Origin of the sequence: Microbacterium terregens (genome assembly GCF_039534975.1) — a bacterium.
GTDB classification, from domain to species: domain Bacteria; phylum Actinomycetota; class Actinomycetes; order Actinomycetales; family Microbacteriaceae; genus Microbacterium; species Microbacterium terregens.
The window spans coordinates 1,826,662-1,939,530 of the sequence record NZ_BAAAWH010000001.1 but is presented as its reverse complement, the minus strand read 5'-3'; the positions used below and the strand labels follow the sequence as shown (position 1 = coordinate 1,939,530).

The window sequence follows — 112,869 nt, the reverse complement described above, 5'->3', positions numbered from 1 at the left end:
TCGACATCATCAGGTGGGCGAAGCGGCGCGGCGTGAACGTGACCGCGGAGGTCACACCGCATCACCTGCTGCTCACCGACGAACTCGCGCGCGACTACGACGCCTCCTTCAAGGTGAACCCGCCGCTGCGGCGCGAGGAGGACGTGCGCGCCGTCCGGCGCGGACTGGCCGACGGCACGATCGACATCGTCGCCACCGATCACGCACCGCACCCGGCCGAAGCGAAGGCCTGCGAATGGCAGACGGCGGCCAACGGCATGGTCGGTCTGGAAAGCGCGCTGCGCGTCGTCCAGCTCGCCATGGTCGACACCGGCATGCTCTCCTGGCCCGATGTCGCGCGGGTGATGTCACGGACCCCCGCCCGCATCGGGCGCCTGCGCGGACACGGCACGCCCCTGGCGACCGGGGAAGCGGCATCCCTCACGCTCTACGACCCGGCGCCGACCCGCACGTTCTCGAAGGAGGATCTTCACGGACGCAGTCGCAACTCGCCCTACCTCGGACGCGAACTGCCCGGTGAAGTGCGGTGGACGGTGTACGGCGGCGTCGTCACGGTCGCCGACGGCGCGCTCCTGGACGCACCGGGGGTGCGCGCGTGACGCGCGAGGGGGCGCTGGCCGTGATGATCGCGGTCGCCGTGGTGCTGATCAGCGTGCTGGCCTGGGCGTGGTGGCGGCGCACCCGCCGCGACTCCGGCCTGCGCGCCCCGGTCGGGGAGGCTCCGGCGGATGCCGCTGTCCTCAGCCGCCACGACAGCCTCTACGTCGCCACCACACGCCATGGCGAGCCGCTGGAGCGCCTCGCCATCCGTGGCCTGGGCTTCCGCTCTCGCGCCGACCTGGTCGTCACCAGCGCCGGCGTGGCCATCGACCTCACCGGCCAACCGCGTCTGTTCGTTCCGACCGCGCAGATCGTCGAGGTCGCCCAGGCGACCGTTGCGATCGACCGCGTCGTGGAGCGCGACGGGCTGGTCCGCATCTCGTGGCGACTCGACGGTCAGTCCGTCGTGGACTCCTATTTCCGGCCCCAGGATGCCTCCGCCCGCGTGGTGGCCGACGAAATCTCCGCACTCTCAACCCAGACAGGAACGAACGAATGACTGTTCCCCTAGACACCCGCGCCGTGGGCGCTCCTGCCGACCCCGCCGTCCTCGTGCTCGAAGACGGCACCCGTCACGTCGGACGTGCGTACGGCGCCCGCGGAACGTCGTTGGGCGAGGTGGTCTTCGCCACTGGGATGACCGGGTACCAGGAGACCCTCACCGACCCGTCGTACGCCGGCCAGATCGTGCTGCAGACGGCCCCGCATATCGGGAACACCGGCATGAACGCGGAAGACGCCGAGTCCCGCCGCATCTGGGTCTCCGGCTACATCGTCCGCGACCCCTCACGCATCGTGTCGAACTGGCGCGCCGAGGAATCGCTGGACGACGCGCTCGTCGGCGATGGCGTCGTCGGCATCAGCGGCATCGACACCCGAGCGATCACCCGGCACATCCGCGCCGCCGGCAGCATGCGCGGCGGCATCTTCTCGGGCGACGCTGCGAGCCTCGACCCCGGCGAGCAGCTGGCGATCGTCCAGGCCGCACCCGAGATGACCGGGCAGAACCTGTCCGCTGAGGTCTCGGTGGACCGCGCCGAAGTGACGCCGGCAGTTCTCTACGCGGGTGTCGAACGCATCGGCAACCTCGCGGTGCTCGACCTCGGCGTGAAGCAGTCGACCATCGACAATCTCGCTGCGCGCGGCTTCGACGTCCACGTGCTTCCTCAGGACGTCACGATCGACGACATCCGCGCGATCGACCCGGTCGCCGTGTTCTACTCCAACGGCCCCGGCGACCCGGCGGCCTCGGACGATCACGTGGACGTGCTGCGGAGCGTGCTCGATGACGGTCTGCCGTTCTTCGGTATCTGCTTCGGCAACCAGCTGCTCGGCCGCGCACTGGGCCTGGGCACCTACAAGCTGCCGTTCGGTCACCGCGGCATCAACCAGCCGGTGCTCGATCGGACGACCGGCCGCGTGGAGATCACCTCGCACAACCACGGCTTCGCCGTGGAGGCGCCGCGGGAGGGCGAGTTCGACAGCCCGAACGGCTACGGACGGGTCGAAGTGAGCCACGTGGGTCTCAACGACAACGTGGTCGAGGGTCTGCGGGCGCTGGACATCCCGGCGTTCTCCGTGCAATACCACCCCGAAGCGGCGGCGGGACCGCACGACGCCAACTACCTGTTCGACCGGTTCCGCGACATGGTCGTCTCCACTCAGAAGGACAAGAACTGATGCCGAAGCGCGACGATATCAAGAGCGTCCTGGTCATCGGCTCCGGCCCGATCGTGATCGGACAGGCGTGCGAGTTCGACTACTCGGGGACGCAGGCGTGCCGCGTCCTCCGCGAGGAGGGCGTGCGCGTCATCCTGGTCAACTCCAACCCGGCGACGATCATGACCGATCCGGATTTCGCTGACGCGACCTACATCGAGCCCATCACATGGCAGGTGATCGAGACGATCATCGCCAAAGAGCGTCCCGACGCGATCCTCCCGACACTGGGCGGCCAGACCGCGCTGAATGCCGCGATCGATCTGCACAACCACGGGATCCTCGAGAAGTACGACATCGAGCTCATCGGAGCCAGCTTCGAGGCGATCAACAAGGGCGAAGACCGCCAGATCTTCAAGCAGCTCGTCCTGGATGCCGGTGCCGAGGTGGCGCGCAGCCACATCGCCCACACGATGGAAGAAGTCCTCGCCGCCGCCGACGACCTGGGCTACCCGCTCGTCGTGCGGCCGAGCTTCACGATGGGAGGTCTCGGCTCCGGGTTCGCATACGACGAGCGGGACCTGCGGCGCATGGCCGGCGCCGGCCTGCACGACTCGCCCACGAGCGAGGTCCTCCTCGAGGAGTCGATCCTCGGATGGAAAGAGTACGAGCTCGAGCTCATGCGCGACACCGCCGACAACACGGTCGTCGTCTGCTCCATCGAGAACGTCGATCCGGTCGGAGTCCACACCGGCGATTCGATCACGGTGGCACCCGCACTCACCCTCACCGACCGCGAGTATCAGAACCTGCGGGACATCGGCATCGACATCATCCGCGCGGTCGGGGTGGACACGGGTGGCTGCAACATCCAGTTCGCCGTGGACCCCGCCGACGGTCGCGTCATCGTCATCGAGATGAACCCGCGCGTTTCGCGCTCCTCGGCGCTCGCGTCGAAGGCGACCGGCTTCCCGATCGCGAAGATCGCCGCGAAGCTCGCAATCGGCTATCGCCTCGATGAGATCCCCAACGACATCACCAAGGTCACGCCGGCGAGCTTCGAGCCCACGATGGATTACGTGGTTGTCAAGGTGCCGCGGTTCAACTTCGAGAAGTTCCCCGCCGCCGACACCACCCTGACGACGACGATGAAATCCGTCGGCGAGGCGATGGCGATCGGACGGAACTATGCCACCGCCCTGCAGAAGGCGCTGCGCTCGCTCGAGAAGCGCGGGTCCAGCTTCCACTGGGGGAGCGAGGCGCGCTCGGTCGACGAGCTCATCGAGGTCTCCGGGACGCCGACCGACGGCCGGATCGTGGTCGTCCAGCAGGCGCTGCGCAAGGGCGCAACGATCGAGCAGCTGTTCAACGCCACCGGCATCGATCCGTGGTTCCTCGACCAGATCGTCCTGATCAACGAGATCGCCGAGACCGTGCACACGGCGGCGGAGTTGGACGCGGACACCCTGCGCCTGGCCAAGGAGCACGGCTTCAGCGACGCGCAGATCGCGCAGCTGCGCGGTGACACGGAGACGTCAGTGCGCGGCATCCGTCACGCCCTCGGTCTGCGTCCGGTCTACAAGACGGTCGACACCTGCGCGGGGGAGTTCCCCGCCCTCACGCCCTACCACTACTCCAGCTACGACTTCGAGACCGAGGTCGCCCCGTCCGCGCGCACCAAAGTCGTCATCATCGGCTCCGGTCCCAACCGCATCGGGCAGGGCGTCGAGTTCGACTATTCGTGCGTGCACGCCTCGTTCGCGCTGTCGGCGGCCGGGTATGAGACCGTCATGGTCAACTGCAACCCCGAGACCGTCTCGACGGACTACGACACCAGCGACCGCCTGTACTTCGAACCGCTCACCCTCGAGGACGTGCTCGAGGTGCTGCACGCCGAGGTCCAGTCCGGCGAGATCCTGGGCGTGATCTGCCAGCTCGGAGGCCAGACACCCTTGGGCCTGGCGAAGGGCATCGAGGATGCCGGCTATCGCATCCTCGGCACGAGCCCGGCCGCCATCGACATGGCGGAGGAGCGCGAGCTGTTCTCCCAGCTTCTGGATGAGGCCGGCCTCATCGCGCCGCGTCACGGGACCGCGATCGACGCGGAAGGCGCCGTCGCGATCGCTGCGGAGATCGGCTACCCGGTGCTGGTGCGTCCGAGCTTCGTCCTGGGCGGGCGGGGGATGGAGATCATCTACGACGCGCCGAGCGTGCTCGACTACTTCGTGCGCATCGCCGACCAGGCGATCATCGGCCCCGGCATGCCGCTGCTGGTGGACCGCTTCCTGGACGACGCGATCGAGGTCGACGTGGATGCGCTCTACGACGGCTCCGAGCTGTACATCGGGGGAGTGATGGAGCACCTCGAAGAGGCCGGCATCCACTCAGGCGATTCCAGCTGCACACTGCCGCCGATCTCGCTCGGCCGCACCGAGATCGACCGCGTCCGGATCGCGACGCTCGCGATCGCGAAGGGCGTCGGGGTGCAGGGGCTCATCAACGTGCAGTTCGCGATCAGCGCGGGAGTCCTCTATGTGATCGAGGCGAACCCGCGGGCCAGTCGCACCGTGCCGTTCGTCTCCAAGGCGCTGGGCATTCCCCTCGCCAAGGCCGCGGCGCGCATCATGACCGGATCGACCATCGCCGAGCTGAAGACCGAGGGCCTGCTGCCCGAGATCGACGGGTCGCGCGTTCCGCTGGACTCGCCGGTCTCGGTGAAGGAAGCGGTGCTGCCCTTCAAGCGCTTCCAGACCAAGGACGGCCAGACCGTCGATTCGGTCCTCGGTCCGGAGATGCGCTCGACCGGAGAGGTCATGGGCATCGACCGCGACTTCCCCCGCGCGTTCGCCAAGAGCCAAGAGGCCGCCTACGGCGGCATGCCGCTGACGGGAACGGTGTTCATCTCCGTCGCCGACAGCGACAAGCGCGCCGTCATCCTGCCGGCTCACCGCCTTCAGGAGCTCGGCTTCACGCTCGTGGCCACGGAAGGCACCGCCGAGATCCTGGCGCGCAACGGCATCGACGTGCAGGTCGTGAACAAGTTCAGCGCCACATTGGAATCCGGCGAGACCAACGTCGTCGATCTGATCAACGCCGGCAAGATCGACATCGTGGTCAACACTCCGAGCGGCCGGTCAGCGCGCGCGGACGGATACGAGATCCGCGCAGCCGCGGTCGCGGCAGACAAGGCGCTCTTCACGACGATGGCCGTGCTCGGCGCTGCGGTCAGCTCATTCGACGCCGTGCGAGCCGGCTACGACGTCAAGAGCCTGCAGGAGTACGCGGCGGATCGGGCGGCGCGCCTTGAGCGGTGAGAGGTTGACCGCAACGGGGTTCGGCGACCGCGTCCGCGAGGCTCTTGCCGGCTTCGGCCCGCTGTGCGTCGGGATCGATCCGCATGAGCAGCTCCTGTCGGCATGGGGATTGGAGGCGTCGGCGGCCGGTGCCCGCGAGTTCGGCCTGCGGGTGGTGGATGCCGCGGCCGGTCGTGTCGGCATCGTCAAGCCGCAGGTGTCCTTCTTCGAGCGATACGGCTCGGCGGGTTTCGCCGCCCTCGAGGACGTGCTCGCCGCCGCACGCACGGCCGGACTGATCGTGATCGCCGATGCCAAGCGCGGCGACATCGGGTCGACCATGGACGCGTACGCCCAGGCGTGGCTGACCCCCGGCTCACCGTTGGAGTCGGACGCGATGACGGCGAACCCGTTCCTGGGCGTCCGCGCCCTCGAGGGAGCCTTCGAACTCGCCGAGCGCGCCGGCAAGGGCGTCTTCGTCCTGGCCGCGACGAGCAACCCGGACGCCTTCCCCTCGCAGCGCGCGACGCTGACCGACGGCCGCACCGTGTCGGCGAGCATCGTCGCGGAGGTCTCGGCGCGCAACACCGCGAGGACTCCCGACGCGTCGTGGGCGAGCATCGGGCTGGTGATCGGCTCCACGGTGGACTGGACCGATGCCGGGCTGGACGCCGTGGCCCCGCCGACGCCGATCCTCGCGCCCGGCTTCGGGCACCAGGGCGCCGGCCCCGCGGACCTCCACCGCCGGTTCGGCGCCTCTGCCCCGCTCGTCATCGCATCGGAGAGCCGCAGCCTGCTGTCGGCGGGACCCGCCGGGCTCGCGCAGGCCATCGATTCGCGGGTCCAGGAGTACAGGAGCTCGCATGGCTGATTCCCAGACGCCCGACGCGGGAGCTCGCCGCCCCGCCGTCGGCTCGCCGACGCGACCGCCCGAGGTGGATCGGGTCGAGGCATCCCGTCGGGCCGTCGCCGCGCGGCGCGCCCGCGCCTCGCTCAAGAAGGACGTCGCGATGCGCGTGATCACGCCGCAGGAGCTCGCGCGCCGAGCATTCGCCGACCCGACTTCGCCCGCCGGCACGATGCGCGTGACGGAATACCTCACCAGCCTCCCCGCGATCGGCGAAGGCAAGCGCAACCGCATCCTCGAAGAGCTGCAGATCTCGCCCGTCAAACGGCTGGGCGGTCTGGGCGCCCGCCAGCGTCGCGTGCTGAGCTCGTTCCTGGACGCCCGCTGGCCGGAACGGGCCTCCCGCAGCGGCCGCAGCCGACTCGTCGTGCTCGCCGGACCGACGGCCGTGGGCAAGGGGACCGTCGCCGCGCACATCCATGAGCACCACCCGGAGATCCACCTCTCCGTGTCGGCGACGACACGACCGCCCCGGCCCGGAGAGATCGACGGCCAGCACTACTTCTTCGTCGACGACGCCGAGTTCGATCGTCTGATCGATTCAGGCGAGCTCCTCGAACATGCCACCGTGCACAACAAGTACCGCTACGGCACACCCCGGCGGCCGATCGAGGAAGCGCTGGCAGCCGGCCGCACCGTCCTGCTCGAGATCGATCTTCAGGGCGCGCGGCAGGTCCGCGCGGCCGAACCCTCGGCAACACTGGTGTTCCTCCTTCCCCCCAGCTGGGACGAGCTCGTGCAGCGTCTCATCGGCCGAGGCACCGAGGGAGACGAGGAACGGGCGCGGCGCCTGCGCACAGCGAAGTCCGAATTGGCGGCTCAGCATGAGTTCGATTTCCGCGTCGTCAACGACGACGTCGCCGCGGCGGCCCGCGAGGTCGTAGAATTGGTCCAGGCGCCGCCGCGCCCATCTTCGCGCGCCTGAGAGCGCCGACACGTTTTCACCCGACATCCGTCGCAAAAACCCAGGAGGTTTCGCCGTGGCCGGAAAGAACCAGGGGATCATCGATCCCCCCATCGACAGCCTGCTCCAGAAGGTCGACTCGAAGTACCAGCTCGTCATCTACGCGTCCAAGCGCGCGCGCCAGATCAACGACTACTACTCGGACCTGCATGAGGGCAACCTCTTCGACAACGTGGGCCCGCTGGTCGACTCCACCGTCGAGGACAAGCCGCTCACCATCGCCCTGCACGAGATCCACGAGGACAAGCTCCGCCTTCGCCCGGCTGAGTGATCACGGCGTCGCCGCGTGTGCACCGCCCACGCCGGGCGGTGCGGTGACCCCGCCTGACGGCGGTGTCGGTCTCGGCCGCCATACTGGTGCGACCCCACCCGACTCCGCCAGGAACCTGGAGCATCGATGACCGAGCTGCGTCTGTTCACGTCCGAGTCCGTGACGGAGGGGCACCCCGACAAGATCTGCGACCAGATCTCGGACAGCATCCTCGATGCGATCCTCGCCGAGGATCCGCACGGCCGCGTCGCAGTCGAGACGCTGGTCACCACGGGCCTGGTCCACGTGGCGGGCGAAGTGTCCACGAGCGCGTACGTCGAGATCCCGGCGATCGTCCGAGGAGTCGTCAACCGCATCGGCTACACCTCCAGCGACACCGGCTTCGACGGGGACTCGTGCGGCGTGAGCGTGTCGATCGGCGCGCAGTCGTCCGACATCGCGGCCGGGGTGGACAAGGCGTTCGAACGCCGCGAGGGCGGATCCACCGACCCTCGTGACGAGCAGGGCGCCGGCGACCAGGGCATCATGTTCGGCTACGCGACCACCGAGACGCCTCAGTTGATGCCGATGGCCGCCTGGACCGCTCACCGCATGGCCGAACGTCTCGCCGACGCCCGCCGCAGCGGCGCGCTGCCCTTTCTGCGTCCGGACGGCAAGACCCAGGTGACGCTCGGGTACGACGGGCAGATCCCGAAGACCGTGGAGTCCGTCGTTCTGTCGACGCAGCACCACCCCGACATCTCGCAGAAGGCCCTGCGCGCCGCCGTTCGCGCCGAGGTCATCGACCCGGTCCTGGAGGCCACCGGCCTCGCGATGCCGGACGTCCAGTTCTACATCAACCCCGCGGGTCCCTTCATCACCGGCGGTCCCAAGGGCGATGCCGGGCTCACCGGACGCAAGATCATCATCGACACCTACGGCGGGGCATCCCGACACGGCGGGGGCGCCTTCAGCGGAAAGGACCCCTCGAAGGTCGACCGTTCCGCTGCCTACGCCATGCGGTGGGTCGCCAAGAACGCCGTGGCCGCCGGCCTGGCCGACCGCCTCGAGGTGCAGATCGCCTACGCGATCGGCAAGGCCAATCCGGTCGGGCTCTACGTGGAGTCGTTCGGCACCGGTCACGTCGGCGACGAGGTGATCACGCGGGCGATCCTCGACGTCTTCGACCTGCGCCCGAAGGCCATCATCGACCAGCTCGACCTGCTGCGCCCGATCTACGCGCAGACCGCCGCCTATGGACACTTCGGCCGCGAACTGCCCGACTTCACGTGGGAGCGCACCGACCGCGTCGACGACCTGCGCGCAGCCGCCGGGCTGTGATACCGCACCGCCTCTCGGCGGGGCACCCGACACCGCACCGCCTCTCGGCGGGGTACCCGACACCGCACCGCCTCTCGGCGGGGTACCCGACACCGCACCGCCTCTCGGCGGGGCACCCTCTACGATGACCGCGCGGCGTGTCGCGCGCGTCCTCATCGACTCACCCCTGCCGCAGCTCGATCGTCTCTTCGACTACGCGGTCCCCGAGCCCCTGGCCGCCGATGTGCGTCCCGGCGTGCGCATCCGCGTACCCCTGCGCAGCGCCGGTCGCATGGTGGACGGGTACGTCGTCGAGCTCGGAGAGCCGGATGCCACCGACCGTCCGCTCTCCGAAGTGGACGCCGTCGTCTCGACGATCCCCCTGCTCACTCCTGGCCTGTATGCGCTGGCGAGGCGCGCGGCCGACCGGGCTGCCGGCTCGGCCACCGACATCCTGCGTCTGGCGATCCCCAAGCGCATGGTCCGCGCAGAGAAGGCGTGGCTCGCCGGCGACGGGCCGGCCGTCCCGATCGTGAGCGAGGACAACCGGGAGTGGACAGAGACTCTGCTGCGGGCCTACCCCGCCCTCGTGGAGTGTCTCGATGACCGCGGACGCGGCGCGCTCGATGCGCGCCCGGAGCCGGCGCGCCTGTCGGACGGAGGGACCACGGGCTCGTGGGCGGTGCTGCTCGCCGCGGTCGCCGTGCGCACGCTCGCGGCCGGACGAAGCGCGATCCTCGTGGTGCCGGATCACCGAGACCAGGCTCAGTTGGAAGCCGCCCTCGCCGGCCGCGCACCGGCGGACGCGATTCTCCGCAACGACGCGCGCCAGACCTCGCCCGCCCGGTACTCCGCATACCTGCGCATGCTCGCCCCCGTGCCCTGCATCGTCATCGGCAACCGGTCCACCGTCTACGCGCCCGTGCACGCGCCCGGGCTGATCGCGATCTGGGATGACGGGGACCCGCTGCTTGCGGAGCCCCTGAGCCCCGGGGTGCACGCGCGTGACGCCGCGCTCATCCGGCAGGAGCTGGACGAGTGCGCCGTGGTCTTCGCCGGGCACACGCGCACAACGGATGTCGAGCGTCTCGTGTCGCTGGGCTGGGTGCGCGATGTCTCCGCGGCGCGCCGCGCCTCGCCACGGGTGGTGCTCAGTGCGACGAAGGAGGGCGAGTCCCGAGGCGCCCGCGTGCCCTCGGCGGCGTTCGCGGCGGCGCGCGAAGCGCTGCGGACCGGGCCCGTGCTGGTCCAGGTGGCCCGCCCCGGGTACGCCCCCGTGCTGGTCTGCGCCGACTGTCGCACACCGGCGCGCTGCGCCGCCTGCGGCGGGCCGTTGCACGCCGCGCGACGCGGCGCTGTGCCCGAGTGCGGCTGGTGCGGTCGACCGGCGACCTCGTGGGTGTGCCCGCGCTGCGAGTCGGTGCGGGTTCGGATGGCCTCGTCCGGCAGCGAGCGCACAGCGGATGAACTCGGCCGCGCCTTCCCCGAGACCCGGATCATCCTGGCCGACGGGGACCACCCGGTCCTGACCGTGGACGACCGCCCGGCGCTCGTCGTCGCGACGCGGGGCGCCGAGCCCGTCGCCGAGGGAGGCTATCGCACGGTCATCCTGCTCGACGGCGACCGGATGCTGCTCGCGGAGGATCTGCGCATCGGAGAGTCGTGCCTGCGGTGGTGGTCCAACGCGGCGGCCCTGGCCGCGCCCGGAGCGCCCGTCCACCTGGTCGGCGTCACCGGAGCGGTCGCCCGCGCCTTGGCCACCTGGACGCAGCCCGCGTACGCCCGCGCGGAACTGGCGGATCGCGCACCCCTTCGGATGCCGCCCACCGTGCGCGTCGCGGCGCTGGAGGGCAGCGCTGCGGCGGTCGATGCCGCGCTGGGTGCGCTTCGCGAGACGGTGCCGGCACTCGAGAACGAAGCGATCCTCGGTCCCGTGCCCACGGACGCCGGCGCGCGCGCGCTGGTCCGCTTCGAATACGCCCTCGGGGCGCGGGTCACCGAGAGCCTGCGCAGCTCGATCGTCGCGGATGCGCTGCGCGTGCGGAAGAACCCGAAGACCAGGGCACCGGGCACGGCCGCGGGCGCACGCCATACACTCAGAGTGCGGGTCGACGTACCCGATCTGGATCTGTGAGGAACGCCATGCGCCTCGTCTTCGCCGGCACACCCGATGCCGCAGTTCCCTCGCTGCGCCTGCTCGCGGCATCCGAGCACGAGATCGTGACCGTCGTCACCCGCCGGGACGCCCCCGTGGGCCGCAAGCGGGTGATCACGCCTTCCCCCGTGGCTTCCGCGGCCCAGGAGCTCGGGATCCCGACGATCCGCACGGATCGGCTGGACGCCGAAGCGACAGCACAGATCGCGGCACTGGAACCCGACCTCGGCGTGATCGTGGCGTACGGCGGTCTGGTTCGCGAACCCTTGCTGTCCGCGCCGGCCCGCGGCTGGATCAACCTGCATTTCTCGCTGCTCCCGCGCTGGCGAGGCGCGGCGCCGGTGCAGCACGCTCTGATCGCGGGGGACCCCGTGACGGGCGCGGCCGTGTTCCAGCTCGTGCCCGCGCTCGACGCGGGAGACGTGTACGCCGCGCGCGAGTACGCCGTTCCGGACGGCGCGACCGCCGGCGACGTGCTGAGTACGCTGTCCGTCGAGGGAGCCACGCTGCTGCACGAGGTGGTCGATGCGATCGCCGCAGGCGCCGCGCGGGCGACCCCGCAAACGGGGGTCGCGACGCTCGCCCCGAAGCTCGGCGACGAGGACGGCCGGCTGCGATGGGACGAGTCCCGGGACGCGGTGCTGGCGCGCCTGCACGGAGTGACCCCCGAGCCCGGCGCACACACGACGTTCGACGGCGCACGGGTGAAGATCCTCGCCGCAAGCGAAGCACCCGAGAACGCACCGCACCTCGAGCCGGGGGCGGTTGCCACGCACGGTGGCGTCGTCCTGGTCGGCACCGCCACCGATCCGGTCACGCTCGACCGGGTCCAACCCGCCGGAAAGGCCCCCATGAACCCTGCAGACTGGTGGCGCGGTCGCCGCGACGCGGGCACCCCGCCTCGGGCCGGCTCGTGAGCTCCGCGGACACCTCCCGGCGGGTCGCCTTCGAGACGATCCGCGCGGTGAACGAGTCGGACGCCTACGCGAATCTGCTGCTCCCGAAGGCCATCGCCCGAGCGGGGCTGAACACCGCGGACGCCGCACTGGCCACCGAACTGACCTACGGCACGCTGCGGCGCCAGGGCACCTACGACGCCGTCATCCAGATCGCTGCGGACCGCGGCATCCAGGAGATCGACCCGGCGGTGCTGGATGCCCTCCGTCTGGGCGTGCACCAGCTGCTCTCGACGCGCGTCGCTTCGCACGCGGCGGTGAACGAGTCCGTCGAACTGGCCCGCAGTGCCGGCAGCCGCGGCGCCTCGGGTTTCGCCAACGCCGTGCTGCGCCGGGTGTCGCGGGACACGCCGGGGGAGTGGATGTCGCGGGTCGCTGCCAGCGCGCGTTCCGACGACGAACGCCTCGGGCTGGTCCACTCGCACCCGGTGTGGGTCGTCCGGGCGTTCCGACGGGCGCTGGCGGCCGAAGGTCGCGCGGACGAGCTCGAGGCCCTCCTGACCGCGGACAACGCGGCGCCCCGCGTCACGATGGCGGCGTTGCCCGGCCTCGCCGAACTGCCTGAGGACGCGCGGCACACGCCGTACTCGCCGTTCGGATTCCGGCTCGGCGGCGGCGACCCCGAGCGACTCGTCCGCGAGTCGGGCGGTACGGTCCGCGTGCAGGATGAAGGCTCTCAGCTCGCGGCTCTGGCGCTGACCCGGGCCCTTCCCGCTCAGCCGGGGGAGGTGTGGCTGGACCTCTGCGCCGGTCCGGGAGGCAAGACGGCGGTGCTGGCCGCCGAGGCCCTGCAGGTGGGGGCGCGCGTAGAGGCGAACGAGGTCTCGCACGCGCGCGCTGGCCTGGTGCGGCAGGCGATCTCCGGCATCCCGCTCGAGGTGCCGGTGTCGGAGGAGGACGGACGGGTGCGGCCGGGTGCCGGCGCCTACGACCGGATCCTGGTCGACGCGCCATGCACCGGACTCGGCGCTCTGCGCCGACGGCCCGAAGCGCGGTGGCGCAAATCCCCGGCCGACGTCGCCGAATTGACGCAGCTGCAGGGGGAGCTCCTCCTTTCGGCGATCGGCGGTCTGCGCTCCGGCGGCGTGGTCGCGTACGTCACCTGCTCGCCGCACCTGGGTGAGACCGCGGGAGTCGTCAGCGAAGTGCAACGCGCCTTCGGAGGTTCGCTCGAAGAGCTCGACGCCCGCGAGGTGCTCCGAGCCATCTCGGGCGCCGAACCGGATCTCCCCGCCCAGAAGGACGGCTCCGGTCGGGCGCAGCTGTGGCCGCACCGCCACAACACGGATGCGATGTCCATCACGCTGCTGCGGCGGCCCTGACCGTGACCGGCGTGGGTGCGTCAGGCGCTCGACCATAATGGACGCGTGCACAGCCTTGAGGAAGACCGAGACCAACGACGTGCGGGGACTATGAGCGCGGTGCGCATCAACCCGAGCATCCTGGCCGCCGATTTCGCGAACATGCAGGCGGAACTGGCGCGCATCGCCGGCGCGGATTTCGTCCACGTGGACATCATGGACAACCATTTCGTGCCGAACCTGACCTTCGGGCCCCAGATGGTCGCGCGCATCCAGGACACCAGTCCCGTCCCCCTGGACGTGCACCTGATGATCGACCAGCCCGAGCGGTGGGCTCCCGAATACGCCGAGCTCGGCGCCGCCTCCGTCACCTTCCACCTCGAGGCGGCGACCGATCCGGTCGCGCTCGCACGCCGCCTGCGTGCCATCGGCGCCCGCGCCGGGATCGCCGTCAAGCCGGCCACGCCGATCGAGGGGCTGTTCGACGTGCTCGACGAGTTCGACCAGATCCTCGTGATGACGGTCGAACCCGGATTCGGCGGTCAGTCGTTCATGCCCGAGACGATGCCGAAGCTGCGTCTGCTCTCCGACGAGGCCCGCCGCCGCGGCTCCGCGGTCTGGCTGCAGGTCGACGGCGGGATCAGCGAGTCCACGATCGCACAGGCCGCCGAAGCCGGGGCGGACACGTTCGTCGCCGGCTCCGCCGTCTTCGGGGCTGCCGATCCCGACACCGCGATCTCGGCACTGCGGACCACTGCGGCGCGTCACCGACACGCGCACTGAAAGGACAGCGATGGAGTCGGTCCCCCCACCTCCCGACGAGCCGGCGAGCCGGGCGGCCGCGCCCGTCCCGCCTGCGACGAGTGCTCTGCGGGCGGCCGCGGCCAGACCGGCGCGTCACGTGCTCAGCGCCTACAGCGGCGAGCACGGGGTCTACGGCATCGTCCTGGTGACCGCGCTGATCGCCGTGGGGTGGAATGACGACACCGACCTCGAGGTGCTCCTGTTCGTCGTCGGCACCGTCCTGGTGTTCTGGCTCGCGCACATCTACGCGTCCGTCGTCGCCAGCCGCGCCGCGGCGCCGCCCGTGCCCCTGCGGACCGCACTGAGCCACGGCATCCGCCACACGTACGGCATGCTCGTCGCGATGCTGATCCCGGCGCTGCTGCTGTCTCTGGGGGCGCTTGGAATCGTCGAGGAGTACACCGCGTACTTTCTCGCGCTCGGCAGTGGCATCGTGCTGCTGGCGCTGATCGGGTACGCCAACGCGGCCCGCAACGGCAGCACATGGGGCTGGCGACTGGCCGGCATCGCCTCGACGACGCTCCTCGGGGCGCTGGTGATCGGGCTGAGCATCATCGCCCACTGAGCCCCGGCGGCGCTCGGGCACGCCCCGGTTCGGTACCCTGGCAATGTGAAGACGTTCGACACGCTGTTCGCGGAGCTGGCTGACAAGGCCGCCACCCGACCCGACGGATCGGGAACCGTGGCGCAGCTTGACGCAGGCGTCCACGCGATCGGCAAGAAGATCGTCGAAGAAGCGGCCGAAGTCTGGATGGCTGCCGAGTACGAGTCGACGGATGCCGCGGCTGAGGAGATCTCGCAGCTGCTGTATCACCTGCAGGTCCTGATGCTCGCGAAGGGCCTCAGCCTCGAAGATGTCTACCGACATCTCTGAGCCGCACCCCGCCGACCGCCCCGAATCCGAAAGCTCCTCCGCCATGCTGCGAATCGCCGTGCCGAACAAGGGGTCGCTCGCCGACACCGCCGCCGAGATGCTCCAAGAGGCGGGATACACCGGCCGGCGCGACCCGAAGGACCTCCACGTCATCGACCCGGCCAACGAGGTCGAGTTCTTCTACCTGCGCCCCAAGGACATCGCGACCTACGTCGGCTCTCGCGCGCTGGATGTGGGCATCACCGGACGCGACCTGCTGCTGGATGCGAGGATGCCCGGCGCGCGCGAGATCGAGGCGCTCGGCTTCGGCGAGTCGACGTTCCGCTTCGCCTCGCCTCCCGGTGCCTTCACAGCCGTGGAGGATCTCGAGGGCGTCCGTGTCGCGACCGCCTACCCGGGACTGGTGGACGGCTTCCTCGACGAGCGGGGCGTCGCCGTTGATCTCGTCCCCCTCGACGGCGCCGTCGAGTCGGCTGTGCGCCTGGGCGTGGCGGATGCCGTCGCCGATGTCGTCTCGACCGGCACCACCCTGCGCCAGGCCGGGCTGGAGATCTTCGGTCCGGTGATCCTGCAGTCCGAGGCCGTGCTGATCGGCGCGCCGGAAGAGGTCGACGGCACCCAGACTCTGCTGCGCAGGCTGCGCGGGGTGATGGTCGCGCGCCGCTACGTGCTGATCGATTACGACCTTCCCGTGCATCTGATCGACGCCGCCGTGGCGATCGCACCCGGCATCGAGTCGCCGACGATCTCTCCGTTGCGCGACCCGGAATGGGTCGCGGTGCGCGTGATGAGCGCACGCAAGGACGTGAACCTGGTGATGGACGCGCTGTACGCCATCGGCGCACGGGCGATCCTCGTGACGGCCATCCACAACGCGAGGCTGTAGCGATGGCGCTTGTGTGCCGAGTCATCCCGTGCCTGGACGTCGCGGCAGGACGCGTCGTCAAGGGCGTGAACTTCGAGAACCTGCGAGACATGGGCGATCCCGTCGAGCTCGCGCGCGAATACTTCGCCCAGGGTGCCGACGAGCTGACGTTCCTGGATGTCACCGCCACGGTCGATGAGCGAGCCACGACCTACGACGTGGTGCGGCGCACGGCCGAAGAGGTCTTCATTCCCCTCACCGTCGGCGGAGGCGTCCGCTCGGCGGACGATGTGGCACGCCTGCTGGGGGTCGGCGCCGACAAGGTGGGCGTGAACTCCGCGGCGATCGCGCGGCCCGATCTGGTCACGGAGATCGCGGATCGCTTCGGCGCGCAGGTGCTCGTTCTGTCGCTGGATGTGAAACGCGCGCCCGGTACGCACTCCGGCTTCGTGGTCACGACGCACGGCGGCCGCACGCTGACCTCGCTGGATGCAGTGGACTGGGCACGTGAGGCCATCGAACGCGGCGCGGGGGAGCTGCTGGTCAACTCGATCGACGCCGACGGCACGAAGACGGGATTCGACCTGGAACTGGTCGCTCTCATGCGCGAGGTCTCGAGCGTGCCGGTGATCGCGTCCGGCGGAGCGGGCCGCGCCGAGGACTTCGCACCGGCCATCCATGCCGGTGCCGACGCTGTGCTGGCCGCCAGTGTCTTCCATTCCGGTCAACTGACCGTCGGCGAGGTGAAGGCCGCGATGGCGGCCGCAGGGATCGAGGTGCGGAAATGACCGAGACCGTGGACGACCGCATCGCGCGGGTCACCTTCACCGCGGACGGGCTGGTGGCCGCGATCATCCAGCAGTGGGACACGCGCGAAGTCCTCATGCTGGGGTGGATGGATGCCGAGGCACTGCGCCGCACGCTCACATCAGGCCGCGTGACGTTCTGGTCCCGCTCTCGCGGGGAGTACTGGCGAAAGGGCGACACGTCGGGGAACATCCAACTCGTCCGCAGCGCACGGCTGGACTGCGACGGCGATGCCATCCTCGTCGAAGTCGACCAGGTCGGCCCGGCGTGCCACACCGGCACACGCACATGCTTCGACGCCGACGACCTGCGCGCCGTCGCGGGCCCGTCCCGATGAACCGGCGCGCGCGCCTCATCGCGGTTCTCACCACGCTGGCCGTCGGTGCGATGGGCGTGATCTCCTCCACGCAGACGTGGCTGGTCGCCACCCTGGACGACGGCGCCCAGCACACCCTCACCGTCGCCGGCGCGGCGGCGGTGCCCGTCCTCACACCGCTCAGCCTGGCCGTGCTGGCGCTCGGCGCCGCCTTGTCGATCGTGGGCCTCGTGCTTCGGATCGTCTTCGGCGCCCTGACCGTGGCCATCGCCGTCCTCCTGGGATGGCTGAGCGCGCTGATCGCCGTCCAGAGCCCGATCAGTGCCGTCGCCTCCACCGTCACGACCGCCACCGGGATCACGGGTGAGGATGCCGTCGCCGAAATGGTGTCATCCGTCACCGCGACAGCGTGGCCCGGCCTCACCGTGGCCTGCTGCATCGTGCTGCTCGCCGCCGGGCTCTTCACGCTCGTGTCCGCCCGCACGTGGAGCAGGAGCGGCCGCAAGTACGACGCCGACGCGGTCGCCTCCGCGCCCACTGCAGGAACGGCATCCCGCCCGTTCGACGCCATCGACTCGTGGGACGACATGTCCCGCGGCGCCGACCCGACCGCGGGGCCGACTGCCGGACCCCGCTAGACTTGCCGCACCCGCGCTATCTCGGAGGAAATTCAATGAGCAACCCCATCGGCGACCCCGGTCACGGACACTCGCCTGCCGCATGGACCGCCGTCATCATCATGCTCGCGGCGGTCTCGCTCGGCACGGTCGCCTACTGGTTCGACGTGGTGTGGCTGGTGTGGGCATCCGCTGGGCTCCTCGTCGTCGGCGCGCTCGTCGGCTGGGCCCTTGCCAAGGCGGGTTGGGGCGTCAACGGCGCGAAGTACACGCCGAAAGAGCATTGAACACTCGTGCTGAGCAATCGCACGTGAGTCGGAGCATGCTCGCCGACCTGACGGCCGGCGCGGTTGAGGACGCCGAGGCGCGCGCCTCGACTCGGCCCCTCGCCGTCGTGGAACAGGCGGCTCTCGCGCAACCCGCCGCACGGGATGCGCTGACATTCCTCGCTCCCGCCCCCCGTGTGAAGATCATCGCGGAAGTCAAGCGAGCCAGCCCCTCGCGCGGCGATCTCGCGACGATCCCGGACCCCGCGCTGCAGGCCCGCCTGTACGAGCAGGGCGGTGCGGCCACGATCTCGGTGCTCACCGAGGGCCGGCGGTTCAAGGGCAGCCTCGCCGATCTCGAGGCCGTGCACGCGGCGGTGGCGCTGCCTGTGCTGCGCAAGGACTTCATCGCCACCGAGTACCAGGTGCTCGAGGCGCGGGCATCCGGCGCTGATCTGGTGCTGCTGATCGTCGCCGCGCTCGAGCAGGACGTGCTCGAGCGCCTGCACGCCCTGACGATCCAGCTCGGCATGACGCCGCTGGTGGAGACGCACTCCGCCGAAGAGGTCGCTCGAGCAGCCGATATCGGCGCCCGCCTGATCGGCGTGAACGCACGCGACCTCTCGACATTCGCGCTCGACCGCGACCTGTTCGGGCGCCTGGCCGACCGCATCCCCGCCGACGCGATCAAGATCGCGGAGTCTGCGGTGCTGGCGCCGGCGGACGTCGCCCACTACCGAGCCGCCGGCGCCGACGTGGTGCTCATCGGCGAAGCCCTGGTGACGGGGGATCCCGTCGCCACCCTGACTGCTTTCCTGGAGGCTGGATCATGAGTCTGCGCGAGGCACCCGGACCCTATTTCGGTGAGTTCGGCGGGCGCTTCATGCCCGAGTCGCTCATCGCCGCGATCGACGAGCTCACGGCCGTCTACGAGGACGCCATGGCCGATCCCGCGTTCGAGGTCGAGCTGCTCGGCCTGCTGCACTCGTACGCCGGAAGGCCGTCGGCGCTGACCGAAGTGCCCCGGTTCGCCGCACACGCCGGCGGGGGGCGGATCTTCCTCAAGCGCGAGGATCTGAACCACACGGGCTCGCACAAGATCAACAACGTGCTCGGCCAGGCGCTGCTGACCAAGCGCCTCGGCAAGACGCGGGTGATCGCCGAGACCGGGGCGGGCCAGCACGGCGTTGCGACGGCCACCGCCGCCGCGCTCTTCGGCTTCGACTGCACCATCTACATGGGCGAGGTGGACACGCAGCGCCAGGCGCTGAACGTCGCCCGTATGCGGCTGCTGGGCGCGGAGGTGATTCCGGTCACGACAGGATCGCGAACGCTCAAGGACGCGATCAACGACGCCTACCGCGATTGGGTCGCGAGCGTGGAGACCACGAACTACATCTTCGGAACCGCCGCGGGCCCGCACCCGTTCCCGGCGATGGTCCGGGACTTCCAGCGGATCATCGGCGAAGAGGCCCGCGCGCAGCTGCTCGACGAGATCGGCCGTCTTCCGGACGCCGTCTTCGCCTGCGTCGGCGGGGGATCCAACGCCATCGGCATGTTCGATGCGTTCCTGGACGACGAAGGAGTCGCGCTCTACGGCGTGGAAGCAGCCGGTGACGGCATCGACACTCCCCGGCACGCGGCATCCATCGAACGCGGTCGCCCCGGCGTCCTGCACGGCGCCAGAACGTTCGTGCTTCAGGACGAGGACGGCCAGACCATCGAGTCCCACTCGATCTCGGCCGGCCTGGACTACCCGGGCGTGGGCCCTGAGCATGCCTGGCTCGCATCGATCGGACGCGCCGAGTACATCCCGGCGACCGACGACGAAGCCATGCAGGCCCTGCGGCTGCTGTCCGAGACGGAGGGCATCATTCCCGCCATCGAGTCCGCGCACGCCCTCGCCGGTGCCATCCGCATCGGTCGTGAGCTCGGCCCCGATGCGGTGATCGCGATCTGCCTGTCCGGACGCGGCGACAAGGACATGGACACCGCGGCGCGCTACTTCGAGCTCTACGACGCCAATGCGGCGCTGGAGGGTCCGCCGGTCGCGACCCCGGCCCCGGCCGAAGAAGCCAAGGGCGAGGGGACGAAGCTGTGACCTCACGCGTATCGGCCGCGATCGACGCCGCGCACGCGGACGGGCGCGGGGCATTCGTCGCGTACCTCCCACTGGGCTTCCCCGACCTGCAGACCAGCATCGATGCCGCGGTCACTCTCGCCGAGAACGGTGTGGACGTGCTCGAGCTCGGCCCCCCGTACTCGGACCCCGTCATGGACGGGACCGTCATCCAAGAGGCGACCCAGACCGCTCTGGCGGCAGGCTTCCGCCTGCAGGACACCTTCACCGCGATGCGTGAGATCACTCGCCGCGTCGACGTACCCGTTCTGGTGATGTCGTACTGGAACCCGGTGATGCAGTACGGCGTGGACCGCTACGCCGATGATCTCCTGGCCGCGGGCGGTGCCGGGCTCATCACGCCGGACATCACCCCCGACGCCGCCGCGGACTGGATCGCCGCGAGCGAGCGCACCGGTCTGGATCGCGTGTTCCTGGCCGCACCGACGTCCACCGATGAGCGTCTCGACCTGATCATCGAGGCATCCACCGGTTTCGTCTACACAGTGTCGACCATGGGCATCACCGGAGAACGCGCACAGCTGGATGCCGCGGCCCGCCGTCTGGTGGAGAGGCTTCGTGTCCGCGGCTCGGCCTCCCTGCGCACGTGCGTCGGAGTCGGCATCTCCACGGCCGAGCAGGTCAGCGGTGTGCTCGCCTATGCCGATGGCGCGATCGTCGGCACGGCGCTCGTGCGCGCGCTCCGCGACGGCGGCCTGGAGGGCCTGGCCGAGACGGCTCGAGCCCTGTCTGCAGGCACGCGACGCCGCGCCTAGACTCGTACGCATGTTGTTCGCCACCACGAGCGCGGTCCACGGTGTGCTCGCCAGCATCCCCAGCCCGACGGTCAGCTATTTCGACATCGGACCCCTGCGGATCCACATCTACGCGCTGTGCATCATCGCGGGCATCATCGCCGCCGTCCTGCTCACGAACTGGCGCCTGACCCGTCGCGGAGCCGAGCCCTGGGTCGTGATCGACATCTGCCTCATCGCGGTGCCGCTGGGCATCATCGGAGCGCGGATCTTCCACGTCCTCACCCATCCCGGGTTCTACTTCGGCGAGGGCACGGACTTCTGGGCGATCTTCCGCATCTGGGAGGGCGGCATCGCGATCTACGGCGCCCTGATCGGCGGCGCCATCGGAGCCTGGCTCGGCTGCCGGTGGACCGGCATCCGGTTCTGGACCTTCGCCGACGCCCTCGCGCCGGGGCTGCTGCTCGCGCAAGCGATGGGACGCTTCGGCAACTGGTTCAACCAGGAGCTGTTCGGCCTGCCCACGGACCTGCCCTGGGGCCTGGAGATCGACAGCGACAACGCGGCCTTCCCCGCGGGTCTGGCGCCCGGCACCCTCTTTCACCCGACTTTCCTGTACGAGGTGATCTGGAACACGCTCGGCGTGCTGTTCCTGCTGTGGGTCGGCCACAGATTCCGTCTGCAGTGGGGCCGGCTGTTCGGCCTCTACCTCGTCTGGTACAGCGCGGGCCGCATCGTGTGGGAGTCGATCCGCCTCGACCCCAGCGAGATCATCCTCGGGCTGCGCAGCAACGTCTGGGCGGCGATCATCGGTGTCGTCCTCGGTCTGGTCATCTTCTTCCTCCAGAAGAAGCGGCATCCGGGGCTGGAGGCGTCGCCGTACGTCCGCGGCCGCGAATGGTCGCCTCCGGGCACTGTACAATCGCAAGGCGACTTCGTCGACGTCAGCGAACCACCGGCCGACGAACTCGCTCCGGGCACCGCCACAAGCACAGTCGCCTCGAAGTAGCGTTTCACCGCATGGTGAACCGGCTGCCGTAATTCAGGGCCGACGTCGTCCCATCTTGAGCATCGATGTGAGGACGGTAGGTATGTCTTCGAGCCTTGGTCTTGAAAGGCACGAGCCCGGAACCGCCGAGCACGCCTTCGGCACGCTTCCGCCGAAGCAGGGAATGTACAACCCTGCCTTCGAGAAGGACGCCTGCGGGCTTGCCATGGTGGCGACCCTGCGCGGGGAGGCGGGGCACGACATCATCGACCTCGCGCTGACTGCGCTGCGCAACCTCGAGCACCGCGGCGCGATCGGCTCCGACGCGGGAACCGGTGACGGTGCCGGCATCCTCACTCAGATGCCCGACGCCTTCCTCCGCGCAGTCGTGGACTTCGTGTTGCCGCCGGTGGGCGAGTACGCCGCCGGCATGATCTTCCTGCCCCGGGACGAGGAGCTCCGCCAGGCAGAGAAGGCGGGAATCGAGCGGATCGCCGTGAGCGAGAACCTCGTCCTCCTCGGGTGGCGTGAGGTCCCGACCGCCGACGAGCACCTCGGCAAACTGGCGTTCGAAGCCCGGCCCGTCTTCGAGCAGCTGTTCGTCTCGCGTCCTGCTGTCGGCGAGGACGCGGCGTTGTCCGGTATCGCACTGGACCGCAGGGTCTTCCGGCTGCGCAAGCGCGCACGCAACGAGCTGGGTTCGTACATCGTCTCGCTCTCATCCCGCACGATCGGGTACAAGGGCATGGTCACAACCCTGCAGCTCGAACCGTTCTACCCCGACCTGCAGGACGAGCGATTCGCGTCCGAGCTCGCCGTGGTCCACTCCCGCTACTCGACCAACACCTTTCCGTCGTGGCCGCTGGCCCAGCCGCTGCGCATGCTTGCGCACAACGGCGAGATCAACACCGTGCGCGGCAACCGCAACTGGATGCGCGCCCGCCAGTCGCAGCTGGAATCCGAGCTGCTGGGGGACATCGATCCGCTGCTGCCGATCTGCACGGAGGGAGCGAGCGACTCCGCGTCGTTCGACGAGGTCCTCGAGCTGCTGACGCTCACCGGTCGCAGCCTTCCGCACGCGATCATGATGATGGTGCCGGAGGCCTACGAGAAGCAGGCGGACATCGATCCGAAGCTGCGCGCGTTCTACGACTACCACTCCATGCAGATGGAACCGTGGGACGGACCGGCGGCGCTCATCTTCACCGACGGCACGCTCGTGGGCGCCACGCTGGATCGCAACGGGCTGCGCCCGGGCCGCTGGACCGAGACCACCGATGGTCTGATCGTGATCGGCAGCGAGACGGGTGTGCTCGACTTCGCGCCGGAGCGGATCAAGCGCCGTGGACGCTTGCGCCCCGGCCGGATGTTCCTCGTCGACACGGCCGCGCGGCGCATCGTCGAAGAGGACGAGATCAAGGCGCAGTTGGCCGAGCAGGAACCGTGGGCCGAGTGGCTCGACGCGGGACGCGTGCGCCTGGCGGATCTGCCCGAGCGTGAGCACATCGTGCATCCGATCGCCTCCATCACCCGGCGCCAGCGCACGTTCGGCTACACCGAGGAAGAGGTGCGCATCCTCCTGACCCCGATGGGTCAGAACGGTGCCGAGCCGCTCGGGGCCATGGGCAGCGACACGCCTGTGGCCGTGCTCAGCGAGCGTCCCCGTCTGCTGTTCGACTACTTCACTCAGCAGTTCGCCCAGGTCACCAACCCGCCGCTGGACTCGATTCGCGAAGAGGTCGTCACCAGCCTCAAACTCGGCCTCGGCCCGGAGTCCAACCTGCTGTCCTGGGGACCCGAGCATGCTCGCTCGGTGACCCTGGACTTCCCCGTGATCGACAACGACGAGCTCGCGAAGATCCAGCACATCCAGCGCGCCCTGCCGGAGCGCTCCAGTGTGACGATCCGGGGGCTCTACCACTTCGACGCCGGCCCCGATCAGATGAGGCAGCGGCTCGAGGAGATGTGCGCCGAGGTCGACGACGCGATCGGCGACGGCGCGGAGTTCATCATCCTGTCCGACCGCGACTCGAACAAGGACCTCGTCCCGATCCCCTCGCTGCTGATGGTCTCGGCGATCCACCATCACCTGATCCGCCGCCAGAACCGCATGAAGGTCGGCCTGATCGTCGAAGCGGGGGATGTGCGCGAAGTCCACCACGTCGCCACGCTCATCGGCTACGGCGCGTCCGCGGTCAACCCGTACCTGGCGATGGAGACGGTGGAGTCGCTGGTGCGGACCGGCTACATCACCGGCATCCCCCCGCAGAAGGCGGTCAAGAACCTCATCTACGCGCTCGGCAAGGGCGTCCTGAAGATCATGTCGAAGATGGGCATATCGACGGTGTCCTCGTACGCCGGGGCCCAGGCTTTCGAGGCGATCGGTCTGAGCGAGGAGTTCGTGGACCGGTACTTCACCGGCACGGAGTCCAAGCTGGGAGGCATCGGCATCCAGCAGATCGCCACCGAGAATCAGGCCCGTCACGACTACGCGTATCCCGAGGACGCGGCGGTGCGCGCGCACGAACGACTGTGGACCGGCGGCGAATACCAGTGGCGCCGCGATGGCTCGCCGCACCTGTTCAACCCCGACACCGTGTTCCGCCTGCAGCACTCGACCCGCACGCGCCGCTACGACATCTTCCGCGAGTACACCAAGCTCGTCGATGACCAGGCGTCCGAGTTGAAGACGCTGCGTGGCATGTTCGCGCTGCGTTCCGGCGTGCGCTCGCCCATCCCGATCGACGAGGTGGAGCCGGTCTCCTCCATCGTGAAGCGGTTCTCGACGGGTGCGATGAGCTACGGCTCCATCTCCCAGGAGGCCCACGAGACGCTCGCGATCGCGATGAACCGGCTGGGCGGCAAGTCCAACACCGGTGAGGGCGGCGAAGACGTCGACCGCCTCCTCGACCCGGAGCGTCGCAGCGCGATCAAGCAGGTCGCCTCCGGCCGTTTCGGCGTGACCAGCCTGTACCTCACCAAGGCGGACGACATCCAGATCAAGCTCGCCCAGGGCGCCAAGCCCGGCGAAGGAGGTCAGCTGCCCCCGACGAAGGTCTATCCGTGGGTCGCCCGCACGCGGCACGCGACGGCCGGCGTCGGACTGATCTCGCCGCCGCCGCATCACGACATCTACTCGATCGAAGACCTCAAACAGCTGATCTTCGACCTCAAACGCGCCAACCCGAAGGCGCGCGTGCACGTGAAGCTCGTGAGTCAGTCCGGCATCGGCGCGGTCGCCGCCGGCACCGCGAAGGCTCTTGCCGACGTGATCCTGGTCTCCGGCCACGACGGCGGGACCGGGGCGAGCCCGCTCAACTCGCTCAAGCACGCGGGAACACCGTGGGAGCTCGGCCTGGCCGAGACCCAGCAGACCCTCATGCTGAACAACATGCGCGACCGGGTGGTGGTTCAGGTCGACGGCCAGCTCAAGACCGGTCGCGACGTCATCATCGGCGCGCTGCTGGGCGCCGAGGAGTTCGGCTTCGCGACGGCGCCGCTGGTGGTCTCGGGCTGCGTCATGATGCGCGTCTGCCACCTGGACACGTGCCCCGTCGGTGTCGCCACGCAGAATCCGGTCCTGCGGGAGCGATTCACCGGCAAGCCCGAGTTCGTCGTCAACTTCATGGAGTTCATCGCGCAGGAGGTTCGCGAGTACCTCGCCGAACTCGGATTCCGCTCGCTCGAAGAGGCGGTCGGACACCACGAGATGCTGGACATCAACGGCGCCGTGGAGCACTGGAAGGCCAGCGGGCTCGACCTCGCGCCGATCCTCGCCGGACCGGAGTTCGGCCCGGATCAGGCGCGGCACAACACCCGCTCGCAGCAGCACGAGCTGGACGCGCACTTCGACGTACCGCTCATCGAGGCGGCCCGCGATGTCATCGCCCACAGCGGCACCATCGCGTTCGACCTGCCGATCCGAAACACCGAGCGCGCGGTCGGCACCATGCTCGGCCACCACGTCACACTCGCCCATGGCGAGAACGGGATGCCGTCCGGATCGATCGTGGTCAACCTCACCGGGTCGGCCGGGCAGTCCTTCGGCGCCTTCATGCCCGCCGGGATCACCCTGCGTCTCGAAGGCGACTCCAACGACTACGTCGGCAAGGGTCTCTCGGGTGGTCAGATCGTGATCCGACCGCCACGCGGGGCGACCTTCGACGCCTCGAAGAACGTGATCGCCGGCAACGTGATCGGCTACGGCGCCACTCAGGGCACGATGTTCTTGCGCGGCGTCGTGGGGGAGCGGTTCTTCGTCCGCAACTCCGGCGCCACCGCGGTCGTGGAGGGCGTCGGCGACCACGCCCTGGAGTACATGACCGGCGGCCTGGCCGTCATCCTCGGCGCCACCGGCCGCAACCTGGGCGCGGGGATGTCCGGCGGCAGCGCCTACATCTACCGGCTCGATCCGACATTGGTGAACCATGACGCGCTGGCCACCGGAGAGCTGGAGCTCGCCGAGCTCGGCTCCGGGGATGCCGAAATCCTGCGGGACCTGCTTCAGCAGCACCTGACCGAGACGGACTCGACTCTCGCGGCATCGCTCCTCGGGAACTTCGACGCCGAACTGGACCACTTCGTTCGCGTCATGCCCCGCGACTACGCCGCGGTGCTGCTGACCCGTCAGGAGGCCGTCGCCGAGGGCCTCGACCCCGACGGCGACGTCGTCTGGACCCGCATCCTGGAGGTGACCGGTGGCTGACCCCAAAGGCTTTCTGAAGGTGACCGAGCGCGAACTGCCGCCCCGTCGGCCGGTGCCGGTGCGCATCATGGACTGGAAAGAGGTCTACGAGCCCGGCGATACCGCCGTCCTGCGTCGTCAGGCCGGCCGCTGCATGGACTGCGGCATCCCGTTCTGCCACAAGGGGTGCCCGCTGGGCAATCTCATCCCGGAGTGGAACGACCTCACCTGGCGCGGTGAGGGTCGGTCGGCGATCGAACGCCTGCACGCCACCAACAACTTCCCCGAGTTCACCGGCCGGCTCTGTCCCGCACCGTGCGAGAGCTCCTGCGTCCTCGGCATCAACCAGCCGGCCGTGACCATCAAGCAGATCGAAGTGTCGATCATCGACGAGGCGTTCGCGAGCGGCTGGGTCGAGCCGGAGCCGCCCGAGCGGCTCACAGGCAAGACGGTCGCCGTCGTCGGGTCGGGCCCGGCCGGACTCGCCGCCGCTCAGCAGCTCACGCGCGCCGGACACACGGTCGCCGTGTACGAGCGGGACGATCGGATCGGCGGACTCCTGCGTTACGGCATCCCCGATTTCAAGATGGAGAAGCGACACCTCGAGCACCGGCTGCGTCAGATGCAGGACGAGGGCACCCGCTTCCGCGCCGGCGTTCAGATCGGCACGGACATCACCTGGAACGACCTGCGGGCCAGATACGACGCCGTGGTGGTCGCGACCGGCGCCACGGTGCCGCGCGAACTGCCGATCCCCGGCCGCGACCTGGCCGGTGTCCACTTCGCGATGGAATTCCTCATCGAGTCGAACAAGGCGCTCGCGGGCGATGCGGTTCCGAACCAGATCACCGCTGCCGGCAAGCACGTCGTCGTCATCGGCGGCGGCGACACCGGCGCCGACTGCATCGGCACCGCCCATCGTCAGGGCGCGCTGAGCGTCACGAACCTCGCCATCGGCACGCAGCCTCCCGGGTCGCGTCCCGACCATCAGCCGTGGCCGATGTCGCCGACGCTGTTCGAGGTGTCCTCCGCCCACGAGGAGGGCGGTGAGCGGTCGTACCTGGCGTCGACCGTCGAGTTCCTCGGCAACCGCGGGGGAGAGGTGCGTGCCCTGCGCGTCGCCGAGACCGAGTTCGTGGATGGCCGCCGCGTACCCAAGAGCGGCACGGAGCGCGATATTCCGGCCGATCTGGTGCTGATCGCGATGGGCTTCACCGGGCCGGAGCGCACGTTCCTCGAGGATCAGCTCGGTGCGCAGTTCACGGCGCGCGGGAGTGTCGACCGAGAAGACGACTACCAGACGGCGACACCCGGCGTCTTCGTCGCCGGCGACGCGGGCCGCGGTCAGTCGCTGATCGTCTGGGCGATCGCGGAAGGTCGCGCGGCCGCGGCGAACGTGGACGAGTACCTGATGGGCGCGACCTCGCTGCCCTCGCCGGTGCGCCCGTCCGATGTCGCGATCGGCCTTCAGCCCGCGTAGGCTTGCCGCGGCAACTCTGCCAGACCCCCCACTGAAGTACTCGGAGTGAAAATACCGATGAGACGTGCCAAGATCGTCGCCACCTTGGGACCTGCGACCTCCACGTACGAGCAGGTGCGAGCGATCATAGATGCGGGCGTCGACGTCGCACGCTTGAATCTCAGCCACGGTGATTACACCGTGCACGAGGCGAACTTCGCCAACGTGCGCAAGGCGGCCGATGATGCAGGTCGGGCCGTCGCCATCCTGGTCGACCTGCAGGGCCCCAAGATCCGACTCGGCAAGTTCGCCGACGGGCCGCACGATCTCGCGGTCGGTGACATCTTCAAGATCACGACCGAAGACATTCCGGGCACCAAGGAGCTCGTCTCCACGACCTACAAGGGTCTGCCGGCCGATGTCAATCCGGGTGATTTCCTGCTGATCGACGACGGCAAGGTCAAGGTCAAGGTCATCGACTCGAATGACACCGTCGTGACGACCGAGGTCATCGTGGCCGGTCCGGTCTCCAACAACAAGGGCATCAACCTGCCCGGCGTCGCGGTCAACGTCCCGGCTCTGTCGGAGAAGGACGAGGACGACCTTCGCTGGGGTCTGCGCATCGGCGCCGACCTGATCGCCCTGTCGTTCGTGCGCAGCGCGAAGGACGTCCAGCGCGTGCACGTGATCATGGCCGAGGAAGGGCGCCGCATCCCCGTCATCGCGAAGATCGAGAAGCCGCAGGCGGTCGATCACCTCGAAGAGATCATCGACGCGTTCGACGGCATCATGGTGGCGCGCGGTGACCTGGGCGTGGAGCTTCCCCTGGAGGCGGTGCCGATCGTGCAGAAGCGCGCCGTGGAACTGTGCCGACGCATGGCCAAGCCCGTCATCGTCGCGACGCAGATGCTCGAGTCGATGATCGAGAATCCGGTGCCCACGCGTGCCGAGACGAGCGACGTCGCCAATGCCGTCCTGGACGGCGCGGACGCCGTGATGCTCTCGGGAGAGACCAGCGTCGGCAAGTACCCGGTCGTCGTGGTCGAGACGATGGCCCGCATCATCGCCTCGACCGAGGACCACGGCCTGGAGCGGATCCTGCCACTGACGAACAAGCCGCGCACCCAGGGTGGCGCGATCACGCTGGCAGCGATGGAAGTCGCCGAGTTCGTGGAGGCCAAGTACCTCTGCGTCTTCACCGAATCGGGCGACACCGCCCGGCGCATGTCACGCCTCCGCCCCCGCATCCCGATGATCGGCTTCACACCCGACCCGGCGATCCGTCGGCGCATGGCCCTGACCTGGGGCGTACAGTCCGCTCTCGTCGAGCACGTCGCTCACACCGACCGCATGTTCATCCAGGTGGATGACTACTTCCTCGCCAACGACCTCGCGCAGGTGGGCGACCGTGTCGTGGTCATCTCGGGGTCCCCTCCCGGAATCATCGGGTCGACCAACGACATCCGCATTCACAAGATCGGCGACGCCGTCCACGGAAAGGCTCCGATCTACCAGTCGCGGGAGTGACCGGGACCAGTATCCGTGAATGATCGCGCTCGCTAGGCTGAGCGCGATCATTCTCGTTGAGGGGGGTACCGCCATGGGCTTCGGGGACTTCTTCTGGTTCCTGCTGTGGATCTGCTACTTCACGGCGTACGTCTTCGTCGTCTTCCTGGTGATCGGCGACCTGTTCCGGGACCACCGACTCAACGGGTGGGTCAAGGCTCTGTGGATCATCTTCCTGATCTTCGTGCCCTTCCTCACCGCCCTCGTGTACATGATCGCGCGCGGCAAGGGCATGGCCGAGCGCAGCGCGGCCGGGAACCGTTCCGTCCCGGAGGCGGATGACTACCGTCCGGCGTCGTCGCGTACGCCCGCTGCCGACATCGCCCAGGCCAAGGCCCTGCTGGATGCCGGAACCATCAGTGCGGGCGAATTCGACGCCCTGAAGAGCAAGGCACTGGGAAACCAGTACTTCGGCGCCTAACCCGGCGAGGATCGATCCCGCCGGCGAAGCGTCCAGACGTGCTCGCTGGGGAAGTCCCGCGCCCAGTCTGCGGAGATGCCGGATCGCGATCCGACAGCGTCAGCCGGAGCCTGGATCTCGGTCAGATCGAGGATCTCGAATCCGGTCGCACGGAAGAGCTTGATCCACTCCGAGAACGTCAGGGTGAATTCGATGCCGCCCGGGTCATCGACGGCGTCCCGCCAGTCCAGGCGATGGCTGCCGAAGTATGGCCGCTCGAGTCGGCGTGCGATCGGGTATGACCCGTCCAGCGGCGAGCAGACGCTCACCAGTGCGTGATTGCCGAGGAACACCAGGATCCCGCCCGGCCGCAGCAGACGGTGGGCTTCGGGTATCCACTCGTAAGGGTCCGCCCAGATGGCCGCTCCGTACTCGCTGATCGCGAAGTCGAAGGAGTTGTCGGCGCAGGGGACTGCCTCCGCGTTGCCGTGGATCAGTTCGAGGGCCACACCATGCTGCTCAGAAAGCCTGCGGGCGGTACGGAGTTGCTCGGCTGAGTTGTCGATCCCTGTGACCGAAGCCCCCCTTCGTGCCATCCACCCCGACACGTAGCCCGTTCCGCATCCCAGTTCGATGGCCCGCATGCCGGTCATGTCGCCCGGAAGCAGGTGGAGTTCGCCTTCAGGGACCCCCCACACACCCCAGGTGGGCTCGGCCTGTGTCCAGGCGCGCGCACCGCCCTCGACCCACTCATGGGCCATGGCGTCCCAGTACGCGCGATTGACGGCAACATGCTCTGGGAGTTCGCCCATGTCGCGACACTATCCGGTCGCTGCGCACCGCGTCTCGAATGCGCGCGGGATCGAGCGGCTACGGGTCTCCGTGACGGCGACACCGTGGTGGTAGGTCAGCTCGCTGACTTCGGTGCAGTCCGGGTCGACGTCAGCACTCACCTGAAGCAGACCCGCCGGCTCCGCGCTGCTTGCAAGGTCGCATAGGATGCCACGGGCCGGATAGTCGATGGGCGGGGGTGGCGGTTGGCCGAGGGATTCACGATCATTGTGCGCGTCGAGGTGACAAGTGGCGCGGAGGTCTGGGCGGCGTTGGGCGAGCTCGAACGACGAGCGGGAGACATCACGGCGGGGGAGCTCAGCAAGCCCACCCGCTGGCGGGCTGGTGATGGCAGAAATCAGGTCAGCCACCGGGACCTCGGTGCCCTGCGAGATGCGATGGAGCAGCATCCGCTCGACCCGACCTCGATCGAGGTGTCCATGCACCGGCGCGCGCCCGCTGCCTACTGGGTGCTCCGCGGCTGGATCTACGAGAAGGAGTCCGCCTTCGAGGCGAGCGCTGAGATTGCAGGTCAAGATCGAGCAGAGGTCGAGCGGCTTTCTCGACGGCTCGCGGTCGAGCTCGAGCGCCAAGGGTGGTTGCCGGCCATTGGTCGTCTCCGAGCGTCATCCGTCGCCGACGACGGCCACGATGCGCCGGACGGCCAGGACGGGCCGCGCGCCACTGATGGGGTCCTCGTGACGGATGGCATGCAGGTCGACGACGAGCTGGACGCTGAACTGATGGCGGCAGAGAGCGAAGACGCGGGTGCAACGGCTGGACGTGAGCGCCGGACCTTCGGACGGTTCATCGCGGACCATTCCACGGGCCTCTCCGTCACTCTTGTAGGCTGCGTGACCGTCATCGCGATAGCTCTCTGGCTAGGGCTCATTCCCCTCTGAGGGAGGTCGTGGTGCGCGCCCGGGCAGGCGAACCGCTGTAGCCCGCCTGCCCGGTGCGTGAACAGGGTGGTCAGCCGGTCGCGCGGGCGGCCGTCTCGATCAGCTTCGCGGTCTCGGCCGGGTGCGAGACGTACCCGGCGTGCGACGCGTTGATCGCGGTGGTCTGCGCACCCATCCTCTGGGCCATGAAGCGCTGTGCCACCGGGGAGAGGGCTTTGTCATCGTTGGAGACTTGGTACCAGCTGGGGATCGTCTTCCACGCCGGCTCGCCCGACGCCTCCTGGAGGACCGCCACGTTGGCCGGACGCTGGGTCGCTGCCATGATGTCTGCCTCTCGCTCGGGCAGGTCCGCGGCGAAGATCTCGGGGAACTGCGCGGGATCGAGAGTCGCGTCGACGCCGCCGGGGAAGGGGCGAAGGACCAGGGAGTCGGGCGACAAACCGGCCCCGGGGTACTGCGCCGGATCGTTGAATTCGCCGAGGGTCTCACCCTCGGCTGGCGCAAAAGCCGCCGTGTAGACCAGGGCGTTGACGTTGCCTGCACCGACGGCGGCGATCGTGATGACCCCGCCGCCGTATGAGTGGCCGACGAGGACCACGTCGCCGTCGATCGAGTCGACGATGCTGCGGACGTAGGCCGCGTCGGACGCCAAGCCGCGGAGCGGATTGGCGACGGCGAGAACCGGGTAGCCGTCCTTCTCGAGCGTGGTGATCACCCCGCCCCAGCCACTTGCGTCGGCGAAGGCGCCGTGCACGAGCACGATAGTGGTCTGAGGCACGAACACGACTGCTCGACACCGCCAGCCGGCTCTTCTACACCGAGGGGCTCCGCGCCGTCGGGATAGATCGCGTCATCGCCGAAGCACAGGTCACCCGCGCCACGCTCTATCGGCACTTCCCGAGCAAGGACGACCTGCTCGTCGCCTACCTCACGCAAGTCGGCGAGGCGATCCGTGTCCGGACGAACGCCGCGCGAACCTCCCGTGCGGACCCCGACGACATCATCCGCACCGTCGCCCAGGCCATCGCCGACGACATCCAGAGCGCGGGCTTCCGCGGGTGCGCCTTCCTCAACGCCGCGGCCGAATACCCCGACCCCGACCACCCGGTCCACCGTGCCGTCCTCGAGCATCGGGAGTGGTTCCTCGCGACGATGGTCGAGCTCTTCGCTCAGACCGGGAAGATCGACGCAGAACCCGCAGCTCGGCATTTCGTGATGCTGCGGGATGGCGCGATGACCGCCGGCTCTCTGACCGACCCGCAGCCGATTTGCGCGACCTTCCTGCGCGGCATCGAGGGACTCCTGGTCTATCGCAGCGGCCTGGAAGTCGACGCCGGCGACGCGTGACCCAACGGACGACGACGGGCTCAACCCGACCATGGGCGCTCGAGACGCGGGGTGCGAACCGCTGCGGCGCTACGGTGCCGTCACGTCGATGAGCACCTTGCCGACGGCGCCCTGCTCGACAGCGCGATGGGCGTCGGCGGTCTGCTCGAGCGCGAACCGGTGCACCGGTAGTCCGGCCTCGACGCCGATCGGCAGCGCGCCGTCGCGGATCGCCGCGTTCACGTCTTCGGCACCCTGACGGAGGGCGTCCGCGCCCACGGTGTAGAGCAACACGAACTGGTACCGCAGGTTCAGTCGCATTGCCGCCCCCACATCCAGCGGGAAACCTTCCGCACGATCGTTCGCATACGAGGCGATCGTCGTCCGAGACCGGGCGACGGCGAGATTCAGCGCGTTGTTGCCGCCCACGCTGACCTCGACGATCTGATCCACGCCATCGGGGGCGATCGCGCGGATCCGCTGCGCGGCATCCGGGGCGGTGTAGTGCACGACATGCAGTGCGCCCGCGGCGGCCGCCAGTTCTGCCTTCTCCTCGTTGGACACGGTGGCGATCACGGTCGCGCCGGCCCAGCGAGCGAGCTGGATGGCGGCATGCCCGACCGCACCAGCGCCCCCGGCGACGAGCACGCTCCGTCCCGCGAGGACGCCCGGCGCCAGTCGGCTCGGGCCGTCTTCGGCGACGGTGAGCGCGCGGTGCGCGGTGAGGGCGGGCACACCGAGGGAGGCGCCGAGATCGAAGTCGGCCACGTCGGGGAGCGGGAAGACCCGCTCGACCGGAAGCACGGTGTACTCCTGGGCGGTGCCGCCGGTGGGGCGCTGCCACGCCGAGAGTGCAAGCCAGACGCGGTCGCCGACCGATAGCTGACTGACGTCGTCGCCGACAGCATCCACCACACCGGCGCCGTCCTGGTTCGGCACGAACTCCGTGCCGGGACCGGCGGCGCTGCCGCCACCGCTGCGGGACTTCCAGTCGGTCGGATTCACGCCGGACACCACGATCCGGACCCGCACCTCCCCGCGATCGGGCTGCGGCAGCTCTCGTTCGGTCAGCTGCAGGACGGACGCGCTACCAGGCTTCGTGTAGACGATCGCTCTCATACCTGGGCCCAACCGCGGCGCCGCCGGGGATCTTCCCTGGTGACCGATCTTCCTTCAGGCCGTGTCGCATTCGACAGAAGATCCTCGGCGTGATGCATGCATCTCGCGAAGAACGTGAACATCTCAACGTACCGGTGGTGGGACTCGAACCCACACGCCCTTTCAGGCAAAGCATTTTGAGTGCTCCGCGTCTGCCATTCCGCCACACCGGCTCCGGCACGTCCGCGAACGACGATACCGTAGGATTCAATGGTGACTGACGAAGAGCAGGCGACCGGTTCTCCGGCATCCACGCCCCGACGAGTGGTCGTTGCGGAGGACGAGTCGTTGATTCGGCTCGACATCGTCGAGATCCTCCGGGACAACGGCTTCGACGTCGTCGGCGAGGCGGGCGACGGCGAGACCGCGGTTCAGCTGGCCACCGAACTGCGGCCCGACCTGGTCATCATGGACGTGAAGATGCCGCACCTCGATGGCATCTCCGCTGCCGAGAGGCTGAGCAAGAACCACATCGCGCCCGTCGTGCTCCTGACCGCGTTCAGCCAGAAAGAGCTCGTCGAACGCGCGAGCGAAGCCGGCGCTCTCGCATACGTGGTCAAGCCGTTCACGCCGAACGACCTGCTGCCCGCGATTGAGATCGCCCTCGCGCGCTACGAGCAGATCATCACGCTCGAGGCCGAAGTGGCCGACATGGTCGAGCGCTTCGAGACCCGCAAGCTCGTCGACCGCGCCAAGGGCCTGCTGAACGAGAAGATGGGCTTGTCCGAGCCCGAGGCGTTCCGCTGGATCCAGAAGGCGTCGATGGATCGCCGCCTCACGATGCAGGACGTCGCGAAGGCGATCATCGAGCAGCTGGCCCCCAAGAAGGGCTGACGGGCCGAGCGGCCGACGCCTCTCAGACCGTCGGAGCGCTCTTGATCATGTTGGTGATCCGGACCGTCGACAGTCGTCTGCCCTGATCGTCGCTGACCGCGATCTCGTGCACGGTGAGACTGCGTCCGAGGTGGACGGGCGTGCACACGCCGGTCACGAGCCCGGACGTCGCCGAGCGCGTGTGGGTCGCGTTGATGTCGACGCCGAGCGCCAGTCGCCCGGGTCCCGCGTGGAGGTTCGCAGCCATCGATCCGAGTGACTCCGCCAGCACGACGTACGCGCCACCGTGCATGAGCCCGACGGGCTGCGTGTTGCCCTCCACCGGCAATGTCGCGACGCAGCGGTCGACGGAGAACTCGAGGAACTGCATCCCCATCTTCTCGGCCAGAGCTCCCATTCCGCGCTGGGCGACCCGCGCCGAACCGTTCACGTCTGTGGGTGGCTGGGGGGTCATCGCTCGCCTTCGGGCCCTCGTCGGATTGCTGTCATCCGCCCTGACTAGGCTGTCAGGGTGACGGACTCCGCAAAGCCTACCTTCCTCATCGTGGACGGCCATTCGCTGGCATATCGGGCGTTCTTCGCACTCCCCGTGGACAATTTCACGACCAAGGACGGCCAGCACACCAACGGGATCTACGGGTTCCTGGCGATGCTGATCAACCTGATCAAGGCCGAGCGGCCCACCCATCTGGCGGTCGCGTTCGATACCTCCCGGCAGTCTTTCCGCTCCCGCGAGTACCCCGAGTACAAGGCGAACCGCTCCGAGACGCCCAGCGAGTTCAAGGGACAGATCCCGCTCCTGCAGGACTGCCTGGCCGCCATGAGCATCACGGTGCTGCAGAAAGAGGACTTCGAGGCCGACGACATCCTGGCGACGCTCGCGACCCAGGGCGCTGAGCTGGGCTACGACGTCCTGGTGTGCTCGGGCGACCGCGACACCATCCAGCTCGTCAACGACGACATCACGCTGCTCTACCCGAATGTCCAGGGCGTATCCCAGCTGAAGCGGTACGACACTGCAGCCGTGATCGAGCGTTACGGCGTTCGGCCCGAGCAATACCCCGACATCGCGGCACTGGTCGGCGAGACCAGCGACAACCTGCCCGGCGTGCCCAAGGTCGGCGAGAAGACCGCGGTGAAGTGGATCGGTCAGTTCGGCTCGCTCGACGCCCTCCTCGAGAACGCCGACAAAGTCACCGGTGTCGTCGGCAACAACCTCCGCGAGCACATCGAGGACGTGCGTCGCAACCGCCGGCTCAATCGACTGCTGCGCGACGTCGAGCTTCCCGTGACGCCCGCCGAGCTCGCTGCACGGCCGATGGACGCCCAGGCCGTTCGCGACATCTTCGCCCGCCTCGAGTTCCGCACGCTCCTTCCCCGCGTCTTCGACGCCGCCGGGATCGATGAGGCCACGAGCACCGCCACGGCCCCCGCCGCGGTCATCATGCCCACCCCTGCCCAGCTGGCTGCACCGGATCTCGCGACGTGGGCCTCTGACGCGGCCGGCGAAGTCGGGGTGACTCTCGTCTTGGAGGGCGGGCTGCCGCGCCGGGTGGGGCTGGCGACGGCCGAGGCGGTCGTCGAAGCCGACTGGACGCCCGAGGTGGCCGCACAGCTCACGCCCTGGCTGTCGGCGGACTCACCCAAGGTCTTCAGCGACGCCAAGCCGCAGGTGAAGGCGCTGCGACGCGCCGGCATCCGCGTGGGCGGCCTCGCCTTCGACACGTCCATCGCGGGCTGGCTGCTGCGCCCCAGCTTCCCCGACAAGACGCTCTCCGACCTGGTGGACCGCTATCTGGGCGAGAAGCTGCCCGAAGCCGACCCCACCCAGCTCGTTCCCGAGACGGAGGGAGCGACCCCCGGTCAGCTGTCCTGGTTCACGCTGCGTGTCGCCGCCGCCTTGCGCGCGGAGCTTCCGCCCAGCGTTCTGACCGTTCTCGCGGACATCGAACTGCCGACGCTGCTGACGCTCGCCGACATGGAGCTGGCGGGGGTGGCGGTCTCGCACGCGAAGCTCTCGGGCTTCTCCGCCGATCTGACCCGGCGCGCCGACGCCATCGCGCTGGACGCGTACGCGGCGATCGGCCGGGAGGTCAACCTCGGCTCACCCAAGCAGCTGCAGGAGGTCCTGTTCGAGGAACTGCAGCTGCCCAAGACGCGCAAGACGAAGACGGGCTATTCGACGGATGCCGCGGTGCTCGCCGACCTGCAGGAGTCCAACCCCCATCCCTTCCTGGATCTGCTGCTGCAGCATCGCGAAGCCACGAAACTGCGACAGATCATCGAGTCGCTGGACACCGCCATCGGGGCTGATCACCGCGTCCGGACCACCTATGTGCAGACGGGCAGCCAGACCGGACGCCTGTCCAGCACCGACCCGAACCTGCAGAACATCCCGGTCCGCACGGAGGAGAGCCGCCGCATCCGGGCAGCCTTCGAAGTCGGTGAGGACTACGAGACGCTGCTGACTGCGGACTACTCCCAGATCGAGATGCGGATCATGGCGCACCTGTCGGAGGACCCGGGGCTGGTGGAAGCGTTCAACTCCGGCGAGGACCTGCACCGGTTCGTCGGCGCCCGGGTCTTCGGGGTCACCCCCGAGGATGTGACACCTGCGATGCGCACGAAGGTGAAGGCCATGTCGTACGGCCTCGTCTACGGCCTGTCGGCGTTCGGACTCTCCAAGCAGTTGCGCATCGAGCAGACCGAGGCCAAGCAGCTCATGATGGAGTACTTCAACCGGTTCGGCGCGGTGCGCGATTACCTTCGCTCGTCGGTGGAGCAGGCGAAGATCGACGGCTACACCGAAACGATCTTCGGTCGACGGCGCCCGTTCCCGGACCTGGGAAGCCCCAACCGCGTGCTCCGCGAGAACGCCGAACGGGCGGCACTCAACGCTCCGATCCAGGGCAGCGCGGCGGACATCATGAAGATCGCGCTGTTTCACATCCACGACGAGTTCGCCGCCGCGCAGCTGCGCTCTCGGGTTCTCATGCAGATCCACGACGAACTGGTCATCGAGGTCGCCCCGGGGGAGTGGGACGCCGCGGAGCGGATCGTCCGCGACCGGATGGGAGACGCCGCCAGCCTCACTGTGCCGCTCGATGTCCAGATCGGCCGAGGAGCGGACTGGAACGAAGCGGGTCACTAGCCCGCTTGGTGGCCTGTCGGTCCTTGCCTAGGCTCGATGACATGACTGATGCACCACGCACGCCCACGCAGATCGATACGATCGCCGACGCCTGGGTCGACACTCTCGCCGAGCAGATGCCGACACTCGCGACCTACATCGGCCGCTCCGAATACAACGACCGGTACGGCGACTACACGCCCGAGGGGACGGAGAGGCTCGTCGCCGCGGGACGCCAGACCATCAGCGCGCTCGAGGCCGCCACAGCGGTGGACGCCATCGACGTCGTCACGAAGGAGGACCTCAGCCGGGAGCTCCGCCTCGAACTCGACCTGCACGAAGCGAAGTGGAATCTCCGCGACCTCAACGTGATCGCCTCTCCGGTGCAGGACATCCGCGCAGTGTTCGACCTGATGCCGACCGACACCGCCGATGACTGGTCCGTGGTCTCCACCCGGCTGAAGGCCCTGCCCGGAGCGATCGAGGGCTACATCACCACGCTGCGCGAAGGGATCGCCCAGGGAGTCGTGCCCGCCCGTCGTCAGGTCATCGAAGTCGTCACGCAGATCGCCCGCTACACGAACGACGGGGGATTCTTCGCCACGTTCGCCGGCGAGGCCGCACCGGTGGAGGGTCAGCTGCCCGCATCCCTCTCCCGTGAGCTCTCCGACAACGCGAACGCGGCACGCGTCGCATACGACGCGCTCGCGCAGTTCCTCGGCTCCGAGCTCGCACCCGTCGCAGAGGGGAAGGACGCCGTCGGACGCGATCTGTACGCCCTTCAGTCGCGGAGGTTCCTCGGCGCGACGATCGACCTCGACGAGACCTACGACTGGGGCGTCGAGGAGCTCGCGAGGATGGTCGCCGAGCAGGAGTCGATCGCCGACCAGATCCTGGCCGGCGCCTCCGTCGAGGAGGCCGTCGCCTTCCTCGAGAAGGACCCCTCGCACAAGCTGCACGGCACGGAGGAACTCCAGCGCTGGATGCAGGCCACCAGCGATCGGGCCATCGCCGAGCTGGGCAGGACCCACTTCGACATCCCCGAGCCGATCCGCCGGCTGGAGTGCATGATCGCGCCCACGAAAGAGGGTGGGATCTACTACACCGGGCCGACCGATGACTTCTCGCGTCCGGGTCGCATGTGGTGGTCCGTGCCGGAAGGGGTGGAGGAATTCGACACCTGGCGTGAGCTGACCACCGTGTACCACGAGGGCGTCCCCGGACACCACCTGCAGATCGCGCAAGCGGTGTACAACCGTTCGCAGCTGAACTCGTGGCGGCGCCTGCTGGCCGGCACATCCGGCCACGCTGAAGGGTGGGCGCTCTACGCCGAGCGACTGATGGAACAGCTCGGCTACCTGGAGGACCCCGCCGATCGACTCGGGATGCTGGACGGCCAGCGTATGCGGGCGGCGCGAGTGGTTCTGGACATCGGCGTCCACCTCGAAAAGCCCCGCCCGGACGGCCAGGGCACGTGGGATGCGGACTACGCGCTGGCGTTCATGCGCCGCAACGTCAACATGTCGGACGAGTTCGTGCAGTTCGAGGTCAACCGGTATCTCGGCTGGCCCGGCCAGGCGCCCTCTTACAAAGTCGGCCAGCGCATCTGGGAGCAGATCCGCGACGATGCGAAGGCGGCGGAAGGGGACGCCTTCGACATCAAGACGTTCCACAAGCGTGCTCTGGACCTGGGAGGCGTCGGGTTGGACACCCTTCGCTCGGCTCTCGCCGGCTGACCGATCATTCCCCGACGGGGAGGTCTCGCGACAGAAGTCGCGCGACCTCCCCGTCGCTGGTCTGCGTGAAGTCGGCGTAGAACTGCCCCACGGCCCAGAAGTCCCGGACTCGACGCAGGCAGATGAAGTCGTCGACCACGTCGGCGTCGGGCAGCCATTTCGCGGGGGCGACCGGCACCGCCAAGACGATCCGAGCGGCGCCGTGTGCGCGAAGCGCCGTGCACGCTGCCATCGCGGTGGCCCCGGTGGCGACACCGTCATCCACCACGATCGCCGTCCTCCCGCTCACTGAGGGGGTGGATGCCGCGAACAATCGGGTTCGGCGATCGAGCTCGACGCGCTCTGACTCTTCGACCGTGGCCAACTGCTCCGGCGTCACACCCCCCTGGCGCACGGCGTCGGTATTGACGATCTTCACGCCCTCCGCAATCGCGCCCATGGCGTACTCCTCATGAGCAGGAGCACCCAGCTTGCGGACGACCGCGGCGGCGAGCGGAAGGCCCCGTGCACGCGCCACCTCGGCCGCCACCACGACGCCGCCCCGCGGAATGCCGAACACGATCGCACGCGGATCGGACACCGTCTCGAGCGCCGCCGCGAGCTGCCGTCCGGCATCCACGCGATCCGCGAAGATGCTCACGCGCACACCCTACGCTTGCCGGCATCCGCGTGGCACGGGAATGCGCGAGAGCGGCAACGGGTTCATATGCATGCGCATAGAAAGGAAGTGCTGGGATGGCTGCTGTCGCACCGACCGAACTCGACTTGGGGCTGGACACCTTCGGGGACGTGACGCGGGATGCGTCCGGGGAGTTCCTCAGTGGCGCGGAGACGATCCGCAATGTCGTGGATCAGGCGGTACTGGCCGACGAGGTCGGTCTCGCCTTCTTCGGCGTGGGGGAGCACCACCGACCCGAGTTCGCGATCTCGAGCCCCGAGATCGTCCTCGCCGCTGCTGCCGCTCGCACCACGAACATCCACCTGGGCACCGCGGTGACCGTCCTGTCCTCGGACGATCCGGTGCGGGTCTACGAGCGCTTCGCGACCCTCGACGCCGTCTCGCGCGGCCGCGCCGAGGTGATCCTGGGACGCGGATCGTTCATCGAGTCCTTCCCGCTGTTCGGGTACGACCTGCGTGACTACGAGGCGCTGTTCGATGAGAAGCTCGACCTCTTCTCGCAGCTTCTCACCGAGAAGCCGGTGACCTGGCAGGGTTCGACCCGGGCCTCGCTCACCGACGCGGACGTCTTTCCGAAGACCGAGAACGGCCTCAAGGCGTGGGTGGGTGTGGGTGGCACACCGGAGTCCGTCGTCCGCGCCGCACGCTACGGCTACGGCCTGATGCTGGCGATCATCGGGGGTCCCGCAGCGCGGTTCCGCCCGTTCGTGGACTTGTACCACCGCTCGCTGGACTCGTTCGGGCGCGAGCGGATGCCGATCGGCGTGCACTCACCGGGCCACATCGCCGAGACCGACCAGCAGGCGTGGGAAGAGGCCTACGAGGGGTTCGAGTCGATGAACAACACCATCGGCAAGGAACGCGGCTGGCCGCCCTACAGTCGCATGCGCTTCCAGCACGACGTCGGTCCGGAGGGGGCCCTGTACGTGGGATCGCCAGAGACCGTGGCGCGGAAGATCGCCGACACGGTGCGCGCCCTCGGGAGCACGCGGTTCGACATGAAGTTCTCCACCGGGACGCTCTCGCACGAGAACATGATGCGCTCGATCGAGCTCTTCGGCACACGCGTTCAGCCGCTCGTCCGCGATCTGCTCTCCTGAGGAGCGACCGGAAGGCGGCAGCATCCGCCCCGCACCCCGGCTTGCTGACGCGAGCCATAGCATGACAGCATGACCGATGCTCCCGCCCGGCCCCTCCCGCTCTCGGAACGCCTCGACAGGCTGCCCTTCACCCGGCGGCACCTGCGCGTCCTGACCGGTTCGGGAATCGGCTGGGCGTTGGATGCGATGGATGTCGGCCTCATCTCGTTCGTCATCGCGGCCCTGGCCGTGCAGTGGAATCTGGCGCCGAGTGAGACCGCGTGGATCGCCTCCATCGGGTTCGTCGGCATGGCGATCGGTGCCAGCCTCGGCGGTCTGCTCGCGGATCGCTTCGGGCGCCGCCAGGTGTTCGCCGTCACGCTGCTCGTCTACGGGATCGCCACCGGCGCGAGCGCACTGGTGAGTGGGCTCGCGGCGTTGCTCGTCCTGCGATTCCTGGTCGGCCTCGGGCTCGGGGCAGAGCTTCCGGTCGCCTCCACCTACGTCAGCGAGTTCGCTCCCGCCCGGATCCGCGGTCGGCTGATCGTGATCCTCGAAGCATTCTGGGCAGTCGGCTGGACAGCAGCGGCACTCATCGGCTTCCTCGTGATCCCCGGTTCGGACGACGGCTGGCGCTGGGCGTTCGCGCTCGGCGCGCTCCCGGCTGCGTACGCGCTCATCGTCCGATGGGGTCTGCCCGAGTCTGCGCGTTGGCTTGCGCGCCGCGGCCGGCACGCCGAGGCGGATGCCGTCGTCCGTTCGTTCGAGCAGGCCGCCGGGGCCCCGTCGCCCGCCGTCGGTGACGTGCAGCCGGACGAGCCGGCGCCCGCCGCGCTGTCGTCGCGAGAGCGTCTGTCCGCGCTGTGGTCGCGTGAGTTCCGGGTACGGACGGCGTGTCTGTGGCTCGTGTGGTTCTGCGTCAACTTCTCGTACTACGGGGCGTTCATCTGGATTCCGTCGATCCTCGTCTCGCAGGGATACGACCTCGTGCGATCCTTCGGGTTCACACTGATCATCACGCTGGCGCAGCTGCCCGGATACGCGGTGGCCGCGTGGCTCATCGAAGTGTGGGGACGGCGCCTGACGCTGTCCGTCTTCCTGCTCGGATCGGCGGCGTCGGCGGTTCTGTTCGGCACGGCGTCGGGGGAGACCATGGTCATCGCGACGGGGATGGCGCTGTCGTTTTTCAACCTCGGCGCCTGGGGTGCCCTGTATGCGGTGACCCCGGAGATGTACCCGACGTCGCTGCGCGCGACGGGTTCAGGGTGGGCCGCCGGCGTGGGCCGCATCGCGTCCATCATCGCTCCGCTCAGCGTGCCGCTTCTGCTTGCATCGGGCGGAGCACCCCTTCTGTTCGTCGTTTTCGCAGCGTTCTTCGCGGTCGCGGCAGGAGCCGCGTGGGGGCTCCTCGACCGACGCGGGCTGGCACTCGACGATCGGTGAGTTCACGGTGGGCCCCGCTCCCCACCCGGCGCGCGGATGCCGCGCATAGGCTGGGGGAGTGACAGCCGTCCGCTACGTGGCCATTGGCGATTCCTTCACCGAGGGAGTCGGCGACGAACTCCCGGACGGCCACGTACGGGGCTGGGCGGACCTGGTCGCCGCGGGCTGGGCGGACGCGACAGCACGCCCCATCGAGTACGCCAACCTCGCGATCCGCGGCAAGCTGGCGTGGCCGATCGTCCAGGAGCAGCTCGAGCCGGCGCTCGCGCTGCGGCCGACCCACCTGTCCTTCAACGGCGGCGGAAATGACATGATCCGGCCACGGACCTCCATCACGCACGTCGTCGACGCCTTCAGCCGCGTGATCGAGCGCTGCGACGAGGAGGGCGTTCGACTGATCCTGCTCTCCGGCGCGAACCCGTCGGCGCAATTGCCGCTGAGCCGACTCATCCAGCGCCGCGGCGACCTGCTCTCGCACGCGGTGAGCGCCCGCATCGCGGACCGCGCGGACATCGTTCGGGCGTTCAACTGGCCCGACCGGGAACTCTCCTCACCGGCCTACTGGTCAGAAGACCGCCTTCATATGAACTCGCGCGGCCATCACCGTGTCGCCGCACGCGTGCTGACCGCGCTCGGCATGGAGCCGCCCGCGCAATGGTGGTCGCTGCCGCCGCTGCCCGCGGCCGCGCGCATGCGGGGGTCCTCTTATTACCGGGAACACCTCGGCCCATGGGTGCAGCGCAGACTCACCGGCACCTCGTCGGGCGACGGCCGCGTGGCCAAATACCCCGACTTCGCCGCCATCGAGCCGTCAGTCCGCTGACCGGACCGAGTACACCAGCTCGGCGAATTGCCCCGACTGTCGCACGGACTCGAGCCGCAACCGGTCCGACTCGATACGCCGGGGGAGCAGCGGTTTGCCCGCCATCAGTGTGACCGGCGCCACCGAGACCCGGATCTCGTCGAGATGCCCGGAGTCGGCGAACTGACCGACGAGATCGCCGCCGCCCACGAGCCAGATGTCGCGGTCCTTCGCGGCCTCGCGGACTTCGTTCCACAGCGCGGCGACGTCGCCGTTTCGGAAGCGGATATCGGCCCCGTCGACCTCCGGTAAGGCGCGAGAGGACAGCACGAAGCTGACGCTGTCTCCGTAGAACCACTTCTCGGGATGCTCGAGCAGATTCTCATGATCAAGGATCCACTCATACGTCGTCGAGCCCATCACCAGGGCACCGATCCCGGCGAGAAATCCGGAGAAGTCGGACTCCGCCTCATCGGCACCTGGCACGACGAAGAGCCACGACAGGGAGTTCTCGTCGTCGGCGAGGAACCCGTTGAGGGTGGTTGCGGTGTTGTAGACGACGCGCGGCATGAGGTTCAACCTAGCGAGCGCTGCCGACCCTTGACGCGCATTCAACCTGTTGGTATTGTACCAAACGGTTGAACATGAGGGGGGGGGAATGATGACGGAAGATCAGCTCAGTCGCACGTTCGCGGCCCTCGCTGACCCCACCCGGCGGGCGATCCTCTCGCGGCTCACCACCGGTGCGGCCACGGTGGGGGAGTTGGCGGCGCCGTTCGCGATGACGTTCGCCGCCGTGTCGAAGCATCTCAGGGTGCTCGAGCACGCCGGGCTGGTCAGCCGGGGGAGAGACGCCCAGTACCGACCGGCCACGCTCAACGCGCGCCCGCTGGCGGCGGCATCCCGTTGGATCGGCGATTATGCCCGATTCTGGACCGACAGTGTCGGCGCACTCGATGACTATCTCAACGCCCTGCAGCAGCTGGGTGACCAACCGCCGTCCGATGCATCCGGACACGAATCCTACGAGAAGGAGACCCCTCATGACTGACTACTTCACCGTCACTCGCACCCTGGACGCGCCGCGGGAGCTCGTCTTCGACGCGCTCACCAAGCCCGAGCACTTCGCGGTGTGGTTCGGGACCGCAGAAGTGCAAGTGCCTCAGGAGACGCTTTCCATGGACGTGCGGCCGGGCGGTCAGTTCCGGGCTGTCATGCACCTACCGGACGGCAATCTCATCCACTGGTCGGGAACCTACGTCGAGGTCGATCCGCCCACGCATGTGGCGATGACGCTCACCGATCAACCGGACGACGATTCCGGACTCCCCGTCATCTTCGACCTGGAGTCCGTCGCCGGCGGCACGCTCCTGACCATCCGCCAAGACCGTTCCGACTTCACCGATGAGCAGGTCGCCGCGACGATCGCCGGCTACAACGCGTTCCTCGACGACATGGCGAAGGTGATCGCAGGACTGCGCTCCTGACCCATGGGGGAGCGGCGTGTCAACCCCTTGTCGCCCCGGAAACGAGCGACCAGGGTGATATTGCTGAGACGCGCCGCGTCCATCGGAAAGGAAGTGCCATGAGCATCGGAGCAGGAGTCGTCCTCTTCGTCATCGGAGCGATCCTCGCGTTCGCGGTCAACATCGAGCTGGAGTGGATCAACCTCGACCTGATCGGGTACATCCTCATGGGTGCAGGGGTGCTGGTCTTCCTCGTCGGCATCATCCTGCTCATGCGCAAGCGCTCGAGCGAGACCGTCACGCGCACCGCGGTCGACCCGGCCGCCAACGAGCGCGTCACCCGTCAGTCGACCAGCTCGACCGACGATGTGATCTGATTCACCGGAGAGCCCGGATCGGCGGCGACTTCGCCCCGCTCCGGGCTCTTCGCTGTGGTCGGGCGACCCCTCGCAGTCCTGCCACACTGAGGTCATGACGAACGCTCTCGCCGAAGACCAGGTCGAATCCGGCGAGAAGCGACACCGACGGCGACGGCGACTCTGGCTCGTCCTCGGACCGATCGTGGGCGTCCTGCTGGTGGCGGGGATCGTCACGTCGGTCACCCCGTGGCCCTCGGCGATGCTGATCCGCTCCGTCTTCGAGAGCGGCGGCACGGCGACGGCACAGGAGATGGCCAAGTACGTCCCGGATGCGGAGCTGAACGCGACGCTCGATGTCCAGTACGGTGACGACGGCGAAGCGACGATGCTCGATGTGTTCACGCAGGCGGACGCGGGGGAGGTCCGGCCCACCGTGGTCTGGGTCCACGGCGGGGCGTGGATCGCCGGGTCGAAGGAGAACGTCGATCCGTATCTGCGTATCCTCGCGACGCACGGGTACACGACGATCGGGGTGAACTACAGCCTCGGTCCCGAGGCGACCTATCCGACGGCGATCACACAGCTCAATCAGGCACTCGCGTACATCCGCGAAAATGCGGACGAGCTGAACGTCGACGCGACGCAGATCGTGCTGGCGGGGGACTCGGCCGGTGCGCAGTTGGCCAGCCAGCTCGCGACCGCCATCACCAATCCTCGGTACGCGGCCCTGCTCGACGTCGAGCCGGCCCTGTCATCGGATCAACTCGTCGGCATCATCCTCAACTGCGGTGTCTACGATCTGAGGGCGATGGCCGAGCTGCAGGGTCTGCCGGCCTGGGGCCTCAAGATCGCACTGTGGGCGTACACCGGGAGCAAGGACTGGTCCGAGCTGTCGTCCGGGGCCACCATGTCGACCATCGAGTTCGTCAACGCGGACTTCCCGAAGACCTACATCAGTGGCGGCAACGGCGACGGCCTGACCTGGCTGCAGTCGATTCCGCTGGCTCAGCGCCTGGATGAGCTCGGAGTCCCGGTGACGGAACTGTTCTGGCCGGCGCCGCACGAACCGCAGCTGGCCCACGAGTACCAGTTCCATCTCGACCTGCCCGAAGCGCAGGAGGCGCTGACGAAGACCCTCGACTGGCTGGCCGAGACCACGACGGGGCAGTGAGCGCAGTTGCGACGCGGTCCGAATCTGTCTGAGTTGACATAATGTGCATTATCGGCAAATGCTCATGCGGGCCGTTCTCTGGGCGCGAACCGCGGGGCGGTCGCCGACCCGGACGACTCATGAGATGGACACGCCGCAGCGCGCCGGTCTGTGCGAGCGCGCCTGCCGGGTCTATGCTGTGGACCGCACCTCACAGGTAACTCCCAGAAAGGGACGACTCATGTCTACCGAATACGCAGCGGAGAAATCCGCCGTCAACGGCATTCGCACCGCCCTCGGAATCGGCGGCGTTCTCTCCGTCATCATCGGAATCCTCATCCTCGCCTGGCCGGACAAGACGGCGATGGTCGTCACGGCGATCATCGCGATCTACGCCATCGCGGCCGGCCTCGTGTACGCCGGGCTCGGGATCTTCTCCAAGACCAAGGGCGGCTGGTCGCGCGTCGGCCACATCGCTCTCGGCATCCTGTTCATCATCGCCGGCATCGTCGCGTTCCTGAACCTGGGGGCGGCAACCGCGTGGCTCGCACTGTTCCTCGGATTCCTCGTCGGCATCCTGTGGATCGTCGAGGGCGTCGTGGCGCTCTCCACGCTGAACCAGGCGGCCTCGAAGGGCTGGACGGTCTTCTTCGCGATCATCAGCATCATCGCCGGCATCGTGCTGTTCTTCTCCCCCATCTGGGGCGCGCTGGTGCTGTGGTGGCTGTTGGGCATCTCGCTCATCGTGCTCGGCATCATCCAGATCATCCGGGCCTTCACCTTCTCCAACAAAGACATCTAGTCCCACACCACGAGGAGCGCGCCCCCGGATCTTCCCGGGGGCGCGCTCCTTCGTGCTGGCCGTTGCCGCCTTCAGGAAGTCGGCAGCTTGCGCCGCCACCACTCCAGCACGGCCTCGAAGCGCTCGATGCGGTGCCGCGGCTGCCCGGCACGGGTGAGCTCGTGATTCTCGCCGGGGAACACCAGCAGTTCGGCGTCCGTCCCCTGCCGCTTCAGCGCCGAGTAGTACCTCGTCGCCTGTTCGAGCGGGCAGCGGAAATCCAGTTCGGAGTGGATGACGAGGGTGGGCGTCGCCACCTGGCCCACGACCGCCAGAGGGCTCTGGCGGGCGATGGCCTCGGGGTCGGTGCCGACGTATTCGTCTCCGAAGAACGAACCGATGTCACTGGTCCCCTGGAAGGAGGCGGGGTCGAGGAATCCGCGTTCGACGATCGCCGCGGCGAACCGATGGTCGTGGGCGATGACCCAGGCGGTGAGGTAGCCGCCGTACGAACCGCCCATGATGCCGACTCGTTCGCCGTCGAGGCGGGCGTCCTGCGCGACGGCTCCGTCGAGGAAGTCGACGACGTCGAAGAAGTCGACGGTGCCCATGGCGCCCCGGATGCTGCGGCCGTGCTCGCGCCCGTAGCCGGCGGAACCCCGTGGATTGCAGTAGACGACCGCGTATCCGGCATCCACCAGCACCTGCGTCTCATCGAAGAGGTGTATGCCGTACGCAGCATACGGTCCGCCGTGGATCTGCAGGAGGACCGGAAACGGTCCCTCCCCCGCGGGCTGCGCGACCCAGCCGTGGATCGGGTATCCGTCACGACCGGGAATCGTGAGTTCGCGCGGCGTCACGATCGGCACTCCACCGCCGAAGGAGGTCAGTGCACGCGTGCGTCCGTCCTCCACCAGGACCAGCTCTCCCAGTGATCCGGGATCGGCGACGGATGCCACGACCCGCTCCCCCGCGGCGGCCGAGCCGCCGACCTCGACGTCACCGCCGAGCACCTCGGTGAGCTCGCCGTCGCGGGTCACGCGCAGCAGACGGAGGCGACCTCGCGCGCGGTCCTGAACGAGGAATTCCTTCCCCACCGCGGTGATGGAGCTGCCCACCTCGCCGAGATCGATCGTCTCGGCATCCGTCACCCGTCGCGGGCCCTCGTGCTCGACCAGCCACAGTCCTGTTGCTGCTCCGACGAAATCGAGTCCCGAGTCTCCGACATCGGCCGCGAGCAGGGCGATCGTCCCGTCGGCGGCGACCGCGACCTCGGAGATCGAGAGCCCGGCCGACCGGCCGATCAGCTCCCGCTCCCCCGAGCCGTCGGTGCGCACGGCCACCAGGCGGGAGCGCAGATCGGGATGGTCGTCCTCGATCTCGTCCAGCACCGTCAGCACCTCGTCGCCACGGAAGACTGCGCCGGTTCGGGATGCCGCGCCCTCCGTGAGCCGGACGGCCTCGGCGACGACGACCCTCTTCTTCGGCGGTTCCGTACCGTCGGGCAGCACGGCGGGTGCCGGATCGTAGAGAGGCTCCGCATCGACGGCCGGCACCGGGACGACGAACAGCTGCGCGGGTCGGTCGGCGAGGTAGCCGAGACCATTGGAGTGCCACCGCACGCCCGTGACGCGCCGGGGCGCCTCGGCTGAGGACTCCAGCCCCTCCACGCTTCCGTATCGCCCCCGCTCCGGGATGCGCGCGGTGAAGGCGAGGGTGGCGCCGTCCTCGGACCAGTCGAAGGAGTCCACGCCGAGGGGGGCGTCGGTCGCCTGCACGGGTTCACCGCCCCGGGCATCCACCACGTGCACCTGCGGCTTGCTTGCGCCGTCACCACGGAGGAACGCGATCCGCGTCCCGTCCGGCGAGAGTCGCGGTGAGGTGTCCGCGGTGCCGCGCGTGATGCGGCTCGCGGCGCCCTCCGGCAGATCGACGCGCCACAGCTGACCGACGGCGCGGTTGGCGGTCAGGTCGGGCCGCGAGGTCGCGAAGACGGCGAACGAGCCGTCGGGGGCGATGTCGGGCCGACCGACCGAGATGAGCTTCTCGATGTCTGCGGGGCGCATGATCACTCCCCCGCGAACGAGCTCGTGTCGCCGACCAGGCGCGTGTGCGTCTGCGGGATCGGATCGACCGCGGCCAGAGCGACCTCGGCCGCGAACTCGCCCACGTTGTACAGCTTGCCGGCGGACTCGCGACGCGACGCGATCGCGCCCGGGTTGGCCCGCTCCAGCAGCGTCGCCGTGATGGTGCCCTCGATCATGTCGCCCGAGACGACGACGAATCCGATCCCGCGGTCGGTCAGCTCGGGGATGCGCTCACGCAGAGCGTCCTCTCCGGCGCGCTTGGACAGCGCGACCGGGACGTACTCGGGCATCGTGGGCGTCGTGCGGATGAAGTGCGCCTGATGGCTCGTGACGAACACGACACGGGACCCGTCTGCCAGGAGCGGCAGGGCGGCATCCAGCACTCTCACCTGCGCGTCGCGGTTGAGCTGAAGGGCGTACTCCTCCCCCATGCCGGACTCCATGCCGCCGGATGCGTTCAGGACGAGGATGTCCAGCGAGCCGAAGGCCCGCTCGACCTCGGAGAGCATCGCCTGGACCGACTCGGCGTCGGTCAGGTCAGCCCCGACCACGAGAACCTCGACGCCCGACTCGCGCAGCTGCGCAGCCAGCTTCTCGGCCCGGGGCGCCTTGTTGCGGAAGTTGATGACGACGTTCGCGCCGGCCTGCGCGAAGTACTGGACGGTGTCAGCGCCGATGCCTCGGGACGAGCCGGTGACAAGTGCTGTCTTTCCGCTCAGCGAGCCGGGGGCAAGAGGGATGAGGGGGTCGGTCACGGGAGACTCCAGGAGTGGTGCGAAGCGCTGATCGGGCGGATGCCGCGGCCTCCGCGCGCGGTGCGCGGGCGCCCCTCGACCCTACCAACGGGGCTCGGCGGGCGGCGTCTGACCGGCCCTCGGCGGGGCCCGCGTGATAGGTTCGAGCCACAGGAGGCACGCCGTGGAGTTCATCCAGACCATCGAACAATTCGCCTGGATCGGGTGGCTCGTCCTGATCCTGGTCTTCCTCGTGATCGAGATGCTGACCCTCGATTTCACGTTCCTGATGCTGAGCATCGGCGGCATCGCGGGCCTCGGCTCAGACCTGATCGGCGCGCCGGTGTGGCTCCAGGTCATCATCGCCGCGGTCGTCGCTGCGGTGCTCGTCCTGCTGCTGCGTCCCCCGCTGCTGCGCCGGCTGCGGCGTGGCGAGGATCCCACTCCGACCAACGTCGCCGCGCTCGTCGGCTTGAGCGGACGCGTGCTGTCGACGGTGACGCCGCACGGCGGCCAGGTGAAACTCGCCAACGGCGACACGTGGACCGCCCGCCCCGATCGCGGAGCCGAGCTGGAGCCGGGCACCGTCATCCGCGTCAGCCGCATCGACGGCGCCACCGCCTACGTCCGACCCCAGGAAGAGGAACCCACCGCATGACCCCCGAGAGTTTCATCCCGACGGCCATCGGCTGGCTGCTGGCCATCGCGGTTTTCATCTTCGTACTGGTCGTCATCGTCCGGTCCATCCGGATCATCCCGCAGGCCACGGCCGGCGTCGTCGAGCGCCTCGGGCGGTATCACAAGACGCTTCTGCCGGGTCTGAACATCCTGGTCCCGTTCATCGATCGGGTCCGCCCGCTCATCGACATGCGCGAGCAGGTGGTGTCGTTCCCGCCGCAGCCGGTGATCACCGAGGACAACCTGGTCGTCTCGATCGATACGGTCATCTACTTCCAGGTCACCGACCCGCGGGCGGCGACCTACGAGATCCGCAATTACCTCGGCGCCGTCGAGCAGCTGACGACCACCACTCTCCGCAACGTGGTCGGTGGCCTCAACCTGGAGGAGGCGCTGACCAGCCGCGACGAGATCAACGGTCAGCTGCGGATCGTCTTGGACGAGGCCACCGGAAAGTGGGGCATCCGCGTCGGACGAGTCGAGCTGAAGGCCATCGACCCGCCGGTGAGCATCCAGGACTCGATGGAGAAGCAGATGCGCGCCGAGCGTGACCGTCGCGCCCTCATCCTGACCGCAGAGGGTACGAAGCAGTCGGCGATCCTCACCGCGGAAGGCGCCCGACAGGCGGAGATCCTCCGCGCCGAGGGCGACAAGCAGGCGGCCGTTCTGCGCGCCCAGGGCGAGGCGGAAGCGATCCAGACCGTCTTCAGCGCGATCCACTTGGGAAACCCGGACGAGAAACTGCTCGCCTACCAGTACCTGCAGACGCTTCCGAAGATCGCAGACAGCGCATCCAGCAAGCTCTGGATCATCCCGAGCGAGTTCACCGAGGCTCTCAAAGGCATGAGCACCGCCTTCGCCGGGAGCGTCGTCGAAGCCGGCAAACGACCCGCTGCCACACAGGAACCCGCCGGGCCGCCGTCGACGTGACGCACGGTTGGTTCATGGGCACCGCACGACCGCGGGTGCTCGCCCACCGGGGTCTTCTGACTGCGGAGGACGTGGCTCACGGCGTGGTCGAGAATTCTTTTGCGGCCGTCGCGGCCGCGCACGCGGCAGGAGCTGAGTACATCGAGTCCGACTGTCATCTCACCGTCGACGGCACGGTCGTGCTGTTCCACGACGACGACCTGTCCCGCGTCGCGGACGACCCGCGCAAGGTCGCAGACGTGACCCTCGGCGAGCTCGAATCCCTCCTGGCCGACCGCGGTGGCCTGATCACCCTCGAGCAGGCGCTGGATTCGTTCCCCCGCACGCGTTTCAACCTCGACGTGAAGGCGAAGGATGCCGCCCCTGAAGTCGGTCGGATCGTGGCACCGCACGCGGACCGGGTGCTTCTGACGAGCTTCTCCGACCTGCGCCGCCGCACCGCGCTGGCCGCGGCCGAGTCCGCGGCGCCCGGCATGCGCCCTGCCACCTCGGCCGGGAGCGCGACGATCGGGCGTGTTCTCGGTGCACTGGCGTCGCACTCGTCGCGGCTCGTGGCCCGAGCGCTGGCGAGTGTGGATGCGCTGCAGGTGCCCGAGCGGTACCGATCGTTGCGCATCGTGACGCCGCGGCTGATCGCCGCGGCGCACCGCCAGAACGTCGAGGTCCACGTCTGGACTGTCAACGACCCGCGCGACATGCGCAGACTCGTTTCGATGGGCGTGGACGGCCTCGTCACCGACCGCGCAGACATCGCCCTGGAGGTCCTCCAGGGCGGAAATCCCCCACCACCCACCCCCTGAGCAACCTGCCCTGAGCATCGTCTGTGAATGACGCTGGGAGGGGCTCGGTTCGGATGATCCGCTCAGGTCACAGCGCTATACCTATACAGCGACGAGAGGACCACACAATGGCAGACCGCAGCTTACGCGGCATACGACTCGGCGCCCAGAGCTTACAGAGCGAAGAGGGCGTCGTGTTCCATGAACGCGCACAACACATCTATCAGTGCACGGCCTGTGCACGCGACACCACACTGACCTTCGCGGTCGACGCAGAGGTCCCCGAGGCCTGGGAATGCCGCATCTGCGGCGCCGAGGCCCTGCTCCGCATCGGCGACGGCACCGCGACCGTCGACCACAGCGAGGACAAGGTCCCGCGCACCCACTGGGACATGCTGCTGGAGCGTCGCAGCATCCCCGAGCTGGAGGAGCTGCTTGAGGAACGTCTCGCCTTCGTCCGCGCCCGCCGCGGCGCCGGCGAGGACGTCACCGCCGGCAAGCTCAGCGCCTGATCGTCAACGCGGAACGCCGGTCCCTTCGGGGGCCGGCGTTTTCGTGTCCCCACCCGGTCCGTTGCGATCGCGCGTGACCCGCCCCGCGAGCACACCGGCGCCGATCAGGGCGAGAAGACTTCCCCACCCGAGGATGCTCTTGACCCACTCCCCCACGATCACGGCGGGGGTGAGGCCCGTCCGCAGCGGGACGTCGCTGAGCATGTGTCCGGCCTCGTCGGCCGCGAGTCCGTCGATCGTCGACCCGTCCGGCGCGATGACCTGACTCGTGCCCACCGTCGAGAGGTTCACCACAGACCGGCCGGTCTCGATCGCGCGCATGCGGGCGAAGGCCAGCTGCTGAAGGTTCTCGTCCGTGCCTCGGAAGTCTGCGTTGTTGGTCTGGAACATGTAGATCTGCGCGCCGGCGTGGGCGCCGTCCCAGATGACGTCGTCGTAGATCACGTCGAAGCAGATCGCAAGGCCCACGCCCACTCCGTCGATGTCGAAGAACGGCGCACTCGTGCCGGGCGTGTACTCGCGCTGGATCAGCCCGATCAGATCGGGCGCGAACGGTTCGAAGAAGGCGCGGTCCGGCACATACTCGCCGAACGGGACCGGATGCCGCTTGTCGTACGTCTGCACGGCGCCCTCGTGCGCCCGCCACAGCAGCGCGGAGTTGAAGTATTCGTCGTCGCGAGCGGTCACCGCGCTGACCAGGAGCGGCGCACCGATGCGCTCTGCCAGCGAGTCCAGGACCGCTGCCGTCTCGGCGTTGCTCGTCGGATCGGAGTCGACCCCTCCCTCCGGCCAGAGCAGGACGTCCATGTCCTCGTCCAGGAGCGGCGCGGTGGCCGCCAACTGTGCGCGCAGCACCGCGTTCGGCGTACGCGCATCGAAGTATCCCGCGGGGCCGTTGCCCTGCACGGCGCCGACACGCAGCGTGCCGGCGGGAGTGGTCGGGAACTGTGGAACGAGCACGAGCAGCACCGCGACGATGGCCGTGGGCAGCACGGTGAGCGGACGGCGGAATCGCGCGACACGCACGTACTCGATCGACGCGGCGCAGAGCAGCACCATCAGGAACGTCAAGCCGGAGACACCGACCCAGGACGCCAGGTGCGCCAGTGGGCTGCCAGCCTGGGTGATGCCGATGCGACCCCACGGGAAGCCGCCATATGGCCACGAGCCCACAATCTGCTCACGCAGCGTCCACAGCCCCGCCACCACCAGCGGAAGCACGAGCAGCCGACCGGTGAGGCCGGGCAGAACCCGCGGGATCCAGCGATAGGCCAGTGCGATCGGGATGGCCCCCACGGCGGTGAGCGCCGTTTCCAGCATGGACAGCGCGATCCAGGGCACCGGGCCCAGATAGCGGGCGGTGAAGAAGAGGTTGACCAGGAAGAAGGCGGCACCGAAGACGAAGCCCACGAGCGCGGCCGCCCCGATGCTGCGTCCCACCAGACTGATCAGGGCGAGCACGACGGCCGGGAAGGCCATCGGCCACCACCCGAGGGCGGGGAAGGCGAGGGTGAGGAGGAGTCCGCCCGCGAGGGACGCGAGAACCGCGGCCCACAGGGGCAGGATCGGTCGCGGAGCGGCTGCGCGGGACATCGGCGGCTCAGACCGCGCTATAGGCGACGATGCCTCGCCGCACGGCGTCGAGGGCTCTGCGCGCGGTCGTGGCGATCGGCGCGTCGGCGACGAGGGAGAGCTGATCGAGCAGGTCGATGGTCTGCTTCGCCCACCGGACGAAGTCGCCCGCGGCCATGTCCGCTTCGATCAGGACGCGCTCCAGCGGCATCCCCCGAGCCCAGGAGTACATCGCCTCGGCGAGCCCGGTCGCAACGGCCTCGGTGCCGGGAAGGTGATGGTCCTGCTCCAGATCCTCCAGGCGCTGCCAGAGGTTCTGCGTGGCCGACAGTGCAGCGCGGAAGCCGCCTCTCGGCAGACCCCGCTCCCCTGTCCCGGTCTCATCGCGGCGCGGCTCGTAGACGAGACAGCAGGCGAGCGTGGCGAGGGACGCGGCATCCAGATCCCGCCAGATGCCGCTGCGCAGTGATTCTGCGATCAGCAGGTCGCGTTCGCCGTAGATCCGACGCATCGTGCGCCCCGCAGCGGTCAGCACGGTGGACCCGTCCGCGGTGACCTCGACGTAGTCGAGCTCGCTGAGCACGTCCACGACGCGGTCGAAGATGCGCGCGACCGTGCCGGTGCGGGTCTCGATCTGCTGCCGCATCTTGTCGACCGTGCGCCGGAGCTTCCAATAGCGTTCCGCCCAGCGCGCGTGATGCTCGCGATCGGGGCACTGATGGCACGGATGCCGCTGCATGCGCCGGCGAAGCTCGCCGACCTCACGCTGCCGGGCGTCGCGTGCCGCGCGCGAGGCGTTCGCATCCTTGCGGTTGAGTCGCTCCAGATCACTGAGCTCGCGGCGGATGCCCGAGTACTCGGTGAAATCACCACGATCGCAGGTCATGGCCTTCTGGTAGCCGGCGAGTGTCTCCTCCGACTCCCGCACCTTGCGGGCAAGGCCCACCACGGCACGATCGGCCTGGAATTGAGCGAACGACGATTCGAGGATCTCGCGCGCCCGGGCCCTTCCGAACTGGTCGATGAGATTGACCGCCATGTTGTAGGTCGGGCGGAAGCTGGAGTTCAGCGGGTACGTGCGTCGCGACGCCAGCGCAGCCACCTGCTGGGGATCCAGACCCTCGGTCCATTGGATGACCGCGTGTCCCTCGACGTCGATGCCGCGGCGCCCGGCGCGACCGGTCAGCTGCGTGTATTCTCCCGACGTGATCGCGACGCGGGCCTCACCGTTGAACTTCTCGAGCTTCTCGAGGACGACCGTCCGGGCCGGCATGTTGATCCCGAGGGCAAGCGTCTCGGTGGCGAACACCACCTTGACGAGCTTGCGACGGAAGAGGTCCTCGACGACCTCTTTGAACGCCGGCAGCAGTCCGGCGTGGTGTGACGCGATACCGCGCTCGAGGTTGTCCAGCCACTCCCAATAGCCCAGCACGGCCAGGTCCTCATCCAGCAGGGTGCGTGTGCGCTCCTCGACGATGGCGCGGATCTCAGTGCGCTCCTCGGGGCTCGTAAGTCGGACACCGGAGCGCCGCACCTGCTGCACCGCCGCATCGCACCCGACGCGGCTGAAGATGAAGAAGATCGCCGGCAGCAGGTTCGAGCGCTGCAGCAGCTTGACGACGTCGGGGCGATCCAGCCGCTCGATGCGCTGAACGTTCGCCGAGCGCACGGGGCGCTGTCCGCCCTTGTGCGGGCGCCTGCCCGCGCTCTGGTGGCGCCCGCCGCCCTCGTAGCGCCCGCCGTCGCGCGCGGAGGCGCTGCGCATCCCCTGCGCCCGTCCCCACTGGGGCTCCGCCCCAGACCCCCGGCTTGCTGACGCGCGCCCCCACTGGGGCTCCTCCCCAGACCCCCGGCTTGCAGACGCGCGCCGATTGTTCTCGAAGTTCGGCCCCTTGAAGGACCGGATGCGCATGAGCTCCTGGTTCACCTGCGCCGTGGCGATCCCGGCGCGGTCGTCGAAGAGCGGGAGCAGATCGCCGCGCACCAGCACGTGCTGCTCGAGCGGCACGGGGCGGATCTCCGAGACGATCACCTCGGTGTCGCCGCGCACGGTGTCCAGCCAGTCGCCGAACTCCTCCGCGTTCGAGACCGTCGCGCTGAGGGAGATCAGCCGCACCGCCGGCGGCAGGTGGATGATGATCTCCTCCCAGACGGCCCCGCGGAAGCGGTCGGCGAGGTAGTGGACCTCGTCCATCACGACATACTTCAGACCGCGCAGCGCTCCGGAGTCGGCGTAGAGCATGTTGCGCAGCACTTCGGTCGTCATGACGACGATGCGGGCATTGCCGTTGATGTTGGTGTCGCCGGTGAGCAGGCCGACCTCGTCGACGCCGTACACCTCTTGCAGTTCGCGGAACTTCTGGTTCGAGAGCGCCTTGATCGGCGTCGTGTAGAACGCCTTGTCGCCGTGGCCGTCGACCGGCACCTCGCGCATCGCGAGGTGGATCGCGAATTCGCCGACGATCGTCTTGCCGGCACCCGTGGGCGCGGCCACAAGGACGCTGCGGCCGTCCTCCAGCGCCTGGCATCCGGCGATCTGGAAGGGGTCGAGCTCGAACCGCTGGGATGCCGCGAACTGCGCCGTGATCGGGTGATCCCGCTCCCTCGCCGCGCGTGCGTATCTTTCGGACGGGCTCGGTTCGGTCACGCGAGAGCCTCGGGCGGCAGCAGGGTCGCTTCGCGCTTCGTGCGTCGCCGGTCGAAGAGCATCGAGACCGCGGCAGCGGCGAAGAACAGCACGACCAGCATCCCGGCGAGCAGGAGCATGCTCACCACGTCCGCGGCGGGGGTGGCCACGGCGGCGAACACGACGGCCACCAGTACCGCCACGCGCCAGCCCTTGAGGATCGCGCGACCGCTCATGACCCCGGCGAGGTTGAGCGCGACCAGGAAGACCGGCAGGACGAACGAGACACCCACGACGATGAGCAGCTTGAAAACGAAGTCGTAATAGTACGAGGCATCGAAGAACGACGCGCCGCCATCGGGAACGAACGAGGCCATCAGCTCGACGATGTGCGGCATCACCATGAGACCGACGTAACACCCGGCGAAGAACAGGGGCACCGCGGCCGCGACGAAGCCGACCGTGTAGCGGATCTCCTTGCGGGTCAGTCCGGGCATGATGAACGCCCAGATCTGCCAGAGCCATACGGGTGCCGAGATGAGGAGTCCGATCGCGAACGACATCCGCAGGCGCAGGTCGAACGCGGACGTCACCGTGCTGAACATCAGCTCGACCTTGGCCGCATCACCCTCGGTCTCGGCGATCTCGCGAATGGGAACGGTGATCAGGTAGATGACGGCATCCGTGATGAAGAACGCCACGACCATGCCGACGATCAGGGCGAGCGCGGCGAGGAGGATGCGTTTGCGGAGCTCGACCAGATGCTGCCCCAGCGACATGCGCTTCTCACGCCGGGGTTCGCCGGGATCGGCGATGCGCGATGGTCCTGCGGTGGCCACGCGCAGGTCAGGGCTTGTTATCAGCAGCCCTGCTCGCGTCGGTGGTGGTCTGAGCGACCGACCCTTCGCTTGCGGGGCTGGCGAGCGACTCCGTCTTGCCCTCGGCCGGGTCGTCGTCCTTCATGGCCTTCATCTCGCCCTTGAAGACGCGAGCCGACTGGCCCATGCTCTTGGCCAGTGCGGGAAGCTTCGCGGCGCCGAACAGCAGGAGGATGACCGCGAGGATAATCAGGAAATGCCATCCTGTGAGACCTTGCAACATGTCGAGTCCTTCCGGTTCGTCGCCTTATTCTAGCCCGCGGTGAGCGACCGAGCCGCGCGCACGGGATAGTCCAAGGCACCTCAACGGTACTGCACGAGCCCCGCTTCGGCCCATGCCGCGGCCGCGCGGCGCGCGGACTCCGGCTCCAGGATCTCGACCAAGCCCGCACGACGTGCGGCGAGCCGCCGCAGACTGTGTTCATCGGCGATGTGCATCGTCGCCGTTGAGACACCGCCGACGGTCTCGACGGTGGCACGATCGAGGTACTCGCCGAGCAGTGGCGCCACCGATTCGCGGAACCGGATGCGCGCGACGATGTCGCCGGTACCGGTCTCGAACCACCCGGGCACGGGGTCTGCGCCGTGCACGATCGGGATGTCGGTCAGCTCGAGATCGCTGACGCGGTCCAGATGGAACGTGCGCATGGCCTGCCGCAGGTGGCACCACCCCTGCAGATACCACTCCCCCGTGGCGATGAGGACCTTCACCGGGTCGACCGTGCGGGGAGTCGGCGCGGCATCCGGCGCCTTGTAGGTGAAGGAGACGGCCACCCCGCGCTGCAGCGCCTCGGCGACCGAATCACGCACGGCGTCCACGGGGGCGGGGGCGAGGATCACGTCGGCTGGGGTGCTGGACGCCCCGCGAGCCAGCTTGGTGAGCAGGCCGGTGAACAGGTCGGTGTCACCCACCCCGGGAATCGCCCGGGCCAGCTGCAGACCGGTCAGCAGCGCCGCCGCCTCGCGGGCCGTGAGCTTGGGCGCCCGTTCGAGTCCCACCGAGTTCGTGATGACGATGATGTCCTGCTCGTCCAGGAGGTCCCAGTCGATGTCGAACAGGTCGTTGGCCATCTGCCAGTAGCCGCCGTCGCCGGGAAGGCCGATCACGGTGAGGGTCTCGACCATCGCCCGCATCTGCGCGGCCGTCACGTCGAACTCATCCGCCGCCTCGGCGATCGAGACCTCACCCTTGCCGATCAGGTACGGCACCAACTGCAGCATGAGCGCGGCCCGATCGGTGGCGATCAGCGGTCTGCGGGCGGTCATGCGGCTCCTCCGTGGATCGCTCGCGTCGCCTCGAGCCGCTGGATGACTTGATCGCGCAACTCCGCCGGCTCGACGACCCTCACCTCGGGCCCATACGAGGCCAGCTCGTCGGCGAAGATGTGAATGTCGACGTAGGGCACGCGAATGCCCTGATCCGCCGGAAGTGCCCTGCGGCTGAGCCGGAGCGCGGCCTCCGTGCCGGGATTCACCTCGAGGAGCGCGCGACTGCGCGCGGCCACCTCGTTCAATCCGGCAAGCGCTCGCTCCCCCGCCCGTTCCCGCAGCGCCGGGTCGAACGCGTCACGCGTGATCGCGACATCCTCGACGATGCGCGACAGCAGAAACGTCCGATCGGCATTGACGCCCAGGTCGACGCCGAACACGTGCCAGCGTCCCTCGTAGTCCACGAGCGCGAGCGGCTGCACGCGCCGGGTGCGGGGCGTGGACTCCCCGGGCTTCAGGTAGCCGAACGTCACCGCCCGGGACTGTTCGATCGCCTGCTGCAGGACCGCGAACGACGGTTCGCGGAGGCTGATCCGGGGCGAGAATCCGATGATCGGCTCGTCGACCGCCATCCCGAGGGCGCGGATCTTCCGGAGGCCGCTGCGGGCGTCCGCCGACATCGAGCTTTCGCTCCATACGCCGCCGGCGAGATTGAGAAGGGCGAGTTCCGCCGGGGTGAACACGATGTCCTCGGGCAGTTCGTATTCGGCCGTGGGGATGCGGTAGCGCGCTTCGCGCAGGTCATCGGGATCGGCCCAGTCCCCGATCGTCTCGATGGGCACTCCGAGCCGGCGCAGGGCCTCCTTGTCACGCTCGAACATCTTCTCGAGCGCGTCCTTCGACGCCCCCGAGTCGGTCTGCTCGCGATAGCCGGAGACCGAGGTGAGGATCGTGTCCTTCGTCAACCCCTGCTCGGTCGCGACCAGCGCGACGACCAGGTTGACGAGGCGCTCCTCGGGGGGATTCTTCGTAGAAGCGTTCGCTGGCACGACCCTTATCCTAAGCGTCGTGCCCGTCTGGCGTCAGCGCGGCGCGGGCTGGTCGAGCCCCAGGATGTCCGCGACGAAGACCAGAGTGGAATTCGCCGGGATCGCTCCCTGCTCACGATCGCCGTAACCCTGTTCGGGTGGGACGACCACGAGTACCTGCGATCCGACGGTCTGGCCGCGTAGCGCGTCGGCGAAGCCCGGGATCATCGAATCCAGCGTGACGGACTGCGCAACGTCATCCCACGTGGATTCGAAGACGGTGCGGTCATCCCACGTCAGACCGGTGTAGTGCACGCGGACCGGCTCATCGCCGGTGACGACGGGCCCGGTGCCCTTCTTGAGCGTCTGGATCACCAGATCGGTCGGCGGCTCCGCGTCCGGCACGATGATGCCCGGCCGGCCGTCCGGAGCCCGCACCACGGTGGGCAGCCCCGTGCTGATGTTGAACTGGTTCGCCCCGTCCGCCTTCGCCAGGTACACCTTGCGGAGGTCGAGTACTGCCACGGCGGTGTCCTCCGGATCAAGCTCGAGGCCCGCGGCCGTCCCCTCCGAAATGCTGCCCGGCGGCAGGGCGACGACGATGCGGGAGCCCTCGGTCGCGCACATCAAGGCGTCCTCGAAGCCGGGAACGACCTCGGTCCACTGCGCGACCGTCGACACGCGCGACAGATCGCCGTCGTATGCGGTCTCGACGAGTCGCTCGCCGGTCGTTCCGCTCGTGATGCTGACGTCGAGCATGATCAGCTGCGTGTCCGAGGTGATCTGGCTGCCTTCGCCGATGACCTCGTCCTGCACCGTCACCGCGGACGCGTGGAAGGGAAGGTAGAGCTCGACCTCCGGTGCGTCGTCGGTCGAACCCGACACCGTGATGAGGTCGGTCACCGCGGAGTCAGAGGCCGTCGGCCGGGGACACGCCTGCGTGCCCGGCAGCGAACAGCCGACCAGTCCGACGGAGAGGAGTCCGAGGACCGCGAGGGAAGCGGAGATCTTGCGCACCGCAACAGTCTAGAGGCGCACCCGGTCAGTCCTGATCGCCGGATGCGGCCTGCCGCGCGCCGTCGGCGGCGCGCTCGGCGTCGCGGACGCGTTTGCGGAGGTTCTTGTCGGTGATCACCCGGTCCCCGACGGCGCCCGGAGTCCACAGCTCCACATCCTCGTCGCCGTAGCTTGACTTGGACGCCCGGCGCCGCTGCTCGGGCGCGATCGCTCCGGGTGCCAGACGGCGAGCCCAGATGAGGAATCCGGTGTGCGCGACCATGCGGTGGTCGGGGCGGACGGCGAGCCCTTCGACGTGCCAGCCGCGAACGATGGTCTCGTTCGCGGCTGGTTCGGTGAACAGGCCCGTCGCCCGGATGTACTCCGCGACACGGCTCAGCTGCGTGGCGGTGGCGACATAGCAGAGCACCACTCCCCCCGGCGTCAGGGCGTCCGCGACGACGTCGATGCACTCCCAGGGCGCGAGCATGTCCAGCACGACACGATCCACGGATGCCGCGGCCACCGCATTCGGGAGTTCCTCGACGAGGTCGCCGATGACCACGTCCCAGTTCTCGGGAACCCGTCCGAGGAACGTCTCCACGTTCGCGCGGGCGACGTCGGCGAACTCGGAGCGTCGTTCGAACGACACCAGACGGCCGCCGTCGCCGATCGCCCGCAGGAGCGAGAGCGACAGGGCGCCGGAACCCACACCTGCTTCGACCACCACGCTGCCCGGGAAGACATCGGCCTGGGCGATGATCTGCGCGGCATCTTTGGGATAGACGATGGCCGCACCGCGTGGCATCGACATGACGAAGTCCCGCAGAAGCGGGCGCAGCGCCAGGTACTCGTGACCGGAGCTGTTCGAGACCACCGACCCGTCGGGCTGGCCGATCAGCGCGGTGTGCCGGAGCACTCCGTGATGGGTGTGCAGTTCACCGTCCTCGCGGAGGGTGACGGTGTGCAGCCGGCCCTTGGGTCCGGTCAGCTGCACGCGATCGCCGATCCGGAATGGGCCGCTCGGACGGTCGACGATCATCGGGTATCTCCTGGGCTGTGTGGGGAAACGGACTGCACATGCCCCGAGTGGAACCGCACGACATCCTGGGCGGTGCGCCCGGCGAGCGTCGGCCAGACCGCGTGCGCGCCGGCGCCGGTGATCGACACCATGTGCGGAACGCCGATCACTGCGGCGCCGGACGCGACCGCCGAGCGCAGACCGTTGGGCGAATCCTCGATCGCCACCGTTGCGCGGGAGTCGACGCCGAGGACCGCACACGCCTGCAGGTACGGATCGGGGAAGGGCTTGGGGCGGGTCGCGTCGTCGCCGGCGACGACCACGTCGAAGGTGTGGGCGCTCATCAGATCGACGACGGTCTGCGCCATGCGGCGCAGCGACATCGTCACCAGCCCGGTCTTGATGCCGGCGGCACGCAGGCTCGCCAGCAACTCCTGCGCACCCGGGCGGAACGGCACGCCCTTCGTGGCGAGCTGGACCATCACATCGTCGGTGAGGTGGTCGACGATGTCGTGGATGCCCATCTGGACCCCGGCGTCCTGGAAGATCCGCGCGGAGTCCTCCAGCCCCAGACCGACCAGCCGCAATGCCTGCTCGTGCGACCACGTGCCGCCGAAACGCTCGACGAGCACGGCCTCGGCTGCCATCCAGTACGGTTCGGTGTCCACGAGCGTCCCGTCCATGTCCCACAGGACAGCCGCCAAGGTGCTCTCGCTCACTGCTCCATGGTAGCCGCGGGACGCCGGCGGCCCGTCCGCGGCTCCCGCGGCGTCGGGGCACGCCGAGGCGTTGGCCGCCCGGCATCCGGCGGCGGAGCCTATCCTGGATGCACCCCCGAACGCCGGGGGGAAGGAGGTCGTGTGGACGGATTGGGACGCAAGGTGCTCGTCGCCGCGTTCGACGGATGGAACGACGCGGGAGAAGCGGCATCCGCCGCCGTGTCGCACCTGCGCGAGAGCGGCGAATACGAGCCGGTCTTCTCCGTGGACCCCGAACTGTACTTCGACTACCAGTACACCCGCCCGCAGGTGGCCATCGACGGGGACGGGACGCGGATGCTGCGCTGGCCGGAGGCGACGATCCTCAAGCCGGTCAAGCCGACGCGGAGCACCCAGCTGTGGCTGCTGACCGGCGTCGAGCCCGCCCGAGCCTGGCAGGCGTTCGCCGCGGAGTTCGTCGACGTCGCGCTGCGCGAAGGGATCACCGGATTCGTGGCGCTGGGCTCGATGATGTCGGACGTTCCCCACACGAGGCCGATCTCGATCTTCGCCGGGAGTGAGAGCGAGCAGATCCGCAACACTCTCGGCCTCGAACGCAGCACCTACGAGGGCCCGGTCGGGATACTCAGCGTGCTCTCGCACGCCGCCGATGCCGCCGGCATCCCCGCAGCCAGCCTCTGGGCGAGCGTGCCCCACTACGTCGCCGGGCACACGCCCTCGCCGAAGGCGACGCTCGCTCTGCTGGACCGCCTGGAGGACCTGACCGGCGCTCAGGTTCCCCGCGGTGACCTCGCCACCGAGGCTGCGGCGTGGGAGGCATCGATCGACGCGGCGGCCGCCGACGACGAGGAGATGACCGAGTACATCCGGCAGCTCGAGCGCACCCGCGACACGTGGGACTCCCCCGAAGCGTCCGGCGACGCGATCGCGCAGGAGTTCGAGAAGTACCTGCGCCGCGGCGGCGACGGGCCGACCAAGCCCGGCCGGGACGACCCGCGCCGCTGATCGCTCGACGGTTCGTCAGTACGCCTGCAGCACTCCCGCGCTGAGCAGGACCAGCAGCAGCGAGCCGAGCGCGACGCGGTAGAGCACGAACGGCAGGAAGCTGTGCTTGGAGATCCAGCGCATGAAGAATGCGATCACACCGAGTGCTACCACGAACGCGACGACCGTCGCGACGGCGGTCTCGCCGAGGGTGAAGACGCCGGGTTGGTCCCAGCTCTTGAACAGCTGGTAGAACCCGCTTCCGAAAACGGCGGGGATCGCCAGCAGGAACGCGTACCGGGCTGCGGCGGCCCGTTCGTAGCCCATGAACAGGCCGGCCGTGATCGTTCCGCCCGAGCGGGACACTCCCGGGATCAGGGCGAGGGCCTGCGCGAAACCGAAGATGACGCCGTGCGGGACCGTCAGGTCCTTCAGCTGGCGCTTCTTGGCGCCCACGTGATCAGCGATGCCGAGCAGGACGCCGAACAAGATGAGCATCCCGGCGATCAGCCAGAGCGAGCGGAATGTCGTCTCGATCTGGTCCTGGAACAGCAGCCCCAGCACCACGATGGGGATGCTGCCCACGATGATGAGCCAGCCCATCCGCGCATCCGGGTCGTTGCGGGGTATCCGCCCGAGGAGTGCCTGGAACCACCGCGTGACGATCCGGACGATGTCGCGCCAGAAGAACAGGACGACCGCCGCTTCGGTCCCGATCTGCGTGATCGCGGTGAACGCCGCGCCAGGGTCCTGTGCGCCCGGCAGGAACTCCCCGAGGATGCGCAGATGAGCGCTCGAGGAGATCGGCAGGAACTCGGTCAGTCCTTGGACGAGGCCGAGGATGATCGCCTCCAGAAGCATGGCGCGCCTTTCGTGCTCGGGGGGAGCGTCGAGATGAGTGTGTGCGGGGCAGTGGTGTGCTGAGGATCAGTAGGTGCGCAGCAGGTCCGTCAGAACACGCTGACCGAACACCAGCGCATCGATCGGGACCCGCTCGTCCACGCCGTGGAACATGCCCGTGAAGTCGAGGTCCGCGGGCAGCCGGAGCGGGGCGAAGCCATAGCCCTCGATCCCCAGCGCAGACAGGGCCTTGTTGTCGGTCCCGCCCCCCATGAGGTATGGGATGACCGGGACGCCCGGGTCGGCGCGGTCGAGCGCGGCCACCATGGCGTCGACGAGATCACCCTCGAACGGCACCTCCAGGCCGACATCGCGCACGACGATCTCGACCTCGACGTCGTCGCCCACGATCCGTCGGATATCGGCCAACGCGTTCTCCTCGCCGCCGGGCAGGGTGCGCACGTCGATGAGTGCTTCGGCGACGTCGGGGATCACGTTGTGCTTGTACCCCGCGGTCAGGCCGGTGGGGTTGGTCGTCGTGCGGAGGGTCGATCGGATGAATCCCTCGGCGGGTCCGGTCGACATCGCCAGGATGTCGGGATCCTCCTCGCCCGAGCCGGTGAGCGTCTTCAGGCCCTCCAGCATCTGCTGCGTCGTCGCGGTGAGGCGCACCGGCCACTCGGTGCGTCCGAGCGCAGCCACCGCCTCTGCCAGGCGTGTGACGGCGTTGTCCGGATGCACGCGGCTGCCGTGGCCGGCCCGGCCGCGGGCGCGGAGGCGGATCCAGATCAGCGCCTTCTCCCCGACCTGCAGCAGATAGGCGCGACGGTCGCCGACCATGATGGAATACCCGCCGACTTCGCTGATCGCCTCGGTGGCGCCGTCGAACCACTCGGGATGCTGGGTCACGACCAAGTGGGATCCCTCGACGCCGCCGTTCTCCTCGTCCGCGAAGAACACCAGAATGAGGTCGCGCTCGGGCAGCTCACCGGCGCGGAGGATGTCGGCGACCGAGGTCAGGATCATGGCATCCATGTCCTTCATGTCGACCGCTCCGCGGCCCCACAGCATCCCGTCGCGGATCTCACCGGCGAAAGGATCCACCGACCAGTCCGCGGCGATCGCGGGAACGACATCGAGGTGTCCGTGCAGCACGAGAGCGGGCTTGTCCGGGTTGCGTCCGCGGACGCGCGCCATCACGTTCGTGCGGCGTGGGACCGGCTCGTAGTACTCGGGTGACAGGCCCAGGGACTCCAGATACGCGCCCACGTACTCGGCCGCTTCGCGCTCGCCTTCGGCCTTGCCACCGCCCCAGTTCGACGTGTCGAAACGGATCAGATCACGCGCGATGCGCACGACCTCGGGGAGGTCTGAACCGGGGCTGGGCATGCCGACCAACCTACCCGCTGGCGATCCGTCGCCCCTGCACGTGGGCCGCCGGACCGACGACGAGGGGCCCTTTTCGGGACCCTCTGTCTCCCTTTGCGCGAGGGGGTACTTGTCCCCACCCCCAAGGGCTTCGACCCGCAACCGGCACGAACGAAACGAAGAAGGCCCCCACGAATGGGGGCCTTCTTCGTTCTGTGCGCGAGGGGGGACTTGAACCCCCACGCCCGTTAAAGGGCACTAGCACCTCAAGCTAGCGCGTCTACCTATTCCGCCACCCGCGCATGGATGTGAGTTGTCGCCAACCGAAGATCGACATTATCACGTTCGAGACCCGAGTCCGTAACCGCTGGTCAGCCGAGCGAGACTCCGAACAGCCATCCGAGCACGTACGTCACGGCCGCGGCGCCGTAGCCGATCAGGAGCTGCCGCAGTGCGCGGCGCAGCGGGGGCCCCCCGGAGAGGAGCCCGACCATCGCCCCGGTCGCCAGCAGGGCGATGCCGACGAGCACGAGGGCGGTCACCACCGCGACCAGCCCCGACATCCCGAAGATCCACGGCAGCACCGGGATGATCGCCCCGGACGCGAAGAACAGGAAGCTCGACAGCGCGGCGCTCCACGCTCCGCCGACGACGTCGTCAACGGAGGGGACGTCCAGGGGACCCCCGCGCGGCTGCGACCCGTCCTGCGCCGCGCTGACCACGCGTCGGGCCCGTTCCCGCGCCTCGGGCAGTGGCATCCCGCGCGTGCGGTAGACCAGCGCCAGCTCGTTCGCGTCCAGATCCAGGTACGGCAGCGCAGCATCGGCGTAGTCGCTCGGCTCGGTGGAGGCGAGCAGCTCGCGTTGAGACCGGACCGACACGAACTCCCCCGCGCCCATCGACAGCGCGCCGGCCAGCAGGCCCGCGATTCCGCTGAACAGCACGAAATGCGGCGCGGCTCCCGCCGCTCCGATGCCCAGAACCAGCGCGAGGTTGGAGACCAGCCCGTCGTTGGCGCCGAACACCGCAGCCCGGAAGGTGCCCGACAGCCGGCGTCGCCCTCGCGCCGCCAGCCCGCGGACGACCTCGTGATGGATCTTCTCGTCCGCGGCCATCGCCGACGTGGCGAACGGTTCACTGTCGTAGGGCGAGCGTCCCTCGGCGTTCTGCGCGAGCGCAAGGACGAAGATCGACCCGAACCGCTTCGCCATCCAGCCGAGCAGCAGCGTGCCCAGGTCCGGTCGCGGCAGGTGCGCGGGCTCGCCGCCGAGCAGGCGGAGCCAGTGCGCCTCGTGACGGCCCTCCGCGTCCGCGAGCGCCGTCAGAATGGCGCGCTCCTCGCCGTCGCGGCGCGCGGCGAGCTCGCGGTACACCTGCGCCTCGGCACGCTCGTCGACGAGGTACTGGGCCCAGCGATGTCGGTCGCGGGTCGTGGGTTCGGCGGGCGCGCTCAAGGAAGCCTCCGGGCTGCGGTTCGGGACTGTTCCACGGTAGCCAGGGCGGCGTGCAACCCCCTTCACCCGGCACGGATTGCCAGCATTTCGGGCTTCCGAACGGGAGGCTGCGTCGTTACGAGTGCACGCGGGCGCGCAGCAGGTCGATGCGCGACTGTAGCTGCGCCACTGTCGCGTGCGTCACCGACGGTCCCCCGCAGACGCGGCGGAGCTCGGCGTGCACGATCCCGTGCGGGTCGCCGGTCTGGCGGGCGTACAGGCCCACCAGGCTGTTCAGCAGCTGGCGCTGCTCCTTGAGGGTGCGATGCAGCGCCTGGGGCGGTGCCGAGGCCTCCGCGGGACCTTCGCGTGCTTCACGGGTGCGGCGGTGCTTGCTCTGGCGCGCCTGCCGCTGCTGCAGCAGTTCGTGCACGTGCTCGGGTTCGAGCAGCCCCGGGAGCCCGAGGAACTCCTCCTCCTCGGGAGTTCCCGGTACCGCGAGCTGGCCGAACTCGCGGCCGTCGTAGAGCACCCGGTCGAAGTGCGCCACCGATCCGAGTGCCTTGTAGGTGAACTCGTATGTCAGGTCATCGGATGCCGGTTCTGCACGCCCGGCGGCATCCATCGCGTCCTCGTCCAACGCCCACTCGTCGTCGCCCTCGGTGTCGCGGTCGAGTGCATGATCACGCTGACGCTCCATTTCGTTCGCGAGCGCCAGAAGCTGGGGAACGTGCGGCAGGAAGATGCTCGCCGTCTCACCCCGGCGCCGTGCGCGCACGAATCGCCCGACCGCCTGAGCGAAGAACAGCGGCGTCGAGGCGGAGGTCGCGTACACCCCGACGGCGAGCCGCGGCACGTCGACGCCCTCCGAGACCATTCGCACGGCGACCATCCACCGCGTGGTCCCGGCCCCGAACGCTTCGATCCGCGACGATGCCTCGGACTCGTCGGACAGAACGATGGCCGGCTCTTCGCCGGTGAGTTCCCGCAGGATCGTCGCGTAGGCCCGTGCGGTGGTCTGGTCGGTCGCGATGACGAGACCCCCGGCATCCGGCACCTGTTCGCGAACCTCGGTGAGTCTGCGATCGGCGGAACGCAGGACGGCGGGGATCCACTCCCCCTCCGGGTCCAGCGCTGTGCGCCACGCCTGTGCCGTGATGTCCTTCGTGTTGTCCTGCCCGAGCTGGGCCTCCATCTCGTCGCCGGTGCGCGTGCGCCAGCGCATCTGCCCGGCGTAGACGAGGAAGATGACCGGTCGCACGACACCGTCCGCCAGCGCCCGGCCGTATCCGTAGCTGTAGTCGGTGCGCGAGATCCGGATGCCGTGCTCATCGGGGTGGTACTCGACGAACGGGATCGGGGCCGTATCGCTGCGGAACGGCGTGCCCGAAAGGAGCAGCCGCCGGGTCGCCCGACCGTACGCCTCGCGCAGCGCGTCGCCCCAGCTGAGCGCGTCACCACCGTGGTGCACCTCGTCGAGGATCACCAGGGTGCGCGCGTCCATGACGACACGCTGGTGGACGGAGGCCTTCACCGCCACTTGCGCATACGTCACCGCGATCCCGTGGAAGTGCCGCGCGGGCGCGACGTGACGGTTGCTGAAGGACGGATCGAGCCGGATCGAGACGCGAGCCGCGGCATCGGCCCATTGGGTCTTCAGATGCTCGGTCGGCGCGACCACGACGATGCGGTCGATGACGCGCCGGCGCAGCAGCTCGCTGGCGAGGCGGAGCGCGAATGTGGTCTTTCCGGCGCCCGGTGTCGCGGCCGCAAGGAAATCTCGCGGGCCCGAGCCGACGCCGTCCGGGCCCTCGAGGCTGAAGTACCGCTCCAGCGCCTCGGCCTGCCAGGCGCGCAGACGCTCCGCCGTGCCCCAGGGGGCGCGCTGAGGATACGCCGGCGAGAGGTGCTCCGCGGCAGCGCCGCCGAGCGGGATCGTCGGTGCCGTCTCGGTCGGGGCGTCGATTTCCATGCCGCGCCCCCTTCCTCGTGCCACCGTCCGCGACGCGGACAACGACTGACCACCTTAGACGAGGCGCGCGATATCGCCGCGCGCCGCCGGTCCCAGGGCGGTAGCCTCGTAGCCGTCAAGACCCGAGGAAGAAGAATGTCCACGAGCGACCAGCGAACGGCGGAGATCCGGAATCTCGGCCACCACCCATGGCGGCGCTACGTCGCCATCGGCGACTCGTTCACCGAGGGCATCGGCGACCCGGAGCCGCAGTCGCCCGGAGGACACCGCGGCTGGGCGGATCGTGTTGCCGAGGTGCTCTCCAAGCAGGTCGACGATTTCGCTTACGCCAACCTGGCGGTGCGGGGCAAGCTCATCGCGCAGATAGCCGATCAGCTCGAACCTGCGCTCGAGCTGCGGCCCGACCTCATCACGTTCTCGGCCGGTGGGAACGACGTCATCCGCCCGGGCACCGATCCGGACCAGATCGCGGCCCAGTTCGAGGATGCGATCGTTCGTCTCAGTCGCGACCGGCCCACCATCGTGGTGTTCACGGGCATCGACACGAACTTCACGCCCGTGTTCCGGCCCTTCCGCGGAAAGATAGCGATCTACAACGAGAACATCCGTGCGATCGCCGAGCGGTACGAGTGCATCGTCGCCGACCAGTGGGCGCTCAAGGAGGTGCAGGACCCCCGGTTCTTCGCCGCAGACCGGCTGCACTACAACTCGCTGGGCCATCACGAAGTGGCGCGCATGGTTCTGCGAGCCCTCAACGTCCCCAACGACCTGCAGCCGATGCAGCCCGATCCCCTGCCGATCCGGACCTGGCGCGCGGCGCGCAGCGAGGACTTCGTCTGGGCCCGAACCCACTTCGTGCCCTGGGTGCTCCGGCGCGTCCGCCATCGGTCATCCGGCGACGAGATCGCCGCGAAGCGCCCCGAACCGCTGCCGGTGACGACCCTGGCCGCGCTGAACGACCCCGCCCCGCTGAACGACCCTGCCATGCCGCCCCGGCCTGCCACGCCGGACGACCCCGCCACGCCGCCCGACGAACGGCCTTAGCGTCGCTCCCGCAGAGCCCAGAGCGCAACGGCGCTCGCCGCGGCCACGTTCAACGAATCCACGCCGCCGCCCATCGGAATCGTCACGATCGTGTCGGCGGCCTGCAGCGCCCGGGGGCTGAGCCCGTCGCCCTCGGAACCGAGCATCAGCGCCACGCGGTCGGGGCGGTGCGCGGCGAACTCGTCCAGGGAGACGGCGTCGTCGGTGAGGGCGAGCGCAGCGAGGTGGAATCCCGCGTCGTTGAGGATCTCCCGCGCAGGTCCCCACTCCGGCAGGCGCGTCCACGGCACCTGGAAGACCGTTCCCATGCTCACCCGGACGCTTCGCCGGTACAGCGGATCCGCACAGCGCGGCGTGATGAGCACGGCATCCGCGCCGAGGGCTGCGGCGCTGCGGAACGCCGCCCCCACGTTGGTGTGATCGACGATGTCATCGAGGACGACGACCGTGCGGGCCTCCGCCACGACCTCGAGCACCGACGCGAGCGGTGGCCGGTGCATGGCCGCCAGGGCGCCGCGATGCACGGCATACCCGGTCAGCGACTCGGCGACCGCCGGTGTGACCACGTACACGGGGGTCGCCACGTCCGCCCCGAGGAGCGCCGTCACATCCGGCAGCCACTTCGCCTGGACCAGGACCGAGCGTGGACGGTGACCGGCCCGCAGCGCGCGTCCAATCACCTTCGCCGATTCGGCGATGTACAGTCCGCCGTCCGGTTCGAGCACCCGGCGGAGCGCGACGTCCGTCAAGTCGCGGTAATCCGCCAGCCGCGCGTCTGCCGCGTCGGCAATCTCGATGACCCTCACCCGCGCTCCCGTCCCTTCGCGCCACCGGAGGCGCCGGACCGCCCTCCCACTCTCTCAGGTCCGAGCGGATCCGTAACATCCCGGAAAACCGCGCCGCCTACACTCTGACCACAGGCTCGAACTCGAGGGGGTGATCGCATGACGACCGTGGCGCAGCAGGATGCCCGGACCGCCGAAGCGATCGCCCGGGCCGTGGACGCACTGTCCGGACGCAAGCTCGCGCTCCTCACCGGCGCCGGCATTTCGACCGACTCCGGCATCCCCGACTATCGCGGCCGGGGGGCACCCGTGCGCACGCCGATGAGCGTCGAGCAGTTCCTGAACAGCGAGGAGGCCCGGCGGAGGTACTGGGTCGGCAGCCACCTGGGCTGGCGCGCCTTCGCGGCGGCCGAACCCAACCCCGGCCACACGGCGCTCGCCTCGCTGGAGGCTCAGGGCATCGCGACCGGCGTCATCACGCAGAATGTCGACGGACTCCACGTACGCGCCGGCAGCCGCCGCGTGGTCGAACTGCATGGAACGATGCGGCGGATCTTCTGCACGCACTGCGGTCAGGTCTTCGACCGTCGCGATCTCGCGCTGCGGGTCGAGAGCGAGAACCCCTGGATCCAGGTGCCCGAGAACGTCCGGCTCGGACCGGACGGCGACGTGCTCCCGGAGAGCACGACGGGATTCCGCATTCCGGTGTGCACGGTCTGCGGCGGCATGCTCAAGCCCGACGTCGTCTTCTTCGGCGAGTACATCCCGGCCGAGAAGTTCCGCGAGGCCGAGCAGCTGGTGCGCGGCAGCGATGCGCTCGTCATCGCCGGATCCTCGCTCGTGGTCAACTCCGGCATCCGCCTCCTGGAGCGGGCGCGGCGCCGGCACCTGCCCATCGTGATCGTCAACCGCGGCGAGACGCGGGCCGACAGCCGTGCGAGCGTGAAGATCGACGCGGGCACCAGCGATGTCCTCCAGGCGCTCGCCGAGGCGCTTCCCGCCCTCCCCTCACCGCGGGCGCATAAGCTCAAACGGTGACTCTGCTGACGCTCGTCCGCCACGGCGAGACCGACTGGAACCGTGCCCGGCGCGTTCAGGGATCGACTGACATCCCGTTGAATGACACCGGCCGGGCTCAGGCGAAGGATGCCGCGGCCGCACTCCGCGTCCAGCTGGACCTGTCCGGGGGCCTCGCCCCGCCGGTCGTCGTCTCGAGCGACCTGTCGCGCGCGCGGGAGACGGCCGCCATCATCGCGGACGAGCTCGGGCTGCCCTCCCCTCGTGCCTATCCCGGCATGCGGGAGCGATCCTACGGCGATGCCGAGGGTGTCGACGCCGACGAGTTCCTCACACGCTGGGGCGACTGGCACGCGGCGGAGATCCCCGGGGCCGAACCGTGGCCGCAGCTGCGTGCGCGAGGACTGCGAGCGCTGAGTGACATCGTCCGCGACGCCCGCCGTACGACGGCTCCGGCCGTGGGGACGGTGATCGTCGTGACACATGGCGCGCTCATCCGGGAGCTGATCCGCCACGCCACCGGTGGCGAGCTGCCCCTGGTCGGAGAGCGCCTGGCGAACGGTTCGGCGCACACGATGATGTACGAGCGGGAACGCCTCAGCCTGCTGACATACGCGGGAGCAACGGGCTAGCGCTCGGCAGAAGCTACGATCCGCCCCGCCGCAGCGTCGCGCGCGCGTGACGGAGGACCGGCTCGTCGACCATCCTGCCGTCGTGGGTGAAGACACCGCGCTGGGTCTCCGCCGCGGCGAGCACCGCGCGCGCCCAGGCGAGCGCGGAGGGGTCGGGCCGATAGGCCTCCCGGATGATCTCGACCTGGGTCGGATGGATGCAGGCCGTGGCCGCGAAGCCGGATGCCGCGGCGTCGGCCGCTTCGATCGCCAGGCGCTTGGTCCCTGAGATGTCGAGGTGCACCGCGTCGATCGCGGCCTTCCCGTGCGCGCCGGCCGCCAGCAGGACGCGGGCGCGGGCAGTACGTGCCACGTCGCGATAGCGCCCGTTGGGCTTGCGGCTGGACGTGCCACCGAGGCTCGCGACGAGATCCTCGGCTCCCCACATCAGAGCGATGACCTGGTCGTGGGCGGCGAGTTTCTCGGCGGCCGCCACACCGCGTGCGGTCTCGCACAGAGCGACGATCGCGAACCGCTGGTCGATGGCCTTCAGCTGCTTGACGCCTTCGGCCTTCGCGATCATCACCGTGCGGTAGTCCGTCTGCGACAGCGTCGCCAGATCGGCGGCGAAGGCGTCGGTGCCGGGCGCGTTGACGCGGACGATCACCCGATCGGCGTCGAGCTCGGACTCGATCAGCGCGCCGCGGGCAGCGGTCTTCGCCGCGGGCGCTACGGCGTCCTCGAGATCCAGGATCACCGCGTCGGCCCGCTGCAGTGCTTTCGCGAACCGCTCCGGTCGGTCGGCGGGGCAGAACAGCAGCGCCGGACCGTGCTCCAGGGCGGTCACGAGTCCCGCTCCCCCGGCGCCGCGTCCCGGCACCACATCAGGGCGACGCGCGTGGCGACCGCGACCACCGCACCGTCCTGGTTGCGGCCGGTGTGGCGCATGGTGACGATCCCCTGTCCGGGCCGGGAACCGGAAAGCCGGCTGTCCAGGATCTCGGTCTCGGTGTAGAGGGTGTCGCCGTGAAAGAGCGGCGCGGGAAAGGTGATGTCGGTCATTCCGAGCTGCGCCACCAGCGTTCCCTGTGTGATCTGCGTCACGGATGCCCCAACCATCGTGGCGAGGGTCCACATCGAGTTCATCAACCGCCGGCCGAACGGCTGTCCTGACGAGTACGCGGCGTCCAGGTGCAGTGCCTGCGTGTTCATGGTCAACGACGAGAAGAGGACGTTGTCGGCCTCGGTCGCGGTGCGGCCAGGGCGGTGGTGGTAGCGCGCCCCGACCTCGAGCTCCTCGACGTACAGTCCCCGTTGGATGTGTTCCCGCTGCGGCGGCGGTGGCTCGTTCACGGCGCTCACGCTACCCGAGGCGCCCATCACAGGCCCAGCGCCCGCGAAATGACCAAGAGCTGCACCTCGCTGGTGCCCTCGCCGATCTCGAGGATCTTCGAGTCGCGGTAGTGGCGTGCGACCGGGTACTCGTTCATGAATCCGTTGCCGCCGAAGATCTGGGTGGCCTCCCGCGCGTTGTCCATCGCCGCGTCGCTCGCGGTCAGCTTCGCGATGGCCGCCTCGACCTTGAACGGCTTGCCGGCGTCGCGCAGGCGTGCGGCGTGGTGCCAGGCGAGCCGGGCATTGTGGACGCGCAGCTGCATGCGCGCGAGCATGAACTGGATGCTCTGGCGCGTGGAGAGCTGCTCACCGAACACGACGCGCTTCTTGGCGTAGTCGACCGCGGCCTCCAGGCATCCTTCCGCGGCGCCCGTCGACAGCGCGGCGATCGCGATGCGACCCTCATCCAGGATGTGCAGGAAGTTCGCGAAGCCGCGGCCCCGTTCTCCCAGGAGGTTGGCCTCCGGCACGCGAGCGTCCTGAAAGGTCAGCGGGTGCGTGTCGGAGGCGTGCCATCCGACCTTGTCATATGCGGGCTCGACGGTGAAGCCGGGCGTGCCGTTGGGGACGATGATCGTGGAGATCTCTTTGCGGCCGTCGCTCTCCCCCGTCACTGCCGTCACGGTGATGAATCGCGTGATGGCGGTGCCGGAGTTGGTGATGAACTGCTTCGATCCGTTGATCACCCACTCGCCACCGTCGAGCCGCGCCGTGGTGCGTGTCGCGCCGGCATCGGAACCCGCCTCCGGCTCGGTGAGACCGAATCCGGCCAGCGCCCGCCCGGCGAGGAGGTCCGGAAGCAGCTCGTTCCGTTGCGAGTCGGTGCCGAAGCGGAAGACCGGCATCGCGCCGAGGCTCACCCCGGCCTCCAGGGTGATCGCGAGCGACTGGTCGACCCGCCCGAGGGCCTCGATCGCCAGGCACAGCGCGAAGTAGTCGCCGCCCTGGCCGCCGAACTCCTCCGGGAAGGGCAGTCCGAAAAGGCCCAGATCGCCCATCTGCGCCACCACGTCCAGCGGCAGCGTGTGAGTGCGATCCGCCTCGTACGAGCGCGGTGCGACCACCTCGTCGGCGAATGCGCGCACGAGAGCCGCGAGCTCGCGCTCGTCGTCGTTCAGGTTGTCGTGCATGGGTCTGTCCTTTCCTACTCGGCCGGGTCGGCGGCGACGCGGGCCAGTACCTGGTCGCGATGCACCTGATCACCGACGATGGTCTCCACGGATGCGGTTCCGTCGTGCGGAGCGATGATCGGATGCTCCATCTTCATCGCCTCGATCGTGACGATCCGCTCTCCGGCCCGCACCCGAGCGCCGCCGGTGACGTGCACGGCGACGACGGTACCGGGCATCGGGGCGCGCAGTTCGGGGTGGGATGCCGCGGCCGGGCCGGCGTTCATCGCCAGTTGCCGCTGCATCGCCGCACGACGGGTCAGCGGCTGCAGCCGCGACGTCACACCGTCCGCGTGCACCCAGATCGCGCCGTCCCCGTCCACGGCCGTGCGTGCGCCGACGGGCGGATCAGCGGGCGCTTCAGCGGAGAGGATCTCGCCCGCGTCCGTCGCGAAGAGGGAGCGCCGCGGCTGTGCGCCGCCGCCCGCGCGCCAGCCCGAGCCGCTCCGCCAGAGCGTGCCGGATGCGGCCGCTCGCGTCTCCTCGGTGCGCGGGGTTGCCGCGACGGCCGCGCGCAGAGCGAGACCGGTGGGCTCCGGGTCGACGAAAGGCGGCATCCGGTCGATCAGGCCGGTGTCCAGATCCCCGGCCCGCACCGCCTCCTCGGCGAGCAGGGCGCGCAAGAAGGCGATGTTCGTGTCCACGCCGAGCAGCACCGTCTGTCCCAGGGCCCGGTCGAGCGTCGCGAGAGCCGCGCCGCGGTCACGGCCGTACGCGATCACCTTGGCGATCATCGGATCGTAATCCGCGGTGACCACGCTTCCGCTCTCGACGGCCGAGTCGGTGCGCACGTCGGGCGCGGGGGTCCACGCGAGCACGGGTCCGCTGGCGGGCAGGAATCCGCGCGCGGGCGACTCCGCATACACGCGCGCCTCGATCGCATGCCCGTTCATGCGCACCTCGTTCTGGGAGATCCCGAGCGGCTGGCCCGCCGCCACCCGCAGCTGCATCTCGACCAGGTCCAGTCCGGTCACCAGCTCGGTCAGCGGGTGTTCGACCTGCAGTCGCGTGTTCATCTCGATGAAGAAGAAGTCGTGCGGGCGATCGGCCGCGACCAGGAACTCGACGGTTCCCGCCCCGAGGTAGTCCACACTCGCGGCCGCCGCGCACGCCGCGATCCCGAGGCGGGCGCGTGTCCGTTCGTCGATGACCGGCGACGGCGCCTCTTCGACCACCTTCTGATGGCGGCGCTGCAGGGTGCACTCCCGCTCGCCGAGATGGATGACGTGCCCGCGCGCGTCGGCCATCACCTGCACCTCGATGTGGCGGGGTCGCTCGATGAGCCGTTCCAGCAGCAGCGTGTCGTCGCCGAACGCGGCCGATGCCACGCGACGGGCTGTCGCGAGCGCCTCCGGCAGGTCTTCCGGCCCCCGCACGACCTGCATGCCCTTGCCGCCGCCCCCGGCGGAGGGCTTGATCAGGAGCGGGTAGCCGACCTCGGCCGCGGCATCCGCGATCTCCTCATCGGCCAGCCCGCCGGCGTCGATGCCCGGGATGATCGGCACCCCGCTGCCAGCGACGTGCGCCTTGGAACGGATCTTGTCGCCCATCACCTCCAGCGCACGCGGCGCGGGACCGATGAACACGATCCCGGCGGCGGCACAGGCGACCGCGAACGCGGCGTTCTCGGAGAGGAATCCGTACCCGGGATGGATCGCCTGCGCCCCCGACGCGCGGGCGGCCTCGAGGATGGCCGCACCGTTCAGGTATGACTCGGCGGCCGCAGCCGGACCCACCCGGTACGACGCGTCCGCCTCTCGCACGTGCGGAGCGTCCGCGTCGGGGTCGCTGTAGACCGCGATCGAACGGATGCCGAGAGTGCGCAGAGTCCTGATCACGCGGCGCGCGATCTCGCCGCGGTTTGCGACGAGGACGGTGTGGAACATCTCGGCGGACTGGAGGGAATCAGGCACGTCGCTCACATCCGGAAGAGGCCGAAGCGGGGTTCGGGGAGGGGTGCGCGCGAGACGACGTCCAGCGCAAGTCCGAGCAGGTCGCGGGTGTCTGCGGGATCGACGATGCCGTCGTCCCACAGTCTGGCGGTGGCGTAGTACGGGTTGCCCTGCTCCTCGTACTGGGTGCGGATCGGGGCTTCGAAATCCGACTGCTCCTGCGCGGACCACTCGGCACCGCGGGACTCGAGCTGATCGCGCTTGACGGTGGAGAGCACGGACGCCGCCTGAAGCCCGCCCATGACCGAGATCCGGCTCGCCGGCCAGGTCCACAGGAACCGGGGCGAGTACGCGCGACCGCACATCGAATAGTTGCCGGCGCCGAACGATCCACCGATCACGACCGTCAACTTCGGCACCCGCGTGGTCGCGACGGCGGTGACCATCTTCGCCCCATCCTTCGCGATGCCGCCCGCCTCGGCATCCCGTCCCACCATGAAGCCGGAGATGTTCTGCAGGAACAGCAACGGGATGCCACGCTGATCGCACAGTTCGATGAAGTGCGCGCCCTTCTGGGCGGACTCGGAGAACAGCACACCGTTGTTCGCGACGATTCCGACCGGGTGCCCGTGGATCCGCGCGAAGCCGGTGACCAGGGTCTCGCCGTACGCGCGCTTGAACTCGGAGAACGCGCTGCCGTCGACCAGCCGGGCGATCACCTCGCGCACGTCGTACGGCTGGTTCACATCGACGGGGACGACCCCGTAGAGGTCGGCGGGATCCACCGCCGGCGGCACGCTCTCGATCACCTCCCACGCGGGCGCGGGCGGAAGGGGCAGCGTCGCCACGATGTCGCGCACGATCTCCAGGGCGTGCTCGTCGTTCTCGGCCAGGTGGTCCACCACACCCGATCGGGTGGCGTGCAGCTCGCCGCCACCGAGCTCCTCGGCCGTGACGATCTCACCGATCGCGGCTTTGACGAGCGGGGGCCCGCCGAGGAAGATCGTGCCCTGATTGCGCACGATCACGGTCTCGTCGCTCATGGCCGGAACGTATGCGCCGCCGGCCGTGCACGAGCCGAGCACAGCCGCGATCTGCGGAATGCCCTCGGCCGACATCCGCGCCTGGTTGAAGAAGATCCGGCCGAAGTGATCGCGATCGGGAAAGACCTCGTCCTGCATCGGAAGGAACGCCCCACCGGAATCGACGAGGTACACGCACGGCAGCCGGTTCTCCAGCGCGATCTCCTGCGCGCGGAGGTGCTTCTTGACGGTGAGCGGATAGTACGTGCCGCCTTTGACCGTCGCGTCGTTGCACACGACCATCACCTGGCGACCGTGGACCAGCCCGATGCCCGCGATGACGCCGGCTCCGGGCGCGTCTCCCCCGTACAGTCCCTCGGCGGCCAGCGGCGCGATCTCGACGAATGGACTGCCCTCGTCCAGAAGCCGTGCGACCCGATTGCGCGGCAGCAGCTTGCCGCGGGCGATGTGCCGTTCCCGAGACGCGTCGGGCCCGCCCTTCGCCGCGACGGCCAGCCGTTCCCGCAGCCGGCTCGCCAGGGCCTCCTGGGCGTCGCGGGTGCGCGCGAACGCGTCGTCGTGCACGGCCGCGGTCTGCAGGGCCGATCCCGCTGGGCCCACGCGGCCAGAGGCTCCGCGCGACGCCCCAGCGGCGTGTGGAGGGGCAGTGGGGACCGTCATGTCATCTCCATCGACGTCACGATCGCATCACGTCCGTTGCCCGGCCGGATGCCATTGGTTAGGGTTCACTAACTGAGCATTCAGGTTAGCGAGGATTAACTGAAATGACAAGCGGTGTGACGGAGCGTGATCGCGCCAAAGCCGACCGTCAGGCGGCGATCCTGCATGAGGCCGCTCGCCTGTTCGCGGACCGCGGCTTCAGCGGCGTGAGCCTCGAGGAACTCGGAGCGGCCGTGGGTGTCAGCGGTCCCGCCGTGTACCGGCACTTCGCGAACAAGCAGGCGCTGCTCGGAGCGATCCTCGTCCGCGTGAGCGAACGGCTGCTCAGCGGCGGTCAGGACGTGATCGCCTCTCACGACTCCCCCGAAGCCCGGCTCGCCGGTCTTATCCGCTTCCACGTCGACTTCGCCCTCACCGACGCGGATGTCATCCGCGTCCAGGACCGAGACCTCGCCAGTCTGAGCGAGGACGACCGGCACACCGTCCGCAGGCTGCAGCGGCAGTACGTCGAGCTGTGGACCGCGGTCCTTGCCGACATCCATCCGGCCCGGTCCGAGAGCGACCTGCGCGTACGCGCGCACGCGTGCTTCGGGCTCATCAACTCCACACCCCACAGCATGCGCACGCTGCGGGCGTCGCCCGCCGACCGCACCGTGCGCGGCATCCTGGAGTCGATGGCGCGGTCCGCACTCACCGCGTGAGAGTCATCGCAGAAGCATGGCCCGGCCCGGCTCGCGCAGGATGTCGGCGACATCGCGCAGGAACCGCGCGCCCTGTTCGCCGTCGACCAGCCGGTGGTCGAACGACAGGCTGAGGGTCATCACGTCGCGCAGGGCGATCTCGCCGCGGTGCTCCCACGGCTGGCGCCGGACCGCACCCAGGGCGAGGATCCCCGCCTCGCCGGGATTGAGGATCGGGGTTCCGGCGTCGACGCCGAAGACACCGACGTTCGTGATCGAGAAGGTGCCCCCGCTCATCTGCCCGGGAGCGGTCTTGCCCGCTCGTGCCGTCTCGGCCAGCTGCCCGATGGCGTCCGCGAGTTCCACCAGCGTGAGCTGTTCGGCATCGCTGATGTTGGGAACGACAAGACCGCGCGAGGTGGCGGCGGCGATACCCAGATTCACGTACCGGTGCTGGAGGATCTCACCGTTCTCGGCATCCCACCGCGAGTTCAGTTCCGGATGCCGGATCAGCGCGAGGCACACCGCTTTCGCCGCGACCGCCATCACGCCGATCCGATGATCCGCCAGGCTGCGGTCGGAGCGCAGTGAGGCGATGAGCTCGCTGGTGGCCGTCACGTCGACGGTGTGGAACGTCGTGACGTGCGGCGCGGTGAAGGCACTGCGCACCATCGCATCCGCGGTGTGCTTGCGTACTCCGCGAACCGGAATCCGAATGACCCGCTCCCCGTCCATCGGCGTGGTGGATGCTGGGGCCGTCGCCGGGACGGATGCCGAGGACTCCCGCGCGCGGATGCCCGCCGCGTAGGTCTCGATGTCCGTGCGGCTGATGAGTCCGGTCACCCCGCTCGCCTCGACGAGCGCGAGATCGACGCCCAGTTCTTTCGCCAGCTTGCGCACCGGCGGAGTCGAGCGCGGCCGCTCGCGGAGGACGTCAGCCGGCTCCGCGTGGATCGCGTCGTGTGGCGCGGCCTCCAGGACGGCTGTGTCGGAGGCCGCCGGCGGGCGCGCACCGCTGCGCACGCGCCGCTGCGGGCGCCCCGCACCCCGTGGTGCGGCGCCGTAGCCGACGAGGTTCGGCTGCGCGCGCTCCTCAGCGGGCTCGGCGACCTGTGCGGCCGGCTCCGTCGGCGCCTCGGGTTCGGCGCCGTCGACATCGAAGGAGATCAGCACCGATCCGACTTCGATCACGTCACCCGCCGACGCGTGCAGCGCGGTCACGACCCCCGCGTAGGGGGACGGCAGCTCGACGATGGCCTTGGCCGTCTCGACCTCGGCGATCGTCTGGTTGAGGGTCACGGTGTCGCCCTCGGCGACCAGCCATTGCACGAGCTCCGCCTCGGGGAGCCCCTCCCCGAGATCGGGAAGATGGAAGTCGGTGGCCATCAGAGCATCCCCCCGTTCACGGTCGCTGCGCGACCTGACTCCGGCGAACTCCACTCCGGCCCTGACAGGCTGTGCGGCCGGTCCAGCACGCGGTCAACCGCGTCCAGGATCCGATCCAGGTCGGGCAGGTGGTGCTTTTCCAGCTTCGCCGGCGGGTAGGGGATGTCGTGTCCGGTCACGCGGACGGGGGCGGCCTCGAGGTGGTTGAAGCACTGCTCGGTCACGCTGGCGATCAATTCGGCGCCGACTCCGGCTTCGCGCGCGGCTTCGTGCGTGACGACGACCCGTCCGGTCTTGCGGACCGACGCGGCGACGGTGCGGTAGTCGACGGGAGAGATCGAGCGCAGATCGATGACTTCGATCGAGATCCCGTCGTCCTCTGCCGCGGTGGCGGCATCCATCGCCGTCGCAACCTGGGCGCCATAGGTGAGCAGGGTGACGTCCGACCCCTCACGGGCCACGCGGGCCAGACCCATCGGCGGTGCATCGGCCAGGTCGAGGTCCAGATCGACCTCGCCCTTGGTGTGGTAGAGCCGCTTGGGCTCGAAGTACACCACGGGGTCGTTCGATGCGATGGCCTGGCGCAGCATGACGTTGGCGTCCTGCGGATTGGACACGGCGACCACGCGCAGCCCTGCGGTGTGGACGAAGTACGCCTCGGGCGACTCGGAGTGGTGCTCGGCGGCACCCACGCCCCCCGCCCACGGAATGCGGATGGTGATCGGCATCTGAACGTTTCCGCGAGTGCGGTAGTGCAGCTTCGCGACCTGACAGACGATCTGGTCGAAGGCGGGATACACGAATCCATCGAATTGGATCTCCACGACCGGCCGATAGCCGCGGAAGGCGAGACCGACGGCGGCGCCCATGATTCCCGATTCGGCGAGGGGCGTGTCGATCACGCGAGCCGCACCGAACTGGTCGAGCAGGCCGTCGGTCACGCGGAACACGCCACCGAGCTTGCCGATGTCCTCGCCCAGCACGAGCACTTTCGGGTCGTCCGCCATCGCGCGGCGCAGGCCCTCGTTGATGGACTTCGCCATCGTGAGCTGCGTCATCGTGCACCGCCCTGGGCTGCATCCTCGGCGGCGAAGCCGTCCAGGTAGGCGGCGAACTGACCACGCTGGATTTCCAGGCCCGCGTGGGGCTCGGCATACACGTCGTCGAACACCTCGATCGCCGGTCGTGTGCGTGCCGACAGACAGGCGGACCGCACGTCCGCACCCCATCGGTCGGACTCGTCCGCGACCTCGCGCGCGAAGTCGTCGGAGAAGGCGTCCTCAGCCCGCAGCAGCGCTTCGATCCGTGCGAGCGGGTCACGCTGACGCCAGCGCTCGACCTCGTCCTTGTCGCGGTAGCGGGTCGGGTCGTCTGAGGTCGTGTGCGGGCCCATGCGGTAGGTCACGGCCTCGATGAACGCCGGGCCGCCGCCGGTGCGAGCGTGGTCGACCGCCCAGCGCATCGCCGCGAGGCACGCGAGCACGTCATTGCCGTCGACGCGCAGGCTCGGGATGCCGAATCCGGGCGCGCGGCCCGCGATCGGGAACTTCGCCTGAACGCTGACCGGCTCGGAGATGGCCCACTGGTTGTTCGTGCAGACGAAGACGACCGGCGCGCGGAACGACGAGGCGAACACCATCGCCTCGTTCACATCGCCCTGACTGGTCGCGCCGTCCCCGAAATACGCGCCGGCGACCTGGTCGGCGCCGTCGAACGTGATGCCCATCGCATAGCCCACGGCATGCAGCGCCTGGGCACCGATGATGATCTGGGGGGTCGCGGTGTTGATGTCGTAGGGGTTGAAGGTGGAGTGGGCCTCTCCGCGCCAGGCAAGGACGAAATCGGACGCGACAGCCCCTCGGACGAAGTTCACGCCGATCTCGCGGTAGCTCGGGAAGACGAAGTCGTCGGAACGGAAGGCGCGCGCGGTGCCCACCTGCGTGGCCTCCTGACCTTGGCAGGGGGCCCAGAGACCGAGCTGCCCCTGACGCTGGAGCGCAACGCCCTCGGTGTCGATCCGGCGGACGATGGCCATGTCGCGGTAAAGGCTCCGCAGGGCGTCCGCGTCGATGTCCGCGACCCACGGATCGAGGTCGGGGTGGGCGATGCGCCCGCCATCCGGACCGACCAACCGGGCCACATCGTCCACATTCGTGGCCGGTTCGGCCGTCGGTGTCAGGGTGTGCATCATCGTCATCCCTCCTCGTTGCGAGAAGCCCTCGTGAGGCTGCTCGTCGCGGAACGCCGGCATCGTCGCCGACGAGCCCGAGGTTACGTCGATATTGCACCTAGCTCAAGCATCCGGAGCTCTGCTTAGCATGTTGCCAAACCGTAAGCGGCGTCACATGCTAAAGTTTCACACTATGAGCACCCTCGATCACGTCGACCTCGAGCTGCTCGCGGCGCTCGCTGCGGACCCACGCGCGACCGTGGTCGCCCTGGCAGAACGCCTCGGGCTCTCCCGCAACACCGTCCAGGCGCGGATGGCGCGTCTGGAGCGGTCGGGCGTCTTCCTCTCCTACGAGCGGGCGATCTCTTCCACCGCCCTCGGCTTCCCGATCGAGGCCTTCATCAGCGTCATGGTGCATCAGGCAGATCTGCCGCGCATCACCGCCGACCTCGCCCGTGTCCCCGAGATCGTGCAGGTGCACGGGCTCAGCGGGCAGGTGGACCTGCTCGTTCGCGTCGCGTGCCGCGACACGCAGCATCTGTTCGACACGGACGCCCGTATCCTCGCGATCGACGGCATCGAGCGCACCGAGACCTCACTCGTGATGGGTGAGGTGATCGGCTACCGCGTCACGCCGCTCATGGCGCTGGCACGACGGGAAGCGTAGCGGCAGCCTTCCGGGGAACACCGGCGGACTGCGCGTCGAGCCGGACGAGCACGACGCCGACGAGGATCGCCGCACCGCCGGCGAACTGGATCGGTGCGGGGGCCTCGGCAAGGAAGACCCACGCGAATCCGAGGGCGAACAGGACCTCGGAGAGCCCCACGAACGAGGCGACGCGTGACCCGATGCGCGGCACCGCGATCACACCCAGCGCGTAGCCCAGCGTCGTCGCCACTGCGGCGACCCAGAGCAGGGGCACGAACCACGGCACCTCGGCACCCGCCAGGACGACCGAGACCGCAGGCGCGGCGAAGGGCATGATTCCGGTCAGGCACAGGACCGCCATGATGACCCCGCCGGTCAGCAGGCCGCCGGCCGCCAGCGCGAGCGGAGGCAGGTCGGCTCCCGCACGTTCCGAGATCACGAAGTATGCGCACACGCACACGGCCGCCGCCAGGGCGAAGAGCGTGCCGAGCAGGTCGAAGTTCGCGCCCGAGACGTCCACCACCAGGACGAGTCCGACGATCGCGACAGCCGAGCCCCACAGCACCAGACGTGACGGCGCCCGGCGGGTGCGCAGCCACACGAACGCGACGAGCAGAACAGGCGCCAGGTACTGGATGAGCAGGGCGACCGCCACAGGCATGCGCTGCATCGCCGAGAAGAAGAACAGCTGACAGCCCAGCACCGGCATCAGTCCGAAGCCGAGAATGAGCTTCCAATGCCGACGCAGGAACGTCGGCTGTCGCCGGATCGCCAGCAGCAGCGCCGGCGAGAGGATCAGTCCCGCCACGCCCATGCGCACCAGCAGTGCAGCCCCGAGCGACCAGCCTGCTTCGAGAAGCGGCTTGATGAACGGCCCGCTCGAGGAGAACGCCAGGGCCGACACCACGGCCAGAACGAGTCCCGACGTGCTGGGGCGGCGGGTCGGCAACGAAGAGAGAAGAGCGAGCGATGTGGGCGGAGCGGCCATGAGTAGGTTCCGGCGTTCTGTGCTGTCAGGAGTCAAATGCGCTTACACTAGTGACAATAAGCCCACCCCATGTCAGGAGTCAACATGGTGTTCATTCGTGACACCGAGCAGTCCCTCAAGGCCGCGGTATTCCTGGTGAACACCCTTCCCGGACACGACGGCGAAGACACGCTCCGCACGCTTTCCGACTTCGATGAATACCTCGCGGTGAACCCGTACACCGGCGCGATCCGCCGGGACGAGGCAGAGATGTCGGCTGTCCGCGGCATCCGCGCCCGCCTGCGCCGACTGTGGGATGTCGACCGCGACGGCGCCGTTCCGCTGGTGAACGAGATGCTGCGCGACGGGCACGCGCTGCCCCGCCTGGTGATCCACGACGACTACGACTGGCACATCCACGCGACCTCGGACGATGCCCCGCTGGCGACGCGAATCCTCGTCGAGGCCGCGATGGCGTTCGTGGACGTCATCCGCTCGGACGAGTACGACCGGGTGCGCGTGTGCTCGGCGGATGACTGCGACTCCGTGTACATCGACTACTCACGCAACGGTTCCAAGCGCTACTGCGATACGGGCAACTGCGGCAATCGCATGAACGTCAACGCGTACCGGGAGCGGAAGGCGCAAGAAACTCCCTGATGGCCGCGGCCGCCGGGGCCGGGGTCTCGTAGTGCACCAGGTGCCCGACATCCGGGATCTCCACCAGCTGCGCATCGCTGAAGAGCGTGGCCAAGTGCCGCTCCGCCTCGATCGGCGTGATGTCGTCGCGCTGCGCCGCCACGAGGAGCGTGGGCTGGGCGATCGCGGGAGCGAATTCGCGTACGTCGTGCGACACCGACGCGAGGAAGGCGTCGTGCAGCACGTCCCGGTCGGCGAAGCGGGAGAAGTACGTGTCGTGCTGGTCGTGGATGAAGCGGCGCAGGTCGGGGTCGCGGGTCTTGGCCATCGAGACGCTCATGACCCGGACGATGACGCCATTGCGCAGGAGCGCATCGCCCAACGCCTTCGGCAGGCGCGCACCCGCCCAGTAGTAGAACACCGCGAGGCGGGTCAGCAGGCCGCGCGGCCCTTCGAGCGCGGGCGCCCCGATCGGGTTGACCAGGATCACGCGCGGTGTCGGCAGTCCTCCCGCAACGGCTGCGGCCACGACGATCGAGCCGAAGGAGTGCCCGAGGATGATCGCGCCCGGGGCGACTGCGGCGACGAATGCCCGGAGCCAGTCCGCGTATGCGGTCAGATCGTGGCGTCGACCGGGCAGTGGCGGCGTCTCGCCGAATCCGGGCAGATCGGGCGAGATGACCCGCACGCCGTCCAGATGGGCGACGACCGGCTCGAGCCCGTGGTGCTCTCCGCGGAATCCGTGGACCGCGACGATCGTCGTCTGGGCATCGGCCGGGCCGTAGACCCAGTATGCGGTCGTGCCACCGAGAACCTCGGCCTGCCGTCGCTCGATCGGCAGAGCGCCCAGGAGCGCGGCGTACGGATTGGGGACGGGCATTCCCCGAGTCTACGAGCCGCCCTCCGGGCCGGCTCACGGCGATGTCGGAGGCAGCGCATACCGTTTCGGGCATGGACAGCAGGCGGGAAGTGGAGGGGACGGTCGATCCGCACGGCGCGAGCCCGGACTGGACGCGAGTGATCGGCGTCTTCGATCTCGAGACCACCGGTGTCGACGTGACCGAAGATCGCATCGTCAGCGCGCACGTCGGACTTCTCGACGCGCACGGCGCGGTGATCCTGGCCAGGAACTGGCTCGCCGATCCCGGTGTGGAGATCCCCGCGGCCGCGACCGCCGTGCACGGCATCTCCACTGAGCACGCTCGCGAGATCGGTGCGCCCGCCTGTGACGTCGTGGAGCAGGTCACCGACACATTGCGATCGCTCCTGGATGCCGGCATCCCCGTCGTCGCGTACAACGCCGCGTTCGATTTCTCGCTCCTGGCCTGCGAAGCGAGGCGCCACGGGGTCCCGCCGCTGCGCAGCCCCGCACCCGTGATAGATCCGCTGGTCATCGACAAGGCGTACGACCGGTACCGCCGCGGGAAGCGCACGCTCGCCGTGGTCGCAGAGCACTACGCCGTGCGTTTGGATGACGCTCATGAGGCGGCAGCGGATGCGGTCGCGGCGGGACGGATCGCCCAGGCGCTCGCGGCGCGCTTCGCGGGGCTGCTGCCGGCGGCGGCCGAGGAGCTGCACACGGCTCAGATCGCGTGGGCGCGTTCCCAGGCGGCCAGTCTGACCGAGTACTTCATCCGCATCGGGCGCCTGGATCCCGACGACAGGCTGGACGGCCGTTGGCCGATCCGCTGACGGCACGCAGAAAAGCCCCGCCGAGGCGGGGCCTTTCTGACACGGCGTGCGACTAGTTGCCGGATCCGCCGAAGTTCTTGAAGCGCTGGTTGAACTTCTCGACACGACCGGCCGAGTCCATGATGCGCTGCTTGCCCGTGTAGAACGGGTGCGAGGCGGAGGAGATCTCGACGTCGATGACCGGGTACTCGACGCCGTCGAGCTCGATCTTCTTGTCCGACGTGACGGTCGAACGGGTGAGGAACGTCTCGCCCGAGCCGAGGTCGCGGAATACGACGGCCTGGTAGTCGGGGTGGATGTCAGTCTTCATGCGGAGTCCTTGAGGATGTTGCGTTCCTTCGACGTGCGCAGGAACCGAGGAAAGTCTGCGGTGCGAGTGCACCAAGGACCGATTCTATCAGGCTCCGGCCGCTGAGAAGGAATCGGGCCTAGGAAGCCGCACGCGCCGCGTATCGCCCGCCGTCGACGCTGAGGGTGATCGGCGTGCTGAATGCCTCGGTGAGTGCCTCGGCGGTGAGGGTCTCGTGCAGTGGGCCGGCCGCAACCACGCGTCCTTCGCGCAGCAGCATCACGTGAGTGAATCCGATCGGGATCTCCTCGACGTGGTGCGTCACCATGACCATGGCCGGCGTCGTCGGTGCCTGAGCGTATCCGCTGAGCAGCGTCAGCAGCTCCTCACGCGCCCCCAGGTCGAGGCTGGCTGCGGGCTCGTCGAGCAGCAGCAGCTCGGGGTCGGTCATGATCGCGCGGGCGATCTGCACTCGCTTCTGCTCCCCGTCGGACAGGGTGCCGAACGTCCGATCGGCCAGCCCGTCCAGCCGCCACTCGGCCAGGACACGCAGAGCTCGGCGTTCGTCGATGTCCTCGTATGCCTCGTTCCAGCGTCCCAGCACCGAGTACGCGGCGGTGAGGACGACGTTCAGGACGGTCTCCTCGGATGGCAGGCGCTTGGCCATCGCGGTCGACGCGAATCCGATGCGCGGACGCAGCTCGAACACGTCGGTGCGGCCGAGCTGTTCGCCCAGGATCGTCACTCGTCCGGAGGTGGGATGCAGGAGCGTGTCTGCCAGCTGGAGCAGCGTGGTCTTGCCGGCGCCGTTGGGTCCGAGGATCACCCACCGCTGGTCGTCTTCGACCGACCAGTCCAGGTGGTCCACGATGTTCCGGGAGCTTCTGCGTACGACGACATCGGAGAACTCGAGCACCTGCGGCATGCCCTTAGCCTATCGGCGGTTGGCGCTGACCTCCGCGTAGAGCTCGGCCGTGGCATCGGCGATCGAGGACCAGCTGAAATCGTTCGCGGCGCGCTCGCGACCGGCGACGCCGTACGCCGCTGCGCGCTGCGGATCCGACACGACCTCGATCAACACGCGCGCCAGGTCATCGACGTACTGGTCCGGATGCAGCGGGGTCCCGGTGCCGTCCTGCACCTGTTGGATCGGCACCAGCCGACCCGTCACGCCGTCCCGGACGACCTCGGGGATCCCGCCGGTGGCCGTTCCGACGACCGCCGCACCGCAGGCCATCGCCTCGAGGTTCACGATCCCGAGCGGCTCGTAGATGGACGGGCAGACGAACGTGGTGGCCGCGCTGAGCACCGCGCACAGTTCGTGACGGGGCAGCAGCCGGTCGATCCAGACGACGCCGTTCCTCGTCTGCTGCAGTCCGCGCACGAGCTCCTGGACCTCGGCCAGGATCTGCGGCGTGTCCGGTGCGCCTGCGCACAGGACCAGCTGGACATCCGGAGGCAGCTGCTCCGCGGCGCGAAGAAGGTAGGGCAGCCCCTTCTGCCGAGTGATGCGTCCGACGAAGACGACGGACGGCTTCGTCGGATCGATCCCGAGCTCCGACAGCAGGGCGGGATCCTCGACCGGATGCCACGCGTCGACGTCGATGCCGTTGTAGATCACGCGCACCTTGGCCGGATTCAGCGTGGGATAGCTGCGCAGGATGTCGTTGCGCATGCCCTCGCTGACCGCGACGATCGCGGCCGCGCCCTCGTAGGCGGTCTTCTCGATGAAGCTGGACACGGCGTAGCCCCCGCCGAGCTGCTCGGCCTTCCACGGTCGAAGCGGTTCGAGGCTGTGCGCAGTCACGACGTGCGGGATGCCGTGCAGCAGCGCGGCGAGGTGGCCGGCGAAGTTCGCATACCAGGTGTGGCTGTGCACGACGTCGGCGCCGACCACATCCGTCACGATCTCGAGGTCGGTGCCGAGCGTCTGGATGGCTCCGTTCGCGGTCGCCAGTTCAGCGGGCACATCGTACGAGGTGGTTCCCTCCTCATGACGAGGCGCGCCGAAGGCTCGAACCTGCACGTCCATCCGCTCGCGCAGCGCCTTCACGAGTTCGGTGACGTGCACTCCCGCGCCGCCGTATATCTCTGGCGGATACTCCTTGGTGACGATGTCGACTCGCATGTCAACACGCTAGTACGCGAGCGGAAGTGCGGCATAGGGTGGGTGCCATGCATGCAGCGCCCAAGATTTTCGGGATCATCCTCGCGGGCGGCGAGGGCAAGCGTCTCATGCCCCTCACGGCGGATCGGGCCAAGCCGGCCGTCCCGTTCGGGGGGCAGTATCGGCTCATCGATTTCGCGATATCGAACCTGATCAACTCAGGTCTGGGACAGCTGGTCGTGCTCACCCAGTACAAGTCGCACAGCCTCGACCGGCACATCTCGCAGACGTGGCGGATGTCGCCGCTGCTGGATTCCTACGTGACTTCGGTCCCGGCGCAGCAGCGCCTCGGCAAGCGATGGTTCTCGGGCTCGGCCGACGCCATTCTGCAGAGCCTGAACCTCATCAACGACGAGAAGCCCGACATCGTGATCGTGATCGGCGCGGACCACGTCTACCGCATGGACTTCCGCCAGATGCTGGATTCGCACATCGCGTCGGGCGCGCGGGCGACGGTCGCCGGCATCCGTCAACCCCTGTCGATGGCGAACCAGTTCGGCGTGATCGACGTCGAGCCGACGGATCCGACGAAGATCCGGCAGTTCCTCGAGAAGCCGCAGGACGCCACCGGTCTGGCCGACGCACCTCACGAGGTCCTCGCCTCGATGGGCAACTACATCTTCGACACCGATGCGCTGATCGAGGCGGTGGAAGCGGACGGCGAGCAGCCGACGTCCAATCACGACATGGGCGGCGACATCATCCCCTACTTCGTGGCACGCGGCGAGTCGGGCGTGTACGACATGAAGCTCAACGACGTGCCCGGCTCCACGGACCGCGATCGCGACTACTGGCGCGATGTCGGCACGATCGAGTCGTTCTTCGACGCCCACATGGATCTCATCTCGACGCTGCCGATCTTCAACCTCTACAACACGCAGTGGCCGATCCACGCGCAGACGCTCAACTCGCCACCGGCGAAGTTCGTTCGCGATTCGGTCGGCCGCATCGGCAACGCCATCGATTCGATCGTCTCGCTCGGCTCCGTGCTGTCCGGCACACACTTGGAGCGCAGTGTCGTCGGCCCGTGGACGCTCGCCGGCGGCGGCTCCACGATCACCGATTCGGTGCTCTTCGACCACGTCCGCGTGGGTCAGGGCGCCCGCATCCACCGCGCGATCCTCGACAAGAACGTCGTGCTCGCCGACGGCGCCACGGTCGGCGTCGATCGGGAGCGGGATGCGCATCGCGGGTTCACGATCACCGACACGGGCATCACGGTGGTCGGCAAGGGCATCCACGTCGACGCGTGACGACCCGTGGCGGGGACGAGCATTCCGCGGCGCTAGCGTGGAGGGATGCCTGCGCCGACCGTCCGCTTCCTGCTCGTGCTCGACGCCGATTCGACGCTCATCCGCAATGAAGTGATCGAATTGCTCGCCGATGAGGCGGGGCGCAGCGCCGAGGTCACTGCGGCCACCGAGGCAGCCATGCGCGGCGATGTCGACTTCGCCTCGAGTCTCCGCTCGCGCGTGTCCGCGTTGGCCGGCGTGCCGGTCACCGCCTTTGCGCGTGTTCTGGCCCGCGTCGAACCGACTCCGGGCGCCCGGGAGCTGATTGCCGCCGTGCACGAGCGCGGTGGCCGGGTGGGGGTCGTCTCGGGGGGATTCCACGAGATCCTCGACACGGTCGCTCCGCAGCTCGGGGTCGACATCTGGCGGGCGAATCGGCTCACGACGCGCGATGACACGCTGGTCGGGTCGGTCGATGGCGCGATCGTGGATGCCGAGGCCAAGGCGGCGGCGCTGCGCGAATGGGCCGCGGAGGCCGCCGTGCCCCTGACCCGCACGATCGCGGTCGGGGACGGCGCCAACGACCTGCGGATGATGGCCGTCGCCGCGCTCGGACTCGCCTTCAACGCCAAGCCGACCGTGCGCGCTCAGGCAGACCTCATCATCGATCGCGTCGATCTGCGCGAGGTCATCCCGCTCCTGCCGTGAGCGCGCTCCGGCCGAGGCGGGATGTCTGCTGCAGTGAGTAGCGTTCCGGTATGAAGATCATCCTCATACCCGGTCTCTGGCTCGATGCGTCCTCATGGGACCAGGTGACGCCGGTGCTCCGGAGCGCCGGTCACTCCGTGCACGCCATGACGATGCCCGGCGTCGGAGCCCCGGCGAGCCGGTCCTCCGAGATCGGCATCGCCGACTGGGTCGCCGCCGTGGTCGACGAGATCGACACGACACCCGGCCTCGTCGTCCTCGTCGGCCACAGCGGGGGCGGCAACGTCGTCTACGGCGCCGTCGATGCGCGGCCGGAACGCATCGCACGAGTCATATTCGTCGATACGTTCCCGCCGGCAGACGGCGGCTCCATCTGGGAGTTCCCCGTCGTCGACGGCGTGGTGCCGTTCCCCGGCTGGGACTTCTTCGAGCAGGCCGAGGTGGCCGACCTCGACGACGCGACGCGCGCGGCCGCGGCGGCCGGCACCCGATCGGTGCCGGTGCGCGTTCCCACCGACCCGCTCCGTCTGCGTGACGATCGCCGCCGTCGCGTGCCCGCGACGATGCTGACCGGAACCGTCACGGAGGCGGACATCCGCAGCTACATCGACGCCGCCCCGCCCTGGGCGGCCGAGCTCGCCGCGCTCGAGGACCTCGAGATCGTCGAGCTGGACTCAGGACATTGGCCGCAGTTCTCGATGCCCGAGCGCCTCGCTGCCGCGATCCTCGCGGCCGTCGATCACACCCGCGGCTGAGCGCTCAGTGGCCCATCCCGAGTCCGCCGTCGACAGGGATGACGGCGCCGGAGATGTAGGCCGCGGCGTCCGAGGCGATCCACGTGACCACTCCGGCGACCTCGTCGGTGGTGGCGAACCGGCCCGCAGGGATGCTGCGCTTGTACTCGGCCTGCGTGTCATCGGGCAGCGACGCGGTCATGTCGGTCTCGATGAAGCCCGGCGCGACCACGTTCGCCGTGATCCCGCGGCTGCCCAGCTCCCTGGTGAGCGAACGGGCGAAGCCCACCAGCCCGCTCTTGGACGCGGCGTAGTTGATCTGCCCGGCCGACCCGTACAAGCCGACCACGCTCGAGATGAGGATGACGCGTCCCCACTTCGCTCGCAGCATCCCCTTCGACGCGCGCTTGACGACGCGGAACGCTCCGCCCAGGTTGGTGGCGACGACGCTGTCGAAGTCCTCCTCGGTCATGCGCAGAAGCAGCGTGTCCTTGGTGATCCCGGCGTTCGCCACGACGATCTCCACGGGACCCAGCTGCGCTTCGACTTCGGTGAACGCGGCGTCCACCGCCGCGGCATCCGTCACGTCCGCCCGCACGGTCAGGGTGCCCTCGGGCCCGTCACCGGACCGCGCGGTGACGGCGACCCGGTAGCCTTCCGCGACGAAGCGTTCGGCGATGGCGCGGCCGATGCCGCGGTTGCCTCCGGTGACGAGGACGACGCGATCCGACATTCAGGCTCTCCTGGGGGGGTTGGACTCGATGGATTCCGCCAGCCTAGTCGCGCCGTGATCGACCGCCGCGTGGTGCCGCCCGGCGTAGTCTGGAAGGACCGTGAAGAGTTCGTCGAGGCCCCAATCTGCGACGTCGCTGCCGCGTGCACCGCGCGACGACGAGTCTCGGCGTTCGTCCCGCTATCTCCTGCTGATGGGCATCCGCATCGCATGCTTCATCCTCATGGTCATCATCACGCCGTACGGCTGGTACACGTGGGTCCTCGGGGCCGCGGCGATCGTGCTGCCGTACATCGCGGTCGTGCTGGCGAACGTCAGCGCGAACGTGCGCCGCACCGAGGCGGAGAACCCGGAGCGCGCGCTGCCCGCCGCCCCGTCCGCGCCCATCGTGCCGGGGGGCGAGGTGCCGGTCGTCCAGATCGAGGAGACACGCGCGGTGGAGAGCCCACGCGAAGGCTCGGACGGCGACGCGTGACCGACCTGCCGCCGCCGGGCTACGACGTGCGCGCCTCCGAGTGCTCACGGGCCGGATGCCGCTGCGCCGCGAGCTGGCGCGTCGAGTGGCGCAACCCGAAGATCCACCCAGAGGATCGTCGGAAAATCTGGGTCGCGTGCGACGAGCACCGCGACTACCTACGGGATTATCTCGCCGCGCGCGAGTTCCCGGTGTGGGTCAGTTCGCTGCACCCGGCGGGCGCGGAGGATCCGCGATGAGTCGGGCAGCGGCCCCCGCCGCAGTCCGATGGACCGCCTACGTCGCCGTCGCGATCGTCTTCGCCCTGGCGTGCGCATTCCTTTCGAACTGGCAGTTCACGCGCAACGCGGACCGGGCGCAGCAGCTGGCCCTGGTCGAGCAGAACTACGACGCCGTGCCGGTGCCGCTGGAGGAGATCATCCCACCCGGAGGCACGCTGAAGGCTCCGGACGAGTGGCGACCGGTGGCGCTGGAGGGCGAGTACGTCGCGGCGGATCAGCTTCTGGTGCGCAACCGTCCGCACGGCGGCACCGCCGCGTTCGAGGTGCTGGTGCCGTTCCGCCTGACCGACGGCCGGGTGCTGCTCGTGGACCGCGGCTGGGTGCGCCCAGGCGAGGAGCAGCCGCTTCCGGATGAGGTGCCCGCTCCGCCCGAGGGAGAGGCGGTGGTGGTCGTCCGGCTCCGACCCGCCGAGCAGCTGCCGTCATCCGGACGCTCCGCGCCGGAGGGGCAGATCCCGACCATCCACCCGGCTGCGGCGGCCGAGATCATCGACCCGGGTGTCGCCGCGGACGTCGAGCTCAGCGCCTACGGCGTCCTGGTGTCGGAGGATCCGGCACCCGCGACCCGGCCGACCCCTCTCGAGGTGCCGTCCGAAGATCCCGGCCCGCATCTGTCGTACGCGATCCAGTGGATCCTCTTCGCGATCATGGGCTTCATCTTCATCGGCTACATCATCCGCACCGAGCGACGGTATCGCCGCGAAGACGCCGAGGATCGCAGACCGCGCGATCGGGACATGAAGGACGAGGACTCGATCCTCGACGCCGCTGCGCAGGTCACGCCAGCGAGATGAGCTCCTGGTAGTCGCGGTTCCACAGATCCTCGACACCGTCCGGAAGGATGAGCACCCGCTCGGGATTGAGCGCCTCGACGGCACCCTCATCGTGCGAGACCAGCACCACGGCGCCCTCGTAGTGCGCGAGCGCACCCAGGATCTCCTCGCGCGATGCGGGATCGAGGTTGTTGGTCGGCTCGTCCAGCAGCAGCATGTTCGCGCTGGAGACCACCAGGGTGGCCAGCGAGAGCCGCGTCTTCTCGCCACCGGACAGGACGCCGGCAGGCTTGAGCACGTCATCGCCGGTGAACAGGAACGAGCCGAGGACCTTGCGCGCCTCCGTGGCCGTGATGTGCGGCGCGGCCGACATCATGTTCTCCAGCACCGAACGGGACACGTCGAGGTTCTCGTGCTCCTGGGCGTAGTAGCCGATCTTCAACCCGTGGCCGGGCTCGAGCTGACCGGTGTCCGGCTGGTCGACGCCCGCCAGGATCCGCAGCAGCGTGGTCTTTCCTGCGCCGTTCAGACCCAGTACGACGACCTTCGAGCCGCGGTCGATCGCAAGGTCGACGTCCGTGAAGATCTCCAGGGACCCGTACGACTTGGACAGCCCGGATGCCATGAGCGGGGTCTTCCCGCACGCTGCGGGCTTCGGGAACCGGAGCTTGGCTACGCGGTCGACCTGGCGCACCTCATCGAGGCCGGACAGCATCTTCTCGGCGCGCGCGACCATCTGATGGGCGGCGGCGGCCTTCGATGCCTTCGCCCCGAACCGCGCCGCCTGCAGCTGCAGCTGCGTGGCCTTCTTCTCGACGTTGACGCGCTCCTTCTTGCGGCGCTCCTCGTCGGCCACCCGCTGGCGCAGGTAATTCTTCCAGTTCATGTTGTAGATGTCGATGACCTGGCGATTCGCATCGAGGTAGAACACCCGGTTCACCGTCTCGCCGACGAGCTCGACATCGTGGCTGATCACGATCAGCCCGCCCTTGTAGTTCTTGAGGAACTCACGCAGCCACACGACACTGTCCGCGTCGAGGTGGTTGGTCGGCTCGTCGAGGATCATCGAGTCGGCATTCGAGAACAGGATGCGGGCCAGCTCGATGCGACGCCGTTGTCCTCCCGACAGCGTGCGCAGCGGCTGCTCCAGGATCCGGTCTGGAAGGGACAGGTTGTGCGCGATGGATGCCGCTTCGGCCTCTGCGGTATATCCGCCCAGAGCCTCGAACCGCTCGGTGAGGCTGCTGTAGCGCTTCATCGCCTTGGCCGAGACGTCGGGATCCTCGTCACCCATCGACAACGAGGCCTCGTGCATGCCGATCGCAAGGGTGCCGAGCCCGCGCGCATCGAGGATGCGAGTGCGGGCGAGCATCTCGGGGTCCCCGGTGCGCGGGTCCTGCGGGAGGTAGCCGAGCTCGCCGGACCGGTCCACGCGGCCCGCGGCCGGCAGCAGGTCGCCGGCCAGCACCCGCGTCAGCGTGGTCTTGCCTGCCCCATTCCGGCCGACGAGGCCGACCTTGTCGCCGTTGCTGACGCGGAAGGAGACGTCCGCCATCAACACGCGGGCGCCCACGCGGATCTCGAGATCGTGCACGGCGAGCACAGCAGACGTCCGTTTCTATTTCACAGAGGAGGTGCGGCCGAACGGCCAGCCTCCCATCCTACCCGCTGCGCGGCGTCAGCCCGGCGAGAACGCCGATCCGTGCGTGCAGGAAGTGCACCACGGACGGCGGGAATCATGGTGGACTGCATCCAAGAAGTCGCGGAGAGCGCGCCATAAGCTGAGCCCATGCGTCGCCCCCCGGCGTCGCTCCGACGCCGAAGGAGCGCCATGTCCCTCTCCGCCGCAACCCACCACCGCGTCCTCGCCGACGTGGTGATGCCCTCCCGCACGCGCGCCCTCGCGCTCGCCACGGACGCCACACTGGTCCTCGCCGGGACCGCACTCGTCGCCGGCGCGGCGCAGCTGACCATCCCGTTCTGGCCGGTGCCGCTGACGGCGCAGACCTTCGCCGTACTCGTGGTCGGCACTGCTCTGGGCCCGCTGCGTGGCGTGCTGTCGATGATCCTCTACCTCGTACTGGGCGTGATCGGTCTGCCGATCTTCTCCCAGGGCACCTCGGGGAGCCTGTTCTCCCTCACCTCGGGTGGGTACATCGTCGGCTTCATCGCCGCCGCCGGCGTCGTCGGCTGGCTGGCCCGTCGGGCGTGGGATCGCAGGATCGTGGGAATGTTCGTCGCGTTCCTCGCGGGCAGCGCCGTCATCTACGCGTTCGGCCTGCCCTGGCTCTACGTCTCGCTGTCCAACCTCGGCCCGGCCGTGTGGCAGGACACCATGGGCTACCAGACGCTGATCGGCGCAACGCTCGGCGCGGGATTTCTCCCCTTCATTCTGGGCGACGTGGTGAAGGCGCTGTTCGCGGCCGCCCTGGTCCCCCTCGCGTGGAAGGGCGTCACCGCGCTCGACGCGCGCAAGCGCGGCTGACCACTCCATATCGCGAGTCGACGAAAGCCCCGGCCGAACGGCCGGGGCTTTCGTCGACGCTGAGTCGCTCAGCCCTTCGCGAGAGCTGTCGCGGCCGCCAGCTGGTCGACGATCTCGGGCAGGATCCAGGGCAGCGTCAGCGCCGTCGGCGTGATCGCGGCGACGTTCTCCTCGCCGACGATGGCTCCGACGGCACCGGCAGACACGGCCGGGATCAGCTTGGTGCGAGCCGAGGTGAGGAACGTGTTCAGGGTGTCCTCGCTGTCCACCTGGGTGAAGATCACCTCGGCATCGATCTTGTCGAGGTTCTCCGAACTGACCGTCGTGTAGAACGTCGATTCACCGGTGTCCAGGTCGGTGACCGCGCCGGCGCTGACGAATCCGAGGTCCTCGAGGATCTCCACGCGAGGGTCGGCGGGGAGATACAGGTAGAACGTGTCGACGTCATCCGAGGCGTACGCGATGGTCGTTCCGTCGAATTCGGGATGCTCGGCCGCGGCATCGGCGACCTGCTGGTCGAGTCCGTCGAGCAGGTTCTCGGCCTCGGCATCCATTCCCAGCGCCTTGCCGGTGTCCGTGATCACGTCACGCCACGGGGTGGACCACAGCGCGTCCTCGGGTGCGACGACGGGGATGCCGGCCGCTGTCACCGCGTCGTACTCCTCCTGCGTCAACCCCGAGTAGGAGGCGATCAGGACGTCGGGGTCGGTTGCCAGCAGCTCCTCCACGGACAGCTCATACGTCGCGTTGTCCAGGATCACGGGCTCGTCGCCCCCGAGGTCGGCGATGGCCTCTTCGACCCATGGCGTGATCCGGTTCTCTCCCCCGCCGTAGTCCATCGACGCGATCGCGACGGGAACGATGCCCAGCGCGAGCACGGCATCCGTGGCGCCCCAACCCCACGTCGCGATGCGCTGGGGCGCGGACTCGATGACCGTCTCGCCGTAGATGTGCTCGAACGTGACCGGGAAGCCGGCGGAGGAGCCGGCGTCGGCGGTGCCAGAAGAGGCAGGCGCGCCGGTGCTGGCGCATCCGGTGAGGGCGAGGCCTCCGGCAACCGTGAGCGCGACGAGCGCCCGCAGTCGGGTGTGGGTTGCGGTCATGCGTGATCTTCCTTTCGGTCGCGTCATGCCTGGTCCGCGGGGGCGTGCGCGCCGCCGGGAATCGGGATGACGAGGGGGGTGGATGTGAGTGGATCGGGGATGACGAGCGCATCGAGGTCGAAAGCCTGCAAGACGACCTCTCGCGTGAGCACGTCGGCCGGCGCGCCGTGCGCGAGGACGCGCCCCTCGCACATGACGACGAGGTCATCGGCGTAGCGTGCGGCCAGATTCAGCTCGTGCAGGACGACGACGATCGTGGTTCCGTCGGTGCGGTTGAGGGTGCGCAACAGGTCGAGGACCTCGATCTGGTGGCTGAGGTCGAGGAACGTCGTGGGCTCATCCAGCAGCAGCACGCGGGGCTCCTGGGCGAGGGCCATCGCGATCCACACGCGCTGCCGCTGGCCGCCGGACAGGTCGCCGACGGGGCGTTCGGCCAGCGCGGCCACACCGGTCTTGGCCATGGCGTCGTCCACACGCGCGGTGTCGGCGGTGCTCCAGCGCTGGAACAGGCCGCGGTGCGGGTGCCGACCGCGCGAGACGAGCTCGGCGACGGTGAGTCCGTCTGGCGCGGTGGGATGCTGGGGCAGCAGGCCGACGCTCTGCGCGAAGCGGCGCCGCGGCAGGGTCGTGATGTCGGCGCCGTCGAGCTCTACGCGACCCGCGAGGGGCGCATTCACCCGGGCCAGGACGCTAAGGAGCGTCGACTTGCCGCAGGCGTTGGCCCCGATGATCATCGTCATCCGCCCGGGAGCGAACTCGAGGTCAAGGTCCTCGATCACCCGGCGGCCCGGGTAGCCGGCGGCGAGTCCGCGCGCGCTCAGGCGCGGTGCGTCCGGAGGAGTCACAGCTGTCGTCCTTTCGACGTTGCGAGGAGCCAGAGCAGGAACACGGCGCCGATGGCGCCGGTCACGACGCCGACCGGGACCGACATCCCCGGCAGAGCGAATTGCGCGACGAGGTCGGCCGCGCCCAGCAGTGCGGCTCCGATCGCAGCGCTCGTGCCGATGCCTACGGCACCGTGACCCAGCAGCGGTCGCGCGATCGCCGGGGCGCACAGCGCGATGAAGGCGATCGGACCGACGAATGCGCACGTCACGGCGGTCAGCAGAACGGCGGTGAGCACGACAGCGAGGCTCACTGTCGATGTACGCACGCCGAGCGATGCGGCGGTCGCCGGGCCCATCTGCGTGAGCGGGAGCCAGCGGGCGCATGCGACCACGGCCGGGGTCGCGAGCAGCGCCACGGCGAGCACGGTCACGACGTTCCACCAGGGGGTGGACGAGAGGCTGCCCGTCAGCCAGATGAGCGCCGATTGGGCGAGCTCGACCTGGGCGCGCACCATCAGGAAGTTCATGACCGCGACGCACAGGAACGCGACGCCGACGCCGGCGAGGATGAGCCGGTATCCCCCGTCGGCGCGCCGCTGTCCGGCCAGCAGCAGGAACGCGGCCACGATCAGCCCGCCCGCGAAGGCGGCGACGGCCAGCAGCGGGCCGGTGAGGCCCAGGATCAGGATCGCGAACACCGCCGCGGCACCGGCGCCGCCGCTGATCCCGAGCAGATCCGGGCTTGCCAGCGGGTTGCCCAGCAGCGACTGGAGCAGGGCGCCCGCCGCTCCGAGCGATGCCCCGACCAGTAGCGCCATGACGACGCGCGGCGCGCGCACCTGGAAGACGACGTACGTCTGCGCGCGATCCCCCCGCCCCACAGGGTGCGCCAGAGGTCGGCGGGTGCGATGGCGTAGTCGCCCATGGACAGCGACACGACGGCCACGACGACGACGGCCAGGAGCACGGCAGAGACGACGATGCTGCGGCGCCGCCGCACGCGGGCGCGGATCTCGAGGACCGAGGCGGTCACAGGGTCACGCTCCGGCGTCGCAGCACGAGCGAGATGAGGACGGGAGCACCGACGAAGGCGACCACGAGGCCGGCCTGCACCTCACCGGGCGGCGCGATCACGCGGCCGAGGACGTCAGCGGCCAGCAGGACGATCGCACCCGTCGGCGCGCCCACGGCAAGCAGCCAGCGATAGTCTCCGCCGACGATCGCCCGCAGCGCATGGGGCACGAGCAGTCCGAGGAACACGATGGGTCCGGCGATCGACGTCGCCCCGCCGCACAGGAGGACGGTCGCCACGATCCCCAAGACGCGCGTGCGCGCGACGCTGTGCCCGAGGCCGGTTGCGGTGTCCTCCCCCAGTGCCATGAGATCGAGTCCTCGGGCGGAGCTGAACGCGATGACCGCCCCGATCAGGATCGGCACCGCGACCACGGCGACCGTGTCGAGCCCGCGCACCGTCAGGCCACCCACCTGCCAGTAGCGGAAGACGTCGAAAGCGGTGATGGAGGTCGTGAGGATGAGAGTGCTGACGGCCGTCAGTCCCGCGGTCACTGCCGCGCCGGTCAGCGCGAGCTTGGCGGGACTGGATCCGTCAGGGCCGCGGGTCCCGATGACCCCCACCACGATCGAGGCGAGCGCCGCCCCCGCGAACGCGAACCACACGAAGCCGGACGGCGACGTGATTCCCCACAGCGTGATCGCGGCGAGCACGGCGATCGAGGCACCCGCGTTGATGCCGAGCAGACCGGGGTCGGCGAGGGGGTTGCGCGTCAGCCCTTGCATGAGTGTGCCGGCGAGGGCCAGAGCGGCGCCCGCGAGCACTCCGATGACCGTGCGCGGCACCCGCTGCTCGAGGATCACGCTGTGATCGGCGATCGACAGGTCCGGATGCAGGAGGGCGTCCACGACAACGGCGGGTGCGACCGCACGGGCGCCGATCATGAGACTGATCGCGACCATGACCACCAGGAGCGCGATCGCCGCACACAGTGCAAGCCGCCCGCGTCGACCGCGAGCGCTGGTCACTCCTGTCGCTCGGATTGCCCGAGCCGCCAGTACCCCATGAACGCGACACGTTTGCGGTCGACGCCGCAGCCCTGCACGAGGTGACGCCGCAGTCCCTTGACCATCGCCGCCTCCCCCGCGATCCAGGCGTAGAACTCGCCCTCGGAGTCTGCGGGGCTGTCCCACAGCAGGTCGCGGTCGACGTCGATGTCGGCGAGTTCCTGACGTCGCGGTGCAGCCGCCTGCGCCAGCACGTCGCCGGCCGTGCTGCTCCAGTCGGTGAGCGCCTCGGTCAGTGCGGTCCCGTGGTCGCGATCGCCTCGCTCCACCCAGGACACACGGAAGCCGTCCGGAATGACCAGCTCCTGGCGGTCCGCGGCCGAGGGCACCTCGATGAACGCGTCGACCTCGTACGACTCGTCGAGGGACTCGAGGATCGAGCAGATCGCGGGCGCGGCGGTCTCGTCGCCGGCCAGCACCACGCGCCGAGCCGTGCCCGGGTGCCAGTCAAGACCGAGGCGGTACCCGTCGCTGCGCTGGTCGGGTCCGACGACCACGATCTCCTGCCCGGGGACGGCCTGCTCGGCCCACGCCCCCGCGGGTCCCGCGTCATGGTGCACGACGAAGTCGACCGTGAGCCGGCGCGCGTCGGGATCGATGCGGCGCACCGTATAGGTGCGCAGCGGGCTGCGTGTGGCGTTCGGCAGGTCGCGCCAGATCATGTACCAATCGCCGGAGTCGATCGCGGCCTCGTCGCGCTGGCCGATGTCGCTCAGGGTGCCGTCGGGCAGCGGCAGGATCAGTTTGATGCGCTGGTCGAGCCCGGCGGTGCCGAACATCCCGAAGTCGGGACCGGTGAAGACGACGCGCACGAAGTGCGGCGAAAGACGCCGGACCTCTGCCACTGCTGCGACATAGGGTCGATACGAGGGACGCGTGCTGACGACAGCGGATGAACTCACTCAGTTAGGTTAGCCTTACCATCCTTCGCGGACAAAATCCTTTTCGTCATTCGCCGCCCTAGGCGCCGCGCCGCGCGGGCACGCTCTCGTGCGCGTGCCCGAGGCGCAGGCCCGGCACCAACGCCAGGAGGGCCAGCCCGGCCGCCAACGCGAAGACGGTCGGGAAACCGGCATCCGATCCGCTGAGTGCGGTGAAGACGAGCCCCATTGCGGCGATCGTCACCGCCGCGCCGACAGAGTCCGAGATCGACAGCGCGGAAGAGTTGAAGCCCTGGTTCTGGGATGTCGAGTACGCGAGTGTCAACACGGTGAGCCGTGGATACATCAACCCCATGCCCCCGCCCGCCAGCGCCCAGCCGACGATCAGGATCGCCGGCGGCAGGTCCCCCCACGCGACGGCAGCGGCCACGATCATGGACGTGAACAGCTGCGCGGACCCGATCAGAGTGATCCGGGTGTTGCCGATGCGGTCGCCGAAACGGCCCTGGACATCGGCCGCGCCCGCCCACGCCAGGGCAGCCGCCGTCAGTCCGAGGCCCGCCCACGTCGGCGAGAAGTCGTATTCGTCGATGAGCAGATACGGCACGTAGATCTCGGCGCCGAACAGCGCGCCGGCGATGAGGCCGCGCATCAGCACCACGCTGGGCAGGCCACGCCCGGCACGCAGGGTACCGGCCGGAAGAAGAGGACGCACCGCTGCGGCGATGACGAGGACGGATGCCGCGACCGCCGCCGCCGACCACGGGCCGAAGCCGCCCGCCAGGCTCAACGTCAGGGCTCCGGCGGCCACCGCCACCGCGCACGCCAGCCGCAACCCGACCCGCCCGGCGGCGGGCTCGACGGTGCCCAGCGACGTGCGGTGCAGCCGCAGGGCGACCATCGTGAAGGCGACCACGGTGAGGGCGGCGACGCCGAGGAACACCCACCGCCAGTGCAGGTACTCCGTCACGGCGCCCGCCAGGAACGGCCCGATCAGCGACGGGACGACCCACGCCGCCGAGAAGGCCGCGAAGACGCGCCCGTGGATCCGCGACGGATACACGCGTGCCACCACGACGTACAGGGCGACCGTCTGCCCACCGGCTCCCAGACCCTGGATCAGGCGGCCGACCACCAGGATCGGCATGGACGGGGCGAGCCCCGCCACCACCAGTCCGAGAACGAACAGCGCCGTCGCCGCATACAGCGGTGCGCGAGGCCCGAAGCGGTCGCTCCATGCCCCCACCGCCACCATGCCGATGACGCTGGTGGCCAGCGTCCCCGCGAACGCGACGGCGTACAGCGCGTCGCCGTCGAGGTCCTCGCTGACGATCGGCATCACGGTCGTGACGGCGAGTGCCTGCATCGCCGCGAGGAAGATGAGTGCCGCCGCCCCGACGGTCACCCAGACGTACTGCGACCCCCAGATGCTCGGTGCAGGCTCGGTCGAAGCGGTCACGAGGAGGCCAGCGCTCCCATCCGCTCGACCGCCTCGCGCAACACGTCGGGCGAGCAGCCGAAGTTGATGCGGACGTGGCCGATGCCCTCTTCGCCGAAGAGGGGCCCGTGATGCAGGGCGACTTTGGCCTCCCGGCGCAGCGTGGGCGCCGGGTTGTCGCCCCACTCGTATGCGGAGACGTCCACCCACGCGAGGAACCCGGCGTCCGGCGGGAGGAACCGCGCCCGCGGCAGGTGCTGCGCGAGCAGATCGGCCAGCAGCGCGCGGTTCTCACCCAGCGCGGCAAGCAGGCTGTCGAGCCATGCGTCGCTTTCGGGTGCGTATGCGGCGACGTTCGCGAGGGCGCCGAACAAGCCCGTGCGCCACTCGACCTCGGCGGGGAAGGAGCGCAGCACCTCCTCCTGGGCAGGTCCGCCGGCGACCATCACCGCGCATTTCAGTCCGGCGAGATTGAAGGTCTTGCTGGCGCTGGTGACGGCGTACCCGACCTCGGCCGCCGTCGCGGAGACGTTCAGGAACGGCGTGAATGCGTGTCCCGCGTGGGCGAGCGGTCCGTGGATCTCGTCGCTGACGACGGTCGCATCGAAGCGCGCCGCGAGTTCAGCGAGCGCGGCGAGATCTTCGTGCGTGTGCGCGGTGCCCGTCGGGTTGTGCGGGTTGCACAGCAGGACGGCTGTCGCACCACCCGCGAGGGCGGCCTCCACCCCTCGCAGATCGATCCGCCAACCGCTCTCGGTGCGCGCGAGCGGGACCCGCTCGACGACGCCGCCGGCTTCCTCCACCGTGTCGAAGAACGGCGGATACACCGGTGTCATGACGACCACGCGGTCCCCCGGCGCGATGACCCGGCGGAGGATCTCCACCACCCCCATCATCACGTCCCCGGTCCAGTGCACACGGGACGGATCGACCGTCCAGCCGAATCGGCGCTGCGCGAAGCCGACGAAGGCCTCGCGGATGCCCGGTTCGGGTGGCGTGTACCCGGTATCGCCGAGCCGCACCGCGCGGGTGAGGATCTCGGTGATGGCGGGTGCGAGCTCGTAGTCCGTCTCCGCCACGAAGAGCGGAAGGACCTCCGGCGGGTAGCTGCGCCACTTCGTGCTGGAACGCTGACGCAGCTGGTCGATGGGCAGGGCCTGGAGGGGGGTGACGCTCACCCTCCGAGCCTATCGACGCTGCGGGATGCCCCGTTCCCGAGCGTCAGACAGGGACACTCAGATCGCGAAGCCGAGGGCGCGCATCATGTCGCGCCCGTCGTCGGTGATGCGCTCCGGACCCCACGGCGGCATCCACACCCAGTTGATGCGGAAGCGTTCGACGACGTCGTCCAGGGCCTGGGCGGTCTGCTCTTCGAGCACGTCGGTGAGCGGGCATCCGGCGCTGGTCAGCGTCATGTGGATCACCAGGGCGTCGTTCTCGTCGTCCCAGCCCAGGTCGTAGATCAGGCCGAGGTCGACGACGTTGATCCCCAGTTCGGGGTCCATGACGTCCTTGAGGGCTTCCTGGACCTCGTCGTATCTCTCAGGTGCGAGCGTCGCGGTCATATGGGGATTCTACCCTTCACCCTCGGTCACGGGCTGGAGTGCCGGATCGACGAAGCGGTCGTAGCCTTCGTCCTCGAGCCGCTCGGCGAGCTCGGGCCCGCCCTCCTCCACGATCCGGCCGGCGATCATGACGTGCACGAAGTCGGGGTGGATGTAGCGCAGGATGCGCGTGTAGTGAGTGATCAGCAGGACGCCGAGGTCGGTTTCCTCCTTGGCGCGGTTCACACCCTCGGACACGATCTTCAGCGCGTCGACGTCGAGCCCGGAGTCGGTCTCGTCGAGCACGGCGATCTGGGGCTTCAGAAGCTCCATCTGAAGGATCTCGTGGCGCTTCTTCTCGCCGCCCGAGAACCCCTCGTTCACGTTGCGCTGGGCGAATTTGGTGTCCATGCGGAGGTTCTTCATCGACTGCTTGACCTCCTTCGTCCACGTCCGGATCGGCGGCGCTTCGCCGTCGATCGCGGTCTTCGCGGTGCGCAGGAAGTTGGTGACGGTCACGCCGGGGATCTCCACCGGGTACTGCATGGCCAGGAAGAGGCCTGCGCGGGCCCGCTCATCCACGGTCATCGCGAGGACGTCCTCACCGTCGAGGGTGATCGTGCCGCTCGTGACGGTGTACTTGGGGTGCCCGGCGATCGTGTAGGCGAGCGTGGACTTGCCGGACCCGTTGGGTCCCATGATGGCGTGGGTCTCACCCTTGCGGATGATCAGGGTCACTCCGTTGAGGATCGGCGTGATTCCGGCATCCGTTTCGACCGTCACGTGGAGGTCGCGGATCTCGAGGACTGACATGGGGACTTCCTTCACAGCTCTTTTAGGACGGCGGGATCGATGAGCACATCGTCTCCCTCGATCGTCACGGCATAGACGGGTACGGGCTCGTACGCGGGGAGGTTGAGGGGCTTGCCGGAGCGCAGCGAGAATGCCGAGCCGTGCGCCCAGCATTCGATCGTGTCGCCGTCGACGAAGCCCTCGGCGAGCGAGATGTCGCCGTGCGTGCAGACGTCGCCGATGGCGTGCACCTCGTCGTTGGAGTCGCGGACGACGGCGATCGCTACGCCGTTCACCTCGACGCGGATGGCGGAATCCTGCTCGAGCTCGCTCAACGCGCAGACACGGGTTGCGCTCACTCGGGCGCTCCTTCCTGCAGTTCCAATTCGATCGCGGCATGAAGCTCGGTCTCGAGCGCGGGGATGCCGATGCGCTGCACGATATCGCTGAGGAATCCGATCACGACGAGACGACGGGCTTCCTCCTCGCTGATCCCCCGCGACTGCAGGTAGAACAGCTGCTCGTCGTCGAAGCGCCCGGTGGCGCTGGCGTGGCCGGCCCCGCGGATGTCGCCCGTCTCGATCTCGAGGTTGGGGATCGACTCCGCGCGCGCGCCGTCGGTGAGGACCAGGTTGCGGTTCGCCTCGTAGGAATCGGTTCCGACCGCATCCGGTCCGATGAGCACATCGCCGATCCAGACGCTCCGTGCGCCGGCACCCTGAAGGGCCCCCTTGTAGAGGACGTCGCCGCGCGTGTCGCGGCCCTTGTGGAAGAGATAGACCTGGCTCTCCAGGTGCTGTCCGGCATCGGAGTACGACAGCCCGTACAGCTGCCCCTGCGAACCGGGGCCTGCCAGCTCGACGCTCGGGTTGATGCGCACGAGGCCGCCGCCGAAGCTGACCACGATGTGGCGCAGGGTCGCGTCCCGGTCTACGCGCGCCTGGTGGGATGCCGCGTGCACGGAGGCATCCGACCACTCCTGCACCGTGATCACGGTCAGATGGGCGCCGTCGCCGACGATGATCTCGACGTTCTCGGCGAAGTGCGCCTCACCGCGATGACGCAGGACGATGACGCCGCGCGCGTTCGCGGCCGCTTCGATGATGAGGTGCGCGTGCGCCAGCGCGCTGTTCCCGTCGGCGCCATGGCCGGTGATGTCCACGACGACCGGCTCGGCGAGCTCGACCTCGGCGGGAATGCGCAGGTGGGTCGCCTCCTCGGACTGTCGCCACGCGATGGCGGCCGGGCGATCCTCGGGCGTGAACACCTCACCGCGCGGCGCGTCACCGACCCGCTTGGATGTGATCTCCACCGACGCTGCGCCGCTGAAGGCGAGGGCGACCGCGCCGGGCGTGCCCGCGGCATCCTCGAACAGCGGCGCGATGCGGTCGATCGGGGTGTGCTTCCAGTTGACCTCCCGGCCGGTGGGCCGCTCGAAGTCGTCGGGATCGTACGAGCGCGCGCGCTCGGAACGGGTCTGGATCGGGGCCCACGCGCCGTCGGTGTGCCCCTTCGCGCCGGGCACCGAAGAACCCGGCACCGTTTCGGGTGCCTGTGTCGAGGTCGTCATTTAACCGACGCTGCCTTCCATGCCCATCTCGATGAGCTTGTTGAGCTCCATGGCGTACTCCATGGGAAGTTCGCGAGCGATCGGCTCGATGAAGCCGCGGACGATCATGGCCATCGCCTCGTCCTCGGGCATCCCTCGGCTCATCAGGTAGAAGAGCTGCTCTTCACTGACCTTCGACACGGTGGCCTCGTGGCCGAGCTGCACGTCATCGACGCGGATGTCGATCGACGGGTACGTGTCCGAGCGCGAGATGGTGTCCACCAGCAACGCGTCGCAGCGGACGGTGTTCGCCGAGTGGTGCGCATTGGCGTCCACCCGCACTTCACCGCGATATCCGGCTCGGCCACCACCGCGCGCGATGGACTTTGACACGATCGAGGACTGCGTGTACGGCGCCATGTGCACCATCTTCGCGCCGGCATCCTGGTGCTGACCGGGGCCGGCGAAGGCGACCGAGAGCGTCTCGCCCTTGGCGTGCTCGCCGACCAGGAAGATCGACGGGTACTTCATCGTGACCTTCGAGCCGATGTTGCCGTCGATCCATTCCATCGTCGCGCCCTCATGGGCGATCGCACGCTTGGTGACGAGGTTGTAGACGTTGTTCGACCAGTTCTGGATCGTCGTGTAACGCACTCGTGCGTTCTTCTTGACGATGATCTCCACGACCGCCGAGTGCAGCGAGTCGCTCTTGTAGATCGGCGCCGTGCAGCCTTCGATGTAGTGCACGTACGATCCCTCATCGGCGATGATCAGGGTGCGCTCGAACTGCCCCATGTTCTCGGTGTTGATGCGGAAGTAGGCCTGCAGAGGGATCTCCACGTGGACACCCGGAGGCACGTAGACGAACGATCCGCCCGACCATACGGAGGTGTTCAGCGCCGCGAACTTGTTGTCACCGGCGGGGATGACCGTGCCGAAGTACTCCTCGAAGAATTCGGGGTGCTCGCGCAGCGCCGTGTCGGTGTCCATGAAGATGACGCCCTGGGCCTCGAGCTGCTCGTTGATCTGGTGATAGACCACCTCGGACTCGTACTGGGCGGCGACACCCGATACCAGGCGCTGACGCTCTGCCTCGGGGATGCCGAGCCGCTCGTAGGTGTTGCGGATCTCCTCGGGAAGCTCTTCCCACGACCCGGCCTGCTTCTCCGTGGAGCGGACGAAGTATTTGATGTTGTCGAAGTCGATCTCGCTGAGATCGGCGCCCCACGTGGGCATCGGCTTGCGCTCGAAGAGCGCCAGCCCCTTCAGCCGAGTCTTGAGCATCCACTCGGGCTCGCTCTTCAGACTGGAGATTCCGCGAACGACGGCCTCACTCAGACCGCGCTGCGCGGTCGCGCCGGCGGCATCGTCATCGTGCCAGCCGAACTCGTACTGTCCGAGGCTTGCCAGCTCGGGTCGGTCGATCAGGACATCCGACATCGTCACACTCTCCTCCGGGCCGCAACGGTGTCATCCGCCCCGGCATTCCTGCTCCTTCGGTGGAGTACCGGAGGGGGATGCCGCTTGGTGGGCCCAATCAAGTGGCGCCGTCCTGCGCGCCTACACTGTCAGTGATGCAGAGCGCGACGCGCCAGCATCCGACCCTTTGATTCTACAGGGTCCCGCCGCCGCGCCGGGTGGCCGGGACCTCCTCCGACCACGTCGGAGCGCATTCCAGGAGGCGAGGCCCGATGGCCGCGGACCCGACAACCACTCCCGACCTGGGATTGCTTCGGCGATTCGTGGCTTGGCTGCCCGCTCGAGTCGACCGGCGCGTCATCGCGGCGGCCTGGGCCACGCTGATCGTTCAGGTGGGCATCGTCGGCACCGGCGGGCTGGTCAGACTGACCGGGTCGGGGCTGGGATGCCCCACCTGGCCGCGCTGCACCGATGAATCACTCGTGCCGACCCCGGAGATGGGCATCCACGGCATCATCGAGTTCGGCAACCGGATGCTGACGTTCCTCCTCGTCGTCGTGGCCATCGCGATGTTCCTGTCCGTGGTCCGGATGCGCCGCGAACGTCGCGATCTGTTCTGGCTGTCCCTGGCGATCGGCCTGTACGTGCCGCTGCAGGCGATCATCGGCGGCATCACGGTGCTGACCAATCTCAACCCGTACGTGGTGGGTCTGCACTACTTCGCCTCGGTCGTGCTCGTCGCTCTGGCCACGGTCCTGGTCCAGCGGGTCTACGCGGCGCCGGGCCCACGCGTGCTCGCTGTCCCGGCCTGGTACGCCGCGGTGACGCACCTCACGAGCCTGCTGGTGATGGTCACCGTCGTCGTCGGCATCCTCGTGACCGGATCGGGACCGCACGCCGGCGACGGTGGTGCGGCGCGCAACGGCCTGAATCCGGAGTTCATGCAGCACGTGCACTCCTGGCCGGCGTACGCGCTGCTCGCGGCCACCCTCGTGCTGCTGGTCGGTGTGCGGCGCACTCCCCCGCGCCTGCGGCTTCGGCTGTGGGTGGCGCTGTTGCTCGCCGTCGAAGCAGCCCAGACGGTGGTGGGCCTGTGGCAGTCGCGTGCCGGGCTGCCGGTCGCGCTGGTGAACATCCACATGGTTCTGGCGGTGCTGCTGGTCGCCGCCATGACCGCCGTGGTCCTGCACCTCAAGGCGAGCGCTCAGGCTCTTCCCGATCGGGCCGCGTACTCTGGCTCGGTCCGTCCGGTGCATACCCGGCGCTGACCACTTTCCGGGCACACCCGATGCCCCCTCGAACCAAGGAGTCACCCGATGACCGCACGCCCCAGCCTCATCCGCAGCATCCCGTTCTGGATCCTGCTCGCCGGATCCCTCGCCACCGCCGCCGTCGGCGCGTGGCTCACCGTCGACAAGCTCGCCGTGATGTCCACCACGCTGACCGCCGGGACGGCAACCCCCGTCGACGTCTACGTCGGCCAGGTCTGGGCGATCGTCGGCGGCATCCTGATCGCGACCGGCATCGTCGGTCTCGCCCTGACGCTCGTGGTCGCCGTTGTGCGCTCGTTCGTGCCGGTGACCGATGTGGAGTTCATCGAGTCGCTCGACTGGTCCGCTGAGGACGACGCACTCGACGACGTCGCGGCAGAGGTCGACCACACCCCCGAGGTCGCACCTCAGCGCTGATCGACTCCCCTTCCACGGGGCGGGACGCAATACTGTCTCCGTGGATCCCATCGGAACGATCACCTGGATCGTTCTGTTCGTCCTCACGACGGTCGCGGTCACCGGCATCGTCGGCCGGCTCGGCTGGTCCGCCCCCGTGGCCCTCGTGGTCGTCGGCGGCGCGGTCTCGTTCGTCCCCGGTATTCCGGAGGTCGAGGTCCAGCCCGAGCTGATCCTCTACGGCATCCTCCCGCCCCTGCTGTTCGCCGCGGCGATACGCACCAGCGTGATCGACGTACGCGCGCGTCGCGACAGCATCCTGCTGCTGTCGGTCGGCCTGGTCGCGTTCACGGTCGTGGTCGTGGGATTCGCCACCTTCGCTCTGATCCCGGCGGTCACGCTGGCCGCGGCATTCGCGTTCGCGGCGGTGGTCGCGCCGACCGACGCGATCGCGGTCACTGCGATCGCCGGGCGGCTCGGGCTGCCCCGGCGCGTGGTGACCATTCTCGAAGGCGAGAGCCTGCTCAACGACGCGACCGCGCTGGTCGCACTGAACGCTTCCATCGCCGCGATCGTCAGCGTCGTGACACCCGCCGAGATCGGGATCGAGTTCGTCGTCGCGGTGGTCGTCGGGACCGGCGTGGGCTTCGGCGTCGGATGGATCGTCACCTTCGTGCGCTCCCGACTCCACTCCGCCGTCTTGGATACGAGTCTCACGTTGGTGACGCCGTTCGCCGCCTTCCTGCTCGGCGAGTTCCTGCACGGTTCGGGAGTCCTTGCCGTGGTCCTTGCCGGGCTGTACCTGGGCTACCGGGCACCGGCGGTCTCCTCGGCCGAAGCCCGGGTCGCCGAGCGGCTGAACTGGCGCACCATCAAGTTCCTGCTGGAGAACACCGTCTTCTTGTTCATCGGCCTGAACCTGAAGGGCATCCTGCAGGGGGCGATGAGCACCGGCCCGGGCTTCTGGCCGACCGTCGTGATCTGCATCGGCATCCTGGCCGCCCTCGTCGCGTCCCGCTTCGCCTGGGTCATGGGCACCACGCTGCTGTACCGCAAGGGACCGCGACGCCTGCGGGAGCGCGGCTGGGCCTGGCGCAACGGCGTGGCCGTCTCCTCCGCCGGAGTGCGGGGCGTCGTGACCCTGGCCGCCGTCTTCCTGCTGCCGAAGGAGACTCCCGGCCGCGAGTACCTGCAGTTCCTCGCGTTCGTCGTCGTCGTGGCGAGCCTCCTCGGCGGCCTGGCGCTGCCGGCGATCATCCGGCGCCTAAAGCTGCCGAAGCCCAGCCTGGTGCAGGAGCTCGCCGAGCGTCGGCTGCTGATGGCCGAGGCGCGTCAGGCGGGCATCGATCTGCTGGACGGTCAGCAGCTTCCGGAGGATGAGAAGCACGTCGCCGCCCTTCTGCGCAGCGACGCGGGGTTCCTCGGTGAGACGCTGGACGCTTACGGTCCGGACGCATCGATCCCCCAGCTGGAGGCGAAGTACCGACTCCGCAGGGCGATGCTGGATGCGGAGAGAGCGGCTGTGCTCAAGGCGCGCGCCGAGGGGCGCTACCAGGAACCCGCTATCGTCGCGGCGCTGCAGGCGATCGACGCCGAGGAGACCGCGCTGCGCGCCCAGTTCCCCAAAGAGGGCGAGGCCGGCTGAACGCCCCGGTCAGAACGGCAGGAGCGGGTCGACGGCGATCGCGACGAACAGGAGCGTGAGATACGTGATCGAGGCGTGGAAGACGCGCATCGGTCGCGGCTCGGTCCCGCGCACGGCGCGGGTGTACAGGCGGTGCGACTCGTAGATGAACCAGCCGCCGAACACGAGCGCCGACACGGAGTAGACCAGTCCCATGTTCGCCACCGGGATCAGCAGCAGCGAGCACGCCACGGTCGCCCACGCGTACAGGATGATCTGAAGACCGACCTGCGACCCGGAGCG

Annotated in this window: 112 protein-coding genes, 2 tRNA genes and 2 pseudogenes (2 of these 116 cut by a window edge); 63 read left to right on the top strand and 53 right to left on the bottom strand. The window is 69.0% G+C overall.

Annotated elements, in window-relative coordinates; all coding sequences use genetic code 11:
* The 27 genes from ABD655_RS08845 to ABD655_RS08715 all read left to right on the top strand — a co-directional run.
* Positions 1-599 carry the 3' portion of a dihydroorotase gene (locus tag ABD655_RS08845; RefSeq protein ID WP_344713289.1) on the top strand. Its footprint begins 748 nt before the window's first position, so only the last 599 of its 1,347 coding nucleotides appear in the window; its start codon lies beyond the left edge, outside the window; it ends in the stop codon at positions 597-599.
* Positions 596-1,099 (top strand): PH-like domain-containing protein, encoded by a 504-nt coding sequence (locus ABD655_RS08840; RefSeq protein ID WP_344713287.1) that lies wholly within the window; start codon positions 596-598, stop codon positions 1,097-1,099. Before ABD655_RS08845 ends, ABD655_RS08840 begins: the two co-directional genes overlap by 4 nt.
* Positions 1,096-2,280, top strand: a complete 1,185-nt coding sequence (carA, locus tag ABD655_RS08835) for a glutamine-hydrolyzing carbamoyl-phosphate synthase small subunit (RefSeq protein ID WP_344713286.1) — start codon at positions 1,096-1,098, stop codon at positions 2,278-2,280. Before ABD655_RS08840 ends, carA begins: the two co-directional genes overlap by 4 nt.
* A complete protein-coding gene (carB, locus tag ABD655_RS08830; RefSeq protein WP_344713284.1) occupies positions 2,280-5,573 on the top strand; it encodes a carbamoyl-phosphate synthase large subunit in 3,294 nt (1,097 codons plus the stop codon). Before carA ends, carB begins: the two co-directional genes overlap by 1 nt.
* Positions 5,574-5,577: 4 nt before the next feature.
* Positions 5,578-6,423: an orotidine-5'-phosphate decarboxylase gene (gene pyrF / locus ABD655_RS08825; protein WP_344713282.1), complete on the top strand. Its 846-nt coding sequence runs from the start codon at positions 5,578-5,580 to the stop codon at positions 6,421-6,423.
* A complete protein-coding gene (gene gmk / locus ABD655_RS08820) occupies positions 6,416-7,384 on the top strand; it encodes a guanylate kinase (RefSeq protein ID WP_344713280.1) in 969 nt (322 codons plus the stop codon). Before pyrF ends, gmk begins: the two co-directional genes overlap by 8 nt.
* A gap of 55 nt (positions 7,385-7,439) precedes the next feature.
* The gene (gene rpoZ / locus ABD655_RS08815) at positions 7,440-7,694 is read left to right on the top strand and encodes a DNA-directed RNA polymerase subunit omega (protein ID WP_257522662.1); all 255 of its coding nucleotides are present in this window, start codon (positions 7,440-7,442) and stop codon (positions 7,692-7,694) included.
* Positions 7,695-7,820: 126 nt separating this feature from the next.
* Positions 7,821-9,014: a methionine adenosyltransferase gene (metK, locus tag ABD655_RS08810; RefSeq protein ID WP_344713275.1), complete on the top strand. Its 1,194-nt coding sequence runs from the start codon at positions 7,821-7,823 to the stop codon at positions 9,012-9,014.
* Between the two features lie 124 nt (positions 9,015-9,138).
* Positions 9,139-11,127, top strand: coding sequence for a primosomal protein N' family DNA-binding protein (locus ABD655_RS08805; protein ID WP_344713274.1), 1,989 nt, complete (start codon positions 9,139-9,141; stop codon positions 11,125-11,127).
* 8 nt (positions 11,128-11,135) lie between these two features.
* The gene (gene fmt / locus ABD655_RS08800; protein WP_344713273.1) at positions 11,136-12,065 is read left to right on the top strand and encodes a methionyl-tRNA formyltransferase; all 930 of its coding nucleotides are present in this window, start codon (positions 11,136-11,138) and stop codon (positions 12,063-12,065) included.
* Positions 12,062-13,426 carry an RsmB/NOP family class I SAM-dependent RNA methyltransferase gene (locus tag ABD655_RS08795; protein WP_344713272.1) on the top strand — a complete coding sequence of 455 codons (1,365 nt, stop codon included), beginning with the start codon at positions 12,062-12,064 and terminating at the stop codon, positions 13,424-13,426. Before fmt ends, ABD655_RS08795 begins: the two co-directional genes overlap by 4 nt.
* A gap of 90 nt (positions 13,427-13,516) precedes the next feature.
* Positions 13,517-14,188: a ribulose-phosphate 3-epimerase gene (gene rpe / locus ABD655_RS08790; RefSeq protein ID WP_344713271.1), complete on the top strand. Its 672-nt coding sequence runs from the start codon at positions 13,517-13,519 to the stop codon at positions 14,186-14,188.
* Positions 14,189-14,198: 10 nt separating this feature from the next.
* Positions 14,199-14,774: a hypothetical protein gene (locus tag ABD655_RS08785; RefSeq protein WP_344713270.1), complete on the top strand. Its 576-nt coding sequence runs from the start codon at positions 14,199-14,201 to the stop codon at positions 14,772-14,774.
* Between the two features lie 45 nt (positions 14,775-14,819).
* On the top strand, positions 14,820-15,083 hold the full coding sequence (locus ABD655_RS08780; protein ID WP_344713268.1) for a phosphoribosyl-ATP diphosphatase: 264 nt from the start codon (positions 14,820-14,822) through the stop codon (positions 15,081-15,083).
* Between the two features lie 43 nt (positions 15,084-15,126).
* A complete protein-coding gene (gene hisG / locus ABD655_RS08775) occupies positions 15,127-15,969 on the top strand; it encodes an ATP phosphoribosyltransferase (protein ID WP_344715769.1) in 843 nt (280 codons plus the stop codon).
* Positions 15,970-15,971: 2 nt separating this feature from the next.
* A complete protein-coding gene (hisF, locus tag ABD655_RS08770; protein WP_344713266.1) occupies positions 15,972-16,736 on the top strand; it encodes an imidazole glycerol phosphate synthase subunit HisF in 765 nt (254 codons plus the stop codon).
* A complete protein-coding gene (gene hisI, locus ABD655_RS08765) occupies positions 16,733-17,092 on the top strand; it encodes a phosphoribosyl-AMP cyclohydrolase (RefSeq protein ID WP_344713264.1) in 360 nt (119 codons plus the stop codon). The genes hisF and hisI overlap by 4 nt, the downstream gene beginning before the upstream one ends.
* The gene (locus tag ABD655_RS08760; RefSeq protein ID WP_344713262.1) at positions 17,089-17,709 is read left to right on the top strand and encodes a Trp biosynthesis-associated membrane protein; all 621 of its coding nucleotides are present in this window, start codon (positions 17,089-17,091) and stop codon (positions 17,707-17,709) included. Before hisI ends, ABD655_RS08760 begins: the two co-directional genes overlap by 4 nt.
* A 35-nt stretch (positions 17,710-17,744) precedes the next feature.
* Entirely contained in the window at positions 17,745-17,975 is a 231-nt protein-coding gene (locus ABD655_RS08755; protein ID WP_344713260.1) for a DUF6704 family protein, read from the top strand.
* 35 nt (positions 17,976-18,010) lie between these two features.
* A complete protein-coding gene (gene trpC / locus ABD655_RS08750) occupies positions 18,011-18,787 on the top strand; it encodes an indole-3-glycerol phosphate synthase TrpC (protein ID WP_344715768.1) in 777 nt (258 codons plus the stop codon).
* Positions 18,784-20,055 carry a tryptophan synthase subunit beta gene (gene trpB / locus ABD655_RS08745; protein WP_344713258.1) on the top strand — a complete coding sequence of 424 codons (1,272 nt, stop codon included), beginning with the start codon at positions 18,784-18,786 and terminating at the stop codon, positions 20,053-20,055. The genes trpC and trpB overlap by 4 nt, the downstream gene beginning before the upstream one ends.
* Complete coding sequence (trpA, locus tag ABD655_RS08740) at positions 20,052-20,849, top strand: tryptophan synthase subunit alpha (RefSeq protein ID WP_344713256.1); 798 nt, start codon at positions 20,052-20,054, stop codon at positions 20,847-20,849. The genes trpB and trpA overlap by 4 nt, the downstream gene beginning before the upstream one ends.
* Before the next feature lie 10 nt (positions 20,850-20,859).
* Positions 20,860-21,837, top strand: coding sequence for a prolipoprotein diacylglyceryl transferase (gene lgt, locus ABD655_RS08735; protein WP_344713255.1), 978 nt, complete (start codon positions 20,860-20,862; stop codon positions 21,835-21,837).
* Positions 21,838-21,919: 82 nt separating this feature from the next.
* Positions 21,920-26,521 (top strand): glutamate synthase large subunit, encoded by a 4,602-nt coding sequence (gene gltB / locus ABD655_RS08730; RefSeq protein ID WP_446685847.1) that lies wholly within the window; start codon positions 21,920-21,922, stop codon positions 26,519-26,521.
* Positions 26,514-27,980: a glutamate synthase subunit beta gene (locus ABD655_RS08725; protein ID WP_344713254.1), complete on the top strand. Its 1,467-nt coding sequence runs from the start codon at positions 26,514-26,516 to the stop codon at positions 27,978-27,980. Before gltB ends, ABD655_RS08725 begins: the two co-directional genes overlap by 8 nt.
* A 57-nt stretch (positions 27,981-28,037) precedes the next feature.
* Complete coding sequence (gene pyk / locus ABD655_RS08720) at positions 28,038-29,486, top strand: pyruvate kinase (RefSeq protein WP_344713252.1); 1,449 nt, start codon at positions 28,038-28,040, stop codon at positions 29,484-29,486.
* Between the two features lie 73 nt (positions 29,487-29,559).
* Positions 29,560-29,946, top strand: a complete 387-nt coding sequence (locus ABD655_RS08715; protein WP_344715763.1) for a PLDc N-terminal domain-containing protein — start codon at positions 29,560-29,562, stop codon at positions 29,944-29,946.
* On the opposite strand, the gene ABD655_RS08710 is transcribed toward ABD655_RS08715, so the two are convergent.
* Both ABD655_RS08710 and ABD655_RS16960 read right to left on the bottom strand, forming a co-directional pair.
* Positions 29,943-30,737 (bottom strand): class I SAM-dependent methyltransferase, encoded by a 795-nt coding sequence (locus tag ABD655_RS08710; protein ID WP_344713250.1) that lies wholly within the window; start codon positions 30,735-30,737, stop codon positions 29,943-29,945. The two genes, ABD655_RS08715 and ABD655_RS08710, sit on opposite strands and share 4 nt — an antisense overlap.
* Before the next feature lie 69 nt (positions 30,738-30,806).
* Positions 30,807-30,908 (bottom strand): annotated as a pseudogene (locus tag ABD655_RS16960) (AraC family transcriptional regulator); the annotation flags it as partial.
* A gap of 54 nt (positions 30,909-30,962) precedes the next feature.
* Between ABD655_RS16960 and ABD655_RS08705 the strand changes: the two are divergent.
* Positions 30,963-31,658 (top strand): hypothetical protein, encoded by a 696-nt coding sequence (locus ABD655_RS08705; protein WP_344713248.1) that lies wholly within the window; start codon positions 30,963-30,965, stop codon positions 31,656-31,658.
* Positions 31,659-31,728: 70 nt separating this feature from the next.
* On the opposite strand, the gene ABD655_RS08700 is transcribed toward ABD655_RS08705, so the two are convergent.
* Positions 31,729-32,436, bottom strand: a complete 708-nt coding sequence (locus ABD655_RS08700; RefSeq protein ID WP_344713246.1) for an alpha/beta hydrolase — start codon at positions 32,434-32,436, stop codon at positions 31,729-31,731.
* Between the two features lie 8 nt (positions 32,437-32,444).
* On the opposite strand from ABD655_RS08700, the pseudogene ABD655_RS16955 reads away from it, so the two are divergent.
* Positions 32,445-32,570, top strand: a pseudogene (locus ABD655_RS16955) (helix-turn-helix domain-containing protein); the annotation flags it as partial.
* 240 nt (positions 32,571-32,810) lie between these two features.
* Positions 32,811-33,005 carry a hypothetical protein gene (locus tag ABD655_RS08695; protein WP_344713244.1) on the top strand — a complete coding sequence of 65 codons (195 nt, stop codon included), beginning with the start codon at positions 32,811-32,813 and terminating at the stop codon, positions 33,003-33,005.
* A gap of 69 nt (positions 33,006-33,074) precedes the next feature.
* Here ABD655_RS08695 and ABD655_RS08690 read toward each other — a convergent pair whose 3' ends face one another.
* Together ABD655_RS08690 and ABD655_RS08685 are read right to left on the bottom strand one after the other, a co-directional pair.
* Positions 33,075-34,103, bottom strand: coding sequence for an NADPH:quinone reductase (locus tag ABD655_RS08690; protein WP_344713242.1), 1,029 nt, complete (start codon positions 34,101-34,103; stop codon positions 33,075-33,077).
* A gap of 129 nt (positions 34,104-34,232) precedes the next feature.
* A tRNA-Leu gene (locus tag ABD655_RS08685) sits at positions 34,233-34,315 on the bottom strand.
* Between the two features lie 37 nt (positions 34,316-34,352).
* Between ABD655_RS08685 and ABD655_RS08680 the strand changes: the two genes are divergently transcribed.
* On the top strand, positions 34,353-34,976 hold the full coding sequence (locus ABD655_RS08680) for an ANTAR domain-containing response regulator (RefSeq protein ID WP_378721452.1): 624 nt from the start codon (positions 34,353-34,355) through the stop codon (positions 34,974-34,976).
* A gap of 22 nt (positions 34,977-34,998) precedes the next feature.
* Here the strand turns inward: ABD655_RS08680 and ABD655_RS08675 are convergent, their stop codons facing one another.
* Positions 34,999-35,430, bottom strand: a complete 432-nt coding sequence (locus tag ABD655_RS08675) for a PaaI family thioesterase (protein ID WP_344713238.1) — start codon at positions 35,428-35,430, stop codon at positions 34,999-35,001.
* Between the two features lie 57 nt (positions 35,431-35,487).
* Here ABD655_RS08675 and polA point away from each other — a divergent pair, with 57 nt between their 5' ends.
* Both polA and ABD655_RS08665 read left to right on the top strand, forming a co-directional pair.
* Positions 35,488-38,127, top strand: coding sequence for a DNA polymerase I (gene polA, locus ABD655_RS08670; RefSeq protein ID WP_344713236.1), 2,640 nt, complete (start codon positions 35,488-35,490; stop codon positions 38,125-38,127).
* Positions 38,128-38,168: 41 nt separating this feature from the next.
* Complete coding sequence (locus tag ABD655_RS08665; RefSeq protein ID WP_344713234.1) at positions 38,169-39,842, top strand: DUF885 domain-containing protein; 1,674 nt, start codon at positions 38,169-38,171, stop codon at positions 39,840-39,842.
* A 4-nt stretch (positions 39,843-39,846) separates the two neighbouring features.
* Here the strand turns inward: ABD655_RS08665 and ABD655_RS08660 are convergent, their stop codons facing one another.
* Complete coding sequence (locus tag ABD655_RS08660) at positions 39,847-40,482, bottom strand: phosphoribosyltransferase (RefSeq protein ID WP_344713232.1); 636 nt, start codon at positions 40,480-40,482, stop codon at positions 39,847-39,849.
* 95 nt (positions 40,483-40,577) lie between these two features.
* Between ABD655_RS08660 and ABD655_RS08655 the strand changes: the two genes are divergently transcribed.
* The 3 genes from ABD655_RS08655 to ABD655_RS08645 all read left to right on the top strand — a co-directional run bounded on the left by ABD655_RS08655 (position 40,578) and on the right by ABD655_RS08645 (position 43,866).
* On the top strand, positions 40,578-41,621 hold the full coding sequence (locus tag ABD655_RS08655) for an LLM class flavin-dependent oxidoreductase (protein WP_344713230.1): 1,044 nt from the start codon (positions 40,578-40,580) through the stop codon (positions 41,619-41,621).
* 69 nt (positions 41,622-41,690) lie between these two features.
* Entirely contained in the window at positions 41,691-43,043 is a 1,353-nt protein-coding gene (locus tag ABD655_RS08650; protein WP_344713228.1) for an MFS transporter, read from the top strand.
* 58 nt (positions 43,044-43,101) lie between these two features.
* Complete coding sequence (locus ABD655_RS08645; RefSeq protein ID WP_344713226.1) at positions 43,102-43,866, top strand: SGNH/GDSL hydrolase family protein; 765 nt, start codon at positions 43,102-43,104, stop codon at positions 43,864-43,866.
* On the opposite strand, the gene ABD655_RS08640 is transcribed toward ABD655_RS08645, so the two are convergent.
* Positions 43,855-44,415: a dihydrofolate reductase family protein gene (locus ABD655_RS08640; RefSeq protein ID WP_344713224.1), complete on the bottom strand. Its 561-nt coding sequence runs from the start codon at positions 44,413-44,415 to the stop codon at positions 43,855-43,857. The two genes, ABD655_RS08645 and ABD655_RS08640, sit on opposite strands and share 12 nt — an antisense overlap.
* 88 nt (positions 44,416-44,503) lie before the next feature.
* Here ABD655_RS08640 and ABD655_RS08635 point away from each other — a divergent pair, with 88 nt between their 5' ends.
* From ABD655_RS08635 to ABD655_RS08615, 5 genes are all read left to right on the top strand, one after another.
* Positions 44,504-44,896, top strand: coding sequence for an ArsR/SmtB family transcription factor (locus ABD655_RS08635; RefSeq protein ID WP_378721449.1), 393 nt, complete (start codon positions 44,504-44,506; stop codon positions 44,894-44,896).
* On the top strand, positions 44,889-45,332 hold the full coding sequence (locus tag ABD655_RS08630; protein ID WP_344713222.1) for an SRPBCC family protein: 444 nt from the start codon (positions 44,889-44,891) through the stop codon (positions 45,330-45,332). The genes ABD655_RS08635 and ABD655_RS08630 overlap by 8 nt, the downstream gene beginning before the upstream one ends.
* A gap of 98 nt (positions 45,333-45,430) precedes the next feature.
* Entirely contained in the window at positions 45,431-45,688 is a 258-nt protein-coding gene (locus ABD655_RS08625; protein ID WP_344713220.1) for a DUF6458 family protein, read from the top strand.
* Positions 45,689-45,782: 94 nt separating this feature from the next.
* Positions 45,783-46,841, top strand: a complete 1,059-nt coding sequence (locus ABD655_RS08620; RefSeq protein WP_344713218.1) for an alpha/beta hydrolase — start codon at positions 45,783-45,785, stop codon at positions 46,839-46,841.
* Between the two features lie 220 nt (positions 46,842-47,061).
* Positions 47,062-47,622, top strand: coding sequence for an HdeD family acid-resistance protein (locus tag ABD655_RS08615; RefSeq protein WP_344713216.1), 561 nt, complete (start codon positions 47,062-47,064; stop codon positions 47,620-47,622).
* Positions 47,623-47,693: 71 nt separating this feature from the next.
* On the opposite strand, the gene ABD655_RS08610 is transcribed toward ABD655_RS08615, so the two are convergent.
* Both ABD655_RS08610 and ABD655_RS08605 read right to left on the bottom strand, forming a co-directional pair.
* Entirely contained in the window at positions 47,694-49,667 is a 1,974-nt protein-coding gene (locus ABD655_RS08610) for a S9 family peptidase (RefSeq protein ID WP_344713214.1), read from the bottom strand.
* Positions 49,668-49,669: 2 nt separating this feature from the next.
* The gene (locus ABD655_RS08605) at positions 49,670-50,443 is read right to left on the bottom strand and encodes an SDR family oxidoreductase (RefSeq protein WP_344713212.1); all 774 of its coding nucleotides are present in this window, start codon (positions 50,441-50,443) and stop codon (positions 49,670-49,672) included.
* A gap of 163 nt (positions 50,444-50,606) precedes the next feature.
* Here ABD655_RS08605 and ABD655_RS08600 point away from each other — a divergent pair, with 163 nt between their 5' ends.
* The 4 genes from ABD655_RS08600 to ABD655_RS08585 all read left to right on the top strand — a co-directional run bounded on the left by ABD655_RS08600 (position 50,607) and on the right by ABD655_RS08585 (position 53,321).
* Entirely contained in the window at positions 50,607-51,080 is a 474-nt protein-coding gene (locus tag ABD655_RS08600; RefSeq protein WP_344713211.1) for an NfeD family protein, read from the top strand.
* The gene (locus tag ABD655_RS08595) at positions 51,077-52,030 is read left to right on the top strand and encodes an SPFH domain-containing protein (protein ID WP_344713209.1); all 954 of its coding nucleotides are present in this window, start codon (positions 51,077-51,079) and stop codon (positions 52,028-52,030) included. Before ABD655_RS08600 ends, ABD655_RS08595 begins: the two co-directional genes overlap by 4 nt.
* Positions 52,027-52,830: a glycerophosphodiester phosphodiesterase family protein gene (locus ABD655_RS08590; RefSeq protein WP_344713206.1), complete on the top strand. Its 804-nt coding sequence runs from the start codon at positions 52,027-52,029 to the stop codon at positions 52,828-52,830. The genes ABD655_RS08595 and ABD655_RS08590 overlap by 4 nt, the downstream gene beginning before the upstream one ends.
* 107 nt (positions 52,831-52,937) lie before the next feature.
* The gene (locus ABD655_RS08585) at positions 52,938-53,321 is read left to right on the top strand and encodes an RNA polymerase-binding protein RbpA (protein ID WP_344713204.1); all 384 of its coding nucleotides are present in this window, start codon (positions 52,938-52,940) and stop codon (positions 53,319-53,321) included.
* A 3-nt stretch (positions 53,322-53,324) separates the two neighbouring features.
* On the opposite strand, the gene lnt is transcribed toward ABD655_RS08585, so the two are convergent.
* From lnt to ABD655_RS08540, 9 genes are all read right to left on the bottom strand, one after another.
* On the bottom strand, positions 53,325-54,914 hold the full coding sequence (lnt, locus tag ABD655_RS08580) for an apolipoprotein N-acyltransferase (protein ID WP_344713202.1): 1,590 nt from the start codon (positions 54,912-54,914) through the stop codon (positions 53,325-53,327).
* A gap of 7 nt (positions 54,915-54,921) precedes the next feature.
* Positions 54,922-57,540 carry a DEAD/DEAH box helicase gene (locus tag ABD655_RS08575; protein WP_344713200.1) on the bottom strand — a complete coding sequence of 873 codons (2,619 nt, stop codon included), beginning with the start codon at positions 57,538-57,540 and terminating at the stop codon, positions 54,922-54,924.
* Complete coding sequence (gene tatC, locus ABD655_RS08570; protein WP_344715758.1) at positions 57,537-58,298, bottom strand: twin-arginine translocase subunit TatC; 762 nt, start codon at positions 58,296-58,298, stop codon at positions 57,537-57,539. The genes ABD655_RS08575 and tatC overlap by 4 nt, the downstream gene beginning before the upstream one ends.
* Positions 58,299-58,365: 67 nt before the next feature.
* On the bottom strand, positions 58,366-58,620 hold the full coding sequence (tatA, locus tag ABD655_RS08565; protein ID WP_344713199.1) for a twin-arginine translocase TatA/TatE family subunit: 255 nt from the start codon (positions 58,618-58,620) through the stop codon (positions 58,366-58,368).
* Positions 58,621-58,700: 80 nt separating this feature from the next.
* Entirely contained in the window at positions 58,701-59,663 is a 963-nt protein-coding gene (locus tag ABD655_RS08560) for a helix-turn-helix transcriptional regulator (protein WP_344713198.1), read from the bottom strand.
* Positions 59,660-60,655, bottom strand: a complete 996-nt coding sequence (locus ABD655_RS08555) for a helix-turn-helix transcriptional regulator (RefSeq protein ID WP_344713197.1) — start codon at positions 60,653-60,655, stop codon at positions 59,660-59,662. Before ABD655_RS08555 ends, ABD655_RS08560 begins: the two co-directional genes overlap by 4 nt.
* Positions 60,656-60,688: 33 nt before the next feature.
* Entirely contained in the window at positions 60,689-61,651 is a 963-nt protein-coding gene (locus ABD655_RS08550; protein ID WP_344713195.1) for an FKBP-type peptidyl-prolyl cis-trans isomerase, read from the bottom strand.
* A 25-nt stretch (positions 61,652-61,676) separates the two neighbouring features.
* On the bottom strand, positions 61,677-62,672 hold the full coding sequence (locus ABD655_RS08545; RefSeq protein WP_344713194.1) for a tRNA (adenine-N1)-methyltransferase: 996 nt from the start codon (positions 62,670-62,672) through the stop codon (positions 61,677-61,679).
* Positions 62,669-63,370, bottom strand: a complete 702-nt coding sequence (locus tag ABD655_RS08540) for an HAD family hydrolase (RefSeq protein WP_344713193.1) — start codon at positions 63,368-63,370, stop codon at positions 62,669-62,671. The genes ABD655_RS08545 and ABD655_RS08540 overlap by 4 nt, the downstream gene beginning before the upstream one ends.
* Before the next feature lie 141 nt (positions 63,371-63,511).
* Here ABD655_RS08540 and ABD655_RS08535 point away from each other — a divergent pair, with 141 nt between their 5' ends.
* On the top strand, positions 63,512-64,375 hold the full coding sequence (locus ABD655_RS08535; protein ID WP_344713192.1) for a PAC2 family protein: 864 nt from the start codon (positions 63,512-63,514) through the stop codon (positions 64,373-64,375).
* A 15-nt stretch (positions 64,376-64,390) separates the two neighbouring features.
* Here ABD655_RS08535 and ABD655_RS08530 read toward each other — a convergent pair whose 3' ends face one another.
* From ABD655_RS08530 to ABD655_RS08510, 5 genes are all read right to left on the bottom strand, one after another.
* Entirely contained in the window at positions 64,391-65,215 is an 825-nt protein-coding gene (locus ABD655_RS08530; protein ID WP_344713191.1) for an undecaprenyl-diphosphate phosphatase, read from the bottom strand.
* A 66-nt stretch (positions 65,216-65,281) separates the two neighbouring features.
* On the bottom strand, positions 65,282-66,583 hold the full coding sequence (locus ABD655_RS08525) for a M20/M25/M40 family metallo-hydrolase (protein ID WP_344713190.1): 1,302 nt from the start codon (positions 66,581-66,583) through the stop codon (positions 65,282-65,284).
* 195 nt (positions 66,584-66,778) lie between these two features.
* A tRNA-Leu gene (locus ABD655_RS08520) sits at positions 66,779-66,864 on the bottom strand.
* Between the two features lie 69 nt (positions 66,865-66,933).
* Positions 66,934-68,016, bottom strand: a complete 1,083-nt coding sequence (locus ABD655_RS08515) for a VIT1/CCC1 transporter family protein (protein WP_344713188.1) — start codon at positions 68,014-68,016, stop codon at positions 66,934-66,936.
* A gap of 115 nt (positions 68,017-68,131) precedes the next feature.
* Positions 68,132-69,967 carry a DEAD/DEAH box helicase gene (locus ABD655_RS08510; protein ID WP_344713186.1) on the bottom strand — a complete coding sequence of 612 codons (1,836 nt, stop codon included), beginning with the start codon at positions 69,965-69,967 and terminating at the stop codon, positions 68,132-68,134.
* 135 nt (positions 69,968-70,102) lie between these two features.
* Here ABD655_RS08510 and ABD655_RS08505 point away from each other — a divergent pair, with 135 nt between their 5' ends.
* Complete coding sequence (locus ABD655_RS08505) at positions 70,103-71,011, top strand: SGNH/GDSL hydrolase family protein (RefSeq protein ID WP_344713184.1); 909 nt, start codon at positions 70,103-70,105, stop codon at positions 71,009-71,011.
* Here the strand turns inward: ABD655_RS08505 and ABD655_RS08500 are convergent.
* Positions 71,008-71,817, bottom strand: coding sequence for a TrmH family RNA methyltransferase (locus ABD655_RS08500; RefSeq protein WP_344713182.1), 810 nt, complete (start codon positions 71,815-71,817; stop codon positions 71,008-71,010). The genes ABD655_RS08505 and ABD655_RS08500 overlap by 4 nt on opposite strands.
* Positions 71,818-71,955: 138 nt before the next feature.
* Here ABD655_RS08500 and ABD655_RS08495 point away from each other — a divergent pair, with 138 nt between their 5' ends.
* Together ABD655_RS08495 and ABD655_RS08490 are read left to right on the top strand one after the other, a co-directional pair.
* Positions 71,956-72,834: a Sir2 family NAD-dependent protein deacetylase gene (locus ABD655_RS08495; RefSeq protein ID WP_344713181.1), complete on the top strand. Its 879-nt coding sequence runs from the start codon at positions 71,956-71,958 to the stop codon at positions 72,832-72,834.
* The gene (locus tag ABD655_RS08490) at positions 72,831-73,445 is read left to right on the top strand and encodes a histidine phosphatase family protein (RefSeq protein ID WP_344713180.1); all 615 of its coding nucleotides are present in this window, start codon (positions 72,831-72,833) and stop codon (positions 73,443-73,445) included. Before ABD655_RS08495 ends, ABD655_RS08490 begins: the two co-directional genes overlap by 4 nt.
* Positions 73,446-73,458: 13 nt before the next feature.
* Here ABD655_RS08490 and ABD655_RS08485 read toward each other — a convergent pair whose 3' ends face one another.
* Genes ABD655_RS08485 through ABD655_RS08465 form a run of 5 tightly spaced genes read right to left on the bottom strand, consistent with a single transcriptional unit; the run spans position 73,459 to position 79,487 of the window.
* On the bottom strand, positions 73,459-74,271 hold the full coding sequence (locus ABD655_RS08485; protein ID WP_344713179.1) for an HpcH/HpaI aldolase/citrate lyase family protein: 813 nt from the start codon (positions 74,269-74,271) through the stop codon (positions 73,459-73,461).
* On the bottom strand, positions 74,268-74,804 hold the full coding sequence (locus tag ABD655_RS08480) for a MaoC family dehydratase (protein WP_378721441.1): 537 nt from the start codon (positions 74,802-74,804) through the stop codon (positions 74,268-74,270). Before ABD655_RS08480 ends, ABD655_RS08485 begins: the two co-directional genes overlap by 4 nt.
* On the bottom strand, positions 74,804-75,949 hold the full coding sequence (locus ABD655_RS08475; protein WP_344713177.1) for an acyl-CoA dehydrogenase family protein: 1,146 nt from the start codon (positions 75,947-75,949) through the stop codon (positions 74,804-74,806). Before ABD655_RS08475 ends, ABD655_RS08480 begins: the two co-directional genes overlap by 1 nt.
* Positions 75,950-75,963: 14 nt before the next feature.
* Entirely contained in the window at positions 75,964-77,874 is a 1,911-nt protein-coding gene (locus ABD655_RS08470; RefSeq protein ID WP_425561676.1) for an acetyl/propionyl/methylcrotonyl-CoA carboxylase subunit alpha, read from the bottom strand.
* Positions 77,875-77,906: 32 nt separating this feature from the next.
* Positions 77,907-79,487, bottom strand: a complete 1,581-nt coding sequence (locus ABD655_RS08465; RefSeq protein ID WP_344715755.1) for a carboxyl transferase domain-containing protein — start codon at positions 79,485-79,487, stop codon at positions 77,907-77,909.
* Positions 79,488-79,687: 200 nt separating this feature from the next.
* On the opposite strand from ABD655_RS08465, the gene ABD655_RS08460 reads away from it, so the two are divergent.
* Entirely contained in the window at positions 79,688-80,284 is a 597-nt protein-coding gene (locus ABD655_RS08460) for an SACE_7040 family transcriptional regulator (protein ID WP_344713175.1), read from the top strand.
* A 3-nt stretch (positions 80,285-80,287) separates the two neighbouring features.
* Here ABD655_RS08460 and ABD655_RS08455 read toward each other — a convergent pair whose 3' ends face one another.
* The 3 genes from ABD655_RS08455 to pdhA are packed head-to-tail and all read right to left on the bottom strand — an operon-like array spanning position 80,288 to position 83,846.
* Positions 80,288-81,649: a dihydrolipoamide acetyltransferase family protein gene (locus ABD655_RS08455; protein WP_344713173.1), complete on the bottom strand. Its 1,362-nt coding sequence runs from the start codon at positions 81,647-81,649 to the stop codon at positions 80,288-80,290.
* Positions 81,649-82,707 carry an alpha-ketoacid dehydrogenase subunit beta gene (locus ABD655_RS08450; protein ID WP_344713171.1) on the bottom strand — a complete coding sequence of 353 codons (1,059 nt, stop codon included), beginning with the start codon at positions 82,705-82,707 and terminating at the stop codon, positions 81,649-81,651. The genes ABD655_RS08455 and ABD655_RS08450 overlap by 1 nt, the downstream gene beginning before the upstream one ends.
* A complete protein-coding gene (gene pdhA / locus ABD655_RS08445) occupies positions 82,704-83,846 on the bottom strand; it encodes a pyruvate dehydrogenase (acetyl-transferring) E1 component subunit alpha (protein ID WP_344713169.1) in 1,143 nt (380 codons plus the stop codon). Before pdhA ends, ABD655_RS08450 begins: the two co-directional genes overlap by 4 nt.
* A 166-nt stretch (positions 83,847-84,012) precedes the next feature.
* On the opposite strand from pdhA, the gene ABD655_RS08440 reads away from it, so the two are divergent.
* Positions 84,013-84,486: an Lrp/AsnC family transcriptional regulator gene (locus tag ABD655_RS08440; protein ID WP_344713167.1), complete on the top strand. Its 474-nt coding sequence runs from the start codon at positions 84,013-84,015 to the stop codon at positions 84,484-84,486.
* On the opposite strand, the gene ABD655_RS08435 is transcribed toward ABD655_RS08440, so the two are convergent.
* Positions 84,458-85,456, bottom strand: a complete 999-nt coding sequence (locus ABD655_RS08435) for an EamA family transporter (RefSeq protein ID WP_344713164.1) — start codon at positions 85,454-85,456, stop codon at positions 84,458-84,460. The two genes, ABD655_RS08440 and ABD655_RS08435, sit on opposite strands and share 29 nt — an antisense overlap.
* An 84-nt stretch (positions 85,457-85,540) precedes the next feature.
* On the opposite strand from ABD655_RS08435, the gene ABD655_RS08430 reads away from it, so the two are divergent.
* Positions 85,541-86,095, top strand: coding sequence for a CGNR zinc finger domain-containing protein (locus ABD655_RS08430; protein ID WP_344713162.1), 555 nt, complete (start codon positions 85,541-85,543; stop codon positions 86,093-86,095).
* Here ABD655_RS08430 and ABD655_RS08425 read toward each other — a convergent pair.
* Complete coding sequence (locus ABD655_RS08425; protein ID WP_344713161.1) at positions 86,055-86,954, bottom strand: alpha/beta fold hydrolase; 900 nt, start codon at positions 86,952-86,954, stop codon at positions 86,055-86,057. The two genes, ABD655_RS08430 and ABD655_RS08425, sit on opposite strands and share 41 nt — an antisense overlap.
* A 71-nt stretch (positions 86,955-87,025) precedes the next feature.
* On the opposite strand from ABD655_RS08425, the gene ABD655_RS08420 reads away from it, so the two are divergent.
* Positions 87,026-87,766 carry an exonuclease domain-containing protein gene (locus ABD655_RS08420; protein ID WP_344713160.1) on the top strand — a complete coding sequence of 247 codons (741 nt, stop codon included), beginning with the start codon at positions 87,026-87,028 and terminating at the stop codon, positions 87,764-87,766.
* A 52-nt stretch (positions 87,767-87,818) separates the two neighbouring features.
* Here the strand turns inward: ABD655_RS08420 and ABD655_RS08415 are convergent, their stop codons facing one another.
* From ABD655_RS08415 to glgA, 3 genes are all read right to left on the bottom strand, one after another.
* Positions 87,819-88,076, bottom strand: coding sequence for a type B 50S ribosomal protein L31 (locus ABD655_RS08415; protein WP_257502525.1), 258 nt, complete (start codon positions 88,074-88,076; stop codon positions 87,819-87,821).
* Between the two features lie 118 nt (positions 88,077-88,194).
* Complete coding sequence (locus tag ABD655_RS08410; RefSeq protein ID WP_344713156.1) at positions 88,195-88,980, bottom strand: ABC transporter ATP-binding protein; 786 nt, start codon at positions 88,978-88,980, stop codon at positions 88,195-88,197.
* A gap of 9 nt (positions 88,981-88,989) precedes the next feature.
* The gene (glgA, locus tag ABD655_RS08405; protein WP_344713155.1) at positions 88,990-90,183 is read right to left on the bottom strand and encodes a glycogen synthase; all 1,194 of its coding nucleotides are present in this window, start codon (positions 90,181-90,183) and stop codon (positions 88,990-88,992) included.
* 47 nt (positions 90,184-90,230) lie between these two features.
* Here glgA and glgC point away from each other — a divergent pair, with 47 nt between their 5' ends.
* From glgC to ABD655_RS08390, 3 genes are read left to right on the top strand one after another with little or no spacing between them, the layout of a single operon-like run.
* Positions 90,231-91,475, top strand: coding sequence for a glucose-1-phosphate adenylyltransferase (glgC, locus tag ABD655_RS08400; protein ID WP_344713153.1), 1,245 nt, complete (start codon positions 90,231-90,233; stop codon positions 91,473-91,475).
* Between the two features lie 45 nt (positions 91,476-91,520).
* On the top strand, positions 91,521-92,162 hold the full coding sequence (gene serB, locus ABD655_RS08395) for a phosphoserine phosphatase SerB (RefSeq protein ID WP_344713151.1): 642 nt from the start codon (positions 91,521-91,523) through the stop codon (positions 92,160-92,162).
* 50 nt (positions 92,163-92,212) lie between these two features.
* The gene (locus ABD655_RS08390) at positions 92,213-92,917 is read left to right on the top strand and encodes an alpha/beta fold hydrolase (protein WP_344713149.1); all 705 of its coding nucleotides are present in this window, start codon (positions 92,213-92,215) and stop codon (positions 92,915-92,917) included.
* Positions 92,918-92,921: 4 nt separating this feature from the next.
* Here the strand turns inward: ABD655_RS08390 and fabG are convergent, their stop codons facing one another.
* Positions 92,922-93,629, bottom strand: coding sequence for a 3-oxoacyl-ACP reductase FabG (fabG, locus tag ABD655_RS08385; protein ID WP_344713147.1), 708 nt, complete (start codon positions 93,627-93,629; stop codon positions 92,922-92,924).
* Between the two features lie 100 nt (positions 93,630-93,729).
* On the opposite strand from fabG, the gene ABD655_RS08380 reads away from it, so the two are divergent.
* From ABD655_RS08380 to ABD655_RS08370, 3 genes are read left to right on the top strand one after another with little or no spacing between them, the layout of a single operon-like run.
* A complete protein-coding gene (locus ABD655_RS08380; protein ID WP_344713145.1) occupies positions 93,730-94,104 on the top strand; it encodes a DUF3099 domain-containing protein in 375 nt (124 codons plus the stop codon).
* Positions 94,101-94,343 (top strand): hypothetical protein, encoded by a 243-nt coding sequence (locus ABD655_RS08375; RefSeq protein WP_344713143.1) that lies wholly within the window; start codon positions 94,101-94,103, stop codon positions 94,341-94,343. The genes ABD655_RS08380 and ABD655_RS08375 overlap by 4 nt, the downstream gene beginning before the upstream one ends.
* Positions 94,340-95,179 (top strand): SURF1 family cytochrome oxidase biogenesis protein, encoded by an 840-nt coding sequence (locus ABD655_RS08370; RefSeq protein WP_344713141.1) that lies wholly within the window; start codon positions 94,340-94,342, stop codon positions 95,177-95,179. Before ABD655_RS08375 ends, ABD655_RS08370 begins: the two co-directional genes overlap by 4 nt.
* Here the strand turns inward: ABD655_RS08370 and ABD655_RS08365 are convergent.
* Positions 95,163-96,761 carry an ABC-F family ATP-binding cassette domain-containing protein gene (locus tag ABD655_RS08365; RefSeq protein ID WP_344713139.1) on the bottom strand — a complete coding sequence of 533 codons (1,599 nt, stop codon included), beginning with the start codon at positions 96,759-96,761 and terminating at the stop codon, positions 95,163-95,165. The genes ABD655_RS08370 and ABD655_RS08365 overlap by 17 nt on opposite strands.
* A gap of 228 nt (positions 96,762-96,989) precedes the next feature.
* On the opposite strand from ABD655_RS08365, the gene ABD655_RS08360 reads away from it, so the two are divergent.
* Positions 96,990-97,643: a biotin transporter BioY gene (locus ABD655_RS08360; RefSeq protein ID WP_344713137.1), complete on the top strand. Its 654-nt coding sequence runs from the start codon at positions 96,990-96,992 to the stop codon at positions 97,641-97,643.
* A gap of 68 nt (positions 97,644-97,711) precedes the next feature.
* On the opposite strand, the gene ABD655_RS08355 is transcribed toward ABD655_RS08360, so the two are convergent.
* The 12 genes from ABD655_RS08355 to sufB all read right to left on the bottom strand — a co-directional run bounded on the left by ABD655_RS08355 (position 97,712) and on the right by sufB (position 109,296).
* Positions 97,712-98,746, bottom strand: coding sequence for an ABC transporter substrate-binding protein (locus ABD655_RS08355; protein WP_344713136.1), 1,035 nt, complete (start codon positions 98,744-98,746; stop codon positions 97,712-97,714).
* 23 nt (positions 98,747-98,769) lie between these two features.
* Complete coding sequence (locus ABD655_RS08350; RefSeq protein ID WP_344713135.1) at positions 98,770-99,591, bottom strand: ABC transporter ATP-binding protein; 822 nt, start codon at positions 99,589-99,591, stop codon at positions 98,770-98,772.
* The gene (locus ABD655_RS08345; protein WP_344713133.1) at positions 99,588-100,454 is read right to left on the bottom strand and encodes a FecCD family ABC transporter permease; all 867 of its coding nucleotides are present in this window, start codon (positions 100,452-100,454) and stop codon (positions 99,588-99,590) included. Before ABD655_RS08345 ends, ABD655_RS08350 begins: the two co-directional genes overlap by 4 nt.
* A gap of 148 nt (positions 100,455-100,602) precedes the next feature.
* Positions 100,603-101,613, bottom strand: coding sequence for a FecCD family ABC transporter permease (locus ABD655_RS08340; protein ID WP_344713132.1), 1,011 nt, complete (start codon positions 101,611-101,613; stop codon positions 100,603-100,605).
* Positions 101,610-102,554, bottom strand: coding sequence for a siderophore-interacting protein (locus tag ABD655_RS08335; protein ID WP_344713131.1), 945 nt, complete (start codon positions 102,552-102,554; stop codon positions 101,610-101,612). Before ABD655_RS08335 ends, ABD655_RS08340 begins: the two co-directional genes overlap by 4 nt.
* 58 nt (positions 102,555-102,612) lie before the next feature.
* Complete coding sequence (locus ABD655_RS08330) at positions 102,613-103,992, bottom strand: MFS transporter (protein ID WP_344713130.1); 1,380 nt, start codon at positions 103,990-103,992, stop codon at positions 102,613-102,615.
* On the bottom strand, positions 103,989-105,149 hold the full coding sequence (locus ABD655_RS08325) for a MalY/PatB family protein (protein WP_344713128.1): 1,161 nt from the start codon (positions 105,147-105,149) through the stop codon (positions 103,989-103,991). The genes ABD655_RS08330 and ABD655_RS08325 overlap by 4 nt, the downstream gene beginning before the upstream one ends.
* 57 nt (positions 105,150-105,206) lie before the next feature.
* Positions 105,207-105,536, bottom strand: coding sequence for a metal-sulfur cluster assembly factor (locus ABD655_RS08320; protein WP_344713127.1), 330 nt, complete (start codon positions 105,534-105,536; stop codon positions 105,207-105,209).
* A gap of 9 nt (positions 105,537-105,545) precedes the next feature.
* On the bottom strand, positions 105,546-106,328 hold the full coding sequence (sufC, locus tag ABD655_RS08315; RefSeq protein WP_344713125.1) for a Fe-S cluster assembly ATPase SufC: 783 nt from the start codon (positions 106,326-106,328) through the stop codon (positions 105,546-105,548).
* 11 nt (positions 106,329-106,339) lie between these two features.
* Entirely contained in the window at positions 106,340-106,666 is a 327-nt protein-coding gene (locus ABD655_RS08310; protein ID WP_344713123.1) for a non-heme iron oxygenase ferredoxin subunit, read from the bottom strand.
* Positions 106,663-107,877, bottom strand: coding sequence for a Fe-S cluster assembly protein SufD (gene sufD / locus ABD655_RS08305; protein ID WP_344713122.1), 1,215 nt, complete (start codon positions 107,875-107,877; stop codon positions 106,663-106,665). Before sufD ends, ABD655_RS08310 begins: the two co-directional genes overlap by 4 nt.
* Positions 107,878-109,296 carry a Fe-S cluster assembly protein SufB gene (gene sufB, locus ABD655_RS08300; protein WP_344713120.1) on the bottom strand — a complete coding sequence of 473 codons (1,419 nt, stop codon included), beginning with the start codon at positions 109,294-109,296 and terminating at the stop codon, positions 107,878-107,880. It abuts the gene before it with no gap.
* Positions 109,297-109,547: 251 nt separating this feature from the next.
* Here sufB and ABD655_RS08295 point away from each other — a divergent pair, with 251 nt between their 5' ends.
* The 3 genes from ABD655_RS08295 to ABD655_RS08285 are packed head-to-tail and all read left to right on the top strand — an operon-like array spanning position 109,548 to position 112,587.
* Positions 109,548-110,543 (top strand): COX15/CtaA family protein, encoded by a 996-nt coding sequence (locus tag ABD655_RS08295; protein ID WP_344713118.1) that lies wholly within the window; start codon positions 109,548-109,550, stop codon positions 110,541-110,543.
* A gap of 48 nt (positions 110,544-110,591) precedes the next feature.
* The gene (locus tag ABD655_RS08290) at positions 110,592-110,963 is read left to right on the top strand and encodes a dinucleotide-utilizing enzyme (RefSeq protein ID WP_344713116.1); all 372 of its coding nucleotides are present in this window, start codon (positions 110,592-110,594) and stop codon (positions 110,961-110,963) included.
* Between the two features lie 40 nt (positions 110,964-111,003).
* Positions 111,004-112,587 carry a Na+/H+ antiporter gene (locus ABD655_RS08285; protein WP_344713115.1) on the top strand — a complete coding sequence of 528 codons (1,584 nt, stop codon included), beginning with the start codon at positions 111,004-111,006 and terminating at the stop codon, positions 112,585-112,587.
* Between the two features lie 9 nt (positions 112,588-112,596).
* Here ABD655_RS08285 and ABD655_RS08280 read toward each other — a convergent pair whose 3' ends face one another.
* Positions 112,597-112,869, bottom strand: the 3' end of a protein-coding gene (locus tag ABD655_RS08280) for a heme o synthase (RefSeq protein WP_344715753.1). It continues 642 nt past the right edge of the window; the window shows 273 of its 915 coding nt (coding positions 643-915); its start codon lies beyond the right edge, outside the window; the stop codon is at positions 112,597-112,599.

Bases quoted from the DNA above. Each gene is read 5' to 3' on its own strand.
- carA (WP_344713286.1), top strand. From the start codon at position 1,096: ATGACTGTTCCCCTAGACACCCGCGCCGTGGGCGCTCCTGCCGACCCC.
- carB (WP_344713284.1), top strand. From the start codon at position 2,280: ATGCCGAAGCGCGACGATATCAAGAGCGTCCTGGTCATCGGCTCCGGC.
- gmk (WP_344713280.1), top strand. From the start codon at position 6,416: ATGGCTGATTCCCAGACGCCCGACGCGGGAGCTCGCCGCCCCGCCGTC.
- metK (WP_344713275.1), top strand. From the start codon at position 7,821: ATGACCGAGCTGCGTCTGTTCACGTCCGAGTCCGTGACGGAGGGGCAC.
- ABD655_RS08805 (WP_344713274.1), top strand. From the start codon at position 9,139: ATGACCGCGCGGCGTGTCGCGCGCGTCCTCATCGACTCACCCCTGCCG.
- fmt (WP_344713273.1), top strand. From the start codon at position 11,136: ATGCGCCTCGTCTTCGCCGGCACACCCGATGCCGCAGTTCCCTCGCTG.
- rpe (WP_344713271.1), top strand. From the start codon at position 13,517: ATGAGCGCGGTGCGCATCAACCCGAGCATCCTGGCCGCCGATTTCGCG.
- ABD655_RS08785 (WP_344713270.1), top strand. From the start codon at position 14,199: ATGGAGTCGGTCCCCCCACCTCCCGACGAGCCGGCGAGCCGGGCGGCC.
- hisG (WP_344715769.1), top strand. From the start codon at position 15,127: ATGCTGCGAATCGCCGTGCCGAACAAGGGGTCGCTCGCCGACACCGCC.
- hisF (WP_344713266.1), top strand. From the start codon at position 15,972: ATGGCGCTTGTGTGCCGAGTCATCCCGTGCCTGGACGTCGCGGCAGGA.
- hisI (WP_344713264.1), top strand. From the start codon at position 16,733: ATGACCGAGACCGTGGACGACCGCATCGCGCGGGTCACCTTCACCGCG.
- ABD655_RS08760 (WP_344713262.1), top strand. From the start codon at position 17,089: ATGAACCGGCGCGCGCGCCTCATCGCGGTTCTCACCACGCTGGCCGTC.
- ABD655_RS08755 (WP_344713260.1), top strand. From the start codon at position 17,745: ATGAGCAACCCCATCGGCGACCCCGGTCACGGACACTCGCCTGCCGCA.
- trpC (WP_344715768.1), top strand. From the start codon at position 18,011: ATGCTCGCCGACCTGACGGCCGGCGCGGTTGAGGACGCCGAGGCGCGC.
- trpB (WP_344713258.1), top strand. From the start codon at position 18,784: ATGAGTCTGCGCGAGGCACCCGGACCCTATTTCGGTGAGTTCGGCGGG.
- lgt (WP_344713255.1), top strand. From the start codon at position 20,860: ATGTTGTTCGCCACCACGAGCGCGGTCCACGGTGTGCTCGCCAGCATC.
- gltB (WP_446685847.1), top strand. From the start codon at position 21,920: ATGTCTTCGAGCCTTGGTCTTGAAAGGCACGAGCCCGGAACCGCCGAG.
- pyk (WP_344713252.1), top strand. From the start codon at position 28,038: ATGAGACGTGCCAAGATCGTCGCCACCTTGGGACCTGCGACCTCCACG.
- ABD655_RS08715 (WP_344715763.1), top strand. From the start codon at position 29,560: ATGGGCTTCGGGGACTTCTTCTGGTTCCTGCTGTGGATCTGCTACTTC.
- ABD655_RS08710 (WP_344713250.1), bottom strand. From the start codon at position 30,737: ATGGGCGAACTCCCAGAGCATGTTGCCGTCAATCGCGCGTACTGGGAC.
- ABD655_RS08695 (WP_344713244.1), top strand. From the start codon at position 32,811: ATGGTCGAGCTCTTCGCTCAGACCGGGAAGATCGACGCAGAACCCGCA.
- ABD655_RS08690 (WP_344713242.1), bottom strand. From the start codon at position 34,103: ATGAGAGCGATCGTCTACACGAAGCCTGGTAGCGCGTCCGTCCTGCAG.
- ABD655_RS08680 (WP_378721452.1), top strand. From the start codon at position 34,353: ATGGTGACTGACGAAGAGCAGGCGACCGGTTCTCCGGCATCCACGCCC.
- ABD655_RS08675 (WP_344713238.1), bottom strand. From the start codon at position 35,430: ATGACCCCCCAGCCACCCACAGACGTGAACGGTTCGGCGCGGGTCGCC.
- ABD655_RS08665 (WP_344713234.1), top strand. From the start codon at position 38,169: ATGACTGATGCACCACGCACGCCCACGCAGATCGATACGATCGCCGAC.
- ABD655_RS08655 (WP_344713230.1), top strand. From the start codon at position 40,578: ATGGCTGCTGTCGCACCGACCGAACTCGACTTGGGGCTGGACACCTTC.
- ABD655_RS08650 (WP_344713228.1), top strand. From the start codon at position 41,691: ATGACCGATGCTCCCGCCCGGCCCCTCCCGCTCTCGGAACGCCTCGAC.
- ABD655_RS08640 (WP_344713224.1), bottom strand. From the start codon at position 44,415: ATGCCGCGCGTCGTCTACAACACCGCAACCACCCTCAACGGGTTCCTC.
- ABD655_RS08635 (WP_378721449.1), top strand. From the start codon at position 44,504: ATGATGACGGAAGATCAGCTCAGTCGCACGTTCGCGGCCCTCGCTGAC.
- ABD655_RS08630 (WP_344713222.1), top strand. From the start codon at position 44,889: ATGACTGACTACTTCACCGTCACTCGCACCCTGGACGCGCCGCGGGAG.
- ABD655_RS08625 (WP_344713220.1), top strand. From the start codon at position 45,431: ATGAGCATCGGAGCAGGAGTCGTCCTCTTCGTCATCGGAGCGATCCTC.
- ABD655_RS08620 (WP_344713218.1), top strand. From the start codon at position 45,783: ATGACGAACGCTCTCGCCGAAGACCAGGTCGAATCCGGCGAGAAGCGA.
- ABD655_RS08615 (WP_344713216.1), top strand. From the start codon at position 47,062: ATGTCTACCGAATACGCAGCGGAGAAATCCGCCGTCAACGGCATTCGC.
- ABD655_RS08610 (WP_344713214.1), bottom strand. From the start codon at position 49,667: ATGCGCCCCGCAGACATCGAGAAGCTCATCTCGGTCGGTCGGCCCGAC.
- ABD655_RS08595 (WP_344713209.1), top strand. From the start codon at position 51,077: ATGACCCCCGAGAGTTTCATCCCGACGGCCATCGGCTGGCTGCTGGCC.
- ABD655_RS08585 (WP_344713204.1), top strand. From the start codon at position 52,938: ATGGCAGACCGCAGCTTACGCGGCATACGACTCGGCGCCCAGAGCTTA.
- lnt (WP_344713202.1), bottom strand. From the start codon at position 54,914: ATGTCCCGCGCAGCCGCTCCGCGACCGATCCTGCCCCTGTGGGCCGCG.
- tatC (WP_344715758.1), bottom strand. From the start codon at position 58,298: ATGTCGCTGGGGCAGCATCTGGTCGAGCTCCGCAAACGCATCCTCCTC.
- tatA (WP_344713199.1), bottom strand. From the start codon at position 58,620: ATGTTGCAAGGTCTCACAGGATGGCATTTCCTGATTATCCTCGCGGTC.
- ABD655_RS08560 (WP_344713198.1), bottom strand. From the start codon at position 59,663: ATGACCGCCCGCAGACCGCTGATCGCCACCGATCGGGCCGCGCTCATG.
- ABD655_RS08545 (WP_344713194.1), bottom strand. From the start codon at position 62,672: ATGATCGTCGACCGTCCGAGCGGCCCATTCCGGATCGGCGATCGCGTG.
- ABD655_RS08530 (WP_344713191.1), bottom strand. From the start codon at position 65,215: ATGCTTCTGGAGGCGATCATCCTCGGCCTCGTCCAAGGACTGACCGAG.
- ABD655_RS08525 (WP_344713190.1), bottom strand. From the start codon at position 66,583: ATGCCCAGCCCCGGTTCAGACCTCCCCGAGGTCGTGCGCATCGCGCGT.
- ABD655_RS08510 (WP_344713186.1), bottom strand. From the start codon at position 69,967: ATGGAAATCGACGCCCCGACCGAGACGGCACCGACGATCCCGCTCGGC.
- ABD655_RS08505 (WP_344713184.1), top strand. From the start codon at position 70,103: ATGTCCACGAGCGACCAGCGAACGGCGGAGATCCGGAATCTCGGCCAC.
- ABD655_RS08495 (WP_344713181.1), top strand. From the start codon at position 71,956: ATGACGACCGTGGCGCAGCAGGATGCCCGGACCGCCGAAGCGATCGCC.
- ABD655_RS08480 (WP_378721441.1), bottom strand. From the start codon at position 74,804: ATGGGCGCCTCGGGTAGCGTGAGCGCCGTGAACGAGCCACCGCCGCCG.
- ABD655_RS08475 (WP_344713177.1), bottom strand. From the start codon at position 75,949: ATGCACGACAACCTGAACGACGACGAGCGCGAGCTCGCGGCTCTCGTG.
- ABD655_RS08470 (WP_425561676.1), bottom strand. From the start codon at position 77,874: ATGTTCCACACCGTCCTCGTCGCAAACCGCGGCGAGATCGCGCGCCGC.
- ABD655_RS08460 (WP_344713175.1), top strand. From the start codon at position 79,688: ATGACAAGCGGTGTGACGGAGCGTGATCGCGCCAAAGCCGACCGTCAG.
- ABD655_RS08455 (WP_344713173.1), bottom strand. From the start codon at position 81,649: ATGGCCACCGACTTCCATCTTCCCGATCTCGGGGAGGGGCTCCCCGAG.
- ABD655_RS08450 (WP_344713171.1), bottom strand. From the start codon at position 82,707: ATGACGCAGCTCACGATGGCGAAGTCCATCAACGAGGGCCTGCGCCGC.
- pdhA (WP_344713169.1), bottom strand. From the start codon at position 83,846: ATGACGATGATGCACACCCTGACACCGACGGCCGAACCGGCCACGAAT.
- ABD655_RS08440 (WP_344713167.1), top strand. From the start codon at position 84,013: ATGAGCACCCTCGATCACGTCGACCTCGAGCTGCTCGCGGCGCTCGCT.
- ABD655_RS08435 (WP_344713164.1), bottom strand. From the start codon at position 85,456: ATGGCCGCTCCGCCCACATCGCTCGCTCTTCTCTCTTCGTTGCCGACC.
- ABD655_RS08430 (WP_344713162.1), top strand. From the start codon at position 85,541: ATGGTGTTCATTCGTGACACCGAGCAGTCCCTCAAGGCCGCGGTATTC.
- ABD655_RS08425 (WP_344713161.1), bottom strand. From the start codon at position 86,954: ATGCCCGTCCCCAATCCGTACGCCGCGCTCCTGGGCGCTCTGCCGATC.
- ABD655_RS08420 (WP_344713160.1), top strand. From the start codon at position 87,026: ATGGACAGCAGGCGGGAAGTGGAGGGGACGGTCGATCCGCACGGCGCG.
- ABD655_RS08415 (WP_257502525.1), bottom strand. From the start codon at position 88,076: ATGAAGACTGACATCCACCCCGACTACCAGGCCGTCGTATTCCGCGAC.
- ABD655_RS08410 (WP_344713156.1), bottom strand. From the start codon at position 88,980: ATGCCGCAGGTGCTCGAGTTCTCCGATGTCGTCGTACGCAGAAGCTCC.
- glgA (WP_344713155.1), bottom strand. From the start codon at position 90,183: ATGCGAGTCGACATCGTCACCAAGGAGTATCCGCCAGAGATATACGGC.
- glgC (WP_344713153.1), top strand. From the start codon at position 90,231: ATGCATGCAGCGCCCAAGATTTTCGGGATCATCCTCGCGGGCGGCGAG.
- serB (WP_344713151.1), top strand. From the start codon at position 91,521: ATGCCTGCGCCGACCGTCCGCTTCCTGCTCGTGCTCGACGCCGATTCG.
- ABD655_RS08390 (WP_344713149.1), top strand. From the start codon at position 92,213: ATGAAGATCATCCTCATACCCGGTCTCTGGCTCGATGCGTCCTCATGG.
- fabG (WP_344713147.1), bottom strand. From the start codon at position 93,629: ATGTCGGATCGCGTCGTCCTCGTCACCGGAGGCAACCGCGGCATCGGC.
- ABD655_RS08370 (WP_344713141.1), top strand. From the start codon at position 94,340: ATGAGTCGGGCAGCGGCCCCCGCCGCAGTCCGATGGACCGCCTACGTC.
- ABD655_RS08360 (WP_344713137.1), top strand. From the start codon at position 96,990: ATGTCCCTCTCCGCCGCAACCCACCACCGCGTCCTCGCCGACGTGGTG.
- ABD655_RS08355 (WP_344713136.1), bottom strand. From the start codon at position 98,746: ATGACCGCAACCCACACCCGACTGCGGGCGCTCGTCGCGCTCACGGTT.
- ABD655_RS08320 (WP_344713127.1), bottom strand. From the start codon at position 105,536: ATGACCGCGACGCTCGCACCTGAGAGATACGACGAGGTCCAGGAAGCC.
- sufC (WP_344713125.1), bottom strand. From the start codon at position 106,328: ATGTCAGTCCTCGAGATCCGCGACCTCCACGTGACGGTCGAAACGGAT.
- sufD (WP_344713122.1), bottom strand. From the start codon at position 107,877: ATGACGACCTCGACACAGGCACCCGAAACGGTGCCGGGTTCTTCGGTG.
- sufB (WP_344713120.1), bottom strand. From the start codon at position 109,296: ATGTCGGATGTCCTGATCGACCGACCCGAGCTGGCAAGCCTCGGACAG.
- ABD655_RS08295 (WP_344713118.1), top strand. From the start codon at position 109,548: ATGGCCGCGGACCCGACAACCACTCCCGACCTGGGATTGCTTCGGCGA.
- ABD655_RS08290 (WP_344713116.1), top strand. From the start codon at position 110,592: ATGACCGCACGCCCCAGCCTCATCCGCAGCATCCCGTTCTGGATCCTG.